Origin of the sequence: Paenibacillus violae (genome assembly GCF_032461945.1) — a bacterium.
GTDB lineage: Bacteria > Bacillota > Bacilli > Paenibacillales > NBRC-103111 > Paenibacillus_E > Paenibacillus_E violae.
The window spans coordinates 1-115,343 of record NZ_JAWCUD010000014.1; the positions used below are offsets into that span (position 1 = coordinate 1).

General features: G+C 46.9%; 95 protein-coding genes and 1 riboswitch (1 of these 96 running past the window's edge). Of the genes, 12 read left to right on the forward strand and 83 right to left on the reverse strand.

From position 1 onward, the window contains the following. Positions 1–415: 415 nt before the first annotated feature. The 19 genes from RQP52_RS30510 to RQP52_RS30600 all read right to left on the reverse strand — a co-directional run bounded on the left by RQP52_RS30510 (position 416) and on the right by RQP52_RS30600 (position 27,884). A complete protein-coding gene (locus RQP52_RS30510) occupies positions 416–1,927 on the reverse strand; it encodes a putative glycoside hydrolase (RefSeq protein ID WP_315955325.1) in 1,512 nt (503 codons plus the stop codon). 173 nt (positions 1,928–2,100) lie between these two features. Continuing rightward, a complete protein-coding gene (gene metE, locus RQP52_RS30515) occupies positions 2,101–4,389 on the reverse strand; it encodes a 5-methyltetrahydropteroyltriglutamate--homocysteine S-methyltransferase (protein WP_315955494.1) in 2,289 nt (762 codons plus the stop codon). A gap of 138 nt (positions 4,390–4,527) precedes the next feature. Then, the gene (locus tag RQP52_RS30520) at positions 4,528–5,433 is read right to left on the reverse strand and encodes a LysR family transcriptional regulator (protein WP_315955326.1); all 906 of its coding nucleotides are present in this window, start codon (positions 5,431–5,433) and stop codon (positions 4,528–4,530) included. Between the two features lie 10 nt (positions 5,434–5,443). Next, positions 5,444–7,921 carry an ECF transporter S component gene (locus RQP52_RS30525; protein WP_315955327.1) on the reverse strand — a complete coding sequence of 826 codons (2,478 nt, stop codon included), beginning with the start codon at positions 7,919–7,921 and terminating at the stop codon, positions 5,444–5,446. Continuing rightward, on the reverse strand, positions 7,894–8,784 hold the full coding sequence (locus RQP52_RS30530) for an energy-coupling factor transporter transmembrane component T (RefSeq protein WP_315955328.1): 891 nt from the start codon (positions 8,782–8,784) through the stop codon (positions 7,894–7,896). The genes RQP52_RS30525 and RQP52_RS30530 overlap by 28 nt, the downstream gene beginning before the upstream one ends. Next, complete coding sequence (locus RQP52_RS30535; RefSeq protein ID WP_315955329.1) at positions 8,781–9,683, reverse strand: DUF4430 domain-containing protein; 903 nt, start codon at positions 9,681–9,683, stop codon at positions 8,781–8,783. The genes RQP52_RS30530 and RQP52_RS30535 overlap by 4 nt, the downstream gene beginning before the upstream one ends. A 13-nt stretch (positions 9,684–9,696) precedes the next feature. Next, positions 9,697–11,334 carry an S-layer homology domain-containing protein gene (locus RQP52_RS30540; protein WP_315955330.1) on the reverse strand — a complete coding sequence of 546 codons (1,638 nt, stop codon included), beginning with the start codon at positions 11,332–11,334 and terminating at the stop codon, positions 9,697–9,699. A gap of 100 nt (positions 11,335–11,434) precedes the next feature. Further along, positions 11,435–16,390 (reverse strand): S-layer homology domain-containing protein, encoded by a 4,956-nt coding sequence (locus RQP52_RS30545; RefSeq protein WP_315955331.1) that lies wholly within the window; start codon positions 16,388–16,390, stop codon positions 11,435–11,437. 214 nt (positions 16,391–16,604) lie between these two features. Then, a riboswitch (cobalamin riboswitch) is annotated at positions 16,605–16,807 on the reverse strand. A 39-nt stretch (positions 16,808–16,846) separates the two neighbouring features. Continuing rightward, positions 16,847–17,398: an NUDIX domain-containing protein gene (locus RQP52_RS30550; protein WP_315955332.1), complete on the reverse strand. Its 552-nt coding sequence runs from the start codon at positions 17,396–17,398 to the stop codon at positions 16,847–16,849. Positions 17,399–17,479: 81 nt separating this feature from the next. After that, complete coding sequence (gene glyA / locus RQP52_RS30555) at positions 17,480–18,727, reverse strand: serine hydroxymethyltransferase (RefSeq protein ID WP_315955333.1); 1,248 nt, start codon at positions 18,725–18,727, stop codon at positions 17,480–17,482. Between the two features lie 147 nt (positions 18,728–18,874). Next, on the reverse strand, positions 18,875–19,477 hold the full coding sequence (locus RQP52_RS30560) for an ABC transporter ATP-binding protein (RefSeq protein ID WP_315955334.1): 603 nt from the start codon (positions 19,475–19,477) through the stop codon (positions 18,875–18,877). Beyond that, complete coding sequence (locus RQP52_RS30565; RefSeq protein ID WP_315955335.1) at positions 19,470–20,387, reverse strand: ABC transporter ATP-binding protein; 918 nt, start codon at positions 20,385–20,387, stop codon at positions 19,470–19,472. The genes RQP52_RS30560 and RQP52_RS30565 overlap by 8 nt, the downstream gene beginning before the upstream one ends. Positions 20,388–20,422: 35 nt before the next feature. Further along, complete coding sequence (locus RQP52_RS30570) at positions 20,423–21,250, reverse strand: ABC transporter permease (protein WP_315955336.1); 828 nt, start codon at positions 21,248–21,250, stop codon at positions 20,423–20,425. Then, the gene (locus RQP52_RS30575) at positions 21,247–22,275 is read right to left on the reverse strand and encodes an ABC transporter permease (protein WP_315955337.1); all 1,029 of its coding nucleotides are present in this window, start codon (positions 22,273–22,275) and stop codon (positions 21,247–21,249) included. Before RQP52_RS30575 ends, RQP52_RS30570 begins: the two co-directional genes overlap by 4 nt. Then, positions 22,263–23,816, reverse strand: coding sequence for an ABC transporter substrate-binding protein (locus tag RQP52_RS30580; protein ID WP_315955495.1), 1,554 nt, complete (start codon positions 23,814–23,816; stop codon positions 22,263–22,265). Before RQP52_RS30580 ends, RQP52_RS30575 begins: the two co-directional genes overlap by 13 nt. Positions 23,817–24,009: 193 nt before the next feature. Beyond that, positions 24,010–25,272, reverse strand: coding sequence for a GTP-binding protein (locus tag RQP52_RS30585; RefSeq protein WP_315955338.1), 1,263 nt, complete (start codon positions 25,270–25,272; stop codon positions 24,010–24,012). A gap of 15 nt (positions 25,273–25,287) precedes the next feature. Beyond that, on the reverse strand, positions 25,288–26,304 hold the full coding sequence (locus RQP52_RS30590) for a metal ABC transporter substrate-binding protein (protein WP_315955339.1): 1,017 nt from the start codon (positions 26,302–26,304) through the stop codon (positions 25,288–25,290). Positions 26,305–26,343: 39 nt separating this feature from the next. After that, positions 26,344–27,231 (reverse strand): metal ABC transporter permease, encoded by an 888-nt coding sequence (locus RQP52_RS30595; protein WP_315955340.1) that lies wholly within the window; start codon positions 27,229–27,231, stop codon positions 26,344–26,346. Continuing rightward, entirely contained in the window at positions 27,177–27,884 is a 708-nt protein-coding gene (locus RQP52_RS30600; protein ID WP_315955341.1) for a metal ABC transporter ATP-binding protein, read from the reverse strand. Before RQP52_RS30600 ends, RQP52_RS30595 begins: the two co-directional genes overlap by 55 nt. 294 nt (positions 27,885–28,178) lie before the next feature. Between RQP52_RS30600 and RQP52_RS30605 the strand changes: the two genes are divergently transcribed. The 4 genes from RQP52_RS30605 to RQP52_RS30620 all read left to right on the forward strand — a co-directional run bounded on the left by RQP52_RS30605 (position 28,179) and on the right by RQP52_RS30620 (position 32,781). Then, the gene (locus RQP52_RS30605) at positions 28,179–29,198 is read left to right on the forward strand and encodes a CobW family GTP-binding protein (RefSeq protein ID WP_315955342.1); all 1,020 of its coding nucleotides are present in this window, start codon (positions 28,179–28,181) and stop codon (positions 29,196–29,198) included. Positions 29,199–29,217: 19 nt separating this feature from the next. Continuing rightward, positions 29,218–30,231 (forward strand): permease, encoded by a 1,014-nt coding sequence (locus tag RQP52_RS30610; RefSeq protein WP_315955343.1) that lies wholly within the window; start codon positions 29,218–29,220, stop codon positions 30,229–30,231. Positions 30,232–30,256: 25 nt separating this feature from the next. Continuing rightward, positions 30,257–31,264 carry a TIGR03943 family putative permease subunit gene (locus tag RQP52_RS30615; protein WP_315955344.1) on the forward strand — a complete coding sequence of 336 codons (1,008 nt, stop codon included), beginning with the start codon at positions 30,257–30,259 and terminating at the stop codon, positions 31,262–31,264. A 494-nt stretch (positions 31,265–31,758) separates the two neighbouring features. After that, the gene (locus RQP52_RS30620) at positions 31,759–32,781 is read left to right on the forward strand and encodes an ABC transporter substrate-binding protein (protein WP_379174242.1); all 1,023 of its coding nucleotides are present in this window, start codon (positions 31,759–31,761) and stop codon (positions 32,779–32,781) included. Between the two features lie 235 nt (positions 32,782–33,016). Here RQP52_RS30620 and RQP52_RS30625 read toward each other — a convergent pair whose 3' ends face one another. The 19 genes from RQP52_RS30625 to RQP52_RS30715 all read right to left on the reverse strand — a co-directional run bounded on the left by RQP52_RS30625 (position 33,017) and on the right by RQP52_RS30715 (position 59,221). Next, the gene (locus tag RQP52_RS30625) at positions 33,017–34,402 is read right to left on the reverse strand and encodes a sulfatase-like hydrolase/transferase (protein ID WP_315955345.1); all 1,386 of its coding nucleotides are present in this window, start codon (positions 34,400–34,402) and stop codon (positions 33,017–33,019) included. A gap of 48 nt (positions 34,403–34,450) precedes the next feature. Next, positions 34,451–35,398 carry an ABC transporter permease gene (locus RQP52_RS30630; RefSeq protein ID WP_315955346.1) on the reverse strand — a complete coding sequence of 316 codons (948 nt, stop codon included), beginning with the start codon at positions 35,396–35,398 and terminating at the stop codon, positions 34,451–34,453. Continuing rightward, the gene (locus RQP52_RS30635; protein WP_315955347.1) at positions 35,395–37,647 is read right to left on the reverse strand and encodes a helix-turn-helix domain-containing protein; all 2,253 of its coding nucleotides are present in this window, start codon (positions 37,645–37,647) and stop codon (positions 35,395–35,397) included. The genes RQP52_RS30630 and RQP52_RS30635 overlap by 4 nt, the downstream gene beginning before the upstream one ends. A gap of 87 nt (positions 37,648–37,734) precedes the next feature. Then, positions 37,735–39,315: a type 2 periplasmic-binding domain-containing protein gene (locus tag RQP52_RS30640; RefSeq protein WP_315955348.1), complete on the reverse strand. Its 1,581-nt coding sequence runs from the start codon at positions 39,313–39,315 to the stop codon at positions 37,735–37,737. Positions 39,316–39,382: 67 nt separating this feature from the next. Further along, complete coding sequence (locus tag RQP52_RS30645; RefSeq protein WP_315955349.1) at positions 39,383–40,240, reverse strand: carbohydrate ABC transporter permease; 858 nt, start codon at positions 40,238–40,240, stop codon at positions 39,383–39,385. 305 nt (positions 40,241–40,545) lie between these two features. Further along, positions 40,546–42,744: a glycoside hydrolase family 88/105 protein gene (locus RQP52_RS30650; RefSeq protein ID WP_315955350.1), complete on the reverse strand. Its 2,199-nt coding sequence runs from the start codon at positions 42,742–42,744 to the stop codon at positions 40,546–40,548. 11 nt (positions 42,745–42,755) lie between these two features. Continuing rightward, positions 42,756–44,024 (reverse strand): FG-GAP-like repeat-containing protein, encoded by a 1,269-nt coding sequence (locus RQP52_RS30655; protein WP_315955351.1) that lies wholly within the window; start codon positions 44,022–44,024, stop codon positions 42,756–42,758. A gap of 180 nt (positions 44,025–44,204) precedes the next feature. Next, positions 44,205–46,547, reverse strand: a complete 2,343-nt coding sequence (locus RQP52_RS30660) for a helix-turn-helix domain-containing protein (RefSeq protein ID WP_315955352.1) — start codon at positions 46,545–46,547, stop codon at positions 44,205–44,207. 248 nt (positions 46,548–46,795) lie between these two features. After that, positions 46,796–46,927, reverse strand: a complete 132-nt coding sequence (locus RQP52_RS30665; protein ID WP_315955353.1) for a hypothetical protein — start codon at positions 46,925–46,927, stop codon at positions 46,796–46,798. A gap of 83 nt (positions 46,928–47,010) precedes the next feature. Continuing rightward, the gene (locus RQP52_RS30670; protein ID WP_315955354.1) at positions 47,011–48,594 is read right to left on the reverse strand and encodes an extracellular solute-binding protein; all 1,584 of its coding nucleotides are present in this window, start codon (positions 48,592–48,594) and stop codon (positions 47,011–47,013) included. Positions 48,595–48,691: 97 nt separating this feature from the next. Beyond that, the gene (locus tag RQP52_RS30675) at positions 48,692–49,576 is read right to left on the reverse strand and encodes a carbohydrate ABC transporter permease (RefSeq protein WP_315955355.1); all 885 of its coding nucleotides are present in this window, start codon (positions 49,574–49,576) and stop codon (positions 48,692–48,694) included. Between the two features lie 19 nt (positions 49,577–49,595). Continuing rightward, positions 49,596–50,570, reverse strand: coding sequence for an ABC transporter permease (locus tag RQP52_RS30680; protein WP_315955356.1), 975 nt, complete (start codon positions 50,568–50,570; stop codon positions 49,596–49,598). Positions 50,571–50,864: 294 nt separating this feature from the next. After that, a complete protein-coding gene (locus RQP52_RS30685) occupies positions 50,865–52,853 on the reverse strand; it encodes a YjhG/YagF family D-xylonate dehydratase (protein ID WP_315955357.1) in 1,989 nt (662 codons plus the stop codon). Between the two features lie 27 nt (positions 52,854–52,880). Continuing rightward, a complete protein-coding gene (gene gucD / locus RQP52_RS30690) occupies positions 52,881–54,350 on the reverse strand; it encodes an alpha-ketoglutaric semialdehyde dehydrogenase GucD (RefSeq protein WP_315955358.1) in 1,470 nt (489 codons plus the stop codon). A 41-nt stretch (positions 54,351–54,391) separates the two neighbouring features. Next, positions 54,392–55,273 carry a fumarylacetoacetate hydrolase family protein gene (locus RQP52_RS30695; RefSeq protein ID WP_315955359.1) on the reverse strand — a complete coding sequence of 294 codons (882 nt, stop codon included), beginning with the start codon at positions 55,271–55,273 and terminating at the stop codon, positions 54,392–54,394. Positions 55,274–55,361: 88 nt separating this feature from the next. Continuing rightward, entirely contained in the window at positions 55,362–56,123 is a 762-nt protein-coding gene (locus RQP52_RS30700; protein WP_315955360.1) for an IclR family transcriptional regulator, read from the reverse strand. 75 nt (positions 56,124–56,198) lie between these two features. After that, entirely contained in the window at positions 56,199–57,458 is a 1,260-nt protein-coding gene (locus RQP52_RS30705; RefSeq protein WP_315955361.1) for an FAD-binding protein, read from the reverse strand. Between the two features lie 78 nt (positions 57,459–57,536). After that, positions 57,537–58,166, reverse strand: coding sequence for a LysE family translocator (locus RQP52_RS30710; protein ID WP_315955362.1), 630 nt, complete (start codon positions 58,164–58,166; stop codon positions 57,537–57,539). Positions 58,167–58,648: 482 nt separating this feature from the next. Beyond that, positions 58,649–59,221 (reverse strand): TetR family transcriptional regulator, encoded by a 573-nt coding sequence (locus RQP52_RS30715; RefSeq protein ID WP_315955363.1) that lies wholly within the window; start codon positions 59,219–59,221, stop codon positions 58,649–58,651. A gap of 146 nt (positions 59,222–59,367) precedes the next feature. Between RQP52_RS30715 and RQP52_RS30720 the strand changes: the two genes are divergently transcribed. Further along, on the forward strand, positions 59,368–60,138 hold the full coding sequence (locus RQP52_RS30720) for an SDR family NAD(P)-dependent oxidoreductase (RefSeq protein ID WP_315955364.1): 771 nt from the start codon (positions 59,368–59,370) through the stop codon (positions 60,136–60,138). An 85-nt stretch (positions 60,139–60,223) separates the two neighbouring features. On the opposite strand, the gene RQP52_RS30725 is transcribed toward RQP52_RS30720, so the two are convergent. From RQP52_RS30725 to RQP52_RS30740, 4 genes are all read right to left on the reverse strand, one after another. Continuing rightward, positions 60,224–60,736 carry an SRPBCC domain-containing protein gene (locus RQP52_RS30725; RefSeq protein WP_315955365.1) on the reverse strand — a complete coding sequence of 171 codons (513 nt, stop codon included), beginning with the start codon at positions 60,734–60,736 and terminating at the stop codon, positions 60,224–60,226. A 51-nt stretch (positions 60,737–60,787) separates the two neighbouring features. Continuing rightward, on the reverse strand, positions 60,788–61,099 hold the full coding sequence (locus RQP52_RS30730) for an ArsR/SmtB family transcription factor (RefSeq protein ID WP_379174254.1): 312 nt from the start codon (positions 61,097–61,099) through the stop codon (positions 60,788–60,790). Positions 61,100–61,235: 136 nt separating this feature from the next. Further along, on the reverse strand, positions 61,236–62,039 hold the full coding sequence (locus RQP52_RS30735) for a uroporphyrinogen-III synthase (protein ID WP_315955366.1): 804 nt from the start codon (positions 62,037–62,039) through the stop codon (positions 61,236–61,238). A 305-nt stretch (positions 62,040–62,344) separates the two neighbouring features. Continuing rightward, positions 62,345–62,914 carry a DJ-1/PfpI family protein gene (locus RQP52_RS30740; RefSeq protein ID WP_315955367.1) on the reverse strand — a complete coding sequence of 190 codons (570 nt, stop codon included), beginning with the start codon at positions 62,912–62,914 and terminating at the stop codon, positions 62,345–62,347. Positions 62,915–63,016: 102 nt separating this feature from the next. Here RQP52_RS30740 and RQP52_RS30745 point away from each other — a divergent pair, with 102 nt between their 5' ends. Continuing rightward, positions 63,017–63,802 (forward strand): class I SAM-dependent methyltransferase, encoded by a 786-nt coding sequence (locus tag RQP52_RS30745; RefSeq protein WP_315955368.1) that lies wholly within the window; start codon positions 63,017–63,019, stop codon positions 63,800–63,802. A 184-nt stretch (positions 63,803–63,986) separates the two neighbouring features. Further along, on the forward strand, positions 63,987–64,607 hold the full coding sequence (locus tag RQP52_RS30750) for an isochorismatase family cysteine hydrolase (protein WP_315955369.1): 621 nt from the start codon (positions 63,987–63,989) through the stop codon (positions 64,605–64,607). A 164-nt stretch (positions 64,608–64,771) separates the two neighbouring features. Here RQP52_RS30750 and RQP52_RS30755 read toward each other — a convergent pair whose 3' ends face one another. Continuing rightward, entirely contained in the window at positions 64,772–64,945 is a 174-nt protein-coding gene (locus RQP52_RS30755; RefSeq protein ID WP_315955370.1) for a hypothetical protein, read from the reverse strand. A gap of 172 nt (positions 64,946–65,117) precedes the next feature. Between RQP52_RS30755 and RQP52_RS30760 the strand changes: the two genes are divergently transcribed. The 3 genes from RQP52_RS30760 to RQP52_RS30770 all read left to right on the forward strand — a co-directional run bounded on the left by RQP52_RS30760 (position 65,118) and on the right by RQP52_RS30770 (position 68,151). Beyond that, positions 65,118–66,182 (forward strand): LLM class flavin-dependent oxidoreductase, encoded by a 1,065-nt coding sequence (locus RQP52_RS30760; protein ID WP_315955371.1) that lies wholly within the window; start codon positions 65,118–65,120, stop codon positions 66,180–66,182. A 431-nt stretch (positions 66,183–66,613) separates the two neighbouring features. Further along, the gene (locus tag RQP52_RS30765) at positions 66,614–66,931 is read left to right on the forward strand and encodes an ArsR/SmtB family transcription factor (RefSeq protein WP_315955498.1); all 318 of its coding nucleotides are present in this window, start codon (positions 66,614–66,616) and stop codon (positions 66,929–66,931) included. Positions 66,932–67,035: 104 nt separating this feature from the next. Next, complete coding sequence (locus RQP52_RS30770) at positions 67,036–68,151, forward strand: NADH:flavin oxidoreductase (protein WP_315955372.1); 1,116 nt, start codon at positions 67,036–67,038, stop codon at positions 68,149–68,151. A 54-nt stretch (positions 68,152–68,205) separates the two neighbouring features. Here the strand turns inward: RQP52_RS30770 and RQP52_RS30775 are convergent, their stop codons facing one another. The 8 genes from RQP52_RS30775 to RQP52_RS30810 form a co-directional block, all read right to left on the reverse strand. Beyond that, on the reverse strand, positions 68,206–68,967 hold the full coding sequence (locus RQP52_RS30775; protein WP_379174940.1) for an arylamine N-acetyltransferase family protein: 762 nt from the start codon (positions 68,965–68,967) through the stop codon (positions 68,206–68,208). A gap of 93 nt (positions 68,968–69,060) precedes the next feature. After that, positions 69,061–69,879, reverse strand: coding sequence for an inositol monophosphatase family protein (locus RQP52_RS30780; protein ID WP_315955374.1), 819 nt, complete (start codon positions 69,877–69,879; stop codon positions 69,061–69,063). Positions 69,880–69,914: 35 nt separating this feature from the next. Continuing rightward, on the reverse strand, positions 69,915–70,358 hold the full coding sequence (locus tag RQP52_RS30785; RefSeq protein ID WP_315955375.1) for a DMT family transporter: 444 nt from the start codon (positions 70,356–70,358) through the stop codon (positions 69,915–69,917). 18 nt (positions 70,359–70,376) lie between these two features. Continuing rightward, positions 70,377–71,318: a ComEC/Rec2 family competence protein gene (locus tag RQP52_RS30790; RefSeq protein ID WP_315955376.1), complete on the reverse strand. Its 942-nt coding sequence runs from the start codon at positions 71,316–71,318 to the stop codon at positions 70,377–70,379. A gap of 19 nt (positions 71,319–71,337) precedes the next feature. Beyond that, entirely contained in the window at positions 71,338–72,435 is a 1,098-nt protein-coding gene (locus RQP52_RS30795; protein WP_315955377.1) for an ABC transporter ATP-binding protein, read from the reverse strand. 12 nt (positions 72,436–72,447) lie between these two features. After that, positions 72,448–74,106, reverse strand: coding sequence for an ABC transporter permease (locus tag RQP52_RS30800; RefSeq protein WP_315955378.1), 1,659 nt, complete (start codon positions 74,104–74,106; stop codon positions 72,448–72,450). A 76-nt stretch (positions 74,107–74,182) separates the two neighbouring features. Further along, entirely contained in the window at positions 74,183–75,295 is a 1,113-nt protein-coding gene (locus RQP52_RS30805; protein ID WP_315955379.1) for an ABC transporter substrate-binding protein, read from the reverse strand. 74 nt (positions 75,296–75,369) lie between these two features. Continuing rightward, on the reverse strand, positions 75,370–76,704 hold the full coding sequence (locus RQP52_RS30810; RefSeq protein WP_315955380.1) for a hypothetical protein: 1,335 nt from the start codon (positions 76,702–76,704) through the stop codon (positions 75,370–75,372). Between the two features lie 315 nt (positions 76,705–77,019). Between RQP52_RS30810 and RQP52_RS30815 the strand changes: the two genes are divergently transcribed. Beyond that, positions 77,020–77,733: a GntR family transcriptional regulator gene (locus tag RQP52_RS30815; RefSeq protein WP_315955381.1), complete on the forward strand. Its 714-nt coding sequence runs from the start codon at positions 77,020–77,022 to the stop codon at positions 77,731–77,733. A 58-nt stretch (positions 77,734–77,791) separates the two neighbouring features. Here RQP52_RS30815 and RQP52_RS30820 read toward each other — a convergent pair whose 3' ends face one another. From RQP52_RS30820 to RQP52_RS30950, 27 genes are all read right to left on the reverse strand, one after another. Further along, on the reverse strand, positions 77,792–78,091 hold the full coding sequence (locus RQP52_RS30820; protein WP_315955382.1) for an iron-sulfur cluster assembly accessory protein: 300 nt from the start codon (positions 78,089–78,091) through the stop codon (positions 77,792–77,794). Positions 78,092–78,277: 186 nt separating this feature from the next. Next, the gene (locus tag RQP52_RS30825) at positions 78,278–78,487 is read right to left on the reverse strand and encodes an alpha/beta-type small acid-soluble spore protein (protein ID WP_161411024.1); all 210 of its coding nucleotides are present in this window, start codon (positions 78,485–78,487) and stop codon (positions 78,278–78,280) included. Positions 78,488–78,542: 55 nt separating this feature from the next. Continuing rightward, complete coding sequence (locus tag RQP52_RS30830; protein WP_315955383.1) at positions 78,543–79,079, reverse strand: RsfA family transcriptional regulator; 537 nt, start codon at positions 79,077–79,079, stop codon at positions 78,543–78,545. A gap of 122 nt (positions 79,080–79,201) precedes the next feature. Further along, positions 79,202–79,360, reverse strand: a complete 159-nt coding sequence (locus tag RQP52_RS30835) for a DUF3934 domain-containing protein (protein WP_315955384.1) — start codon at positions 79,358–79,360, stop codon at positions 79,202–79,204. An 86-nt stretch (positions 79,361–79,446) separates the two neighbouring features. Further along, complete coding sequence (locus RQP52_RS30840; protein WP_315955385.1) at positions 79,447–80,154, reverse strand: ABC transporter ATP-binding protein; 708 nt, start codon at positions 80,152–80,154, stop codon at positions 79,447–79,449. Further along, entirely contained in the window at positions 80,151–80,936 is a 786-nt protein-coding gene (locus RQP52_RS30845) for an ABC transporter ATP-binding protein (RefSeq protein ID WP_315955386.1), read from the reverse strand. The genes RQP52_RS30840 and RQP52_RS30845 overlap by 4 nt, the downstream gene beginning before the upstream one ends. Then, on the reverse strand, positions 80,933–82,195 hold the full coding sequence (locus RQP52_RS30850; RefSeq protein WP_379174942.1) for a branched-chain amino acid ABC transporter permease: 1,263 nt from the start codon (positions 82,193–82,195) through the stop codon (positions 80,933–80,935). The genes RQP52_RS30845 and RQP52_RS30850 overlap by 4 nt, the downstream gene beginning before the upstream one ends. 57 nt (positions 82,196–82,252) lie before the next feature. Continuing rightward, on the reverse strand, positions 82,253–83,239 hold the full coding sequence (locus RQP52_RS30855) for a branched-chain amino acid ABC transporter permease (protein WP_315955387.1): 987 nt from the start codon (positions 83,237–83,239) through the stop codon (positions 82,253–82,255). Positions 83,240–83,312: 73 nt separating this feature from the next. Further along, positions 83,313–84,527, reverse strand: a complete 1,215-nt coding sequence (locus RQP52_RS30860) for a branched-chain amino acid ABC transporter substrate-binding protein (protein ID WP_315955388.1) — start codon at positions 84,525–84,527, stop codon at positions 83,313–83,315. A gap of 721 nt (positions 84,528–85,248) precedes the next feature. Then, positions 85,249–86,172, reverse strand: a complete 924-nt coding sequence (locus RQP52_RS30865) for a C40 family peptidase (protein WP_315955389.1) — start codon at positions 86,170–86,172, stop codon at positions 85,249–85,251. A gap of 2 nt (positions 86,173–86,174) precedes the next feature. Further along, complete coding sequence (locus RQP52_RS30870; RefSeq protein WP_315955390.1) at positions 86,175–87,278, reverse strand: dipeptide epimerase; 1,104 nt, start codon at positions 87,276–87,278, stop codon at positions 86,175–86,177. Positions 87,279–87,290: 12 nt separating this feature from the next. Continuing rightward, positions 87,291–88,223, reverse strand: a complete 933-nt coding sequence (locus RQP52_RS30875; protein WP_315955391.1) for a S66 peptidase family protein — start codon at positions 88,221–88,223, stop codon at positions 87,291–87,293. Positions 88,224–88,242: 19 nt separating this feature from the next. After that, complete coding sequence (locus tag RQP52_RS30880) at positions 88,243–89,886, reverse strand: peptide ABC transporter substrate-binding protein (RefSeq protein ID WP_315955392.1); 1,644 nt, start codon at positions 89,884–89,886, stop codon at positions 88,243–88,245. 30 nt (positions 89,887–89,916) lie between these two features. Continuing rightward, a complete protein-coding gene (locus RQP52_RS30885; RefSeq protein ID WP_315955393.1) occupies positions 89,917–90,963 on the reverse strand; it encodes an ABC transporter ATP-binding protein in 1,047 nt (348 codons plus the stop codon). Between the two features lie 5 nt (positions 90,964–90,968). After that, complete coding sequence (locus RQP52_RS30890) at positions 90,969–91,886, reverse strand: ABC transporter permease (protein ID WP_315955394.1); 918 nt, start codon at positions 91,884–91,886, stop codon at positions 90,969–90,971. 3 nt (positions 91,887–91,889) lie between these two features. Further along, entirely contained in the window at positions 91,890–92,822 is a 933-nt protein-coding gene (locus tag RQP52_RS30895) for an ABC transporter permease (protein ID WP_315955395.1), read from the reverse strand. A 21-nt stretch (positions 92,823–92,843) separates the two neighbouring features. Continuing rightward, positions 92,844–93,668 carry a M55 family metallopeptidase gene (locus RQP52_RS30900; RefSeq protein ID WP_315955396.1) on the reverse strand — a complete coding sequence of 275 codons (825 nt, stop codon included), beginning with the start codon at positions 93,666–93,668 and terminating at the stop codon, positions 92,844–92,846. A gap of 124 nt (positions 93,669–93,792) precedes the next feature. Then, the gene (locus RQP52_RS30905; protein ID WP_315955397.1) at positions 93,793–94,149 is read right to left on the reverse strand and encodes a DUF3870 domain-containing protein; all 357 of its coding nucleotides are present in this window, start codon (positions 94,147–94,149) and stop codon (positions 93,793–93,795) included. A 163-nt stretch (positions 94,150–94,312) separates the two neighbouring features. After that, positions 94,313–95,470, reverse strand: coding sequence for a serine hydrolase domain-containing protein (locus RQP52_RS30910; RefSeq protein WP_315955398.1), 1,158 nt, complete (start codon positions 95,468–95,470; stop codon positions 94,313–94,315). Between the two features lie 51 nt (positions 95,471–95,521). Beyond that, the gene (locus RQP52_RS30915; RefSeq protein WP_315955399.1) at positions 95,522–96,760 is read right to left on the reverse strand and encodes an MFS transporter; all 1,239 of its coding nucleotides are present in this window, start codon (positions 96,758–96,760) and stop codon (positions 95,522–95,524) included. 27 nt (positions 96,761–96,787) lie between these two features. Then, complete coding sequence (locus RQP52_RS30920; protein ID WP_315955400.1) at positions 96,788–98,362, reverse strand: response regulator transcription factor; 1,575 nt, start codon at positions 98,360–98,362, stop codon at positions 96,788–96,790. Further along, a complete protein-coding gene (locus RQP52_RS30925) occupies positions 98,359–100,152 on the reverse strand; it encodes a sensor histidine kinase (RefSeq protein ID WP_315955401.1) in 1,794 nt (597 codons plus the stop codon). The genes RQP52_RS30920 and RQP52_RS30925 overlap by 4 nt, the downstream gene beginning before the upstream one ends. A gap of 125 nt (positions 100,153–100,277) precedes the next feature. Next, positions 100,278–101,105, reverse strand: coding sequence for a carbohydrate ABC transporter permease (locus RQP52_RS30930; RefSeq protein ID WP_315955402.1), 828 nt, complete (start codon positions 101,103–101,105; stop codon positions 100,278–100,280). Between the two features lie 28 nt (positions 101,106–101,133). Continuing rightward, entirely contained in the window at positions 101,134–102,006 is an 873-nt protein-coding gene (locus RQP52_RS30935) for a carbohydrate ABC transporter permease (protein WP_315955403.1), read from the reverse strand. 105 nt (positions 102,007–102,111) lie between these two features. Continuing rightward, positions 102,112–103,245 carry a Gfo/Idh/MocA family protein gene (locus RQP52_RS30940; RefSeq protein ID WP_315955404.1) on the reverse strand — a complete coding sequence of 378 codons (1,134 nt, stop codon included), beginning with the start codon at positions 103,243–103,245 and terminating at the stop codon, positions 102,112–102,114. Between the two features lie 20 nt (positions 103,246–103,265). Next, complete coding sequence (locus RQP52_RS30945; RefSeq protein ID WP_315955500.1) at positions 103,266–104,063, reverse strand: sugar phosphate isomerase/epimerase family protein; 798 nt, start codon at positions 104,061–104,063, stop codon at positions 103,266–103,268. Between the two features lie 56 nt (positions 104,064–104,119). Further along, positions 104,120–105,451 (reverse strand): extracellular solute-binding protein, encoded by a 1,332-nt coding sequence (locus RQP52_RS30950; RefSeq protein ID WP_315955405.1) that lies wholly within the window; start codon positions 105,449–105,451, stop codon positions 104,120–104,122. A gap of 271 nt (positions 105,452–105,722) precedes the next feature. Here RQP52_RS30950 and RQP52_RS30955 point away from each other — a divergent pair, with 271 nt between their 5' ends. Continuing rightward, complete coding sequence (locus RQP52_RS30955) at positions 105,723–106,442, forward strand: 3-ketoacyl-ACP reductase (RefSeq protein ID WP_315955406.1); 720 nt, start codon at positions 105,723–105,725, stop codon at positions 106,440–106,442. 305 nt (positions 106,443–106,747) lie between these two features. Here the strand turns inward: RQP52_RS30955 and RQP52_RS30960 are convergent, their stop codons facing one another. From RQP52_RS30960 to RQP52_RS30980, 5 genes are all read right to left on the reverse strand, one after another. After that, positions 106,748–109,867 carry a glycosyl hydrolase family 95 catalytic domain-containing protein gene (locus tag RQP52_RS30960; RefSeq protein WP_315955407.1) on the reverse strand — a complete coding sequence of 1,040 codons (3,120 nt, stop codon included), beginning with the start codon at positions 109,865–109,867 and terminating at the stop codon, positions 106,748–106,750. Between the two features lie 46 nt (positions 109,868–109,913). Continuing rightward, positions 109,914–110,786, reverse strand: coding sequence for a carbohydrate ABC transporter permease (locus RQP52_RS30965; protein ID WP_315955408.1), 873 nt, complete (start codon positions 110,784–110,786; stop codon positions 109,914–109,916). Positions 110,787–110,798: 12 nt separating this feature from the next. Continuing rightward, complete coding sequence (locus RQP52_RS30970; protein WP_315955409.1) at positions 110,799–111,728, reverse strand: ABC transporter permease; 930 nt, start codon at positions 111,726–111,728, stop codon at positions 110,799–110,801. Positions 111,729–111,859: 131 nt separating this feature from the next. After that, positions 111,860–113,500, reverse strand: a complete 1,641-nt coding sequence (locus RQP52_RS30975; protein WP_315955410.1) for a type 2 periplasmic-binding domain-containing protein — start codon at positions 113,498–113,500, stop codon at positions 111,860–111,862. Positions 113,501–113,728: 228 nt separating this feature from the next. Continuing rightward, positions 113,729–115,343, reverse strand: the 3' portion of a protein-coding gene (locus tag RQP52_RS30980; protein ID WP_315955411.1) for a helix-turn-helix domain-containing protein. The gene runs 770 nt beyond the window's last position; 1,615 of the gene's 2,385 nt are visible here — the last part of the coding sequence; its start codon lies off the right edge, out of view; it ends in the stop codon at positions 113,729–113,731.

Genomic DNA, 115,343 nt, shown 5'->3' on the forward strand with positions numbered 1-115,343 from the left:
CACGCCGCCAGCGTTCGTCCTGAGCCAGGATCAAACTCTCCATAATAGTTGGACAATTGCTTATCCTTTATTGAAAGCTGAATAGCTCATTGACTTGCTAGCGAGATTATTCATCTCATTTATCGTCGATTGCTCGACTGTGCTTACTCACTCGTTGTTCAGTTTTCAAAGATCAATTTCTTTCGTTCACTACCGCGTTGCCGAAGCAGCGAGAAGTAATATACCATGTGAGAATTTCAATTGCAAGTGTTTTTTCAAATCATTTTTAGTAGCTATTCAACCGTCTGCATCTCACTTCTTGTAAGGCAGGTTTCATAATATACCATGGATATTTTGCCAACACAAGCCTTTTTTTTCGCAAAAAAGAACGGCTACCTAGGACAGCAAAGTAATGTCCAAGACAGCCGCAGCTTTTTTACGGAATATAGGTTACTCCCTCTGAATAGTTATTGTTTGCATTCCAGATGAGGTACTCCTGAACGCCTGCATCGTGTAAAGCTTTAATTTGTGCATCTACCTCAGCCTTACCGTATTTGATATAATTCCCTGCCCCTAACCAGCTTGCAGTAAAGTCTTGAATCCACGGCCGTGACTGGGGTGGAGACTGGAGCTGGGCAAACTTTGCTTTCTCAGCTTTCATATATTCGGCGACGAGGTTGTATGGTTCTTTATCAGGTTTTGAAATGCCAAAGTAACCGTTAGACCAATGACTTGGATAAATCATAGATGATATTACATCTACCGAGCTGGCAATGCGATTAAAGTTTTGGCCGATCCCCGGAGCCTCAGGCAATGTCGCTGAATACCCGAATATATCCACAGAAACATCTACGCCATACGGTTTAAGCTGATCTTTGGCATAGGCAACAAAGTCGCTGACTGCATCAACACGAAGCTGCGTCATACGTGCCTTATCGCTAAAGTCCGGCGCTCGAGGCGCTCCTTTTTTAAGATCAGACACGTTCTTTTGAGCATCATCCATGACTTTTTTATTTGCTTCGCTTTTCTCAGAATTGTAGGCATTGGAAGCATCTGCCAACTTCAACTCTAAGGAAGCCAGATCCTCTTGATACTTTTTAGAAGCTTCGGCGTAATCTTTTTCCTCCTGCACGAACTTCGTTGGTTTTTTATCCTTGTAATCACCCATGGCATATTTGAGAACATTGTCCCTGCTCTCAAAACCTTCCGGGAAGCGAACATAGTCAAATTGGATTTCTTTAAATCCAAGTTCTACCGCTAATTTTGCTACTTCAACATTATGATCCCACGTTTCTTTAAGGAATGGATTGATAAAACTGTCACCGTTCGAATTACGCCAAATACTGCTTCCATCTATAAAAGAAAGGTCAGACCGTTTTTTTGCCATAACTGTGTCTTTAAAAACGACGATTCTAGCGATCGGGTAGATTTTATGCTCCTCGAGTGTCTTCAGAAGCGCTTTGGGGTCCTTGATGTAAGGCTGACCAAATTCCGCAAGCTTTCCTTCAGGTTTAAAAGTGATATAGCCATCATCATCCTTTATATCGATGACCATTGCATTCAAATCCGTGTTATCAACGAGTGAAAGAAGTTTAGACATACGTTCCCCGCCAGCTGACCAGCCTGTCACATAAATCCCACGTACGGCATCTGGATATTCAAAATGAAATGGAGGAACAAAACCGGGTGTTTGCGTTGCTGCCGGAGTTGGCGATATCGCAAGTGGAGCATCAGAAGGCGCTGCAGGTGTCGATGTTGGCATTGCCGTTGACGTTGGCATTACTGTTGATTCGAGCGTGGGTGTTGGTGTCGTCGTGAGCCCTGATGACGGCGCTCCTGATGGCTGCCCCGATGGATTCGGTGTGGTCAAAGCGTCTTGAGACGACTGACAAGCCGACAACATGAGAGCTAAACCTAACATCAAGCAAATAAGAACTTGTTTCTTCACCTTGCTCTCCCCCTATTTCAAAGCATGTTCTGAAATTCGATGCTCATACTTGAAGTATTCGGGAAGCGGCAAAACTATGCTGCACTTGGCCCTCCATCGCAAAAAAAAGAGCAGCTGCCATCGCAGATCTGCTCTTTCAACTCAATCTCTATGTTTGAATCGATTGTTGTAGGTTACACAGTTGCAGCATGGTTCTCACGAGCAATCTTCGTTGCTTCAACCATGTTGCGCAAGGAGGCGACTGTCTCTTCCAGTCCACGTGTTTTCAGACCACAATCCGGATTAATCCAGAACAACCTTGCATCCAATACGCGCAGTGCTCGTTCAATCATGCCTGTCATTTCTTCTACACTAGGAACACGAGGACTGTGAATATCGTATACCCCTAACCCGATGCCTAGCTTGTAAGTATTTAGTTCAAAACTATGAATCAACTCACCATGGCTGCGGGATGTCTCAATGGAAATTACATCAGCATCCATCGCTTCAATGGAGTCAATCATGTCATGGAACTCGCAATAGCACATATGGGTATGGATTTGTGTCGTTTCGTGTACCGTGCATGTGGTGATGCGGAAAGCTTTGACTGCCCATTCAAGGTAGCCGGCTTGCTCTTCTTCTTTCAGCGGCAGACCTTCGCGAACAGCGGGCTCATCGACCTGAATCATGCCGATGCCTGCTTGCTCAAGAGCTTCCACTTCTTGTCTAAGCGCATAAGCTAATTGATAAGCAATTTGCTCACGCGGAATATCGTCACGAACGAATGACCAGTTCATGATGGTAATCGGTCCTGTCAGCATCCCTTTTACAGGACGTGAAGTTTTGGACTGGGCATACTTTGTTTCTTCAACCGTCATTTCACCCTTGAACGCCACATCTCCGAAAATAACCGGCGGTTTCACGCAGCGTGAGCCATAGGACTGCACCCAACCGTTCTGTGTGAAGGCAAAACCAGCCAGCTTCTCACCAAAGAACTCGACCATGTCCGTACGCTCAAACTCGCCGTGTACTAGAACATCCAGACCGATCTCTTCTTGCAGGTCGATCCAAGTATCGATTTGATCGCGGATATACTGCGCATACTGCTCGTTATTCCACTCGCCCTTGCGCCACGATTGACGCGCTTTACGCACTTCTGCCGATTGTGGAAAGCTGCCGATTGTCGTTGTCGGGAAAATAGGCAGCTGCCATTTTGCCTGTTGAGCTTGATGGCGCTCGGCAAAAGGATGGGAACGCTCCGGTTGTTGATTGCTTAGCGCTGCAACGGCTTGCTGAATGTTGACGCGGTTGCGTTCCTCCGATTGCTGCAATGCTTGAATGGCTGCATCACTTTTAACTAGTTCATCTATAATGCCTTCGGCGTCTGAAGCTAATGCTTTCGTTAAAAGAACAAGCTCGCCGAGCTTCTCATCGGCAAATGCTAGAGCGTTTCTCAACTCTGTCGTGAGTTTCGTCTCGCGTTCTGTCGTTACCGGAACATGAAGTAAGCTGCAGGAGGATTGTACAATCAGACGATCAGCGGAAACGAATTCCGTTAGCTCATTAAGCAGCTCCATCTTCTCCCTAAGCGACGCTTTCCAGATACCACGTCCGTCAATGACACCTGCACCCAGCACCTTATCCGCCGGGAACCCAAGCGCTTTAATGGCTATTAGATTGCCATTGTAACCATGCACGAAATCAAGCCCAATTCCTTTGACCGGTAATTTGACAATCTCGTTATAGTGCTCTACCGATTCAAAATAGGTTTGCAACATGATGTTAAGGCCTGGAACAGCTGAAGCAATCGTCTTATAAATACTCGACAAACGCTGTAGGTCTTCTTGGCTTAATTTGGTTACAAGAATTGGCTCATCGATCTGTACCCATTGCACGCCCTCTTCGGCAAGCTCTTGAAGGATTTGGACATAGAGTGGAACTAAGCGCTCCAACCATGCATCCGTCTCCGATACGCTGTATCCTTTAGATAGCTTGAGGAAAGTCAATGGCCCAACAATAACCGGTTTTCCTTCGATACCAAGCTTCTCTTTCGCTTCTCTATAAGCTGTAAGAGGTTTGTTTTCGGTAAGTACAGGGGAAGCATCCGCCAATTCAGGGACGATATAGTGATAGTTCGTGTTAAACCACTTCGTCATTTCGCTTGCTGCCGCACCCTTCGTTCCACGAGCTACGCCGTAATAAACCGATAACGGTACAGGGCCACCCTCATAAGAGAAGCGTTTCGGAATAATTCCGAACATAGCGGCTGTATCCAGGATATGATCGTAATAACTGAAATCATTAACCGGAATGAAATCGATGCCTTTCTCTTGTTGTTTACGCAAATGATTCAAACGTAATTCTTGCAGTCGAGCTTGAAATTCTGTTTCTTCCAATTTTCCTGCCCAGAACGCTTCCAAAGCTTTCTTCCATTCGCGATCTACACCGATACGCGGGTATCCCAATACACTGCTTTTCACCATCATTATAACCCCTCTTCAATTTGTTATATAAAAATTATCACAAATTCGCAGATATAAAGTAATTCGAATAACATATATCTAGCTATAGTTTTGGGCTATAATGATCACGTTCAGAAAGTGCTTGGAATTGCATGAAATTTACTTGGAAATTGCCTGCTTTAGCGCTTCAATATAAGCTGTGCCTAACTTTGTTAACATCGTATTTTTATGGGATATCCACCCCACATGGATGGTTTCCTCGCAATCCAAAGGAACAGGAATAATCTCATTACCGTTCAAATCTGCGTTCAAAACACCCGTTGAAATCGTATAACCATTTAATCCAATTAACAAATTAAAAAGCGTAGCGCGATCCGTTACTCGTATGCTTTTCTTATGAGAGATCGTACTCAGAATTTCCTCTGAAAAATGAAAAGAATTATACTCACCTTGATCAAATGAGAGGTAAGGATATTCCTGGAGCTGCTCGATGGTGACAATCGACTGATTGGCCAATGGATTTTTAATACTAACGAACACATGCGGTTTCGCTTTAAATAAACTGTTAAATTGCAAATTGGCGGATTTCAACATCTTGTTTATGACTTTTTCATTGAATTCATTCAAGTATAAAATACCGATTTCGCTTCGCAGCGTTTGGACGTCTTCGATAATTTCATGCGTTTTGGTTTCACGCAGCGCAAATTCATATTCATCTAATCCGAATTCCTGGATCAGACTGACAAAGGCATTTACCGCAAACGCATAGTGCTGCGTGGATACTGAGAAATGCTGCGGTGAAGGCTTCGCATTCAGGTACCGGCTCTCCAATAATTCAGCCTGTTCGACGACTTGCCGCGCGTAACTTAGGAATTCAACCCCTTCTTTGGAAAGGGTTATTCCTTTATTGGATCTTTCAAATATGGAGATTTGTATTTCTTCCTCCAGATCCTTGATCGCGTTCGATAGGCTGGGCTGCGTAATAAACAACCTTTTAGCCGCTTCATTAATCGATCTGCGGTTCGCTACCTCAATTACATATTTCAATTGCTGCAAAGTTGTCATCGCTATCCCCCTAGGAATCAATTAGACCATATTTCAACTTTATTCGATCAAGCTTGGAAAGCATAGGTTTCGCAATAAAATACAAAAAAATCACCGTGGAAACGGCATGTATGAGATCAAAGGGGATTCCTTGCAGATAGGCTAACAGAAACATTTCTTTGGTTGGCTGTACAGGGGACATCAGCACGGAGGCCGGGTTCAGAAGACCGCCATAGATGAAAAAAGTCGTTAGCCCTCCAAAGATGCATAAGGCTGCTTTATTTCTCCTTAGAATACCTTTCTTGAATAACACGCCGGCCAGAAAGCCGATGATGCCAAAAGCAAACATTTGCCATGGCGTCCACGGTCCTTGTCCGAAGAAAAAGTTGGAAACAAACCCGGTAACCACACCAACAAGAAAACCCGCTTCTGCGCCTAAACACACGCCGGCTATAATCACCATCGCAACAACCGGTTTAAACTGGGGAACCATAAAAAATGCGGCTCTTCCAGCTACCGCTATTGCACATAAGACCGCTATCACAATCAGCTCTCTTGCTTGGGGTTTCCTGGATTCAAACAGCATCACGAATGGCAGCATCGTTTCAAGGATAACTAGCAAGCTGATAAAATAGTACTTTCGATCATTCAAATAATAAATACCAAACCATATGGTTAAAGGTATGATCAGCAAAATTATAAAAGATGCGAGGATTGTTCGTTGGGATAACTTCCTTTTATCCATAGGTGTTTGATCTGTTGCATCACTTTTTGGGGTGTCTGTTTCTTTTTTTGTAAGCCGTGATTCAGGTAACTTTCGGATATTAGAATGCCTCTCCGGCACCGTTCCACCAAGAGCCTTAATCACATCTTCCGTTGTGACTGCACTCGGGAGCAGATGCCTGGACATGCGGCTTGCTGCCGTTGTATAGAAGCTGTTGCCTGTAAAAAACTCCTTCGGTGTGCCTTCTGACACAATCTTGCCGTCAAAAAACATCGCACAGGTATCCGCATAGGAAGCACAGAATTCAACATCGTGACTTACCATAATGATGCTCGTACCTGCAAGCCTGAGGCTATGAAGAATATCGCCAAACTTCAGTTTAAAATGGTTGTCCAGCCCCTTCGTAGGCTCATCCAACAACAGGATTTCAGGCTCAAGCAGCAAGATTTTCGCAAGCGCAGCTCTCTGTTGTTCACCTCCGGACAAGTCATACGGATGGCTTTGTAATAGGCCGCCAAGCTCACACAGTTCAGTTACTTGCTCTATTTTTTCTTGCACAACCTCTTTGTTGACATTTCTTCCGATAAACATTTCACGGAGATCCGCTTCCACGGTTTTACTTACAAAAAGGGTTTGCGGATTCTGGGGAAGCACACCGAGCAAACCGCCGTATTTCTCATGATCGGACAGATCCTGAATCTTTTTGCCACCTAGTTTAACCACTCCCCGATATGGCTTTTTTAAGCCTGCTATCAGCGATAAAGCGGTAGTCTTGCCAGCGCCGTTCCCTCCTAAAATGGCATATATTTCACCTGAGTGGACGGAAATTGACAAGCCTTTCACAATATCAGGGGCTGTTTTTTCATACCTAAACCACGTTTCTTTTAGCTCAACGGCAACTTTCCCCGTTTTATTCGTTTGCTTCTTTTCCGGCGTAGTTATAATGAAATGCGAAGTCTGAGCTAGGTCATCCAGCCATTTCCGGCCTTCCCGAACCGTAATGGGGCACTCCAAATCATTAGGGATGTGAGAATAAATTCTCATTGGCGCAGGCATGGCGAAAAACATCGCATCCTTCGTTTCTTTAAGCACTTTGCTCACATTTCGGGGCGTATCAACGGTAATGACTTTGCCGTTATCCAAAATAGCTACCTTGTCAGAAACCGGCAGAAGTTCTTCCAAGCGATGCTCGGAAATGATGATCGTTGTTCCTAATTCTCTATTGACCTTCACAAGTGTATTCAGAAAATCTGAAGCAGCGATAGGATCAAGTTGGCTCGTTGGTTCATCCAAAATTAAAACCGAAGGCTGCATGACCATTACAGAAGCCAAATTTAAAAGTTGCTTTTGCCCACCCGACAGCTCTGTGACGGACTTATGGAACCAGGTTTGCATCCCGAAAAAGTTAGCGATCTCAGCAACCTTTAGCCTGATGGCTGGTGTACGATATCCTAAGCTTTCTAGCCCGAAGGCCAGCTCATGCCAAACTTTATCGGTCACAATCTGATTGTCCGGCGACTGGAATACGAAGCCGATCCGGGAGGACTGTGTTCTTGTATCGACCGTACCAAGATCGGCACCTTCAAAGCGGACCATGCCGCTCCTTTGGCCATGAGGCGTTAGCACGGTTTTAAAATGGCGCAGTAGTGTCGACTTACCACACCCTGACTTTCCGCATAAGGTAATGAATTCGCCTTGTTGTATTTTTAAAGAGATGTTGTCGAGTGCTAGTTTATCGTTATCTGGATAAGAAAATGTTAAATTTTCGATTGCAAAAGCTTCCACTTCCTATCCTCCCATACATTCATAATTAAAGGAATTGCACACATGACAGCATAAGCACCTAATGCACTAATCGTAAAAGCCGAAAGCCCATGCCCTTTCATCGACGGATAATATCTGAAATACATCGCTCCGCATAACGAGCTGATCAAGACATAACCTCCTACTATCGTTAAAGCACCAAGCGCCCATTGATCACGTCGGTCAAACGTGTAGTTGGAATACGCCGTTCTTCCCTTCAGCCCGTATCCGCGGCTCCTCATGGAATCCGACGTTTCAATGGCATTCTCCAACACCCAGGTTATCATAATGGACATGATTCGAATGCCATGTCTGATCCGTGTCATCACGCCGCCATTCGAGATGTCTCTGCCCACACATTTTTGTGAATCCGATACCCTTTGGAATTGGGCCTTGAATGTTGGAACAAAGCGCAGCACCATCGAAAAAATGAGTGACATTGCCGGGATCAGTTTGCCAAACAAATAAATGAACTTATCGGAGGTCATGACCGCATTGTAACAAGAAAACCAACATATGACCGTTATCAGCATCGCAGCCGAAGCCACGCCAAACGTAATGGATTCTAAAGTGAGCGGATTCCCATTGTCCAAATACATTAGAATGGTTACTCCTTCGTGATTAAACGCAGGGTTGACAAGAGCGGTTATTATCAGCGTTGGCAGCATAACCAGAAAATTAAATCGAATCGCCCTTTTCCCGTTCAAGTAGATTGAGTAAGCGAATGAAAAAAACAAAGAAATGATCAGGCATGCCGGATGCAAGAAAAACATCGAACACGCAATGACCATAACAAAATAAAGAAAATTAACAAGAGGATGATAGCTTGAGAACGCATCTTTCATTGTTTTGTTGCTCCCATAGCATTATATGTGTCCCCAACGTCACGTCCTAAGTCACACGTATAGACCCATTCAATGACGTCGCCTTCTTTCAACTGATACCGACTGCTTCCGTAATTGGGAAACCAGCCGTTCACTTTAAACATCCAACCCGAGAGCTCTCCGACGTCAAATTCATAGAGATTGTTGATTCCTTCGATATAGGCGGAATTGTAGATGGGGGTATTCACAAACTCCATATGAATTTTATGCTTTTTCATTTCCCTTTGCAGAACGTTAAACACGGATTCTCCTTCGTAGAAAGTTACCTTTGTGGCTGGAAGGATGACACCATCCTTTGGCACCAGCTCCACCTTTTCCTTGTCCAACAGCTTCATGTTATCTAAAATAGTCAAACAAGTAACGGATAGGGTAGCCGTCATGGCCTTGTCAGAAATTTTGATGTTCTGAGGTTCAACAGGCAGCGGCTTCCCAGACGGGACTGGCTCCGTTAAGTATTTATCTTTACCTGTCTTGGGATCAATTTCTTGATTGGCAGCAGGTTGATTGACAGCAGGTTGATTGACAACAGGAGTAGGTGTTTCCTTTGAAGAGTCTTTATCAGATTCTTTAGCGGTTACTGCCTTCGTTGGTTCCGGCGTCTGCGTAGGTGCTGCTTCTGTCGGCTTAACTGTACTAATAGGCTGATCCGTTGATGACTGCGCTGCTGAGGGTGCAGCTTTAGAAGAGTCAGGCTGCTGGGCAGCTTGACTCTTCACTTCAACTTGCTGCCCAGCCGCTTCCGTCGTTGGTGCAGGCAATTTCGCTGGGGTATTCGGTTGCGGTCCCATAAACAGGTAACTGGTTACGAGCGCAACCACGATAACGATAGCCGAAACTAATTTCGTTTTCGTTATTTTCATAGGATCACCTGTTTCACAAAAGTTTAGATGCCATTAATAGATGATATAACATATCTGACACTTCACTGCGCGTTACTGCCGCTTCAGGTTGTATCTCTATCATTTCTTGTGACAAAATATGTTCACGATAAGAAAACGCTAGACTTGCTCTTGCCCATTCTGCCGTTTTCGTATAATCCGTAAACTGAGCAAGCATATCTCGGATTTCGATGTCCTGTACATTCGTATCCAGGCCGCAAAGTTTGGCCGCACGAGCAACCATCACAGCAGCTTCCTGCCGGGTAATTGTTTGTTCTGGTGTAAATGTATCCTCTGAAGTTCCTTGGATGAGGTTATAGGTGTAAGCCGTGCCTACATAGTGTGCATACCAGCTATCTGCAGGAACATCTTTAAAAACTGACGCTGCCTTAGGTGTCAAGCCCAGACTTCTCGTTACAATGGCAGCAAATTCAGCCCTTGTCATCGTTTGATCCGGTGCAAATTGGGTGTCCGTTATGCCGTTAAGCATATTTCTGGCAGCCATCGCTTCTATGGATTTCTGTTTGACATGCCCTTGAATATCCGTAAAAGTTTTACCTGCATTAGTGATGACGCTTGGCTTAACATCTTTATTTTTATTCGGCAATCCTCCGTTTTCCGGAGATTTGGTTTCGTTGCCAGCATCCGGCTGGGAGCCCTTTTTGACATCTGTCATGTCGTAAAGACTAGTTTTCCCTGCATCTACTCTTTGTACGTTGACCAACGTATAAAATGCCTGCTCCGTGGACATCAGATTTTCGCCGCTGCCGTCAGTTGTATGCAGAAATCCCCGTCCTTCTCGATAATAACTTAACAGGTTGTCGATAAGATTGTGACCATTTTTAGTAAATCTGCGATCATCTGGGCGGATGCCAAGCTCACATAAAGCCATGAGAACTTGCGCCGCGCTTTCCAAATTCTCCGTTTCCCAGGTAGCGTAACCCCCCGAGTTATTCTGCATGTTGGATAGGGCTTCAACGGCCTTATCCGTTGCTGCTTTTACCTTTTCCTTACTTTGATATTTGGCGAGAGCTTGCAATGCCATACCCGTCACATCAGGGTCAGCTGTGGTACCGGACAAAGCAAATCCCCCGTCCGCCAACTGTCTTGCCAAGATTTCGTCGATATACATGTCTCTAGTCGCTTGAGTCTTCGCGTTTTTGTTCACAGGTATCTCATATTTCCCTGAATCTAAGGCAATAAGAGCGAAAATCGGACCGTTAATGCCCTGCCAATTCGTTTTGTAGAAATCCCCTAAAGGCTCTAACAGGTTATAGCCTGCTACATTGGAGGGATCTTTGCCAATAGCGGTTAAAGCTAAAATCACTCTCGAATACTCTGTGTATTTCTTGTCATGCAAAACGCCGCCAAGCTCCTTGACATACTTTTCTACCACTTTGTAATAATCGTCATAATAATGCTGTGGGACTGAATATCCAGAGCGAGCCAGCCCTATAACTGCCCATTCTCCACCTATGGATCCTACATGCGGCTCTGAAACGGTCTTCGTCAGATAGGATGCTGTGTTAGTAACTACCTGAGAAATCTCTGCTTGATCCGCTGCAAAAGCTTGAATCGAACTACTTAAATAAAGACAAAGAATAAGAAGTAGAATCGAAAGCTTCTTCATCATTCTCAATGTTCTCCCCCCAATATTTCAAATCAAATATTGGAGAAGGAGCAGAAATTGTTCTGCTCCTTCTCCATGCCATGCTGCAAGCTATCGTTCTGTACTATCTTTTTTTATAAGCTCTCATAGCCACAACAATGGCCATTTCTCTTGTAACTTCATCACCAGGCTGGAAGCGATTATTCCAACCCGTCATTAGCTCATTAGCCATAATGGTCTGAACACTGGATTTAGCCCAATCGGATACTTGCTCCATGTCTTCAATACCAGAATTCTGATCTGCTTTTGGAAGAGCTAGCGCATTGGCGATAATAACTGCCATCTGTTCACGTGTAAGCTTCTCATTTGGATAAAAATGCTCGGTGTCGTACCCAGAGATTATGCCAGCTTGATAAGCCGTATTCACGTAAGGGTAGAACCAGTCATTCTGAGACACATCTTGGAATTGAATCGCATTCTCTTTCTTGATTTCTAGACCCAGCACATTGACCAGGATTTTGGTGAATTCTGATCTTGTAATGGCAGCTTGTGGAGAGAATTTACCTTCGTTGCCTTCGATAAACTTTTTCTGAGTGGCTTCTTTAATTGCGTCGATGGCCCAAGTTGAGATAGAACTTGAATCTGTATAAAGGTTCTTCAGATCAAATACCGGTGTCGTTTCAGTATTCTTGGCACCTACTGTGTAGGACAGGAAGCTTGTGAAATGATTCGTTCTAATAATCAAATCTTGATCTTTCACGTACGCGTAAGTAATCTTCTCTTTGCCTTTTGTTGCTTCCATGCCTTTTTCATCTGATTCGTAACGTTCAATAGGTGTAAAAGTATTTCCTTCGATAAACCCAGCAAGTTCGTCTTTCGCTCCTGTTATTTCAAAAGTGAGCGGTTTATCAAACTGTACGGATTCGTTTCCATTCCCCATCGCAAAGGCATGCGTGAGTTTCAGCACATTTTTGCCGATGTCCTTAATGCTACCTTTCACAAGATTCTGGAGATTGGCATCCTCGCGATTTAATGAAGTCAAAACTTCAATTTTCGGATTACCTGATTTCAAAGCTGTTCCTTTATTGATCGTAAGAGAGATATCGCCTTTTACCGCCTTAATCAATGGAATACTGTCTTTAACTGTCTCTAAGTTAAAAAATACTTTGTGATTCACATTAGGAATGTTAACGGTGATTAACTCTTTATTTTTCAGGTCATCTGAAATATTTAACGTGTAATCTTGTGCAAGATCCGAAGGAATGTTAATGATCGGCTTCTGCCCTGTCGGAATACCAACGATTGGACCTCCCGGTGACTTCTCGCCTACATCATTTCCAAGATCCGTTGTATAACGCCACTGCACATTATCTCCATTTTTAAGCACGTACGAGCTTGCCCCGTATCCTGGATAGGATCCGTTCACATTGTACATCCATCCACTACTGCTGCCGTGGTCGAATTCGCCATCCCCGTCAATCGATTGCAAATAGACACTACCATAGGTGTCGTACCATTTAAACTTGTAAACAATTCCTTTGCTGTCCAGCGTTCTCTTCAATACGCTCCAAGCCGTGTCTCCGCTTTGAAGCACAACGCTCATAGAAGGAACGACGTATCCCTTGTCAATCGTAAGTTTGTCAACGGACAATGTGACAGATGGTTTCGGATCTGTACCAGGTCCTCCTCCGCCAGGCGTTTGAACTGCACTGGAAGTATAGGCAATGAAATCAGTAAAATGTTTTGTTTTGACGATAAGAGCATTGCCGCTATCATAGGCATACTCCAATTTTCCGCTGGCAAGGCCTGCCGCATCACTGTCGAATTTCTGAATGACATACGGTGTGCCATTTTCAATATAAGCAACTTCTTTTCCATTCATGCCATTGAAGGTTAAAGTAACAAATTGATCAAATACGACCCTTGTACTGCCGCCTCCAAACGTTAATGCCTGATTCACAGAGTCCAGTGTACGGCCTGACGGAACGAGTGAACCTACTTTATCCTTTAGGGCTGAATCCAAATTATCCTTGGTTGTAATCAATTCCAACGCTGAGGCATCGCCGCTCGTAATCTGTGCACTTTTGGGGATGGTCATTGAGACATTCCCTTTAAGAGCCGTGATCTGAGGAAGGCTGCTGCCGGAAGGTAGACCGACATGGATACGCGATTGTACACCATTAGGTATTTCAACCGTAATTTCTTTATTTGCATCTGTGTTTGAAATAGGAACTATATAATCCTTGTTATCAAACGGAATGACAATTCTAGGTTGATTCCCGGCAGGTAATGGAATTTCTTTGGAAGCAAATCCTTCTGAAACCTGTAGTGCAGCTGTTGTATGAACAACGTTTGGCGCACTGTTAGCAACATAATCAGAGACCGAAATGACATAATTGCCTGCTGACAGATGACCGAAAGCTGCTTTTCCATTCTCGTCCGTCTTCTGGGAAACAACGAGTGTTCCTTTTGAATCATGGATGGAGATACTGACGTTACCTGCTGCAACTGGCGTAAGCTTATAGGTGGCATAATTCATCTGTGTTTTATTTACTTGAACAGTGAAATTAACATCCTCATTAATCTCCGTACCAGTTTGTGGTTCAACAGTAATTAAGTCGATTGGCATCGTATTGTAATTGTCATAGAAAATAACGACTTCATCGGATGGCTGAAGGATTGCTTGATCCACCGTACTATCCATGTACGTAATCCAATTGTCTCCTCTATGAATAGCAAAATCCCAGAACCCATAATCCTGATCACCATAGTATCCGGAATGAATGCCATTCATGCTCAGATTGAGCATTCCCCATCTGACATCTTTTTTTAATTCGATTCCATTGGCAATTGCATATGCTTCAAGTGCCTGTAAAGGTGTTTGCCCCTCTGCCAGAGAAGCTTCCCCGAACCTATTCTCGGGACCTTCGATGCGTAACTTCACTTGCGATGTTGGTACTGGTCTAAGCCCAGGCATCGGTTTGGTGAGATCATACAAGCGTTCCCCAGTACCCTCTAGAAATAATTTATAGGAGACTAATGCCCGTAAAACTTGGTCAGTAGCCATTCCATTGGAAACAAGATTTTCCGTATGAGAAAAACTGCCATCAGGCAAACGGAATTGAAAAAGTCTTTTGATCAGATTGACGCCATTTTTCGTATATTTTGTGCCAGTAGGATCAATCCCTCTGGAAGTTAAAGCAATAATCGCTTGAGATACACTCTCGCTGCTTTCAACACCGCCGCTCAGATATCCTCCGCTGTTTTGTTGATGCTGTGAGAGCCAGTCCACTGCTTTTACTAACGTTCCAGCGGAAATAATAGCTTGATGATCCTTATAAGGAGCGAGCGCAGTTACAACTGTCGCTGTAATATCAGGATCGCTCTCCCCACTATTTAGCACAAAACCGCCGTCTGCATTTTGTCTGGTAATAATCGCCTGAATGAGTTTATCTCTAGTCCATTTAGCATTAACCGGTATGGAATAGTTTTTGGAGTCAAGTGCAAGTAAGGCAAAAACAGGACCATTAATTCCTTGTGCCGTCATGCTATTATGGTTGTATAATTTCTCAATTAAGTTATAGCCGCCTACATTCGATGCATCGCCATTAGCAGCTCCAATTCCCAAAATCGTACGTTCCAAGTCAGTGACAAAATCAAAATCTCCTTGACTGAACGTGACTACATTTTGCAAATGCTGCATATAGGTTTCAGGTAACTTTTGGCCAGATCGAGCTAACGCGATAGCGCTCCAGTCTGATCCTACAGAACTTGCGCTAGAAATAAAATAGTTGGAAGCTGCTTCAATCGCTGTATTTACATCTATATCACCTGGGGCAACCGGCGCAGCAAGCTTAATTCTTTTCCAAACACTATCACCGGCAACTAGATCACCTAGAGCAATAATGGCTTGATAAGAAGCCATATTGTCTGTGTTACCTGTAGCTGTTCTATACATGAAGCCGCCATTTTTACCTTGATATTGAGCTAAGGTATCAATTGGCGTTTTACCGCCTACCGTCCACTTAGAGCTTGTGAGATCCTCACCTGCAGCAACTAAGCCAGAAATAACAGTTGCATCCGTATTACCGTTATCATTTCCCCAACCGGCTGCAAATTGTCCCGTTTGCAATTGATTGTTTTTTAAGTAGTTTACAGCTTTGGTAATAGCTTCATTAGCACCTTCAATTTCCTTGGAGCCTGAAAGCGCGATAAGCGCCATGCCTGTTAAATCCAAGCCACCTATTGAACCGCTCGCTGCTTGATACGCAATAAGCTTCTTGACTGCACCCTCTTTATTGTACGGCTTGGATGGATTCGTCCGGTTATAGATAACTTCTGCATTAGCTGCATTTAGGGCAATAATCGACCACATTTGCTGATTATTTAGGGTTGAAAACGACCCGCCTGCATCTTGGTATTTTTCCACGAACACTTTGATAAGATTTTTCCCTTTAGGCGTAAGGTAAGGGTTTTTGCCGGTACTGATCATTCCCACAATCAAACCTGCATAGTCCGAAGGCTGCGAACCTGTTAACTCCCCTGAATAATCATCATTAACCGTATAGCCGGCAACTGTTCCCCATCCGCCGAAAACCGCGCCATAATCCCACCATGAGCCAAGTTTCTTGCTTTTCACAACATCGTAGTAATATTTAGACTGGTGAAGCATGTACGCTGCTGTTACTTTATCAATAGTCGCAATGACGCGAACTTGGAACACTTTGGATAACGTTGCTTGACCTTTCGTAATCGTTGCTGTTAATGTAACCAGCTTGTTTTCCTGAGGAAAAATAGGGCGAGTAACGACACCGTTAGATAAAATTGCCGAATCGCTTGAAGCCCATGTAATGTTGGATCCGAACTGCCCCGTTGTAGGGAGTGTGAGATTATTCGTCGTATAGCTCGTATCACCAAGGGTTAATGATGCATAATCATTATTTACCGCTTCTTGGTCATTTTCACCATAAACATTATTGATAACTGAGGTTGAATTGCTTCCCTCATTCGAAGAAGCAAACGCCTGATGGCTTGGTGTAAATAGTACACCTAAAGATGAAAATAAAATTATAACAGACATGAATAGTGCAAAAACCGACTTCTTTACATGACGATGAGTCATATAGTAACATTCCCCTTCTCTCTTGCTGATTAATTAGCAACGCAAAAAAGCCACCCTCTTCAGGGTGGACTAACTTCCAATAATTGCGAATTGCGCGCGAAAATACACAATCTCAAATAAAAATTATGCTAACGCATAACTTTGGTTCCCTCTTCTCACCCCCAAAGAATTAGAAACGCCATAAACAAAGGCAGGTCTCCTGGCTTATGCGTCATTGCTTCTCTTCGCCTTCCCAATCTAGTATGCAAGACAGTGGCATTTTATGAAGAGTCGCTCAGCAATTACAGTGGTTGGGACCGCGTCGGCTTCGTACCGAGCTTCCCTTTTAAGCAAGCACCCGAAGTGAATACTTGCACCTTTATCTAGAACATTATTAAATTATGAACTAATGGTATCTTCTTTCTAATGTTTTGTCTACTTACTTTCATTTACTGATAGATATTCCTTAGAGTTTGAATAATGGTTTTTTAACTTGAAACTATCTCTAATAAACCGATGATCCTTTATCCACTCAGAAACAATCATATAGACATTATCCTTCATATAAGGACTAAATGTGTGATCATTCATAATCTCAACTTGCTTCGGAATAGCATCTGCCAGCATGATACCATCCGTCTCAAATCCGCTCGGGAGCGCTCCAAGAATACGGACCGTGGAAATATAAATATTTTTCACAAATACTAGATGATCATTTTCAAAAATTAGATATTGCCCAATTCTCTCGATCGCATTGAGCTCTCCTCCAGCCTCTTCCTGCATCTCCCTTCGAACCGTTTGAAGAACGGACTCACTCTTCTCTCTCATTCCCCCAGGCAACTCCCACCCCCGGCTGTGATGTCGAACAAGAACCAATTGACCTTGATAAAATGCACAAATCAGGACACAATTAGCTTCTTCAATGAGACATTCCTTTGATAAAATAATCTTTTGATTCTGTAAAGCACCTGGAAATTCATACTTCACTATGCCACCAACTTTTTTTCTAATAATAAAAAAAGTATTTGATCCAAAGATCAAATACTTGGCCCAGATGTAAACTTAAATTTAGTAGCTCAACCCTGGATATAATGGGAATTGCGCTGTCAGATCACTGACCATTCCCCGTACTTGGTTATGCACAGCTTCGTCCGTAGGATTTTTCAAAGTTAACGCCACAATTTTGGCAATTGTTTTCATAGCTTCTTGATCCATGCCACGGGCGGTAACTGCTGGAGTTCCGATGCGGACTCCGCTTGTAACCATCGGTTTCGCAGGGTCGAAAGGAATCGCATTTTTATTCACCGTTACTCCTACTTCATCCAGTAAATGTTCCGCCTCTTTACCGGTGATACCCAGACTACGCAGGTCGATCAGCATCAGGTGGTTATCTGTACCTCCCGAAACAAGATTGACACCTTCTGCTAAAAGCTGTTCTGATAACGTTTTAGCGTTGAGAACAACATTTTGAGCGTACGTTTTAAAATCTTGTTGAAGCGCTTCGCCAAAAGCAACGGCTTTAGCGGCAATGATATGCATCAACGGTCCGCCTTGCGTTCCGGGAAATACTGCTTTATCAATCGCTGCAGCCCAAGGCTTGCGGCAAAGAATCATACCGCCGCGGGGTCCGCGAAGGGTTTTATGCGTAGTTGTAGTTACAAAATGAGCGTGCGGCACAGGACTAGGGTGCAACCCTGCGGCAACTAACCCGGCAATATGGGCCATGTCCACAAAGAACAGAGCTCCTACATCATGAGCTATCTCACCTAATGCTTCAAAATCAATAATGCGTGCATATGCGCTGGCACCAGCCACAATCATACGAGGCTTATGCTTGAATGCCAATTTGCGAACCTCGTTGTAATCAATAAGCCCGTCGCTTTCTCTAACACCATAAGGAATAAAGTTATACAAAATACCCGAGGCATTAACAGGACTTCCATGTGTTAAATGACCGCCATGCGCCAAGTTCATACCAAGAACGGTATCTCCCGGTTTCAGAGCAGCTAAATATACCGCCAAATTGGCTTGCGCGCCGGAGTGCGGCTGCACATTGGCATGCTCTGCGCCAAATAATTCTTTTGCACGATCACGCGCGATATCCTCAACGATATCGACATGCTCGCATCCGCCGTAGTAGCGTTTTCCTGGATAGCCCTCTGCGTATTTATTCGTTAGAACCGTTCCCATTGCTTGAAGAACAGCTTCGCTGACGAAGTTTTCAGAAGCAATCAATTCAATTTTGTCACGTTGACGGCCTATCTCCAGATTCATTGCCTCAACAATTTTAGGGTCTTGTTTACGTAATTGCTCCACAGTCAATTGCTCCTTAGCATCGTTTTGTTATTAAGAAGATACCATAGAGCTGTGGCTATAGAGTAACTGGATTTAGCTATACCTAGATATAGTTAATGGCTATATCAGCAAGAGATAGAGGAAATATTTCCCGTTAATTTGTGCAGTTTAGCGAATTGAAGGAAAGCGAATCACCCGTCCACACAACCGCTCAATCAATTCCCGCTCATGACTGATCACCAAAACGCCAGCACGCTGCCGTTCAGCCCATCGCAGCACCGTACGCCAGATTTGCGCTTGTGTAATAGCATCTAGCATGGTGGTCATCTCATCCGCTATTAAATAGCGTGTTTCCGGCCCTAGCGCTCTCGCTACACAAATCCGCTGCAGCTCCCCGCCGGACAACTCGTTCGGATAGCGATCTAACCATGCGTTTTCTATCGATAGTTCTGAGCGCATAACTGGGTCCATCATGCCTGACTCCTGAAGAGTTCTCCGCAGCTTCCACCTCGGGTTAACCGCTTGCTCGGAATGCTGCAGCACTAATTGGACAGGGTTCCTTGACCCCTTCCTATGTGGAACACCGTCCACACTTACATGCCCTTCCTGCAGTCCCACATGACCTGCAAGTAACTGCCCTAGCGTGGACTTCCCGCAACCACTTGGCCCGATGAGTCCTACGATCTCTCCGGCTTCTAATTGAATATCGAGGTCACGAAACACCCACGCCTCTTTCCCATAACGATACCCCAAAGATTTTCCCTCAATCACTGTGTATGCACCTAACCCTTCCGCTTCTTACCATGCGCGATTCAGGAGCTTGCCGTTCACATTCCGAAGTGGCCATAGAACAGCGTGGAGCAAAAACGCACCCTGCCGGCAAAGCATCCGGCAGCGGTTGAGCCCCGGGTAAAGGAATAAATCCGTTACCTGGGAGCGCTCTCCATAACGCTTGTGTATACGGATGCCGCAGCCTCTGCCCATCTCCTGTGAAATCGGTGCGGGGTGCAATTTCAACTACGGTCCCGGCATACAACACAGCAATGCGATCGGCTACCGTTAAAGCAGCTTCAATGTCATGTGTGATTAACATGACCGCACAACCTTCCTGAGCCAGCTGCTTGAATCGGCTTAAGGTCTCACTCATAGAAGGCGCATCCAAGCCTGGAGTAGGCTCATCCGCAATCAACAACTGAGCTCCGCTTACAGTAGCGGTTGAGACGAGAACTTTTCGCGCCATACCTCCGGAAAGTTGGAAGGGAAACAGCTTGGCGACAAAGTCCGATAACTTATACTTACTAAAAGCTTTCCGCTGAAGCTCGGCGGGATTTCCTCGCCGAACCGCTTGTCTCACTTGATCGCCGACGCGCATTAAGGGATCCAAATACTGTACAGACTGAGGAATAAGCGCGATTTCTTTTCCACGCAAACCCTCCTGCCTTTCAGCAGTCAGTTTCTCGCCTTTAAAGCGAATTGTGCCCGTAACTTGAGCATTACCGGGAAGTATGCCCAAGATGGCGTGCGCCAGCAGACTTTTGCCGGAACCGCTAGAGCCTACGACAGCTAGAATTTCTCCGGCATCAATTGAAAGCTCCAATTTATGAATGGCTTCCATTTTTTTAGGGCGCAAGTGTCGGTCCAACGTATTAAAGCTGATCGAAAGTTCACTGACTTCCAACATAAAACCGAATCCCTCTTTTCCAAGCATATGTATGTTTAATGCTCATGTGCGCGTCTGGGGTCTACCCACGTCTTCAAATTCTCTCCCAACATGGCAAAAGCCCGAACCAACAGAAGCAAGCACAAACCAGGGAACAACGCCAGCCACCACATGCCGGAAGATAAATACCTCATAGATTCGGATAAAATAATGCCAATCGCCGGCTCATGCGGGGAAAGTCCCATCCCTATGAAGGTAACAGCAGCTTCATGCAAAATGGCATGCGGCACGATTAGAATAAGCCCGACCAAAAGCTGGGGCAGCAGATGCGGGATGGTATGCCTTGTTGCAATCCACCAACTGGATTTTCCGAAATTACGCGATATAGAAACATACGGTGCCGAACGGATCTGCATCACCTCAGCACGTATAACCCTTGTTAAAGCAGGCCAATGCGTTAGTGCGACACCTATGATAATGCCTTTAGCCCCTCCACCTACAACAAAAGCAATCAAGAGGAGCGTTACAAGATGAGGGACGCTGAGAAATAAGTCCGTCAGCCAGCTCACTAGTCGATTCACGGTTTTTCCCATAACGGCTGCCGCAAGCCCCATAATCCCCGCAATGATGACACTTGAAGCTCCAGCAACAACACCGACCCTAAGGCTGAGCGCCAATCCTTTGATCGTACGTGTTAACATATCTCTTCCTAACCAGTCCGTCCCAAAAGGATGCGCGACAGACGGCGCGAAATTACGCTGGTTCAAGCTAGTAGACAAGCCTGACGAATCCATCCCTACAGACATAGCGAAAATGATAAGTAAGACGAGCACAGCAGCAACCGAAGTTAACGCAAGCTTGTGACGATCATTCAGCCATCTCATGTTTTACCGCCTTCTTTCATTCTGGGATCAATCAGGCGATAACACATATCAGCCATAACATTTCCTGAATATACGAACACAGCACTGAACAAAACAATGCCTAACAAAAGTGGAACGTCGCCTCGGAGCCCTGCTTCCACTGCTGCTTGCCCGAGTCCAGGATACGAAAATACTTGCTCAGCAAGAACGGCTCCACCAAACAGCTCACTGAATGAAGCAAATTGCAGCGTGATTGCGGGCAAGGCCACATTCCGAAGCCCATGTCTCCAAAAGATTTGAAAGCCCCGCTCCCCCCTTGCTCTTGCAAATATCCAATACTCTTTGTTTGTAATATCAATTAGTTTTTCTCGCGTATGCAGAGCGATTGCTGCAACTCCGGTTACACTGAGTGTCAATGCCGGAAGCAGCATATGACGGATACGATCAAGCAGGTTGACTTCCTCAGAAGTAACCCCGGCAGGAACTGCCAGACCGACAGGCAGCCATCCCAACCATACCGCAAAAACGAGCATAAACAGCAGACCAATCCAAAAAGTAGGCGTCGAGGATAGCGTGTAACAATACCAGCGAATCATTCGATCGATCCAAGTATTCCGATTCATAGCAGCTAGAACACCGGAAACAAATCCGATAATGCCGGATAGAACCCAAGCAATCCCCATCAGCGCAAGAGAGGCGGCAAATCGTTCGCCAATCACTTCGAGCACAGGGATCCGATAGATCATTGACGTTCCTAAATCACCGCTTGCCACAGCGCACATCCAGTTCCAATACCGCGTTACCGGCGGTTCATTTAGTCCCCAGTACTGCACGATCAGTTCTCTCTGTTCAGCACTTACCTTCATCATATCGGCACCAACATAAGCCTGAACCGGATCAATGGGTGAGAAGTGAACTAACAGAAACGAAACAGCGCTCACGGCAAGTAAAAGCAAGATTAACCCTAGTCCTTTTCGTAAAAGGAAGGGATCCAGAATCCGGCTGACCTTTGCCAAGTTAGAGGATTCACGCTTTATAACTTCCATTGCCATTCCTCGATGTTATCCGTTACCGGCCAGCCATGTCCGTGCGGATGTATTTTTTGCTTGCCGATATCAAGTCCTGTTCTCACCAAATACAAATGATCCAGATTAATCAACCATGCCCAAGGTGCATCGCCTAACGTGCTTAACCCGGTTTCACCATCCCACTGCGCTTTTTTCCAAAAGCCCCATGCTTCTTTTTCGTTCGTTGCTTTTAAAGCTTGACTCATATATCCTTCAACCTTCGCGTTGCTGTAGTACCCCGGGTTATAATAGTCCACTCCACCATATTTACTGCTGTAAACGTTATACATCTCCAAGGGATCTTGACTTCCCCATCCAAAAAGAACAGGATTCGCGTGCATTTGCTTCTCGAGGTCATCCCAGCTTTTGCCTTCGGCTTTCACTTGAATGCCCAGAGGTTTTAGCATATCTGCCGATGCAATGGCGAGCGATTGTCGTGTGACATCACTAGAAGGATAAAGCAAATTAATCACTGCCTTCAGTGTTCCTTTTTCAACAATGCCGTCATGATCGGTATCCTTCCAACCGTTATCAGCGAGTATTTTCTTCGCTGCGTTCAAATCGGCGTCAGCAAAAACGGCTTCAGGATTAAACCAAGGAAGGCCATCATTTAAGGTATAGGCGGGAGTGCCGTGACCTTCTAGAACGCCTTGAACCAATGCTTTTCTATCGAGCGCTAGATTAATTGCCTTACGAATCGCTACATCCGCTGTGACATCGTTGCCAATTGGGTAACCGTCTTTCGTCTTCTCTCCGGATTTTACATAAGGAAACATGATGCCTCGATTGTCCACGGTTGCTGCTGTTTGTAACTCCATACCGTTCACGGTTTGCTTGCTAAATGCCGCAGGAATCGCAGCCATATCCACTGTTCCCGCTTTGGCTGCTGCAAAAGCGGCATCTTCCCCTAGGAAAAGGAAGGTGATTTTTTCGAAAAACGGCTTTTTCCCATAGTAGTCTTGGTTCAATTCGACAATCAGCTGCTGCCCTTTATCCCATTGGACCCATTTGTAAGGACCGGAGCCGATCGGTTTGTTGGCGTAATCCTTGCCGTGGGCATGCTTGGGGACAATGCCGGTTGAAACAAGCATTTGGGTAAACGTCGATTGCGGTTCTTTCAGTGTGAACTTGACCGTTGCGTCGTCAGGAGCTTCTGCACGTTTGACATTGCTCAGATCAATGGCAGATCCGCTCGACGCAGCGGTTTGATAGGTATATACGACATCAGCTGACGTTAACGGTTGACCATCGCTGAACTTGACATCCTTGCGAAGCTTCACGGTCCAGATCAAGCCGTCTGGGCTAACCTCATAACCCGTGGCCAGATCATTTGTAATATTCAAATTGCTGTCACGCTTAAGCAGGGTACTTTGGAAAAGTGGCGAACCGTATCGCCCCCACCCCGTTGTTGGATCAAAACCGGCTTCCGGCTCTCCGCCAATAGCTAGAACGAGCTGTTTTTTGCTTGCCTCTGCCGCCGGTTTTGGCTTCTCTACCATGCAGCCGCTAATCCAATTCATGGTGACCATCAGAATCAAAAAAATGACTAGTCGATGTTTCATTTTCATTCCCACCTTTCAATGTTCACGTGTGCAGTAGCACGATTAATTGAAATAGTAGCACAAAAATGACGACTAGTCATTATTCATTTCATCGAATTTTCTGGAAAGTGTACCTTTTCAGAGAAATAGCGGACCCTAGTTCCCTCCCCAACTAGGCTTCCTTAGCATCCTCAAGCTCCAAAACAGCATTTGGCAAATAATCTTCAAATAGCGACCAATCGCTACGCATCTCATCCTCAGTTAGTAAACAGGCATCGAGCGAAGCCGTAATATCTGCCCGATCCATCTCTATCCCAATGAACACAACCTTATTGATTCGGTCCCCGTAGGTGGCATCCCAATGCGGGATCTGGTCAGCTTCCTCCTCGAGAATAGCTTCTCTTTCCTCTTCCGAAAGCGCGGCTATCCAATACCCTGCAGGACCGAACCGAACCGAAGGGCCGGCTTGGCTCAAGTTTTGAGCGTGATCGTTTCGGGTAGCCAGCCACATGATTCCTTTGGCTCTCACGATCTCTGCAGGCCAATCTGCCATCCAGCTCATCAGCCGCGAAGGCTCGAAAGGCCGCTCTCTTTCGTACACAAAGGAAGAAATACCATACTCCTCGGTTTCAGGAATATGCGTTTCCTTCGCCAACTCCTTCATCCAGCCCGCAGACGTGCTAGCCGCTTCAAAATCAAAAAGATGCGTATTAAGAATGTCCGCTGGTGCGACTTGCCCATGAACAGAGCGAATAAACTTGGCTCTTGGCTGCAGCAAACGAAGAACGCCTTCCAGCTCATTCAGCTCCTCTTCCTCCAACATGTCGCATTTATTCATAATCAACACATCGCAGAATTCGATTTGATCGATCAGCAGATCCACCACTTCTCTGGTGTCGTCATCCCCAACGGCTTGACTCCGTTCTAGCAGCGTTTCGCCTGAAGAATAATCCGTCCAGAACCGATAGGCATCTACAACCGTCACCATGCTATCCAATCGACAAAACTGGGAAAGATCTATTCCCTGTTCCTCATCGATGTAGGTGAACGTTTGAGCTACTGGTAGGGGTTCGCCGACACCGGTTGACTCAATCAGGATATAGTCAAATGTATAATCTTTGGCAAGCCGTTCAACTTCCCTCAGCAAATCGTCCCGCAACGTGCAGCAAATGCAGCCATTGGACATTTCAACTAGACTCTCATTCGTCCGAGACAGCCCATTCCCCTCACGAATAAGCCCCGCATCTATATTCACTTCGCTTAAATCATTGACAATAACAGCAACTTTCAAGCCATCCCGATTATGTAAAACATGATTCAACAAAGTGGTCTTTCCGGCTCCCAAGTACCCGCTCAATACCGTAACGGGTATTTTATGATCTGTTTTATGATCCGTTTTATGATCCGTTTTATGATCTGTTATATGTTCTGTCATGTTCATTCTCCATTCTTATTCATTCAAAGCTTTCTTGAGTGCTTCCAGGTTTTTGGTCATGATCGCGATATAATCCAAATTCTGCTTCTTATCTTCGTCCGTCAAGCCTTCTAATGGATTCAGCACGTCTGTTTTGGCATTGATTTCTTTGGAAATCGTCTGGGCAACCTTCGGATCGACCAATGTTTCAAAGAAAATCGTCTTGACTTGATTTTTTTTAGCAAAATCGATGATCTCCGCCATTTTAGCCGGTGATGGCTCTTCTTCCGGTGAAAGTCCAGCGATTGGCACCTGTGTCAAGCCATATTCTTTGGCCAAATAACCGAATGCGGCATGCTGTGTCACGAAATCTTTCTGTTTCACATTGTTGAGCCCCGTACGGAAGGACTCATCTAAGGCCTTGAGTTTCGCGATAAACACATCGGCATTTTTCCGATAATCCGCTTTGTGCGCAGGATCCGCTTGGGTCAACCCAGCCACAATGGACTCCACCTCTTTTTGAGCGAGAGCAGGACTTAACCAAACATGCGGATCCAGGATTTTACCGTCAGCAGACTCCTTGTGTTCGTCCTTGTGTTCGTCCTTGTGTTCGTCCTTGTGTTCGTCCTTGTGTTCGTCCTTGTGTTCGTCCTTGTGTTCCTCTTTGTGCTCCTCTTCTTCTTCCGGCAACCCTTCCATCAATGCAATGCCTTGGCTGGCTTCCACAACAACCCGCTTCGAATTGCCTGCACTCGCAAGTGCTTGCTCGGCCCAACCTTCGACGATCCCATTGAACACGAACACATCGGCATCGCTCACTTTCTTCATATCTTTGGCGCTCGGCTCCCAATCATGAGGCTCTGCACCAGCGGGTATCAAAGCGATGACGTCCGCATGCTCCCCGGCTACTTGCTTGGTAAATTCATACATCGGATAAAAGGTAGTGACGACGTTAAGTTTGCCAGTGCCCGACGACTGGGCTGCGCAGCCTGATAAAATGAGTGTTGATACAGCTGTGAATACGAGTGATTTTGCTATCCATGATTTTTTCATTGTCGTTTATTCCTCCAAATAGGTATGAGATGATGAGCATCAAGCAGACTCCTGTGAAGATGGAAGCATAGCGTTGAATGCCGCTTGTTCGGCTTGAAGATTGTTTCGGCCGCTGACTTTGCTGAACTTTATGATCAACTTTTTGATGCTTAAGCCGGTGATTAACACGATTAATAAAAGAATCGCAATGGTTCCTCCAGGCGGTGTACTTAATTCATAGGAAGCTGTAAGGCCTGAAAAAACACCAACCAAACCAATCCCCATGGCGATAAAAAGGGATGAAACAAAGCTAGGCGCAATCCGGATTGCTAATGCCGCTGGAAGTATAATAAGCGCGGATACGAGGAGCACGCCGACAATCGGCATGGCAGCGGCCACGATCATACCCGTTAAAACACTAAAGCCAAGGGAAATCCACCTCACCGGCAATCCATTCGTTTTCGCTGTATCTTCATCGAACGTAATTTGATACAACGGTCGGCGAAATACGAAGAAGAAAAGACCGCCTATGATGGCAACAAGGAACATGAGCAGCAGCTCTATTTCATTGACGGCAACGACGGAACCGAATAAATAGGCGGAAAAGCCCTTATTTACACTTGGATTAAGGCTCATGATGATGACAGCGGAAGACAAGCCGCCAACCATGATGATGGCAACTGAAATTTCACTATAGGATTTATAGGACCTTCTCACATATTCAACAGCGATTGCCCCCAAAGTTGCCACAACAAATCCGGATAAAGTAGGGTTGATATGTAAGTAAGCCCCTCCCGCTACACCCGCCAAGGAGACATGCGAGAGCATATCTGCCATGAGCGCTTGTCTTCGAAGCATCAGATACACCCCGAGAATGGAACCCATGATCGCGATTAACCCACCGGCACAAAATGCCCGCTGCATGAAGTCGTAGTGCAGCATTTCCATCCGCCATCCTCCTTTCTTTCCAGTTCAATGATTCGATTGAGATAAGGGGCTGCTTCTTCAAGATTATGGGTCACCATAATGACTGTGCGTCCGTGGACTTTGACTTGGTGATGCATAAGCTGATAGAATCCGCACCGGCTATCTTGATCCATGCCTGTCGTAGGCTCATCTAGTACAAGCAGATCCGGCTCTTGCGTGAGGGCTCTCGCGATGCATATCCGCTGCTTCTGTCCGCCAGAAAGTTCCCCGATTTTGCGCTTCCGCAAATCCCACATGCCCACCTGCCGCAGCGCAATCTCCGTCAAGCGGTCGTCTTCTTTCAACAGCTTCCTGAACCAGGAGCCGCTCGCATATCTGCCTGAACGGACAAACTCCAGGATTGTGCTTGGGAATCCGCTATTAAACGCCGAGATTTGCTGCGATACATAGCCCACTCTCAGCCTCTTGCCCTCTTCATTTGCTGATGACAGGAACACTCTCCCCTTCCATGGCTCAAGCAAGCCCAACATGAGCTTAAGCAAGGTTGACTTCGCTGCGCCATTGGGACCCGTAACCGCAACAAACTCGCCGGATTGAATCTCGACATTCGCATCTTGTATGCAGGGAATATCGTTATATCCGAACTCCACCTCTTTTAAAGAAGCCACTAACATATGTGAATCCTCCTTACATGTAAAAATTACGAATAATCGTTAATAAAAAAAGATGAACCTGCTTATACATGTAATAGTGATGGCAACCGAATCATTAAATCGTAATTATTACTATTACTATTACTTCGACAAATATAGCTTGTTAAAATGACATTGTCAACACCGAAATGAACAGATGCTTATTTCTTGCCTTTTCATTTTCTTTCATTTTAAAAGCATATCTTGCGGCTATTCCTTATTTGTACTACAATCTAATTCGTAAACATTACATTTAAAAGAGAAGGGAATCTCCTTATGAATAAAGTACCCGTGATCATACTGAGTGGATTTCTAGGCAGCGGTAAGACGACTCTGCTTCTGCGCATGCTCCGAGAAGCTGCCGCCTATCACCTCATGCCAGCGGTTCTAATGAATGAATTAGGGAAACAGGATGTCGATGGGCATCTTCTGTTGGATGTTTCTCCACACCTTCCTCTGGCTAAACTGCTTGATGGCTGCATCTGCTGCACCAAAAAAAGCGATATCCAAGATTCGCTCAAACAACTAGTCGCACGTAAGCCGGATGTCATTCTCATTGAGTTGACCGGTGTCGCTAACCCCGAAGAAATCGTCGATGCATTAACAGAACCGGCACTGCTGCCTCATGTAAAACTTCACACGACCATCACGGTTCTTGACGCCGAGCATGTGCTTGATTACAACAGTATTTTTGCTTCAGATCGCGAGCTCGTCCATACGCTTAGAAGACAGATAGAAGTTGCCGACCTTCTTCTTCTGAACAAAATCGATCTCATCTCAGACAAGCAGCTAAAATCTATCGAGAAAACCGTTCGTAAATTCAACAGTCAAGCCTTGTTTCTGCCTACGACATTCAGTCAACTGGATTTAGACAAGCTTTTCGGCAGCCTCCCATCCAGACAACCGCAACCCCCAACCACACCTACTTTGAGTAAAAGTATAAACATGCGCGTAGTCAAAGCTGTACAAGAACCGCGCGTGGCTTCCAAGCACGCCACTTCTTTCTCACGTGTTCAAACACTTGCCATTTCAATTGAGCATGATGTTGTGATCACTCAACGTCTCGTGGAGCATTACTTGGAAAAATGGGGAAAATCGCTTCTTCGCGCCAAAGGCTATTTACGAATTGGCACCAAACGCGAAGCTTTCCTGCTGCAATTTGCAGGCAAACGTACGAATTGGCAACCGGCCGCGTATCAAGAAGCGCCTTACCTTGTTCTCATAGGGCTTGATTTGGATGTGCATTTGCTCGAGGAGGACTGGAAGAAGCGGCTGATTGACTCTCAAACGAATTAACAGGAAGGAGCCTTTTCTAATGCCGAACACCGTATTTCGCACGAGTATGCACCTCATGACCGCCCTAATCTTCCTCCTCCTGGTCCTTATCTTTTGGAACAAAAATGTATCACTGCCGGAAATCCTGCAAACGACGTCCATGCAAGCATTTAAAACTATTTTTATTAGTATCCTATTAGAGGCCATCCCTTTCATATTGGTAGGTGTATTGCTTTCATCGCTGCTTCAAACCTTTGTATCCGAACAAACGATTCGTCGCTTTATTCCAAAGAACCCTATCCTCGGCATCCTGTTTGCCTGCTTGCTAGGTATCCTTTTCCCCATGTGCGAATGCGGTATGATCCCTGTCGTACGAAGGCTTATTCTCAAAGGAATGCCTGTTTACATAGCCGTTGTTTTCATCCTGACCGGCCCCATTATTAACCCGATTGTTTTTGCAGCCACCTTCATGGCCTTTCGAAATCACCCTGCTATGGCCTATTCCCGCATAGGACTAGCTTTTGCCGCCGCTGTTATCATCGGACTCGTCCTCTATCGATTAGTCAAAAGCAATCCACTGCGCAACAGCCGCGCTAACTTCTCAAATCAAGCTGATTGGGAAGGGCATTCACATCAAGGGGGCGGCTTCGTAAGCAAAGTAAACACCTTTTTCGTACATGCCTCTGATGAATTTTTCGAAATGGGCAAATATTTGATCTTCGGTTCCCTGCTTACGTCTCTGATTCAAATCTTTATGCAGCGCGAAAGCCTCCTTGCCATTGGTCAAGGTCCGATCAGTTCCCATGTGTTTATGATGGGTTTTGCCTACATTCTTTCGCTATGCTCAACCTCGGACGCCTTCGTCGCTTCCTCTTTTCAGACTTCGTTTACGTCTGGATCTCTGCTAACCTTCATGGTATTTGGGCCCATGCTGGATTTCAAAAGCACGCTCATGCTGCTTTCCATTTTCAAATCTAAATTTGTCTTCCTGCTTTCGGTTTTGATTGTCATTACGGTTCTCAGCTGCTCGCTGCTCGCTCAACACTTCTTATAAAATTGGCTTCCGAGGAGGAATAAAATTGAGTCAAGCTCGCATCATCAGTTTTCATTATTTCTTACGCACAGCGATTTTACTGGGATTCTCAAGCTATATTGTGATCCTTTTCAAGTCAGGTGCCCTTACGTATTACATTGCGCCGCGCATGATGATCTATGTGAAAATAGCTTCTGTTATCCTGTATATCATTGCCTGTTTTCAAGGCTACATGGCCTTACGCGCCTACTGGGGAAAGCCTGTCACCTGTGAATGCGAACAGCCCGTTTCCCGCTCCGTATTACGGAATACGCTGGCGTACGGACTTTTGATTTTGCCGCTGTTCATCGGTTTTGCGCTGCCGGATACGGCCTTGAGCAGTACGATGGTCGCTGCCAAAGGGATGAATCTCTCCGCTTCCAAATCGAGTCTTACGGCGACAACGGCGGCACCGACGACAGGGACTACGACTACAGGGACAACAACATCGAAAGCAACGACAGAGACAGCGACAACAGCGACGGATCCAGCCCCTGCAGCGGCTCCCTCCATTTCGAGCACGGAAATGCCGGCTCCCGCAAACACGGATGCGGACTTACGGAAATTATTTCAAGCGGATAAGGAGTGGGACGAAGACTTTTCCAAAATCGGCATGATCCTTTATAAAAAGGATACCATCGTCGTGAAACCGGAAATTTATATGGAGATCCTCTCCTCGATCGACTTATTCAAAAACAATTTTATCGGTAAAAAAATTGAGCTCACCGGCTTCGTTTATCGGGAAGACAATATGGCCAGCAACCAGTTTGTCGTTGGCCGCTTTGCGGTTAGCTGTTGTTCCGCGGATGCGACTCCTTACGGCGTTATGATTGACTTCCCCACTGCGGAGACTTACCCCAAAGACATGTGGGTCAAGGTCACGGGAACTGTTCAAAATGGCAGCTACAATGGCAATGATATTTTCATCATCAAGGCCACGCAAATTGATAAAATCGAAGCACCTAGCTCACCGTATGTGTATCCTAATTTTGAACCTTTGAAGGAGCTCCAATGATTGATCCTGCTCTGCCCGCTCAAGGAACTTCAATGAGCGATCTTGCCCTGCCCGGTTTTTAGGGGAACTCCAGTCACTTATTAAGGCGAAATCACGATTCGGCGAATTGGTGGAGAACTACAGGGTCTTATTTCGCCCCAATCCCCCGAATTTCCGCCCGCAACGGCGAAATAGTGAACCACAGTTCCATTAGCAGAACCAAATGGACAGTTTTAAGCAAAATAGCGCCCTCAAGTTCCCTTCCCCTGCTGGTTATCAGGCACAACTCTGCTCTGGCAAGCGATGCATGACTATCGCCTTTTTCCCAACGCGCGCGAATCCTAGGCGTGCATGACTTCTTCGGCGTATGGCGGCGGTCACCCCCACGCGCAGGCTTGATCCGTCAGGCCGATTTCACCAATTGTACCTTGACAAACTGACCCTATATGAATAGAATTAAAAACGAAAATGATAATCATTCTCATTTTATTCATCATCAGGGGGTATAGAGATTAATGTTACGAAGAAATGTCCAGATGTTCCGCAGTTTCAGGAGTATGGCGCTAATTCTTATCTCAGCATGTGTGCTTATTGTGGCAGGTTGCGGTCAATCAACAACATCCCAAACCACTGATAAGGCAGCAGCAAGCAATTCGCCTACACCTTCACCATCAGCACAACCGAGCAGCTCTACAGCATACACCGTAAAACATGCCATGGGTGAAACGAAAATAACAGGAACACCTAAGAAGGTCGTGGTTCTGACGAACGAAGGAACAGAGGCCGTTCTAAGCCTGGGTATCAAACCTGTCGGCGCTGTGAAATCTTTTACTAGCACGGGTGACTGGTATGAGCATATTAAGGCTGACATGCAAGGTGTTACAGTCGTAGGAGACGAGAATCAGCCCAATTTGGAATTGATTGCTTCCCTGAAACCAGATCTCATCATCGGCAATAAATTGCGCCAAGAGAAGGTTTATCAGCAGCTGTCCGCTATCGCGCCAACTGTATTTTCCGAAAAGCTTATGGGCGATTGGCAAATTAACTATCGTGTGTACGCGGAAGCTTTGAATAAGAAGGCCGAAGGCGATAAAATCATCGGTGATTTCGAGAATCGCATTACGGCTTTCAAACAGAAAGCTGGAGACAAACTCAACACCAAAGTATCCATCGTTCGCTTCATGCCGGGTAAAGTTCGGATTTATATGAAAGATACATTCTCTGGCGTTGTATTGAAAAAACTTGGCTTCCAGCGTCCAGCACCGCAAGATCAAGAAAAGTTCGCAGATGATGTGCAAAAAGAACGAATTCCAGATATGAACGGCGACGTGCTTTTCTATTTCACCTATGAGAATGATAAAGGCGAAGGCAGCAAAATTGAGCAGGAGTGGCTCAATGACCCTCTATGGAAAAATTTAGATGTAGTTAAAAAAGGTAATGTTCAACATGTTAGCGACGCCATTTGGAATACAGCCGGTGGCATTAAAGCGGCTAACTTACTGCTTGATGACCTGGAAAAGTATTTTCTTAAAAAGTAATGAAATGAAAAAAGAAGCTGGATCATAGATCCGAGCTTCTTTTTTTGTTGCGTTTTATGTGAAAGGAGAATTTAACCATGCTGCAGGCAATACTTCATACAATTTTCTAATCCAACTTGGATATCATTTTTCTAGCGAACATTATCCGGTAAACAGGTTCTCTTTCTTTTCCGCTTCTCACGCAATAAATGATAGTATTCCCCGAAATCAATTAAATATACATGAAGGATTTTTTTTATAGCGGCACTCTCACTTCCGCAACCGAGATCCTTCTCTGCTCCAGTTTTCTAGCTTTTGCAGGGCGTATCACCGGCTCCTCTTCACCTGCTTCAACGATGCGGGCAATGAGTCGCTCTCTCAGTTCAGCCGTAATGGCTGCATAGCTTTCCACGCCGATGAGATTGCTCAACTCATGCGGGTCCGCATGAAGATCGTACAGAAACTGCTCTTCATACACATCCGATGCCGCATCATCCCAAGCATTTTTGTCCGGTGCATGGACGCTGTATTTCCACCGATTCGTCCGGATAGCCCGGCCTACTTCGGATTCACTGATTTGCAGAAACACTTCCTTCGGCCAATCCACACTTTTCTTTTGCGCCAAAGGCAAGATGGAACGCCCTTGCATGCTTTCCGGTACAGGAATGCCAGCTGCGTCTAGCAGAGTTGGCGGCAGATCCAGCAAACTAACCAACTCCTGAATTCTACCTCCTGCCTGAAAGCCTGGCCCTATCAAAGCCGTTGGAACCCGAATCGAGCTATCATGGCAGGAACGCTTGTATTCCGCATTACGCGTCTTGAAATGACAACCATGATCGGATGTAAACAACACGATCGTATTGTCTAGCAGTTGCAGGCTTCGCAATGCATCAATCAGACGGCCAAGCGCTTCATCCAACCGCTTGACCATTCCGTAGTAACCGCCTAAGTGCTGATGGGCGGTTCCACCGAGAGCAGCGAGATCCGGCGGTATCCAACGTCCGCTATATTGATCCTCATACCCGATTGGAGCCGGATAATTGTCCAGATGATTTTGGTGATGAGGCTCGATATAGGACACGAATAGAAAGAAAGGCTCTTCTGTTTCCTCCTGCCGGTTCCGTTTCTGCTCCTTATGTACAAATTGAATCGCAGCATCCGTTAAAGCATCCGCTCGGTAACCTGGCAGGTTAACAGGCTCATTGTCATTATTGTACATAATCGTATCGTATGCATCGGAGGAAAATTCCAACACATTAGAGGCTAGCCAATGCTCATAGCCACCTCTTTGTTCCTCAGGTACAGGTTCCGTGCTGGCCAAATGCCATTTGCCAATATACCCCGTATGGTATCCTGAGTCATGGAAATAATGGGCTAACGTCTTGCTTTCAGCAGGCAGCGGAATCCCGTTGCGGTAACAGCCGGTAGTCGTTGCATACTTGCCAGTCTGCAGGCAGGACCGAGCCGGGCCGCATACCGGTTGGCATGTGATCGAATGATATACATGTGTACCTTCGACCGCCATGCGGTCGAAATTGGGGGTAAGCCCCAGTGGATTGCCATGCACCCCTGTGGTATCCCATCTTTGTTGATCGGTAAAAAATACGATAACGTTCGGACGCCCTGCTCCCTTTTCTCCCATAACATCACGCCTCCTTCATCTGATCCCTATCTATAATTCTCTTCCAAGCTACCATAATCCTTGATCGCTGAATCGGCGCGCCAGCCAATTGGTAAACAGCAGCAGCAGCAAACCCGCCAAGGACTGAAATAATCCTGCGGCAGTCGCAATCGAAAACCGTCCCAAACTGAGCCCCACACGATAGACATACGTATCCAAAATATCTGCAACATGAAGCACAACATCGTTAGATAAAATAAAGACCTGATCGAAGCCTGCGGATAAAATTTGCCCTGTTCGAAGTATTAGCATTATCACGATCGTCCCCGATATCGCCGGAAGCGTCACGTGGCTGATTAACCGGAATCGATTGGCGCCATCCATGCGTGCAGCTTCGTACATTTCCGGATTAATGCCAGCAATCGCCGCCAAATAAATGACCGTCCCCCAGCCCACTTCCTTCCAGATATGCGAGACGACGAGTAAGGAACGGAAAGATTCCGGCTGCATAAGCGGGGAGCTGCTGAACCCTAACCACGACAGCAAGCCCGTTCCCGGCGACAGTACAGCAAACAAAATGCCTCCCAGCACAATCCAGGATAAAAAATGCGGGAAATACAAAATGCTCTGAATGATCCTTTTGAATCTGCGATGGATGACCTCATTCAACAAGATAGCAAGGGCAATCGGCGCAGGAAAACCGAAGATCAGCTTATAAAAACTTATGAGCAACGTATTGTAGAGCGCATTCCAGAAATCCCCTGTTGACCACAGAATTCGGAACCATTTTAGCCCCACCCAAGGGCTGCCTATGACCCCTTGCGTTAATTTATAGTCCTTAAAGGCAATGATAACGCCGCCCATCGGAATATATTTGAATACAATAAAATAAATTAGACCCGGCAGCAGCAACGCGTAATAATATCTATACTTCAGCAGCTTGCGAATAAAAGAGCTGGATGGCGCTGCTTTTGTACCTAAAACAGAAGGCTTCGGATGGCTCGCTTGACTGCTCATAAGGCACCTCCTTTTTCTAACTGAAGTTTGCGGTATTCACCCGGGGTAATTTTTTCCCATTTTTTGAAAAATCGGATGAAGCTCTGCACATCGTGGTAACCGATCTGACCACAAATTTCCTGCAAGGAATATTGGCAATTGCCTACGAAGAGCAGCTCCTTGCTTTTATCAATGCGCAGCCGGGTCAAGTAATCAAGCGGTGCTTTCCCTGTCTCCGCACGGAACATTCGGCTTAAATAGCTGGAGCTGACACCGACATGATCGGCAATATCCGCAATGGATTCGATCCGATCGTAGTAAGTCTGCATATAGTCAATTGCCTTGCTGATGTAGGCATTACTCATCTTATTATCCTGGAACTGTTCAAGCAGGTTCATGATATCGGAGATGTATCCATAGAACAGCTCCTTCACTTGACCAATATGTTCGCATTCACTGACGGATTGGAACCGCAAATGAACCTTATCCAGCGAATAACCATCCTCATACAGCTCTTGCACGATCGCGCCCATCATCAAGGTGATGGTGTCTTGTACTTCATCTCGGGTATAGGATTTGCCTACCATATAACGGTCGAACAATTCGTCGAGAGACAACTTGGCTGACTCTCTATCTACCGACTTAAGACGACGCAGCAGCTCCTTCTGTATAGCCAGCGGATAACTCCATTTTCTAGAATCCGCCGTATCTTCGAAAAAGACACAATCGGTTTGGTAAGTCCAAGCCGTATTGTGCAGCGCACGTTTGGCCTCGTGGTAGGACTTGTTCAAACTGTTCATCGACGAATAAATGCCCCCTAGGGCAATCTGCAGAGTAATGCCGAATTCCTCCTGCCCGATCCGGTTCGCCGCCTGACAGCAGGCATCCAATTCCAGTTTTAGCTGGGTCATGTAAGTAGAAACAGGTGCATTCAAAATAAACCCGAACTGATGGTTTTCAAGTATTGTGCCGACAACAAATAGGCGCCTCCTCAGTTCTTTCTCAATGGTGCTGAACAGCAGCAAGCGGATTTCGTTGTAGTCTTCCTGATCCTCCAATAGCTGCATGTCTGCTCTCACAATGATGGCAGCGTAATAAGAATGAGGGAATACAATGCCAAGATGCTGAAGTCGATTCGCCATCACCGAGGTTTCGAACACACGATTGGTTAAAATGTCATAGATCAACCGGAACCGGATAATCGGTTTACTCTGCTCCAAGGTTTGTTTGATGTAGCGGTTTTCTGAGACGAGCTCCCGGATCGCCTCGGCAACCAGCTGGCTTTCATCCTTTTTCACCATATTCCCCGAGTGCCCCACCTGCTGCTCTACATAGTCCCTCACCATGTTTTTCCATGGTCTGGTGAAGCGAATGCTATAGAGGCATGCAAGCGCTATACTGATTAAAATAATGACGACCGCAACCTGAGTTGCAGCATGCACCTTACTTTTCCAAGCTAGTTGGTAATCCGAGTAGGGAATGCGTTCTGCAACCATCCAAGGGGTCGTGTCCGACCTTGCATAGCTGAGGAAATAAGTCTCGTCTTCCCCCTGTACTTGCACCATCCCTGAGGAATCGGACAGTGAATGTCCCGCATTCAAAGATTGTAAAGACCTCGTAAGTGCTTTGCTTCTGGCACTATTTTCTGAAAGAATGTCATAACTTTCGCTATCCATGATCATCATTTTGCTGCTATCCACACTCGCATAACGAAACAAGGCATCGAAGAACGCTTGACGCTTCACATTCAGAATGAGTTCCCCAAGAGGTTCTTTGGCGGTCAGAGGTACTAGCCTATGAAAAGTAAGCAGTTCAACCGGCTCCGAGGGTGATGTATCCTTCAGACTGCGCATCTGATAGCCTTTGCTGCTGCCGGCTTCAAAGTTTGTCGTAATGATTTGCTTATCAAAAAATTGATCCAGCGCATAGATGCCCTCATTCGTCGTCAAAATCCGGTTGTTCAGACGAAAATACAAATAGATGGAATACAATAAATTGTTGGAATTTACTTCCTCTTTTAACTGATTCTTTAATGCTCCATATTGCAAAATGGAATAAGGATATGGATTCGTTAACGCCTCATTGACTCCTGGCTTAAGAGAAACTTGCAGGGACAGCTGCTCGATATTCGCAATCAATGATTCGGCATGCTTCATCATCCCCGAGATTTCGTTCTGAGACGAACGCGCAAGCTCGGATTTGATATCGTGGGATACAATCATCAGGTACGACGAACCGACCGCCAAAATGAGGATCACTATGATAGTCATATAGGATACGAATATTTTATTAAACATAGACTGTCCCCTCTCTTTTTCAAGCATGATTCGATTCGTCGACCTGAGTTTACTTGCCGATTATTTAACTTTCTTCCATTCCGCGTTAACCTGCTTCTCAATTTCTTGCCCGCCTTCTTGGTAATACCGTTTGACTAGTTCATCCCATTTATCGACGGACCATGCACCGGTGACAATTTTGGCGAAGTATTCATCCCATAGCTTTTTGATATCCGGATAGTCGTTCATGGCCTGCACGCTCTTCCAGAACTCGTTGTGCACCAGATTCTGAGGGTCATTGGAAACGGTCATCGCCGCTGTCGCTTCTTCCGTTAACCAACGGCGGTCTACGACTTGCAGGAAGCGAATCGGATTCGAATAACCTTTCTTATAAAGCTCGGAATAATTCGGTACAAGCAGCTTAATTTTGTTTTTGTCTTTATCGAATTGATAATCCTCGTTCTCGATCCCGTAAGTGACCAGATCAAAACCTGGGCCCGCCGACCAGTTGATCAACTCCATCAGCTTTTCCGGATTCTTGGCTTTGGCCGAAATCGCCCGAATATCGCTATAGGCTGGCGAATTCTCGGCAGCTCCTTTTTTCCCGCCCGCGCCGGCAGGAGGTGTAAGGAAGGAAAGTTTCGCTGTAGCAACGGTCTTCTTCAGAGCGCTATAGTTGGCTCCTGTAGGATCAGCATCAAACGCCGTACCTTCGAAAATGCCCGCTTTGGAGTTAATGATCTTTTCATTCATTTGCTTCGCTTCCATAATCGGGAACTCCGGATCGATAATGCCTTCTTTATACCAGCTTTGCAATAAAGCAAGCGCTTGCTTCGTTTCCGGCAATACCATTCCCTGCTTCAATTGCCCGTCACGCTGCTGCCAGAACGTCGGGACAACACCGAAAGCGCCAAACACCGTGCTGAAATAATTCCCATTTGCTCCTGCTCCGAGAAGCTTGTTAGTCGTTATGCCAAATGTATCCTTTTTCCCATTCCCGTCCGGATCATTAAAGGTGAACGCCTTTAGTACATCATGAAGCTCATCCAACGTGGTCGGCGTTTTCAGCTTGAGTGCATCGAGCCAATCCTGACGTATGAGCAGCCCATTCACGTTAGGTCCATTGAAGGTCTCCGGGCGGTAGCCAGGCGGCAATCCGTACAACTTGCCCTTGTATTTGAGAATATCCAAATCCTCAGGCTTCAGAAACTTCGTAACATTAGGCGCATTCTTTAACAAATCGTCCAAGGGCAGAATCAAGCCTTCATCCGTCAACCGGTTCAGTGTCAGGAGATCCGGCACACTAAAGTAATCCGGCAGGTCCCCGGAAGAAGCAAGCAAGTTCAGCTTGGTCTTGTACTCATCCCCGGAAGCCATTGAAATGTTGTAATCAATCCCTTTGATCCCCGCTTGATCCAGCGCTGCCAGCACCTTTTGCTTCGCTGGACCGCCATCTGCCGGGTATTCAGGTGCTTGAAAGTTGCGGAAAATCTTGAATGTGACCTTGGCGGAGTCGCCGCCGGATGCGCTGTTTGGCTGAGCTGATACGTTAGGTGCGCTTGTCGACCCGCTGTTCTCGGACGTTGGGTTACTGCTGCACGCGGCCGTAAGGCTAGCTGCTATAGTTAAGATAAGAACTGTCTTATATGTATGAAATGACATGGTTTTGTCCCCTCCTGTACAATCTATTCCATCTTGCGCAACAATAATATTAAATCCGAAGCTCAAGTTAAGCTTTAACCGAACCGATCAAGGTCCCCTGTACGAAATACTTTTGTAAAAACGGATAAACAATAAGGATCGGAAACACCGCCATAATCGTCGTTGCCGCAATGACCGATTCCGTCGAAGAACCCGTGCTTTCCCCCGTCATTTGGGCGATGGTCTGCCCGTTAATAATATCCCGGAGGAGAACGGGGAGTACGTACTTGCTTTTGTCATTCAGATAAAAAAGTGCCTGCAAATAATTGTTCCAATACCCAACCGCTTCCCACAAGGCAATTGTAGCGAGCACCGGTTTGGAGAGTGGAAGAATAACACTGCCAAATATACGAATGGCGTGAGCCCCATCCATGGTCGCCGATTCATCCAACTCCCGGGGGAGCGTCCGAAAAAAGCTCATCATAACGATTACGTTATACGCCGAGATCGCCGTCGGCAGAATCAACGACCATAAAGAGTTGATAAGTCCGACGCTTTTTACCAGTAAATAGGTTGGGATAATCCCACCGCTAAACAACATCGTGAATAAAATAAGTAGAACGAACCATTTTTTACCGGGCAAGTCTTGTTTAATGAGGGGAAATGCGGTTGCCGCCGTGAGAAATACGCCGATGAATGTGCCCACCACTGTAATAAATAAACTGTTGCCATACGCAAGCCATAAATACCGGGAATGCAAGATGTTGACGTAAGCATCCGTAGTAAAATCTCTTGGCCACAAAAATAGGCCGCCTTTCATTGCTTCCTCCATACCGCTGAAGGACACGGCCGCTTCCCGCCACATCGGATAGAGAGTGGCCAGGGTTAACGCGATTAAAAAAATAGTGTTGAGAATTGAAAATAGGTTACCTCCTTTTGAACTCATCTGCTAGCTCTCCTCCGTCAAACGCTATTGTCATTCGGCTAATTCCGACTAATTTAATTATGTATAAAATGCGTGTGTGAATATATAATTAGTTTTTGTACTAATGATTAAAATTTGAATTAATTGCCCAAAAAGCTTGTACTATCAAGGTTTTATTGAAAATCAAAAAATCAGTATTCCGTTTAGAATTGTAAAATAAATGAAGTGGGCAAGCGAGAAATTAAAATTAATCTTACTATTTAACTCGGAATAATTCAATAAAAAAACAATAAACCGGCACAACCCAAAGGGTCATGCCGGTTATTTTAGTGGCTGCAAGCCGATAGATGCTTTCGCAGCTTGATCGTTTCTATCCCCGCCAAAAGCACAATGCCGATGCCATGCGTATCGTTCAACTGCCACGACAGCTGGTCTTTATAGTACAGCTTATTAAACGAATACCCCGAACCTCGGCATACGCCGTAAACATTTCCGTTTTTGTCGATGGCATAACGCGTCAAGCCTTCCCAACCTCGCAGCACAGCCTCCACATAAGGAGCCGCCTCTTCCAACCAGCCGAAACGCACCCCTCTGGCGAATGCGTAGATGAACATCGAAGTGCAGGAAGCCTCCGCATACGATTCAGGATCCGTCAGTACTTGGTGCCATAAGCCAAGCTGACCCTGCAAGCGGCTGTAACCTTGGCACAGCTCACGGAAAAAGGCCACTAACTCCGGGCGTTCCGGGTGATCGCCAGGCATGACGGCCAGCAGCTCCGTTAACGAAAACAGCACCCAGCCGTTGCCCCGTCCCCATGGCACGCTATTTCCTTTGCCGAATTTAAAATCGAACACATGATGCATGATGCCTTGCTCAGGGATGAACATCAGCTTTTTATACCGTAAAAACTGTTTCGCCGCATCATCCAGATAAACTGTATCACCTGTAAGCTCGTAATACTTGCAGAGAAACGGCGTGCTCATATACAAATCATCACACCAAACCGTATCCTTCATGAAATCGGTCGTTCCCCGCGTTCGATACAACGTCCCGTCCTCCAGCCGGCTTTGTTCCCGCGTGATGTAAAACGCAATGCGTTCGGCTGCCGCCTCGGCGCCATCCAGCGCTCGCTGTTTGTTTGCCTCCAGCATCGCTGCGCCGAAGGAACCGCAATCATCCAAGCTGTCGATCAACGTCAGTTGGTGATTCACGCCCGGCGAACCGTATTGCGCCTGATCCCAACTGCTGTAAGCGAACATGGAGGTGCACTGTTCTATATGATCGACCGCATAGTTCGTGTAATGCGGGTCGCCTAACTCCTGACCTGTTCGCAAAATGCCATAAAGCGTCACTCCAAGCGGATAGTTCCATTTGCCGTAAATGGCATTTTCCAGATAAGGCCGTACCCAAGCTCCAGGCAAGTCGGCACGCCAGAATGTGCGCTCTCCTTCTGAACCAATCGGTGCATGCATGCGAGTCATTGCAGCCCACTCCGGAGCATTTCCAGCTGAAAAAGGTCCTGCGTACAGCCAACCATCCGTCAGCCCTTCCACCGGATACGGCGGGATTCGCTTCACAGGAGCGGACTCTTCCGCGCTCACGCTAACAAGTTCCAGGCTTACGCCCCAAATCGGACCCTCGCAAACAGAGCAAGCAACAAGATCATGGACACCAAACGGGATCGATAGTTTCATCTCGAACGGGCCAGCCTTGGGGCGCTCATTTCTCTCAAATACGGGAGTACCATTCAAATAAACCGTCAGAGGACCTTGATACTCACCTGCAAACCTGACTTGTTGCACGCCCGGGCTTCTGTTCTCCAACTTCGTCCATGCATAGGCGATCTGCCCTGGCTTTTCGCCGTAAATGCGGCTGAAGCATCCGCTGCTCCGTTCCTGTGGTGTCCATGCCATTCGCGGAAACCACTCATCTTGGCCTTGCTCCTCCTCGGCACCGGGCATGACATCCCATGCCGCTGATTGAGGACGGCTGTACACCCAACCTTCTTGACCATCCCTGTTCGCCAGTGGAGCAAGAATGTGCATAGGAAAACCCTTGATACTTCCTGTTCCGAATTTACCGCCACAACCGGTTGCGGTTGCCACGAATTCCAGCACGATATGATTCCAGCCCCGGCCAAGTTTGGCACGGAAAAAGCTGCTTCGATCTGGAAATACATCCTCATTCAAGTTCGAAGCAAATTGCAATATCCCGTTCACTATAATCCGTACAGGACAATTGCAGCTGATACTGAACGAATGGTCGATTTCCCCATCGCTCCACAGCTTCCCCCATGTATAGACGAATTGCCCATGCTCCAGCTCTGGCCATCGCTGTTCAAGATCCATCTCATAGCGGTAATCCGCTCCACGTCGGAAGCCTTCGGTCGAATATATCCGATAAACCGGCGGATGCTTAGGGTTAGCACCGATGAATCTTCCAGCGACAGTGGCCAGTATATGTTCGTCCGACTTCGCTTTACCAGCGATCGATTCGTTTGGTTGAAAATAGGGATTCATTTTCATATCTGCCTCCATTAGATCGGGATTTCGCCGCCAGGGTACAGTGTAGAGCTGGATAACCGTTTCGGTTGCGGCAGCGGAACACCTGAAGGCTTTTGCGTCACATCATAAGGCTCACTCGCATAAATAGCCATCGTCTCATTATTAAAGATAATAACCTGCTCGCTCCCACTGCCGAACAAATCGGCATGTACCGCATAACCTTCGAGCGGAAACGCAACGACCGCATTCATGTCCCCGTCATATAAGGTTGGAAAAACGCCTCCACCGCGTCGATAAGCCAAAATGTAATCCGCTGCGCCCTTCTCCCAACCGCGGAGAGGTTCAATAATGGTCAGCCAACCGTCTGTTTGGCGATCTTCCTTCCAAATCTCTCGCCCCTCACTATCCAAAAGAAATAGCGCATCTTTTCCTTTCAAGCCCTTGCCGTCATCCTCGCGCACGAGACGATCGAGGCCTGCGATCTGCAGTCCCGGCATATCGCTGCGGAACCGTCCGAGCGCAATATGCTGCGACTCAATCGAGCCTTCGTAACGCCACAGCTCTTGGCCATGGCGATCATACATGACCGTGACGCTGCCGCCGATTACAAGCTCCGGTTCTCCGTCTCCGTTCACATCGCCAACCCAAATACAGTCGGCGTGATCGTCCAAATCCCGGCAGCTCCACAATAGCTGGCCATCGTGGTCAAGCAGGTCATAACCGGCCATAACCTCATCAAGCCCGTCGTCGTCGAAATCGTAAACCCAAGGGAAATGCCCCGGGTTGCCTTCGTGTTTCCACAAGAGATTAAACTCGCGATCGAGCGCCCACAGGGTATGGTAGCGGTCTTTCAGGATGATATCTCCTGCAAAATCGCCACCTGTCAAATTGGCTACGATAATGCAATCATGAGCATGCTCGCCCGGCAATTCATGCGTTGCCTTTACCTGCCCATTGTGACCGTCCAAGATCACGAATCGATCGTCCATAACACACAAAACCTCTAAACGTCCGTCCCCATCGATATCGGCAATTTGTGCGGGATAATCCGAACCTTGGCTTCCCGCACCGGCATCCGGCTTGCCGGTTTGCCAAAGCAAGTTCCCCTCCAAATCGAACGCGGTCAGGCATTGCACCTGATGGGGAATGTACCTCACATCCTGACGGTTATCAGGATGCACCATAAGGACCTCCATCCTGCCGTCCCCGTTCAGATCGCCGAGCAGCATTTTACAGCGGGGACCCGCTGCTTGAATATCTATTTTTCCAATGAGATGCGGTTCTTTCAATGTTTGTTGCATTCGATATCCCTCCGTAAGCGTAAAAATCCCCATATTCCGTAATAAGAGGAGCCATTTGACCGCCCCCCTTATTCCTTCATTATAAAAATGAGAATTCTTGCCTACAATGAGACATTCTTGTCGGGGATGCCCAGACAGTTTGCACTTTTTTGTGCCATTGAAACATTCTTGTTCAAGAGGTTATGTACTCCTGCTGAGCTCCCGATAACGGGTCGGCGTCATGCCTTCCAGCTTTTTAAAAATACGGTTAAAATAACTGTGCTGATACCCGACCTGATCAGCCACATCGCAGATCTTAATTTCCGACTCGCGCAGCAGTTCTTTGGCTTTCTCCATACGCAGTTCTGTTAAATAATCGATAAAATTTTTCCCGGTCACCTGTTTAAACGTTTTGCTGAGGAAAAACGGATTGACGCCGGTATAATCCGCACAATTGTCGAGCGAGATGTCATTCATGTAATTTTGCTGCAAATAAATCATCACTTGCTCGATCATGCGCTTGACCTGGGCATCAGAGCGTTCCGTCAGCTCCTTCTGGAACGGGTCAAGAACCTTGTCCTGGAACCACGCCAGAATTCTCCGCGGCTCTCTGATTTGGGACAGCTGCTCATACAAATTCGCCCCTTTGAACAGCCGGTTCGGATTAATGCCGGAAACCATAATTGCGTGTTGTACGCTGCCGAGCAGATGCAGCATGCCTTGCTGCACGTCGATTTCCTTTGCTCCTTTGCCGGATAGCGCATCAAGGAACGAGGCCAGCATGTCATGCGCCTCCTCTTCCCGCCCGGTACGAAGCGCCTGAATGAGCTCCCGCTCCAGCGCAAACGGGTATTGAGGCTCCGATACCTCATCTCCATCGAGATGATTCCTCTCCAAGTCGATAATTTGATTCACATTTTCAAAATTACGATAGCTGACCGCTTGTTTCGTTCTGTCAAAAGCAAGCGGCACATCCGAAATATGTGACACCGGACGACTGATCGCGATGGTGACATGCATTTTCAGAATGCGATTAATATACTGTGTCAACTCTTCACTGAATGTCTCAAAGGCATTCGCGACGGACTGATGTTCCGGTGTAATAAGCAGCACTCCCGCCGTAAGGTCATGGAAATTGATCGTATCGCTTTGTTCAAAATGTTGCGCGGCCAGCTCCTTGATCATATTGACAGCCGCAAACGTCACAAGCCCCTCATCGCCATGGCGGAACGTCCCATCCAGATTCGTCATGCCGACTAACTGGACATACAGCACAGTAAAATGACGATGCCTCACATCCCACTTAAACCGCTCCATGCGGCGAAGCAAGTCTTCCTCGGAGTATTCATTCAGATAGCCCTGCAGCAGCTGGTGTAAAAAGCTGTCTTTCACATGCGGCAGCTGCTCCTTAAGCTTGGTATTCAGCTCAAGACTTTCCGTATGCAAGTCTCGCCACTGCTTTTCGATCACGGTGAATTCGTCTTCCCGACCGGCCCAATTCGCATGACTGCCCAGCAGTGTGACGAGACGTTTGACCGGCAAATAAATGCTCCGCGAAGCCAGCCATGAAAGCAGTGCCGCGAGCAGCAAAGCGATTAAACTTACGGTGATGATCAGCTTGGAAATAAACACTACCGGTGAAATAATGTTAGTTATCGGAGAGGCGGATACGTAAGTCCAATCGTCGGCAATCCGGGATAAGCTGCCATAGGAAACCGTATAGGTCTTCCCTTTGTAATCTAAAAAGAAAGAGCCTTTCGGTGCGCCTAAGGATGCGATTTTTTCCCGCAAAGTCGTGACAAACGGTGAATTGGAAGCGCTTCCGGTAGATGAGACATAAAGCTCACCTGAATTTTGCAAAACGAAGGTTTCACCTTCATCGTACGGCGTCATTGTTTTTAACAAGTTCGCGATTTTCTCGTTATCAAATCGAAACACTAACACGCCAAAAGGATGTAAGCTCCCCCCGGGAATATGGTGAATGAGCGTTAGATCCTTCGTATCCGGATGAGTCGTATCAAAGGACCACTGCGTCCAATAGGTCACATTTTTGCCGTGAATCAGCTTATCGTACATGCCGGATGTCGTCTTGTTATCAAGCACGGTATATTCAGGGTTGAAAAGCACGGAGCTCGAACCGCCGACATACAGTTCCGCCTTTTTAACCAGCGCATTGGAGCCCTGCATCGCGATGAGCGTTCTCGTAATATCCTGCGTTCTTTCGAAGTTTCTCACAAAATCAAAGCCGTTCAAGCTGTAATCGAATTTATTGTCAAATGCCCAATGGGAGAGGAGCAGCTCAAGATTGCTCAATTGATCGTCAATGTTCTGGGATCGCTGTTCGATTTGCCCGTAATGCAGCTGCAGCAGCTCGCTCTCTACTCGCCCGCCGGCTATCCCGTACACCAGCGCACCCATAATGAGTCCCGGGATGCCGGAGACGATAAAAATCATGATCAGGCTTTTTCTAAAAAAGCGGCCTTTGCCGCCGTCCGTCCGGCCCTGCATGTTGCCGAATCTTGCTTTAACGGTGCTTAAGAGCATGTTTTCACCAACCCATTCTTAAGTTTAGCTTCAAGCGAAGGACACTATAACCTTGAGCATATTACGAAAAGTTGGCGAGGAGAAGTTAATTTTCAGTGTATTTTCCCTACTTTTCCGACTTTTTACATTTTAAAGGGGCGCTTAGCACCTATATTCCAACCGCTACAAGTAAGGGAACTCTATTCCCCTATTTTGGTGAAAAGATTAACTTTCGAGGGCCGAGGGGAACTACAGGGGCTTATTTCTCCTCAATTGGCCAAATAACCGCCTCCAATGCCGAAATAGCGCCCCTGGTTCCCTCTACTACGGTAAATCGCTGCTTTGGGCAAAATAGCGCCCTGCTGTTCCCCTAACCTGCCGTAATGTGAGCCATCTAGCAAAAAGGCACCCAAGTTCCGCTAATTCAATAGCGGATCCTGAGTGCCTGAGCACTATTTTGCAATCGTCCTAAGCTGATTTACCTTTACTTCTTCACAGCCGAATAAAGGTCATTCATTTCCTTCACCAAATCGTCTCCACCTGATTTTTTCCAAGTCTCGAATGCATTTTTCAAACCGGCTTCGTCGGTTTGACCAACAATGAATTTAATGCGCGCATCATTGATAATATTGTCGAGCTGCTGACCTTTCTGCGAGTAGACTTGGGAGATAAACGGCTCAGCAGGGTTAGCTACGATGAATTGCTCCGCTTCTTTTTGAATTTTTGCCGTTTGCAGACGAAGCGGTGTTTGTTTCACTTTCAAGCCACGATCCTCTGGAATGAACGGCAGCATTTGGTTCAAGCCTTCCACTTCGGACTCCAGAAGCGCGGAATCCTTGCTAGGCACTACAGCGTCGCCCTCTTTGGTGTAGTGCTTGCCTTCCAAGCCATAGCCAGCCATCGTGGTAAGCTCCGGCGAGTTCATTTGATCCAGGAACTTCAACACGCGTTTCATATCGTCTTCCGTTTTCACAGACGACTTCGGAATGGCAAGCAATCCTGCGAAACCGGAGGTTGGCAGCGCCTTAAGGCCATCTTTGCCAGTAACGCCAATCATGTTATCAATGTAATGAATGTCCGGCTTATCTTTGCCATCTTTCGTAAGCGTTTGGTGAATTTTATCGTCCAAACGAGCCGCATTATCCGTAACGTCAATGATCACACCGGCTTGGTTATTGACGACAGGGTCATTCCATTTTGCCGAATCAAATACAGCAAAGTCCTGGTTGACCAGCTTTTCATCATACAGCTTTTTCATAAATTTCAATGCTTCCAAATACTCCGGAGTTTGATGCTCTGGCACCAACTTGCCATTAACGACCCCCCATTTGTTCGGAGCGCCAAACCATAGCTTCATAATGTCGAAGCTGCTGGCCCATTGGCCGGTCCATTTCACCATGACCATGCCGTAAGTGTCATTTTTACCGTTTTTGTCCGGATCTTTCTCCTTAAACGCTTTCAACATATTGTAGAAATCATCAATCGTTTTTGGCGGCTGCATACCGACCGCTTCCAACCAGTCTTTCCGGTAATTAATACCGTTTCGGCCAAGTGCACGTCCACGGTAAACACCGTAATTTTTACCATCAATCGAAGAGTTGTTCATGATGATTGAATTCGCCTGGCTCAGGGACGGGAAATCCTTCAAATACTTGCCTACTTCCCAGAAGGCGCCGGACTTCGCTGCATTCACAAAGCTCGGATTTTTCACGTCGGGTACGTAGATGATGCTAGGAAGCTTACCGGAAGCGAGTGTGATGTTGAATTTATCTGTATAGGATGCGTTAGGTACCCATTCCAAATGGATATTCGTATTTGTTTTTTTCTCGATTTCCGTCACAACCGGACCGTCGTCCTTCGGAAAGTTCGTTTTGAAGATCGGAAGCATGATGTTGAGATCCAGCGGAGTTTGCTGCTGGGCAGGCGTAGCTGCAGCCGGTGCAGAAGATCCTGAGGATGAAGGAGTGGTTGCGGCTTCCTTACCTCCGCTGCTGCAGCCAACTATTGTTGTCATAGCTACTGTACTGACGGCTGCGACGGAAATCCATTTTTTTGAACTCTTTTTCATATGATCGCTCCTCCTTTAAAATGGGCAGTCTCGTGACACCTGGCATGGCCTAGGCTGAATTGCCAAGAAACTGTAAAGATGAACTATCGTAATCCGTTTACCCTTTGACCGATCCAATCAGGACCCCCTTGGCAAAATGCTTTTGCAGGAACGGATAGACGAGCAAAATAGGGATGGTGCCGACGACGATAACCGCCATTTTGATGGACTGCTCCTGCTGTTTCACAAACTGCGGATCGACTGTGCTCATATCGCCTGCCGCCATTTGCGAGAGTAAGACAATCTGTCTCAGCATGACCTGAAGCGGCCATTTGGCAGGATCATTGAGATACAACAAGGCGGAGAAAAAGTTGTTCCAGTGGCCAACCGCATAAAACAAAGTGAATGTAGCCAGAACCGGCATGGATAAAGGAAGCACAATGCGCCAGAGAAGCCCCAGTTCGGTGCAGCCATCAATTTTGGCCGCTTCCTCCAGTTCTTGCGGGAGCTCTTGGAAAAAGTTTTTGACGATAATCAGGTTGAAGGCGCTAATAGCTCCAGGAATCATTAGAGCCCAATAAGTATCTAGCATATGAAGCTCGCGAATAACGATATAAGTCGGAATCAAACCGCCACCAAAGAGCATAGAGAAAACGATCATGTTTAATACGGTATTTCGTCCCATAAGCCCTTTTTTGGATAGGGCATACGCCATTGTTACGGTAAAAAACAGATTGACCAGCGTACCCAGAATGGTTACGTAAAGCGAAACCCAAATGCTTTTCAAAATCGTATCCGTTGAAAAAATAAATGCGTAAGCCGATAAGGTGAACGTTTTGGGAATCAGGAAAACCGCTCTTTGCGTCAGCTCCGTATCCGAAGCGAAGGAACCGGCCACCACATAGATGAAGGGCAGAACGGCCACGATTCCGATAATACTGAGCAGGATATAATTGCTTACGTCGAACAGCGTCCCTGATAAGCTTCTGTATTTTTTATTCAATGTGCCTCTCCTCCTTCACCTAGTAAATGCCAGATTGGCCGAAACGCTTCGCCAGCCAATTCGCGCCAAGAACAAGCGTGACGCCGACGATGGCTTTGAACAACCCAACCGCTGTACTGTAACTGAAAGCGCCTTGTGTAATCCCCATCATATATACGTAAGTATCGAAAACTTCCGCGGATTCCCTGTTCAAAGGGTTCAGCATCAAGAAAATTTGCTCGAAACCGTTGTCCAAGACATCCCCCATCCGCAGAATGAGGAGAATGATGATGGTACTTCGAATCGAAGGCAGTGTAATATGCCACACCTGTCTGAAGCGATTAGCCCCATCCATAATGGCAGCTTCATATTGCTCAACATCCACGCCGGCCAAAGCTGCAAGGAAGATGATGGTGCCAAATCCGCATTCCTTCCAAATGGTTTGAATGATAATCATCGGACGGAACCACTGCGGACTAGCCAGAAAATCGATTTTGGCGCCGGTGTACTGCTCCAGCATCTCATTCACAATCCCGCCTTGTGTTGTCAGAAACACATACGTCAAGCTGGCCACGATAACTAATGAAATAAAATGAGGTACATAAATCAGCGTTTGAATCGTTCTTTTGAAAAATGCCAGGCGAACTTCATTTAACAGAAGCGCCAGAACAATCGGTGCCGGAAAGAAAAACAGCAGATTATAAAATGAAAGCAAAAGCGTGTTGCGAAGCAGCATGAAAAATTCAGGATTTGTGAAAAACACGCGGAAATGATCTAAGCCAACCCAATCGCTTTTCCAAAAGCCTAGAAATGGCTGATAGTTCTTAAAAGCAAGCAGCACGCCCCACATCGGAACATATTTGAAAATGATAAAATATAGCAATCCCGGAGCTAATAGCACGTACAACCATTTGTCTTTCAGCAATCGTCCCGTTATGCTTGCACGGCGTTTCGCATGCTCACGGGTACCCGGTTTCGCAATTTCTATTGAATTAGGTGCAGTCACCCGTTTCATCCTCTTCACCTCCAAGAAAGTTGATCGCCTCGCGAGCGGTGTAGATTCAGTATGCAGCTTTAACCGTTTTCCGCCTATCGGACATTTTTGTAAGCCCTTCCAAGGTGCGATAATAATCAAAATCAAGAAAATGCAAATCCGGTAAAACAGTGGAAATCCCTTTTACTTCCTGGTGCAAACGGCTCAATAATGTCCGATTGAGTGCGCCAAAGGAGTTTTGACGGGGGTCAACCAAAACGAAAAAAACAGTCCTGTTGAAATCTTCAACAGAACTGTTTTAACACACAGAATTGCCTACACATTCCGCTCGGCCTCAGCCAAAGCTTTTTTGCCTGCTTCCAAAACAGTGATAATCCGCTCAACGTCATAAACGCTTCCTGCCCATGTCCCACCGCTTACAGCCTGCAAAGCTGCCCATAATCGCGTATCAGCAGGAAGTTTGGGATCGGCGGCGAGCTCGGGATGAGGCTCGCGGGCTGCAAGCACAAGCGCTCCTTCATCAGGGGTAAGCACTTCGTCACCGGCACCTAGAAAATGAATCGTGCCTTCCAAGCTGTTGCGATCCACTACGATATCGATGGTATCTCCATCCCGCAGCTTCCCAATCGGGCCGCCGGCCAGCGCCTCAGGTCCCACATGGCCGATGCAAGCACCCGTGGACACGCCCGAAAAACGCGCATCGGTAATTAGCGACACGTATTTGCCAAACGGCAGATGTTTTAGCGCCGAGGTTAATTGATAAGTCTCCTCCATCCCCGTACCCGATGGTCCTCGTCCGATTAACGCCATAATATCGCCGGCTTGAATTCCGCCATTTTTGATGGCCAGGATAGCTGCTTTCTCCGAGGTAAATACTTTCGCTTTGCCCCGATGCCGATAAACACCATCTTCCCCAACGGTTGTCGGGTCAATCGCTGTTGATTTAATGACTGATCCTTCCGGCGCCAAGTTGCCCATAGGGAACGTGACCGTTGAGGTTAATCCTCTTTCTTTGGCACGTTCCGGACTCATGATGACCTGATCGGGATCAATGCCGTCCATTTCCATGAGAAGGCTCCGCATTTTGCGGCGACGTTCGCTCGACTCCCACCAATCCAGGACAGTCCCCAGCGTTTCCCCCGTTACGGTCAATGCATCTTCTTTCAGTACCCCAAGTCGGCGAAGATGCAGCATCACTTCGGGCACCCCGCCAGCCAGAAACACTCTCACAGTCGGATGATATTCCGGACCGTTCGGCAAAACGCTGACTAGTCTTGGCACTTGCTTATTCACACGTATCCAATCCTGAACCGTCGGAACCGGCAGTCCTGCCGCATGGGCGACAGCTGGAATATGCAGCAGCAAGTTTGTCGATCCTCCGAAAGCCGCATGAACGACCATGGCATTGTGGATGGACGCTTCCGTCAAAATATCCTTCATCCGAATGCCTTTCTCCTCCAGCGTCATCATAGCGCGTGCCGACTGTCTAGCCATCTCTTCCCATACAGGCTGTCCGGATGGAGCAAGCGCAGCATGCGGCACCGTCATGCCCATTGCCTCTGCAATGACCTGCGAAGTAGCGGCCGTTCCAAGAAATTGGCAGCCCCCGCCCGGTGTGGCGCATGCCCGGCAGCCGAGGTCCGCAGCGTCTTCCAGGCTGATTTCCCCATTCGCGTACCTTGCGCCAATGGTTTGGATTTTCCCGGCATCCTCCCCCTCCGTTGGAGGTAACGTTACGCCCCCAGGCACGATTACGCATGGAAGCTCATGCATCCCGGCTAGCGCAATCATCATCGCCGGCAGTCCTTTATCGCAGGTTGCCACACCGAGGACGCCTTTGCGTGTCGGCAACGAGCGGATAAGACGCCGGAAAACGATTGCTGCATCATTCCGGTAAGGAAGAGAATCAAACATCCCTTCCGTTCCCTGGGACCTGCCGTCGCAAGGATCGCTCACATAACCGGCGAAAGGAACCCCACCGCTTTCTGTAATCACTTCGGCAGCCGCCTGCGTCAAAAGGCCAACTTCCCAGTGGCCGGTATGATAGCCAAGTGCAACCGGACTGCCGTCCTCCTTACGAATACCGCCTTGCGTGCTCAGCAAAAGGTACTGCTTTCCCTTCAGGCGAGACGGTTTCCACCCCATCCCCACATTTTGGGTCAGACCGAATAACTCTCCGCTAGGAGCATGCAATAACATCTCTTTCGTTAATGGCAATGAACCTTTTGGGCCTTGTGCATGCGTATGGATGGTATATAAATCGTTATTTTCTTTGGCCATAATCGAGTCTAACTGCTCAGTCATCAACCTTCACCCTTCCGAATCAGGCTTCTACGCTTTGAGAAATACGGTTTTTATCGAGGTGAAAAATTCAATAGCCGCCTGCCCTTGCTCACGTGAATGAGAGCTGGACTGCTTCATACCGCCGAACGGTGCCTGCAGCTCTACGCCGGCTGTTTCGGAGTTAATTCTTACCAAACCGGCATCCATATCTTGTATAAACGAAAGAATATTGCCGATGTTTTGCGTATAAATGGAAGCGCTCAAGCCAAAATCCGAATCATTGGCCACCTGAATGGCTTGTTCCATGGACTCGACCTGGATAAGCGCAAGAACCGGTCCGAAGATTTCTTCCCGGGCAATCGCCATTTCTGGCGTTACTTTATCGAAAACAGTTGGCTGTATATAGAAGCCTTCGGCGAGATCCGGATGATCCGGGGATGAACCGCCGAACAACAGCTCAGCGCCTTCTTCAATCCCTTTTTGAATGTAGGATTGCACCGTTTTCAGCTGATTTTCGTTTGCGCAAGGTCCTAGCCATGTTCCAGCATCCAGACCGTGACCTACGGTTAATCCTTTTAATTTGCTCAGCAGCTTCTCTTTAAAAGATTCATAGACCTCGCTCATCACAATGACACGGCTTGTCGCCGTACATTTCTGACCTGTCGAACGGATGCCTCCGCTGATCGTCGCGTCAACCGCTAAATCGAGATCAGCATCTGCAGCGATAAGGATCGGATTTTTCCCGCCCATCTCGAGCTGATATTTCGCTCCTCTGGCAAGTGCCGCTTGACCCACTCGTTTGCCAACTTGATTGGAACCCGTAAACGTAATTCCGTTCACATCCGGATGTTCCGCAAGGCCTTGCCCAATAATGGCTCCGCTGCCGGTTACCAGATTTAACACACCCGCTGGAAGTCCCGCTTCTGCGAAGCATTCCACGATTTTGGCAGCCGTCACGGCCGTCTCCTGAGCAGGCTTCAGCACAACGGCATTGCCGTAGATTAAGGCTGGCGCCATTTTCCAGATCGGGATAGCCACGGGAAAATTCCAAGGCGAAATAACGCCGACAACACCAAGCGGAGCACGAGTCGTAAACATCAGCGCCTCGCTATCTGACGAGGGAATTACGTCGCCGATTTTCCGCATGCCTTCACCGGCATAATAGCGCAGGATGGCTACGCCTCTTGCCGTTTCCCCCTTGGCTTCGGGCAGCGTTTTGCCCATTTCACGCGTCATGCTTTCCGCAATTTCATTGATGCGGCTCTCAAGCACATTGGCTGCTTTAAACAGATAGTCGCCTCTTGCTGCTCCTGACAGCTTTCTCCAGCCTTGCTGCGCCGATTTGGCGGACGCCACCGCTTGGTTTAAATCCTCCAATGACGACGATTGCACGTAGCCCACGACTTCGCTTTTTTTAGCCGGATTGATGCTCGGAACGGTTTGCCCAGTACCAGCTGCCTGCCATTCCCCGTTGATGTAATTCAAATACGTTTGTCCGCCGACGAATTTGGTTGTCATGATTAATCCTCCTACAAGATATGTTTTTTTATAAGGTAAAATTAACGGCCAGCACTTACGACATGATTAACAAGTGTCCCGATACCTGAGATCTCAATCTCGATTCTGTCACCATGAGCGAGCGTAAATTCGTTAGGAGGGACAATACACGTTCCCGTCAGCAATACGGTACCTTCAAACAGTTCATTATCCCGTATCAAATATTCCGTCAGTTCCTCAAGTTTGCGTTTGAGTTGACCGGTATTCGCCGTTCCCTCGACTGCTTTTTCCCCATCCCGATAAATTAGGCTTGTAATCTGCAAGTTGTACGGGTTTTCTACGGTTTCAGCTAAGCGAATCGCAGGTCCTAACGAGCAGGAACGCTTCCATACTTTGGCTTGCGGCAAATAAAGCGGATTCTCGCCTTCGATATCCCGGCAGCTCATATCGTTGCCAATGGTGTACCCGACGATGTTCCCCTTCGCGTTAAGAACAAGCCCTAACTCCGGTTCTGGCACCTGCCACACGGAATCGCTGCGAAGCTGCACTTCGCCGCCAGGACCTACAGTACGCGCTGCGGTTGACTTAAAAAAGATTTCCGGACGCACAGCATCATACACTTTATCGTAAAAAGTTGAAGCATCCAGTCTGCCTTCCGTTGCTTCATAATTGCGCGCATCACGGCTGCGCTCATAGGTAACCCCGGCAGCCCACACTTCCGGCGCTTCAATGGGAACGAGAAGCTCTAGCTGCTCAACTTGTTGATCTAACGCTTCATTGCTTTCAATCGTTTTAAGAACCAGTGCCAGAGGTGTTGTTCCCAAAGCGTCAGCTTCATGAATCAGTGCCAAAAAATCGCTTTGCGGAAGTTGATAGATTTGATTTTGATCATTGACGGCAGCTAGCTGTGTAGATCCTTCTTTTACATAACGAATAATTCTCATGTGTAGCTCACTCCTCTAATTTGTTTTATATTATAAAACTATGTTCTATAATACTGACGAAAAAAATGCCTGGACTCGACATGCTTGATCAAACGTGCCGAAATCCCAGGGTTAGCGAAATGGCTTCTGCCTCCTTTTTAAGAAGAGCAATATAAGCCTTAAACAATGAATCATCCACCGCTGAAACTAAAGTTGAAATGCTGATTGCTGCTACAATCGAGCCATTATGCTCGAAAATAGGTGCCGCTGCACACCGGACGCCAGGTTCGTTCTCCTGGTTGTCAATGGAATAGCCCTGATTTCTTACCTCATTCAGCTCGTTAACGAAAGCGTCTTTCCCTATAATCGTCTCGTCTGTAATCTTGGAGAATTGGTAATTTCGCAGGAGCGCATCGATCTCATCCTTCGTTCTAAAAGCTGTCAGGACCTTGCCTACCGCACTGCTGTGAAGTGAGATTCTGCGCCCAATTCGGGAATAACGAATCGCAGCTTTTTCCCCTTCAACTTTATCCAAATACACGCCTTCTTTCCCATCAAGAATAACAAGATGAGTTGTTTGCCCGGTCTGTTCCGACAAAGCAACCAAGTGCTTACGGGCTGCAGTACGGATGTCCAAGCTTTGCAGCATCAGTTGTCCTTTTTCCAAAAGCTTAAGTCCCAGCTTATACTTCCCGGTTTCCACATCCTGATTGATGTAACCGTGCATCTGAAGCGTTTTCAACAAGGAGTGAACCGTGCTCTTGTGAAGCTCCATTCTTGCGCTGATTTCTGTAATTTTTAACTCTGTCGTATACTCGTCGAATAAATCCAAAATCTTCAATGCTCTGTCCAGCGCTTGAATTATAGGCATGGTCTCACCTCTATCTACACATCCATAATAATCCTAATCGCCCATTCAAGCAAGATGAACTTCTTATCGAAGATTTTATTCGCCTAATACATACGTGTTTAAAAAGTCATTTCTAAACTTCCCTTGCGGATCATAACGTAGGAGCAGCTCTTGAAAATCCGGCAGTTTCTCATACAAGGATTTCAACACCGCAGGTTGCATCGTGAACAATTTCGCCCAATGCGGACGAGCCTGAAAAGGCGCAAGCTGCTTTTCAATAACCGGCAGGACTTGCTTCACGGCTTCCCAATTCGGCTTCCAAGTGAAATGAATACCAACCGAATCCTGTTTATAATTAGGACTCATCCAAAAAAGATCTTTTGCGACTGAACGAACTTCAGAAATATACAAAAGTGGCGCAATTTGCTCCCGTATTGCATTAATCGCGCACAAGGCCTCGTAAGCGGCTTCACGTGGCACGAAATATTCACTTTGCAGCTCTTCTCCGGCGCTCGGAGTGAAATCCATGCGGAAGTGAGGCAATCTTTCGTGCGATGGTCCCGGAATCCCCATTTGCTCACTGCAATTCTCCCCCGTATGTCCTGGTACCGGATGCCGTGGCGAATCTGCCAATGTTGCGCCATAGAATTCAGCCTCTACCTGAGTTGAAGCAGAATCGGTCACTTTCTTCTTTAGCCAAACTTGATTAATATTCGTACTCTTCCAATCGGTAAATAGACTTACACTATAGGCATGGGAAAAAATATCATCAAAGTGCGCTTCTAGTTGCTCGAATGGAAGATTGTCATAGACATGCTGGCTAATTTCAAAAGCTGGAATCACATCCAGCGTCATTTGCGTGACGACGCCCAGCCCTCCTAGTCCAACAACAGCACCTTCGATATTTTGTTGTTCGCGAGAGAATACGGCCAGTTCTCCGTTCGCCTGAACCACCTCAATCGAGTCAACAATACTAGCAAGATTGCCGTTCCTATCGCCAGAACCGTGCGATGCGGTTGCACAGGCACCCGCAACGGTGATGTGCGGCAGGGACGCTAAATTGTGAATCGCGTAACCATGTTTATGTAGGTACTCACCTAACTCACCATACCGGACGCCCGCTTCAATCGTTACCTTATTGTGGACAGTATCTAACGTCACTACGCGATTCAGGTTTTGAAGCGAAAGCAAGCTATCAGTGCAATCGGCAATGCTATTAAACGAATGCCGTGTGCCAAGCACCTTGATTTGTTTACTTCTGGCCACTAATTCTTGGACGTCTTCTACTTTTACAGGAGTATGTAGTTTTGTCGCGCTATATCGGTAGTTTCCAGCCCAATTCATATTGTTTTTCATAGGTTCACGCTCCTTCGAATTAAACGTTCGCATTAAACATTCGCTACAGGAATCATAAATCCTTGCTTGGGAGGGAGATTACCGGCGCTGGATCGCCAGCTTAACGGCAAGCCCCGCCAGCACTCCGGACATAATCCATCGCTGTGCTTTAAGCCATGTCGGGCGCTTACCGAACCAGCTGGCGATTTTGCTTGCTGTAAGCACAATTAACAAATTCACTGCAAAGCTGATTACGATTTGCGTCACTCCTAGCGTCGCGCTTTGTGCCAGCAAGGAGCCTTGATTCGGATCTTGAAATTGTGGTAGAAGCGAGATGTACAACACGGCGATTTTGGGGTTAAGCAAATTGGTGATGAAACCCATCAGGAACAATTTGCTTGGTTTCTCAATCGGGAGCGCTATGGGTTCAAGCAATGAGGCGGAGCCGGGTTTAATTGCTTTCCATGCCAGCCAAAGCAAGTAAGCCGCTCCCGCCCACTTCATGGCCGTGTAAATGATCGGCACCGTATTGAATATAGCGATCAATCCCACCATAGAGGCAATCAGATAAACGAGGAATCCGAGCACAACGCCCATTAATGAGATAATGCCGGCTTTGCGACCTTGCGATATCGAACGCGAGATCAAGTAAATCATATTGGGTCCGGGGGAGCATACCATCCCTAGCGATACAATTCCAAACGCAACTAATGTAGTAAGACTAATCAAGCGCATCCCTCCTATGGATAGATAAATTCAGAATATAGTATCACAATTATAGCTGTCTAGCCAACTTAGAGGAACGACAGTCCGCTATTTCGGCGGATAGCGGAGATCGGGCAGCCCGAGGGGAACTACAGGCCCTTATTCCTCTGAATTTGGCTGTACGACAGCCAATTTCGAAGAAATAGCGGCCCCTAGTTCCCCTACGACCTGGAAAAGGGCGCTATTCGAAGAAATAGCGCCCTGTAGTTCCCTCCCACCGTGGGATAGAATCGGTGGTGATGGGTTTAGCTTGTTCAAGAGCTCGGTATCAGCGAATTTTCATTGGGGTTCACGCGTAACGCCGTTGAAAATTCAGCGTTACTGAGGAGCTTGGTGGAGAGGTGCAACCTCAACAGATTTAAGTTGGCTGCCCTTCCAACTTAGAGGAACGGCAGTCCGCTATTTGGGGAAATAGCGGAGATCGGATAGAAGCGGTGGAGATGAATTTAGTCGCCATGAACGGCGGCTATCAACCGAACAGCTCTTGCGATAGCGGCCTTAAGCTCATCGGGATTGTTCGCAGCCTCTGGATGGAGCGATGGCCCAAAGGGATTCGTCGCCGTCCAAGCGGTGGCTAGCGTCATGATCGCGGTCAAAAGAAAACCCGGCGAGAAGCTCGCTCCTACTTTGCCATCGCTTTGGGCTTTCTGCAGCGCCTCGACCTTCTTGCCGTGCACCTCATTGCGCTCAGCTGGACTTTCCGCTCTTTGCTCCAGGCTTGACCATGTCATGAGCCGCATCAAATCGGGGTTCGCCATAGTAAAGTCGAATACACGCTCCGCATAACCGGGCAGGTCTTCAGGCGTGAAGACCAGTTCCTCATAGACCCGCATGAGGTGTTTTTGCAGCGTGGTTGTGAACAGCTTTTCTTTGCTCTCGAAATAGATGTAGATCAAGTTTTTGTTGCATCCGGCAGTTTTGGCGATACGATCAACACGCGCGCCTGCGATGCCATAGGCGGAGAACTCCGCCAATGCCGCCTCCAATATCCGTTCCCGCGTTGCTTCGGCGTTTCGCATGGCGGTTCCTCCTTGTACCCTCATTTTAGCTCCAATATATCATGGGCATGATTCTGTTGACAAACGATTCGATAGCTCTTAATATATAACTAAACAGTTAGTTATTTGTTTGCCAACTAAAAAATCCGCGAAAGAAGGAATAGAGAATGCATACATCAACAACCACTACAAAGATCGCCATCGTCACAGGAGGAAGCCGCGGTCTTGGCCGTAACACTGTACTGAACCTTGCCAAGCGAGGCGTCGACGTGATCTTCACTTACCATACGAATCAAGCTGAAGCTGAAATCGTTACAAGCCTCGTGCGTGAGGTGGGACGTAAGGCTATTGCGCTGCAGCTCGACACCAGCGATGTGAGCTCCTTTGAGCCGTTCGTGCAGAGCGTGCGTCAGGCGCTTAATGAACTTGGATCCGAGAGCTTTAACTTTCTTGTCAACAACGCGGGGACATCGCATCACAAAAGCTTCGAACAAACGACGGAAGAGGAGCTGGATAAACTCTATAACGTCCACTTTAAAGGGGTATTTTTCCTGACTCAAAAGCTCTTGCCACTCATCAGCGATGGCGGCCGGATCGTGAACATCTCCACAGGTCTTACTCGTATCATATCTCCAGGGAGTTCCGCTTATGCATCCATGAAAGGTGCGATTGAAACTCTAACCCGTTACCAGGCAAAAGAGCTGGGAGCACGTGGCATAGCGGTCAATACCGTTGCACCAGGAGCCATCGCAACTGATTTCTCCGGCGGCATGGTGCGAGACAATCCCGAATTGAACAAACGGATCGCGGAAATGACAGCTCTTGGCCGCGCCGGCGAACCTGACGACATTGGCCCGATGATCGCTTCGCTGCTTTCCGAGGAAAACCGTTGGGTTAACGCCCAGCGCATCGAGGTCTCGGGAGGCATGTCTATCTAATCCATAATACGTAAAAAGGGTATCCCTCGGTCATTACAATGACTGAAGGATACCCTCTTTTTTATCTGAACGAAGCTATTTTCAATTACGCTTGAATCGACGCCAAATGTTCGCTCAGTCTGTCCCAAGTTTCTGTAATACCTTGCATCATGCCCATGTCCATCACTTGCTGCAATCCTTCAGCTGACGCATACTCTCCGCGGTTAATAACCTTCGTCCCGTTCTCCGTCTCGATGAATTCAAGCGTTACAATCGTTGACGGCATATTTGGCGCTTCATTGCCTTCTGCATCGGAGAAGAAATCCACGTACACGATCTTCTCAGGCTCGACGATTTCACGGTACACAGCTTTACCCCAAGATTCCATGCCATAGAAGTCGCCCTGGTTCTTATCTTCGCACTTCATGCAATAATGCCATACACCGCCTACACGAAAGTCAACATGGCATACCGGAACCGTCCATCCTTTAGGTCCCCACCAATGTTTCAGATGTTCCGCTTGTGTGAAAACCTGAAATACCAGCTCGCGCGGGGCATTGAATTCGCGTTCCAAAATTAATACTTTATCCTCTACCTTGGATACCATTTGATTCGCCATTTTAACTTCCTCCTTGATATCTTTGATGGGTCACAATCGTTCTGTTGCCGTTCAATTCTTGGTGTCCTTACCCTGCAGCTTCTGCAAATAGTCATCCAGGCGGTCGAAGCGCTGCTCCCAGATGACGCGGTAGCTCTCCAGCCATTTGTCGAGTTCTCGAAAAGGATCCGGCCGCAGCCTGTAGATCCGGCGATTCGCATCCACCTCGGCTTCCACAATGCCGGCCTCACTGAGAACACGCAAATGCTTGGAAGCTTGTGGCTGCCGCAGCTGCAGCCGTTCGGCGATTTCCCCAACGGTCAGCGGGCATTCGCGCAAAAGTTCAACCATTTGCATGCGGGTTGGTTCTGCTAAGGCACTCATGACGTTAATATCCATTGTCATCATCCGTTCTCTTGCTGTAAGTGTACGGGGCCTTCGGTTCGTGTGAGTCATGGGTGTTTCACTTACTAAACCGAATATACCACATAAGGAATATTCCTGTAAAGGAATATTAAAATTATTTGCTGTAATCCTTCACTAATTCAATAATCATAGCTCCCATTCGTTCCGTTTCAGGCACAATGACCTGATTCAACCCTTCATCTCTCAAAGCCTCGGCCGTTACTTTGCCGACTGCAACTGCTTTTACACGGGTGGTAAAAGCTTGTCTCACGGCATCACTAATCCCTTGGCGTCTCGCATACACGAATAAGTATCTTACTTGCACGGCCGTGGTGAAACATACCGCATCAATCGAACTTGTTGTAAGTTCATGGCACAATGTTTCAAGCACGGCGGTTTCCGGTTCAATATGCCGATAAGGCAAAAGCTGAACCACAGCGGCTCCCCGTTCCTCCAAGAATTGAATCAACGCGGGTTGCGGTTCTCCGTGCAGTTGCACGAGGACGGTTTGATTCGCAAAATCGCAATCACCCAGACGGTTAATTAATCCTTGGATCGTCCCATCTTCATCAATGACGGTTGGTTTTATCTCTAACTTCTTAAGCAAATTGATTGTCTTGTATCCGCGCGCGGCAACATTCGTATCTTTCATTTTTTGCAGCAGCATGGAATCAACACCTAACTTTTCAGCCGCGTTCAACAGCGTTTCTGTGCCAACTCCCGTCGTGAATACAAACCAGTCCACTTGGTTATTTGCGCAATATAGTAATTCTTTCTCTACAGCCGACTCATCCAAATAAATGAAGCCTTGCAAAGGACGAACTACAGGGATTCCTCCCTGCTTCTGAATGAGCAGACTCATTTCCTCTGTTTTTCTAGAACCCGCAATAACGATCTTCTTGCCCAATAATTTATCCATCTCTTTCCGATTCCCCCTATCTTACTATGAAAAGTATATAGAAATTAGCCGCTAAATTCATCAACCAATTCGAGATTTGATGAACCATCCACATGCCGCGCTTCTGATTTCCCAGAGTGCCGCTTAGTTCGCCTCTCATCCATACATGAAAATTCTGTTAAATAAAACATAATAAATGCGGGGGTGTTGTCGATGTGGCACACGATAGTGGAAGCTCATCCGGGTTGTAAAACGCTCATTTGGGCATTATTAAACGATTATGGCTTGAGACGCATGAAAAAATAAGACAGACGGCGCAGGCCAAGTTATCTGTCCATGATGTCTCTAAACAGCTCTCTCTTTTCATTCTCGTCGGCATAGATGCCAAGATAATCAAATATTTCAAAAGAGAAGTCGACGAAAGCGCGACCTTTGGCTGTAAGGACATGCCCATCTTGAACCACTCGTTTATCTACATAATTGTCCCGCGGGAACGGATCTTCTACATGCAATTGAGTTATACGCTCTACGGAACATGACGTCGTGAACCTGCGATTTTGCAGCAGACCGGCTCTCCCTAAATATTGTGGCCCGTTACAAATAGCGGCAAGCATCTTGCTTTCTTCATCAAGTTTGATGATAAAATCGGTCAGCTCTTGCTTCTGGTTTCGAATCGGGCCACCGGGGATAAGAAGTCCTTCAATATCGTTCAGCGCCATCGCTTCATGGAAAACCAAATCAGGCTTATAGGTTAAACCGGATTCGCTAACGATAGCTTCCTCGCTATAGCCCACTGTCAGAACATCCTTCTTGCCCACGTTTCTAATTTTATGGAGTGCCAGGGTAATCTCAAAATCCGCAAATTCATCAGAGATAAAACAAATTATTTTCCCCATCGTGGATACCACCTTAGCCATAATTATGATAAAATAAATATGAGTTCCGTTATGTGATACCGAGTTTCATCTATTGAAACAACAATTTCGGAGGTGTTTCTTATGGAAAATGAAAGTACCATCAAACAGCATGTACAGCAGCAGTTCGGCAAACATGCCAGCAAGTACGTGACAAGCGAGAATCATGCAAAAGGTGATGATCTCGAACTCCTTCTTACTTGGTTGCCTTTAGAAAGCACTTGGAATGTGCTGGATATTGCAACAGGCGGCGGCCACGTAGCCAAACAGCTGTCCGCTCATGTACAGCAGGTCGTCGCTACAGACCTAACACGTCCCATGCTCTCTGCTGCCGCTGATCACTTGAAGCAGGCGCAGTGCCATAATGTCCTTTTTGTTGTAGCCGATGCCGAACAGCTGCCTTTTCTCGATTGTTCATTTGATGCCGTCACCTGCCGCATAGCTGCTCATCACTTTCCTAATCCGCACTTATTCCTTCATGAAGCGGCACGTGTACTCAAACCGGGCGGCAAACTGGTTCTCATCGATAACGTCGCTCCCTCTGACGAAGTTCTTGATCAATTTATGAATACATTTGAAGCTATGCGTGACACTAGCCATGTTCGGTGTTTAACTGTCCCCGAGTGGCAAGCCCTTGTGGAGAAAGCAGGTTTGCAAGTGGATCTTTCCCTTATGAATCGCAAACCACATAAGTTCCCTGCATGGGTCATGCGTACCGCCGAGAACGAAGAGCAAGCGAAGTCGGTTGAGCATTTTATTACCGGCGAAGATCAGGCGGTTCAAGATTATTTTTCCGTTCACATCGAAAACGGCAAGCTGCAATACCTCGAAATTGACGAGTGGCGGGCTGTGCTCAGCAAACCTTTGTAAATAACAATAGACAGGCAGCCAATCCACTTTGGCTGCTTATTCTTTTTTAACCATATGGCCCCTTCCTCGCTCCATATTTTACCACACTTTTCTAGCGGAATATGTCCAGGCTCCCCTTCATATATTCATGGGGATAATCGACGAGACGAATCCTCATAGTTCGATACGATTTGGAGGAAAAAACATGTTTAAACCTCATCCCGCTAATACAGCAATTGTCATTACGGACCCGCAAAACGACTTTCTTTCCCCTGGAGGCAAGGGCTACCATTTAACCAAAAGCTTGATTGAGCAATACAATACACTGGGAAACTTGGAAATTCTCATGCATACTGCGATGAGCAAAGGATACCAACTTTTTATCTCGCCCCATTATATCTATCCGCATGATTACAGTTGGCAATTCACGGGAGCAGAACAAGAAATGTTATTAAAACTCGGTGTATTTCAAAAACAACAGGATTACACTTCAGTCGGCGCCGACTGGGTTCCCTCTCTTAAACCCTACATATTGTCCAGTCGAACAGTCATAGCAACAGCCCATAAGATAGCCAGCCCGCAGAGCAATGATCTAGTCTACCAATTGCGTCAACACCGGAAAGAAAAGATCATCCTGGCAGGAGCCCTATCAAATATTTGCGTTGAGTCGCATATGCGTGATTTGATCGAAAACGGTTTCCAAACCGCTGTCGTTTATGATGCCACAACTACGATAAGTGAACAGGCTTTTCAAGCCGCGTTGACAAACTTTCAGGCATTCAGCAGTGCCACGTGGTCAACACAACAGACAATCTCTCAATTATAGAGGAGCCTAAAAAGTTAACCTTAAATTAGGCAAAAAAGAGACCCACAGCAACGGGCTGCGGGTCTAAAGGTTTATATTTTAAAGGGGGGTCGACTTTTATTATAGGCTTGTTTCATTAAAACCAGATGAATATAAGATTTCATTTCTGTTACATTTATTTAAATTTAGCTTTGGTTAATTTTTTGGGAAAACCAAGATACTACAATAGTGACAAGAAACCAAGATGCTCCTCCGACGAAGCTGACACTGATATGTTTATCTAAAAAGTAGTTTACGGCTGCCCAACTAATCCCGCCTGCCAAACCCAACAATACGGCTTTACGCATTCTCTTTTGCATAACATTCCACCTTTCGACAAGCTCTATTTTACTCTAAAACAGATGCTTAGGGTATTCATAAATATTCCCGGTCTATTTGAGCGCCACAGAGCGTTCTGATATTTACTTACTTTTGTTGAGTTACACTAAAATATAAAGTATAATATTCCTATACAGAAGGGAGAGAAAAACCATGTCTACTCATACAACTACTTCACTCGAAATAGGAATAAGCACTTTTCTCGAGGCTGCCCCGAGAGCAGGCGGGATCACGCATGCGCAGCGGCTCCGACAAGCCGTTGAGGAAATTAATCTTGCCGAGCAAGTCGGCCTGGACGTCTATGCGATCGGCGAACATCACCGCGCGGATTACGCGAGTTCGGCGCCGGCCGTTATTTTAGCAGCTGCGGCTTCTACAACCAAGCGAATTCGGCTCTCAAGTGCCGTGACGGTGTTGTCATCGGACGACCCTGTACGCGTGTACCAAGCTTTTTCCACGTTGGACGGCCTATCCAATGGACGGGCGGAAATTATGGCGGGCCGCGGCTCGTTTATCGAATCTTTCCCATTGTTCGGATATGACTTGAACCACTACGACGAACTATTCGAGGAAAAGCTGGAGCTTTTACTCGCGATTCGTGAAACAGAGAAAGTGAACTGGCGCGGCGGCCATCGCCCCGCCATCAACAACCTTGGCGTCTACCCGCGTTCCGTTCAGGAGCCGTTGCCCGTATGGATCGGAACCGGCGGCAATCCGGAGTCCGCGATTCGCGCCGGCCTGCTTGGGTTGCCGGTCGTCTTTGCGATCATCGGCGGTATGCCGGAGAGATTCGCTCCTCTCGTCAAGTTATACAAAGAAGCCGCTGCGAAAGCCGGGCACGACGTAAGCAAGCTGCAGATCGCAACGCATTCACACGGGTTCATCTCCGATACAACAGAGAAAGCCGCCGACTTGTTTTACCCGCCAACGGCTGCTCAAATGAACACCATTGGGCGCGAGCGCGGCTGGGGTCCGTATACCCGCGAATCGTTCGACGACGCCCGCAGTCTTCGCGGAGCACTCTACGTAGGCGATCCCGAATATGTAGCTGAGAAAATCGTGCTGCTGCGCAAAAACCTGGGTCTAACGCGCTTCCTCTTGCACGTTGACGTCAGTTCGGTGCCGCATAGCGAAGTACTGCGCACCATCGAACTGCTCGGCACGAAAGTCGCGCCAATCGTTCGCAAAGAGCTTGCCCGCGAGACCGCTCAAGGGTGATTTCGGTAATACCATCCGTCATAAGCAAAGGGTCCGAACCAAGGTGTACTATCCTTGGCTCGGATTTTTTAATATATAAGCGTTCCTATAGAGCACTCCCCCCTTGAATCTTGCTGCTATCGCTTGAGCGGTTCCTCTTCGGGAGGGGAACTACAGGGCACTATTTTGTCGCAGTAGGCCTCTTTTGGCTTAGGAGGGGAACTGTGGTCCGCTATTTCTCCGTTTTCTTAAAAGAAACAGGGTTAGACGGTCAAATAACGCCCTGTAGTTCCGCTTGAACGCAGAAACGGGCTAAATTTGCTGGAATAACGGCCTGTAGTTCCTCAAAAGCTGCCCACTTTAGAGATCCCTCTATTTCTCAAGCGCCGTACTTTTGGTATACTGGGAACAAATCAACCAGAAATGGGTGTCGAGTAGTGAAACATGAAGAAATGCTTGCGGTGCTGAAGGCTCTCTCCAATGAGACCCGTCTCAACATTCTTTGCTGGCTCCGGGAGCCGGATAAGTTGAACGAAAATCTGCCGAGCGTCATCAAAGAAGAATTCCCGGGAGGGGTTTGCGTGGGAAGTATCCAGGAGAAATCCGGGCTTGCGCAGTCTGTCATCTCCTCTTACCTGTCTTCCATGCAGAAAGCGGGACTGCTGGAATCTCGCCGATTTGGCCAATGGACCTATTACAGACGAAATGAAGAAGCTATCGCCGACTTTTTGGCGAACTTTGCCTCGGGGCTGCAAGCCATGAAGAAGTAGTATCAAAAGTTTTCTCCGTAGAACTTGCATCTTTATCGATTAATCTATATATTTGTATTTATAGATTAATTATAACTTTTTTCATGCAGGAGGAGAGAAATAAGATGACTACATCCAAAACAACAACAGCTTTGTTCCAACCTTTTGAAGTTGGTAACCTAAAGCTTGATAATCGTATTGTCATGGCACCGATGACCCGTACTTTTTCGCCAGGAGGCATCCCGGGCCCTAACGTAGCAGGCTATTACCGCCGCAGAGCGGAGAACGCCGTTGGCTTAATCATTACCGAAGGAACCGTCATTAACCATCCGGCTGCGTCGGCAGATCACGGTGTGCCGCATTTCTACGGCGAGGAAGCTCTGGAAGGATGGGCGCGTGTCGTCCGTGAAGTACATGAAGCTGGAGGTAAAATCGCTCCGCAGATCTGGCACACCGGAACTGCCCGTGATAAGAATAAATTCCCCGATTCGAATATCGATTCCGTCGGCCCATCCGGCCTCAACTTGAAAGGCGAGCAAGTATCCGAGCCCCTTTCGGTTGAAGAGATTCAAGGTCTCGTTCAGGCTTATGCCCAAGCCGCAGCCGACGCGAAACGTCTAGGCTTCGATGCCGTAGAAATTCACGGCGCGCATGGTTATCTCATTGATCAGTTCTTCTGGGACGTTACCAATAAACGCACAGATGCGTATGGCGGCAGCGACCTTGTTGACCGCACCCGATTTGCGGTGGAGGTTATTGAAGCGGTACGTGCCGCGGTTGGCCCCGACTTCCCGATTATCTTCCGCTTCTCCCAATGGAAGCCGGTGAATTACGATGCCAAGCTCGCAGCAAATCCAGAGGAGCTGGAACGTTTCCTTGCACCATTGTCCGCAGCTGGCGTTGATATCTTCCACGCATCCACACGCCGCTTCTGGGAGCCTGAGTTCGAAGGTTCTGATCTCAACCTGGCGGGCTGGACGCGCAAAATCACCGGGAAGCCGGCTATTACCGTCGGTTCCGTTGGACTGGACTCCGTTTTCACCAGCCTATTTGAAGAAGGCAAAGGCGGCGAGGCTGCCGGCATCGAAAGCCTGATCGAGCGTCTCGAACGCGGAGAGTTTGACCTCGTTGCCGTCGGTCGCGCGCTGCTGACTGACCCTGCTTGGGCAGCCAAAATCCGCGATAACCGCACGGATGAATTACAGCCGTTCACGCGGGAGTCTCTTGCTACGCTGAGCTGATTTCATAAAAAAAGGTGCCCACCAACCATGTCCATGGCTGGAGGGCACCTTTTTTTATATAACAATACCAAAATAAGCTAACAACGCTTCTTTATACGCTTCATCTGTCTCGGGAGTGAAGGTTCGTACACCCTCAGAATTGAAAACACGGAACTCACGATCAAAGACGGTATGCCGTCCCTCCAGCGTCCGGATCGCAACAATCGGGCACTTGGTGAAAATCGAATCGGGCGCATTTTCACACCAGTAACTCGCAAACAGATAGTCTTTCGGCAGCTGAGGCTCCTCCGTGAACGAGTAAATGCGGGGCCAACCGCCGTGTTTCTGTTCACAAAGCACCCAGCCATGATCAGGATCTCTCTCGAGGCGATAGTACTCCTCGCCTTGCTGCTGGACAAGCCCCTCTATGAGGGCAATCGGCCTGATCGGTACGACCCCACCCACTCCGACATCGCACAAATACTCGGCGCCCTCGGCCTCTACCTTCAGGACGTGGTGCCGCCTTTTGGGCGGGAGCTCCGTCTCATCGCGCCAAAACCTGGCAACAAGGTCTGTCACCTTGTACCCTAGTTCCCGCAGCAGCCAGCCGAATAAGGCATTTAGCTCAAAACAGTAGCCGCCCCGCTGGCGCACAACAATCTTTTGAAACAACTCCTGCGGATCCAAAGATAACGCTTTGCGTTCCAGAATATCCAAATTCTCATAGGGAACGGAGTACAAATGTCGCTCTTGCAGAGCAGCCAGCGTCTTGGCACTGCCATCAAGCGAGCCTTTAAAGCCGATGCGATCTAAATAGCTTTGAATTTGGTTATTCAATCCTAAGACACCGTCCTTACAAGAATTACTTGCTGGTAAGAAAACAGTCATATGATTGAATCATACCATGGGGCACAAGAGGATGACAAAATATCATTTTAATAGAGACATTAATTCCTCATGGACGGCCGCATTGGTGGCAACCAAGCTATCGTCGCTTAAGACAAATGTTTTTCCTGCCGCATCGGTTAGCAAGCCACCCGCTTCCTGCAGAATAACCATTCCGGCGGCGACATCCCAAGGGTACAGGCCATCATGCCAAAATCCCGTCAATCGCCCTGACGCTACTAGGCATAAATCAAGACTGGCCGCCCCCATGATTCGCACACTCCGAGCTTTACCTGTCATTCTTCCGATTTGTTCCACGACCACAGAATTCGGCTTCCAGTCCAAAGCGCGGAAACCCGTTGCCAACAAAGCTTGGCTGATGTCCTGTTCTTGCCCAACCTGAAGCCTGCGGCCATTCAGAAAAGCCCCTCCCTGCTTTTGACCCGAGTAGAGTTCATTGGTTACCGGATTATAAACGACTCCGCCGATCGGAATGCCATCTTTCACAATCCCCACTGAGATCGCAAAATGCGCGATGTTGTGAATAAAGTTAATCGTGCCGTCAACAGGGTCGATAATCCATCCGTAGCCTGCTGGCGACTGCTTTAATGTATGATGGGAATCCTCTCTGCCGCCATCTGTTTCCTCCGATAAGATCCAATGATCCGGATAATCATGGTTAATTCTACTGCGCAGCAATTGCTCACTTTGCACATCAACTTCCGTCACAAGATCCGCTTGATTCTTCTTTTCCTGAATGTGCAGCGGCATTTTCATAAGTTCCATAATCAAAGTGCCCGCTTCTTTCACATAACTGATTGCATCTTGCATAATTGCATTCTCATACGCTTGTTGCTCGTTCATATGCGCTCCTTCTCCAAAAGCTTTCTATGTTTGATTTATCTGGATGATTTAATGAAGCATAGGATACCTGTCATAATGAGTAAAATACTTCCGAATTTGGCTAAATTAACCGGATTTTTAGGCAAACCCATAAGCCCGAAATGATCAATAATCGATGAGGCAACCATTTGCCCGGCAATGATCAGAATAAAGACGGGGAGGGTGCCGATTTTCCCTGTGGCATAGGAAGTACTAAACATGATACCCACACCCAAAACCCCGGCAATCACGATCCACGGAAGAACATGAAGCTGCAGCGGAGAAGGGGATTTCATACGCCATAATAAAAAGGAAGCAACCACGATTTGGATGGCGGAAACACCGATAATCATCCCGTATTGTCCCTGCACTTTCCCGATGTGAGCATTCATCATTCCTTGGGTAACGCCTAATAATCCAGCAGAAAAAGCAAGTATGAAGCTGATCTTGTTGACTAACATTCGCTTATCTCCTTTAAATTAAAAGCCAATTTCAATTGGCATGGATCCATTGTCAATCCGGCAAGTCTTTCCTCTGCCATAACTCCCTGTTAAATAAAAGGTGGCATCCGTTTCAGAACGGAGCTCTTCCCATTCTCCCTTCAGCGCATGTGAGCGTCCGATGCTGACGGGAATGATGCAGTGTTTAGGCTGAATCCATCCGAGAATACGGGAATTAAAGCCATCATCCATCCCATGATGGGAAACTTTCCATATGCTGCACGTAAGATCTGTCCGCTGTGCGAGACGTTCCCATCCAGGTTCTAATTGATCCCCTCCGAATAAAACGCTCGACTGCGGCTCTCCCTCACTGCTGAGTCGATATACGGAGCTATCATGATTAGATAAATCAAAGAAACGCGGTAAATTCTCTCTAAAGCCATTATCCTCAGCTTCTTCTGAGAGAGCTTGCATGAGCATCTCGTAGGCCGGAAGCGGATCTCCTTCCCAAGGATATAGTTGGGTTAAGGTGACACCTTCCTCGGACCAAATCGCGGATCGCTCGCGTGATCCATACGCGCTGCGCCATTTAATCTCTGTTCCCTGGTCAATTAGGACCTGAACCAATTCCAGATACGTGGCCAGCATGCGGTATACTCTATATGTGAAATCGTCCTTTAGCTCTTCGACCAGCTCTTCTGGAGGCAGCTCAAAGGGCTCGTACGGCAAAACGGCTTGGACGACCGACTTCGCTCTTGCTACATCCAGAAGCCCGTTGACATGATCTTCATGAATATGAGTGAGCAGCATCCACTCCAGCTGATCAACGTCATTGCGGTTCATCCAAGACAAGGGATGATCTTGCTCTTCGGAGAACGTACCGTCCCCTCCGTCAATTAAGCACACACCGCCGGAAGGCAGCCTGATCAGATGAGCATCCCCCCACCCGACATTCAGGAATTGAACTTTCGTATTCAACATAAGAATTCCCCCTCTATCATTAGTTTGTCATTGTACCCTTCTCGAATGGCAGCAAATGAATGTTATGCTTGTCCAAAGCCAGATGAACCGTGCCCTGCAGGTATCCTCGCATACTAGGACTTGAGTCATCGACAATCCACTGCTGCGGAGCATCATTGATCCAGTAACGGATCATACGCCCCAGGAAGCTGCTTCTCTGAATGACGCCGCTCCAAACATTGTGACCTTCCGTCGTCTTATCGACGAAGGAGATGCATTCCGGTCTGATGACAACCGTCACCCGGTCACCTGTCCGGAAGGGGGAATCGCTTCGATAAACACGAAATACGGCGGTTCCGCATTTTACAATCAAATCTTCCCCCTCTTCAGCCACTACTCCGCCCTCTATAAAATTAGCCGTACCGACAAAATCGGCAACAAACTTGCTTTCCGGTTTAAAGTAGATATCCCAAGGTGTCCCCACCTGCCCGATACGCCCCTTGTTAAACACTGCGATTCGATCCGAAATCGATAACGCTTCATCTTGATCATGCGTAACAAAAATAGCGGTAATGCCCAATCGTTGCTGCAGCTCTCTGAGTTCATCTCTTACTTCCACTCTCATTTTGGCATCCAAATTGCTGAGAGGTTCGTCCATTAATAGCACCTTCTGCCCCATAACCAGTGCCCTCGCAAAAGCAACACGCTGCTGTTGTCCTCCGCTTAGCGCTCTAGGGAGCCTGTCTTGAAGTCCTTGAAGCCCGAACATGTTCAACATCGCATCGACTTTGTCCTTCACTTCTTGCCGAGTTGGCTTCTGCAGCTTTAAACCGTAAGCAATATTCTCGAATACGGTCATATGAGGGAATAAGGCATACTCTTGAAATACAAGCGGTGTATTCCGTTTATATACAGGCAGCTCATTCATATTTTTACCTTCTATAAAAATGTCTCCGGCATCCGGTTCATAGAATCCGGCAATCAGCCGCATTAATGTCGTTTTGCCGCAACCGCTTGGCCCTAGGAGTGTTGTGAAACTGCCTGCGGGAATATCGAGAGACACTTGACTGATGGCGTCGAAGTCTCCGAATCTTTTTGAAACATTGGCTATTTGGATCATCGGTTTCTCCGTGTTCATGGTTTCCTCCACTTATAGTTCTATCGATCTGCCCTGCTTCTTCAAGAAAAACTGTGCTGCCAACAGCACCACGAAGGCGATGGAAATCAGCACAACAGTAAAGGCCGATGCACTTCCCCAAGCCCCGTTCTGCACCAATCCAAGAATGGACACCGTCCCTACGGAAGTTTTCGCCGAATAAATGAATATAATTACGCTCAAACAAGTAACGGATCGCAGAAAAGACACGACAATCCCCGAGATAAACGGTCCTTTCAACAAGGGAAGCACAATTTTCCTGAAGGTAGCGAAGTTGCTTGCGCCTAGATTGAGTGAAGCTTCTTCCAGCGCTCCGCTGATCTGCTGAAGACCAGCCAGACTAGCGCTAAAGCAGGTCGGTAAATTCCAGAACATGAGGGCAAGAACCATAATGAGAGAAGTTCCTGAAATCATCAGCGGTTTCTCATTAAAGGCCATTGCAAAACCAAGTCCTAAGAATACGCCCGGTACAGCTCCCGGCAATATTGCCAAGAAATCAAGCAGTCGGTTGATGCCTATGCGCTTCCTTTGCACGATATAAGCTAATGGCAAGGCAAAGAATCCGGCCGCTAACGATGCAAACAAAGCGAATTTCAAGCTGTTGAAAATTTCTCTTCCTTTGGCCTCCACATAAAGGAGATTTTGCAGCGTGAAGGACCAGTCAAATCCCCATGTCTTGGTGAAAGCTCCGTAAAACAGAACCCCATAGACCGAAAGAACGATGAGCGTGACGAGCATGCAGAAAGCGAATAGCCCCCATTTCACTGCAAAGGGTAGTGGAAAATGTTCCAGCGAACTTTCTTTTCCGGTAACGGTGATGTAAGAACGCTTTCCTACCCATGCCCTGTTCCAAATAAAGAGACCAACTGCGGGAACCAGCAGCGCGGTTGAGAGCACAGCAGCCGAATTTAGATCGAACATCCCCGACATTTGCATATACGCCTCTGTTGGAAGAACCGTAAAATTCCCGGCTATGATCATGGGATTCCCAAAGTCAGCCAGAACGTTCATGGCTGTAATTAAGGCTCCGCCTGCGATACCCGGTCTGCACAGGGGAAGAAAAACTTGTTTGAACACTTGCCAATGAGAGGCTCCAAGATTATAAGCCGCATACTCCAGATTGGTGGAAGTAGATTTCAGCACACCGTGAATAACCGCATAAGCATAAGGGAAAAAAGTCATCGTTTGAACTAGCCAAAGCCCATGCCAGCCGTAGATATCTATATTAACGTGCAGCACATATTTTGAAATGATTCCCTGCCTGCCGAAGAGCAGGATGTAGGATAGCGCAACAATAAAAGGAGGCGAAACAATCGGCAAAATCGTTATAAATTTAAAGAGTCCTTTGAATGGAACTTTCAGCCTTGTAATCGTGTAGGCAAAAATAAACGCAATGACCGTACATGAAACGGTTGAGATAGCTGTCATGAATAAACTGTTTAGAGCAGCGTGATACCATCTCGAAAAGGTAAAAAGTTTAAAATAGTCCTCCGGGCGAGTGAAGCTTAGCACCTTCAGGATTGGCCAAATGACAAAAAAACATGTGATCAGAATGATCGCTGCCACCCCCAACGCTAAGGCAGGTTCATTCCGCAACCTCTTTATTTCCGACCAGGTATCTTTGACAGTAGATGAAATCAAATCTTTCCACACCTTTCGGTTATAAGCATGCACCTCCTCCCGCCGATTGGCCGCAGGGGGAGGTGTACAAGCTGTACCTTTACATCAATTATTTGCTTGTCATTTCTGTAAATTTCTTCACAACATCTGCTTTCATCTGAGCAGCTTTATCTCTGTCATAGTTGACCAGTTTAACATCCTCAATCTTGATCATGCCTTCCGGAGGCGCAACATCTTTCCTTACGGAGTAACGGTTAGACAGCTTCGTATTCATTTCTCCAACCGGTTTCGTTAACAACCAGTCCACGAATTTCTTCGCATTCTCTGTATTCGCTCCGCCTTTCACAACACCAACACCGCCAATTTCAAAAGCCGTTTGCTCAGGAACGATTACCTTAATCGGGTAACCCTTTTGAGCAGATTTAACAATATCATGCGCCCAGGACATGGCCGCTACGAATTCGCCTGTCGCCGTAAGCGTAATCCCGTCTCCTGCAGCCGGTGTAAAGTGATGTACGTTTGCGCTAAGCTTTTTCAAATAGTCCCAACCTTTTTCTTCTCCCAAACGGAACAATTGGTCAGCCACGAAGATATAACCGCCGCCCGCTGTTGCCGGATTGGATGTGAGGAATAGACCTTTATAGTTAGGATCAAGAAGATCGTCCCATGTCGCCGGCTCTTTGACACCTTTTGGAGCAAGCTCCTTTTGGAATCTGTCTTTGTTCAGAACGATACCGAGAACGCCCATGTACCAACCTTGCCAGTAGCCCTTCGGATCATTAAAACGAGCTTCGATATCCTTGGCATTAGGAGACGTGTACTTTTCAAGCAACCCCTGCTGAGCAAGCGGCTCGTAGAATTCGACCGAACCTCCTACAAAGATATCCGCTTTAGGCGCAGCCTTTTCAGCTTGAATGCGCGTACTCGCTTCGCCAGCACCGCTTAAACGCAAGTATTCAATCTCGATGCCCGTATCTTCTTTGAACTTCTTTTGAATTTGTACGATATCATCTTCATTTAATGCTGCGTAAACAACCAATTTCTTCGACTCCGGTGCTTTCGTCGCTTTCGCTGGCTCACTGCTCGCCGTGCTGGCTGGTGTTGATGTCGGTGAATTGGCTGTCTTGATGCCACCGGCTCCACACCCTGATAAAACAGTGGTTAACATGAAGGAAGCTGCTAATAACAAACTTACAGTACGTGCTTTCGGTTTCAGAAACATTTCCATCCTCCTAGATGTGTTCTCTTTAGCAAATTTGGTTTGAATCGACTTCGACTTACTCTCCTGCAATAATCCTATTGCGCAGTTACCGTAGCTGAAACCTTGGCTTGTCCATTACTTGTCAGTGCATCTGTCCAAGATTTGGTCGTTCCAGGCGCTACAACCGCTGATACATATCCCATATCGTCATCACCGGAAGTTCCGTCTGAATCGTAGACATGGATTTCAACATTGCTATTTGATGGTTTCGCGACATAGACGGTGTTGTAGTTTTCTGAGAAGTTAGGTCCGAATTCAGCGTCATTGGCACCAAAAGCTATATTGTAAACTTGATTTTTAGGCGCATCATTTTTCTTCCAGAACCTGGCATCCGTCTGTCCTTGGCCGTTGACATAAGCTTTAATGAACATATCGCTTTTACCGCCGAACGGATCGCGATCTTCAAGACTTTGCGCGTTCTGGAGAACTATTTTATGAGAGTAGTAAGGATTAAACACATAGGTATGTGAGAAATTACCGAGACCATTCAGGTGCACATCGACTTGATGAGCTGGATCAGACCAGTTCATTCCCTGTAAAGATGGGCCATCATCGCTATCGTCCCATCCCCATGGTGCATTCGCTGAATTAGCCGTATTGTTGTCTCCTGCAATGGTCCCCCAAGAAGAGAAAATGTTAGGGTCATTCCGGCGGTTCCAAAGATCTCCCCACTCGATTAATGCATAGCCGTAATGGTTCGTATAGCTGCCAGAGGTATTCGTCGGAAACTGCGCTACACCCGTGTAATCGTAGACAATACCATCTCCGCCTGGCGCGCTTGATCCGTCGTAGGCTTTGACACCATGCCCTCCGCTAGGACTCTGTCCGTTAGCCTGGCAAAACACCATGGGATGGCTTCCGTTGAAGAGAACGCCACCGTCAACGTTGTCAGAACCAGAGGTAATGTTGGGATCATTCGTGTAATCGTACCATTGATTATGCGCCATGGTTTCCATCAACTGGAACGACCCATAGTTGGATCCATCCTTCTTGATGACAAGGAATAGGCCTTCAAGGTCATTTTCATGGGCATCAAGCGGTCTAGTGTAAGCATCATCTCTTGCATGGAACAAGTCATACTCGATAAAGTAATGCGTTGTCGTTTCGGACACTTTATAGTAGACATACCCATTCTCATTGTAATTGGAGAGATTATCCCAGTTATTCCGAGCCAAATAATCGCCGTCATAGTTGAAATTGGTAATAAAATCCGCCCTTACATCAAGATCAGCATTGACATCCTGGTAAATCTGAGGCGCCCAGTAGGCAGCCAGCTCTGAATAACTTGCAGCATGAGTGGTGCTCGCACTAGTGAAGAAAGGAACCGCCAAAGTTAAAATCGACATGAGTCCTAACATTTTTTTCCTCATTTAAAAAGCCCCTCCGTGAATTCAAGTTATTTTCTTTCAATATCCTGTCACCCTTTTTTCAGCAAGTCCTCCTTCCTTCCTCGATGCGTATCATGCTGTCTGACATCTAAAATTATAGGTAAGATATCTCGCTTGTGTCAATCAATCAAATGTTAAATAATTGTGTAGATAAACTGCATGTTTTTGCTAATAATATGGCTTAACTAGTCTTTTAAATTTCAAAAAATGTGGTACACTATTGTTGTCAGACAGCTTTAAATTTTATGTAAACGTTGAACATACCATCATCAACCTATAGAGAGGAATCGCTGAAATTTGGAAAAAAAGCTGCTTTATCTCAGAGTCAAAGAAGAGATTGAACGAAGCATCAACGAAGGAGAACTTAAGCCGGGGGACAAGCTTCCGTCTGAGCCGGAGCTCGCCAAGAAATACGAGGTAAGCCGCCCTACACTCCGGGAAGCGCTTAAGATGCTTCAGCGGGAGAAAGTGCTCATAAGCAGAAACGGTGTCGGGACCTATGTCAACAATCGTCCGGATTTCATTATCAATCCGCTGAGCAAGCTGCAAAGTGTGGGTCAAATGATTAAAAATGAGGGGTATATCGAAAGCGAATTAGACATCAAGATCTACACACGAGAGCCCGAGGAGGATTGGAAAAAACAATTACAAATCGATGATGAGGAAAAGGTTGTCATTTTGGAGCGTTCGCGAACAGCAAACGGCAAGAAAGTGGCATTTTATTATAATATTTTCCCGCAGAGTTTGGTGGCAGGTCATTTTGAGGGGGAATTTTCAGGAGCTATCTTTGATTTCTTAAAGAGCAGGATGGGCATCAACATCGCCTATGCCATCACCGAAATTTGCGCATTAAGCAGCTCCGAAGAGATGGATCAGAATGCGGTGAACGTGCTCGGCAATGAAATTTTATTATTAAAACAACTTCATTTCGATGAAGATGATCGACCTGTCTTCTATTCGCTGGACTATTTGAAAAATAGTGTTTTTAAATTTTTTATTAAACGTGAATAGAAATGAAAACGACGTATGTTCCTGTCCATCTTTCGCGACAAGAATATACGTCATTCCATTACTTCTCAAGAAATCCTGTAGAAGGATTCGTAATAAAAAAACCTTCTTCTGGAACATGAAAATATTGAATCCAAACGCCGTCTAACAGGCTCTCTCTTTTGTCTAGCAGCACATTTATCCCTTTATCGGTTTCTACAATTTCATCATTTTCAGTTGCATGATCCAGGATAACGTCATAATGGCCATGGTCCCCATGATTCTGTGTAAGAATGACTCGGACCATCTTACCCTCCGCACCTTCTTGACTCAACATATCCTTTAAAACTTTAGCTGCGTTCCGGTTTATTTTGCATTTCATCGTGGTTTTCTCCTTGAATCAAGATTAGTTTAGCCTTCCTAACTTCACCCAATCGCCTATAAAATATTCCAAACATACTTAAAAAAGAGGTGGAGTTGCTCTCAACTTCCCAACATAAAAAAGACTGCATTCACCCAAGGAGGAAGAGTGATTGTAGTCTTTTTACCTCTTGCTATTCGTAATTAATTAGCGTCTAAAACCTTGCAATTGCTGCTCAGCTATTTGTACCAACCGTTTGGTGATGGTACCACCGATTGAGCCGGCATCGCGTGTCGCCAGATTGCCATTGTAGCCATTGGGTTGCAACGCAATCCCTAACTCTTGAGCAACTTCAAATTTCAATTGATTCAAAGCCGCTTTTGCTTCTGGAACAACTAATGTGTTACTGTTTGCCATAAATAAATCACTCCTTCTCGTGGTGTAATCTTATCATGTGGAGTGAAAGGAAGACTTATACATTCAAATTCAAAGAAGTTAAATTTCTTGCTCTGTTCATAATTTTGAGGAAGGTTTGAAGATCTTCTGTGGCCACATCTTCATTGCTTCTTACGATGTTTACGTTTTCCTTCTGGCTTCTCAATTCATCTATTTCAAGTTTGAGCTTTGAATTCTCGTGAAGCAACTGCTCAAATTTTTGCGCTTGATCCTTCGCGATCTTAATGATTTGCCTAAATGCATCCTCATATTTCGGCATGATGGGTTCATCATCCAATGTTGGCATGACAGGAATCGCTGCATGGATGTCTCTTTTTTGTTGTTTGCGTTTCATCCTGAAAAATTTAGCGTCATTGATTTCAGTTTCGTATTGATGCCTCAGTTCTTTATTCCACCGAAACCCACAGGCGGCCGCCGTGCGATTCAGTTTGCTCGCTGAGTCTTCGAATGCGGCAAGCTGCGTACTCCCATTTTTAATGTGACTAATTACCGTTTGAGCTAACGTTACATCATGATTATCTGTCCAAGCATCTTCTCGTCTTTTATCTTTCATTCTAGTTCACCTTCTTTACTATGTTATTAGAAATTGTTACCTGTAATATTAATTTTATTCAATGGACATGCATAAAAGACCCACATATCGTATATGTAGGTCTCTTTTAACTAGTTTGCAATCTATTCTTTACTGCTGGCGCTTACTTGATTGTCACTTTCTTTTTTAACCCCTTTGCTTTTGTACGGTTTCGGTGCGCTTTTTGCTCGATTTGCACTAGCTTGCCACCTATTCCAGCCTTTTTTGTCCGTTCCTCTGCCGGTTCCTTTGCCTTTACTCATGTAATCACTCCGTTCCATTCATCTGATAGAAAGCTATTGTATCATGAAAATGGAATTAATCTTAATTTATTCGTGCAGAAATGAATTCATCCCGCTAGATAAGCTTCTTTAACTTGATCGTTGACTAGCAATATCTTGGCGTCATCCTCCAAAATAATTTCTCCGGTCTGTATGACATAACCGCGATTCGCAATTTGCAGAGCTTGATAAGCATTCTGCTCCACAAGTAGAATCGTCATCCCGGTTCGGTTCAATTCCCGGATAATGTCAAAGATTTGATCCACGATAACCGGAGCCAACCCCATCGACGGTTCGTCAAGCAGCAGCAACTTGGGCTTCATCATAAGTGCGCGGGCGATTGCTAACATTTGTTGTTCGCCGCCACTCATGGTGCCTCCCGTTTGGTTTAAGCGTTCTCGCAAACGTGGAAAGTAATCAAAAGATTGCTCCATACGCTCTTTCATCACTTTTTTATCTTTCACGGAAAATGCGCCCATCTCCAAATTCTCTTTGACGGTTAGCTTGGGGAATATGCGCCTGCCTTCCGGAACATGTGCGATTCCTTCCATTGCCGTTTGGTGAGGCTGCCAACTCGAAATGTCTAGATTTTGAAACAGGATGGAGCCTTTCGTTTTCACTTGACCGCAAATAGATTTCAATGTCGTGGACTTCCCCGCTCCGTTACAACCGATCAAGGTAACAATTTCTCCCTCATGGACATGAAGTGAGATCCCTTTCAATGCTTGAATACCTCCATAATAAGCATGGACCCCTTGAAGCTGTAATAAGCTCATCCTTTCACCCCTTCCACTAAGGCACTTTTACCTAAATAGGCTTCAATGACACGCGGGTTCGAACGAACCTCATGCGGAGAACCTTCCGCAATCTTCTCACCGTGATCCAATACTAGGATGTGATCGGACAATTCCATGACGAGTTTCATATCATGCTCAATCAATATAATTGAAATGCCCATTTCCCGTTGAATCCTTCGAATAAGCGCTGTCAAATCTTTGGTTTCACTCGGATTCATTCCCGCTGCGGGTTCATCGAGCAGCAGTACTTTAGGTTTTGCCGCGAGCGCTCTCGCGATCTCAAGCCGTCTTTGCGCTCCGTAAGAAAGGCTGTTTGCATTTTCATTGAGAGAGGAAGCAAGACCTACATACTGCAATAACCGATAGGCTTGGTCAATCGCCTGTTGTTCCTCAAGCCGAGTTTTCGTGAATCCTAGTAAAGTGCTGACGATTCCACCTTTCAAATGGATATGCATACCGACCATCACATTTTCAATCACCGTCATATTGCCAAACAAGCGTATATTCTGAAAAGTACGGGCAATGCCTCTTTCCGTAATGCGATCAGGCTTGACGTTCACAATCGACTTGCCTTCCAATTCGATTTCACCTTCATCAGGCGTATAAATTCCGGTAATCATATTAAAAAATGTCGTCTTCCCGGCGCCATTCGGACCGATAACTGCGGAGATTTTCCCTTTTTGAAAATCAAATTGAACACCATTAACGGCAACTAGACCGCCAAAACGTTTGACCACATCTTTAACTCTCAAAACGGTCATTGGACGATCCCTCCGCTTGGTGGGGATATTGGCTTCACCGACGTTGTTGATGTTGATTTAGATGAAACCCGCTCCTGAATCAGCCTTTCGTTCACTTTGCGATTTTTCACGGAAATCAAGCCATTGGGCCTAAAGACAGCAAAGAGAATCAGAATAGCCCCAAATATGAAACGCTGCATCTTGGCCGGGGATAAAGCAAAAGGAATGTGGACGACGCCTTGCAGCGTTAATTGATTCAGCCAATTCGCAAATTCCGTAAGCACCTGCAAGTTAAGAATCGTAATAAGCGCAGCTCCAAGTATAACGCCGGGAACACTTCCCATTCCGCCTAATACCACCATGACTAATATCGTAATGGATTCAAGCAGGGTGAAGCTGGACGGATCAATAAACGTCTGTTTGGCCGCAAAAACGACCCCCATCATACCGGAGAACGATGCTCCAACAGCAAATGCTGTCAACTTCGTGCGAATTAGCGGAACGCCCATAGATTGGGCGGCAATTTCATTCTCTCGAACGGCCTTCCAGGAACGTCCTATGCGGGAATGCTCGAATCGTTTTACCCCGAAAATCACGAACGCCAATATCGCAATCACAATGAAATAAAATTCATGAGGATGCGTGAATTCAAGTCCGAACAGATCGGGCGGCTTAATCGACGAGATGCCCTTTGCGCCGTTCGTAATATTAATCGGCTTCTCTAAGTTATTGAAGATGATCCGAACAATCTCACCGAAGCCCAAAGTCACGATTGCCAGATAATCGCCTTTCACCCTGAGAACAGGCAAACCTAGGAGCATGCCGAACAGTGCAGCCATAAATCCGCCAATAAAAATGAACAGCCAAAACGTTGAGCCTGAAAGTGGAAAGAAATCTCCCGTTAGGAACTTGTTCGCTTGTGCGGTAGAGAAGATGCCGTATGTGTAAGCTCCAATTGCGAAAAAAGCGACAAAACCCAAGTCTAACAGACCTGCAAATCCTACGACAATATTTAGTCCGAGCGCCATTGCGATATAAATTCCGCTTTGCGTTGCAACTTCCATATAAGACTCGTATGCAGGGCCTCCCGATGTAGCAAACGGAATAATGAGAATGACCAGGATACCGCCAATGATCCATTTGACCTTATCCGTGAAGGAGGTGTAGTGCAGCAGCAACAAGGATGCCAGCAATAATAAAAAGGCGATGACCGATTTAGCCATCATATATACACTTAGCGCTGAAACCAAGACAAGAAGAACAAGGATCAGAGCTTGCATTTTCGAATTCTGCGCTAATGCTTGTTTGATTTTATCCATATGAGTCACCTGAGTCACCTACACTTTCTCCTTGACGGCTTTACCAAACAGACCTTCCGGCTTAAAAATCAATACAATGATAAGTATCATAAAAGCAAACACATCTTTATATTCTGAACCAAAGCTGCCGCCCGTCAGTAAACCTAGATTTGAAGAAGCAAACATCTCGAGAATGCCAATGACCAGTCCGCCGAACATGGCTCCCCGAATGTTTCCTATACCTCCAAGCACAGCTGCCGTGAACGCTTTCAACCCTAATATATAGCCGATAAACGGATCGATCGTTCCATATTGCTGCGCAAATAAAACCCCAGTTGCTCCACCCAAAGCGGATCCGATGAAAAAAGTCAGGATAATGATTTTATTCACGTTTATCGACATTAACGAAGCTGTTTCCCGATCTTGCGCAACCGCTCGCATGGCGACTCCCCATTTGGTACGGTTAATAAAAAAATCAAGGCCGATCATTAAAAAAACAGCCACTGCGATGATAATGACCGTATTGGTTTTCAAAGACGCGTCACCGAGCCAAGAGCTGAGCGATGACGTGCCGATGGTCATGCTTTTATCGAATAACGTAATACTGCTAATGATGTAGTTTCCTGTTCGCAATTCAGAGATAAATCGAACGATATCTTGAACCACGAAGGATACACCAATCGCGGAGATCAGCGAAATGAGCTTTGGTGCTTTTCGCAGAGGCTTGTAAGCAATTCGTTCAATCCCAACCCCGAGCAATCCCGTAACCAGCATGGCGATAGCGAGAATCAGAACGTAGGCGACCCATCCCGGCATCCCGCCAAGCCATCCTGTCGATTGGAAAAGGAATAAGACTCCCGTTCCAACGAATGCCCCTGTCATAAAAATTTCACCATGCGCAAAATTGATCAGTTCAAGAATGCCGTAAACCATGGTATAACCTAAGGCAACGACCGCATAGATAGCTCCTAAAGCAAGCCCGTCGATCAATACTTGGGGGAGTGCGTGCAGGATGTTAAGGATCATTGAGCTTCTCCTTTCGCTGATAAATAAAACGTAAAGAGGTATATCTACTGAGCACATACCTCTTTACTTAACGTTACTTCCCTACTTCAGAAATCATCGTGCCTGGATATTTCGGGCCATCAAATTTGTAAATAAACACTTTTGCATATGTATTGTCACCTTTGCCGTCAAAGGAAACCTTCGTAGCCACGCCTTGGAAATCTTTGGTGGCGCGCACCGCATCGCGAACTTTATCACGGGCAGGCACTTTCCCGCCGTCTGCACTGCTCGCGGCTTTAATGCTGTTAAGAATAATCGTCATACAGTCATAAGCGTATGCCGAGTATCCGTCTGGCGCTTTGCCGAACTTGGCTTTGTATTGATCCGCCCATTTCATACCTTCTGATGATTTCGTAATATCCGTTGAGATGGAGGCGTACAAGGCATCTTTGACTTTATCGCCGGCTACATCAACCAGACCTTGTGTATCCCAACCGTCAGCCCCCATGAAAGGCGCTGTAATTCCTTTGTCCCGAGCTTGCTTGATCAACAAACCGCCCTCGGCATATAAGCCTCCGAAAAATACGAAATCCGGCTTCTTGCTGAGCGCAATGTTCAGCACCCCGTTGAAATCCTTCTCGCCTACGGTAATTCCCTCATAGCCGACTATGTTCGCCCCTTGCTTCGTCGCCGCGTCTTTGAACGCTTCCGCTAAGCCTTGGCCATAGGCTGTTTTGTCTTGAATGACGAAAATATTTTTAGCTTTCACTGTTTTAAAAGCATAATCAGCCGCTGCAGGGCCTTGAAAATCATCTCTGGCAACAATTCGGTTTACGACCTTCAGATTTCGATCCGTTACTTCCGTCGCTGTGTTCGACGGTGACACCATGACGATATTGTTCTTCTCGTAAACAACGGAGGAGGGGATTGCTACGCCCGAGTTCATGTGCCCTACAATTCCGAGGATGGCTGGATCAGCACTAATGATCTCGGCATTGGCAACGCCTTTTTTGGGATCTGCCTGGTCGTCATAAGGGACCAATTGGAGGTCAAAGCCTAACTTGGCAAACTCTTCTTTGTGGTCATCCAAGGACATTTGGGCGCCTAGCTTAATCGCTTCACCTTGAACGGCGCTGCCTCCTGATAAGGGGGACTGAGTAGCAATTTTGATGACGCTCTTCGTGACTGTGCTGCTGGGTGTAGTTGTTCCTGTAGCAGTACTAGAAGTTGTTTCATTTCCGCATCCTGCCAACACACTAATGGCAAGCGCCGATACTGAGATCAGTAGAGCCGTCTTTTTCAAAATCATGAAACATCCTCCTCAGATAGTTTGGTACGCAAAAATGCCGATACAGCAGCATTCAGAACTTCGATTTAAGCTACGAAATTCATACAAAAACTACTTCATCGGCACTTTCAATACATGAACCTTCCTATTTATCATATTCAAATTCATAGTTTATGTCAATTAAAGTAACATATAAATAAGAAAAATTATAGATTAGGTTAATTTGTGTTATATTAATTAACATTTAAAGTTAATCATTTTCTATTTATTGTAACTTATGGCGTTATCACCCTAGCATAAGTGCTATAAACTTCATTGATAGCAGTTCTTCCATCTGTCGTCACTCCACCAATGCAGCCCACCCTACCGCCAATAGCAACTTAACCACCAACCCTCCGCATGAGACCAACAATGACTCAACCGTCTGCTCTCCGCATCCCACTAGCAGCCAACCATTCGCCTCCGCACCAAGTAGCCAATACTCTGTAACGGACTCAGAAGCCGTTATTCTGCCATTTTCGCCTGATCGAGCCTGCTAACGGACTTAGATAACGTTATTTATAGATTTTGCTGCCGTTTCCGGCATTTTCAGCACCAATAACGGCACCTGAGTCCGTTAAATGCTGAACCTGCCCCAAAAGCAGCAAATAGAGTCATCTCAGTCCGTTAGCCGCCCACACACCCCCACAACACAAAAAAAGCACGTAAGATCAGCATCTTACGCGCTTTTTTATAAATTACATTACTTCCAATACCGCCTAGACATACAATGCTCCTTGGCGAGCTTACATGTCTTCAAATCCACCAGCTCAATAGAGCTGATAGTTTCAGGAGAGTGAATCATTTGGCCATCCCCCGCGTAGATCCCTACATGGTGAATTGCTCCCTTACCTTCATCATGAGCGAAAAAGAGTAAATCCCCCGCTTCCAGTTGTTCCTTCTCAACGGGAGTTCCCCGCTTCGCTTGGTCCGAGGCATCTCTAGGAATCAAAATCCCGAAATATCTATGCATGGAATGTGCAAAGCCGGAGCAGTCAAAGCCATAGGAGGACAAGCCTCCCCATAAATAAGGCAGATCCAGGAACCTTTTCGCCTGTTCCACGATCCCTTGCCCAATGTCAGCTACTCCTGCCTGAGAAGCTAGAGGTCCATCAATCAAGCGGATATCATCCACTTTCAGATACCCAGCCCCCTCCGGCGTCTGCACTTTCACCAACTTTTCCATTTCCTCCAGCACAGGCAGAGAAGTCAGATAACTCAACTCAATCAACTGTTGGGACGGATTTTTATACAACCACGCTTTATCGGAAATCACTTCCGCTCTTTTCGAGCCGAGAGGGACATCCGATTCTTCAACCAACTGGCAGCTTGGCACCCATCCAGGATAACCCAAGTCATCCTTGCGCGTTCCTTGTTGAGGGATAAGCACCTTACTCCAGCCTCCCAGTTCTTCTGTAACAAGAACAGATGCACCATAAAGAATCTGCGTCTGAACACGGTTCGCCAGACACAAATCCAGCCTATCTCCAAGTGTCATATCCCCCAGCCACTCTCTCATATCGGCTGGGCACCTTAATGCCGGCTCATCTACAGGACGCGGCGAATCCGGCTTCGACCATACAGTTGCAACAGACACAGCGACCATCTTCCGCACCGGTACTCTCATATTCACGACCCCACTGGACTTTGGCTGTGGACGACATCTAAAATACCAAGTCCTGATGTTTTCGGAAAGGTCATAACCCTTCCATCATACTTCACTCCGCCAACCACAATATCCTGAAGCATCATTAAAGGCGCATCGAAATCACAACGGGTGATATTCTTCTTGCTGGCCGCAAGATGAGCGGCAGCCGTCACAGCCACACGGGATTCGATCATGCTGCCAACCATGCACTCGACCCCGAATTCTTCCGCAATATGATTAATAATTTGCGCCTTGTATATACCACCGGATTTCATCAGCTTAATATTAATCAAATCCGCCGCACGGCTTTTCAACACCTCGAAGGCTTGAATGGGTGAAAACACACTTTCGTCTGCCATAATGGGAGTTTCTACGTGATCCGTCACCATCTTCAGCCCTTTGATGTCCCCCGCTTTCACCGGCTGTTCAACCAGTTCAATGTCCAGACCCAGATCCTCCATACGCCGTATCGTACGAATGGCATCCTTCACTTGCCACCCCTGATTCGCATCGATGCGGATTTTCACGCCGCTGCCAATACACCTGCGAATTTCTTTGATTCTTTCGATATCTTCCAGAATGTCATCCTTACCCACTTTAATCTTCAATACGTTGAAGCCTTCTTGCACATAACGAACCGCATCTTCTCCCATTTCCTTAGGGGAATTGACGCTAACCGTAAAATCCGTTTCAATCTGATCCTTGTAACCGCCCAGGAACTGATACAACGGCAAACCACAATTCTGCGCAACCAAGTCGTAAATCGCCATATCTACAGCCGCTTTAGCGCTGCTGCTTCCGATCATCGATTGATGAATCTCCTGGAGAATGCGCTCATAAGCCAGCAAGCTTTTGCCAACTAACAACGGTGTGAATGTATGTACAATAGCCGAATGGATACTGTCCAGGCTGTCGCCTGTTATGACAATGGTCGCCGGAGCCTCCCCCCAACCAACTCTGCCGTCATTGCTCTGAATTCGAACAATGATAGATTCCGTACTGTACACGGTACGCAAAGCCGTTTTAAACGGTTTCTTAAGCGGTGTCGACTGCCGCATAACTTCAACACTTTGAATAATGCTCATGAATTTGCCTCCTTATGCCTCTACACCGGGTTCCGTACATGCCAGCAACTTCTCGTAAGTACTCATTCTCGCCCCAATACCAAAGGGAACCGCAATATTCGGAGAGCAGTGGCCAATTTTAAATCCGGATAATGTCGGCTTCCCAGCAGGTACGATATGATGATGAAAAACTTCCTCTAACGTAAACGATACTTTCCGTTTATCCGGCTCACAGTTATGAAAATCACCAATCAATATGCCAGCTGCATCCGCAAATTTCCCTGCATGCTTGAGCTGATTTAACATACGATCCACTCTATAAGGTTCTTCGTCGATATCTTCAATGAAAAGAAGTTTCCCCTTGGTATCCAACTCATAGGGCGTCCCCAGCGTACTCACAATTAAAGAAAGGTTTCCTCCAACGATAGGTCCGACAGCCTCTCCTTCCACTAATGTTTGGAGCGGAGAAATCTCTTCTGTATAACGAAGAACGGAAGGACGAAGGAGCGTTTCATAATTCTGAACCGTAAGCGGGTGCAGTTCATCTTTTCCCAGATCAATCAACATAGGGCCGTGAAAAGTAACCAAACCTGCAAATCGGCGAATAGCAGCATGCAAAAAAGTAATATCACTATATCCCCAGAAAATCTTCGGATTAGCTCGAATCAGGTCATAGTCCAGCAAATCCGCGATTCTTCCGGTACCATAGCCGCCACGCGCACAAATGATAGCTTTGATAGCAGGATCAGCAAACATAGCGTTCAGTTCCCCGGCTCGCTCCTCATCCGTTCCCGCCAGATAGCCATGCTTCTTATTCAAAGTATCTCCCAGCCGTACTTGCAGCCCCATTTTCTCCAAAACGGTTGAAGCTGCTTTCACCTGCTCCGTGTCTACCCAGCATGCCGGCGCCATAATACCTACGGTATCACCAGGGCTTAGCCGCTTAGGCTTTATGAGTTCAGCCATGAGCACCAATCTCCTTTATTTATTTCAAATCCGCCCACTTAAAGTCCAGGAAGCCGAAAGCATGTCTAACGACACCTTCCAATTTATCGCTTTGCAAGTAAGTCGAGTTGTAGAAGTAGAGCGGCAGAATCGGAGCTTCATCCATCAAAATTTTCTCCGCATCATGCATCATTTTGTATCGTTTCGCTTCGTCTGTTTCTACATAGGCATCTTTGATCAATTTATCATACGTAGGATTCACCCATCCGGTACGACTGAACGGATTTGTCGATTGGAAACCGTCCAGGAAGTTGATCGGATCCGCAAAGTCAGGAAGGAAGGATGAACGGGATAATTGCAGTTGTAGATCCTTTTGCTCCGTAGTCAGCACTTTCCCTTCTTTGTTTGCCAGTTTCACATCAATACCAAGATTATCCTTGAGCATCGCTTGCAGCGTTTGAGCAATTCGTTGACTAACGTCATTCGTGTTATACGTCAAAGTAACTTCAGGCAGTTTCGAGTATCCGGCCTCCTGCATCCCTTTTTCCAGCAGCTTTTTCGCTTCTCCCGCATCAAACTTGATCAGGCTGCCGCCCACTTTACGGAAATCTCCCCCTGCAGGATCGTTAAGTCCCGGTGACACATAACCGTCAGCCGGCTTCTGTTTTTGCTTCAACACCAAATCTACAAGCTTCTGTCTGTCTACAGCCGCAACGAAAGCTTTCCGAATGTTAACGTTGTTGAATGGAGCCATTTTTACATTAAAACGATAGAACGCCGTACCTGCGGCATCTTCCACCTTTACTTTGTTGTCCGCGAACAGTTTGTCGCTCATATCAGCCGGAATGGAACCCGTCGTATGAAGCTCGCCAGTCGTAAAGAGCTGGTAAGCCGTGTTCGTATCATTGATCATTTTAAAAGTAACACCAGCCAGTTTTACGTTTGCGGCATCCCAATACTGATCGTTCTTTACCATTTTAAGCTCGCTATCGTGCTTCCATTCCGTAATTTTGAACGGTCCGTTACTTACAATTGTAGCCGCCTCACCTGCCCATTTGGCATTGCCCTCCACAGTCGCCTTATGTACCGGGAAAAAGGCAGGACTGGAAACCATGCCTACCAACCAAGAAGCAGGCTGTGCCAAAGTAACCTCCAGCGTCTTGTCATCCAGCGCCTTGATTTTCACATTGTCCGCCGATCCCTTGCCGGAATTATAAGCTTCTGCGCCTTCAATCGGATAGGCAAGGAATGCCGCATCCGAAGCTGTTTTAGGATCTAGCAGACGCTTCCAAGCATACTCAAAGTCGGCAGCTTTTACCGGATCTCCGTTGGACCATTTAATGCCGTCGCGCAGCGTAAAGGTATACTTCTTCCCATCCGGCGAGATTTTCCACTCTTTAGCCATCGCTGGCTCAGGCGTCTGGTTTTTACCAAGACGCGTTAACCCTTCGAAGGCATTATTGACAACGTCGTAAGAAACTTGGTCAAATCCTTTCGGTGGATCGAGGGATGTCGGTTCTTTTAAATTGTTGTAGAGGAGGATCTTGGACTTCGTTTCTTTGGCTGCTTCCGTCTGGCTGGCTCCAGACGCTTGCGTTCCGGAACCAGGATCTTTGCTGCACCCAGCTAGTAGCGTACCAATTACCAATACGGAGCTGATTAGCAATGCTGACACTTTTTTCATGAGCACTTCTCCCCTTCGTCATCGTCTTATTTATCCTAGAGCCGTCATGCTATTTCTTTGGTTCGACGGCTGGAATACAACTTGAGAGCGTGGATCCTGCAGCCAACAGGCTACGGAATGGCCGCTCGATACAGCAGTCTGCTCAGGCTGATAGACACCGCATACTTCCATCGCATAACTGCAGCGCGCTGCAAATGCGCAGCCTTGCGGCGGAGCAAACAGATCCGGCGGCGTCCCTGCAATCGGCGTAAGCGGAAGCGACTTGTTCGTGTCCAGTCGCGGCATAGAAGCCAACAGCCCTTTGGTATAGGGATGCTGCGGGTTATAGAACAACTCATCCACGGTGCCCGATTCAACAACCTTGCCGGCATACATCACATTGACCCGATCGGCCATATTCGCAACAACACCAAGGTCATGCGTGATGATGATGATAGACACACCGGTTTTCTTCTGAAGCATTTTGAAAAGCTCGATGATTTGCGCTTGAATGGTGACATCGAGTGCGGTAGTCGGCTCGTCGGCTATAAGCACCGAAGGATTGCAAACCGCCGCGATGGCAATCATAATCCGTTGTCTCATGCCGCCGCTAAATTCATGCAAATACTGCTTCAGGCGCATCTCAGGATTAGAAATGCCAACCAACCCCAGCATTTCCGTGGCTTGCTTACGTGCTTCTGCACGCGATATTTTCTGATGGCGAATTATTCCTTCCATAATCTGCTCACCGATGGAGATGGTGGGATTCAGTGCCGTCATGGCATCTTGGAAAATCATGGATATTTCCGATCCTCTTAGCTCTCGCAACTGCTTTTCGCTAAGCGCGGTCAACTCCCTCCCTTTATACCGAACGCTGCCTTGGCTGATCTTCGAGCTTTGCTCGGGAAGAAGACGCGTCACGCTGCGTGCCGTTACACTTTTGCCGCAGCCGGATTCGCCTACAATAGCCAACGTTTCTCCTTTTCCTAACGAAAAACTGACTCCGCGAACCGCCTTCACTTCTCCACCATGTGTGGTGAACGAGACGTGCAGATTATCCACTTCCAATATAACGTCGGGCGAGTTCGTTGTTTTCACCTTGGCTACCTCCTCCTTTTCGGATTAAAAGCGTCCTGCAAGCCATCACCGACCAAGTTAAAAGCAAGCATCGTGATCGATATGAAAAAGGCTGGATAAAATAACCGCCACCATTGCCCCGACAAAATGGTCGACAGACCATCATTGGCCATAACGCCCCAGCTTGCCAAGGGAGGCTGAATACCCAGACCCAGAAAACTTAGGAATGCTTCGGCGAATATAGCGGAGGGCACCGAGAACGTCACTTGTACGATAATGACGCCGATGGCATTAGGCAGCAAATGCTTGCGGATGATGTAACCCGCTCCTCCACCTAACGTTCTTGCCGCCAGCACATACTCCGATGATTTCAGGCTGAGCACCTGCCCGCGCACAATTCTCGCCATTCCGATCCAGCCCGTCGCGCTTAAGGCTACAATGATCGTCAGCAGACCCGGCCCCATGACAACCATCAGCAGGATGACTACAAGCAGATAAGGAATCCCGTACAAAAGATCAACGAACCGCATCATGATGTTATCGATTCGTCCCCCTAAATACCCGGCGATGCCGCCATAAATGATGCCGATAACCAGATCAATGAAAGCAGCCATTAAGCCGATAAATAGGGAAATCCGCGCCCCGTAAAGGATTCGGGCATAGACGTCACGTCCAAGTTCATCCGTACCGAACCAGTGAGCGGCCGATGGCTTCTGGTTGGCATCCAGCAGCACTTGCTTCGAATAACTTTGGTCTGTAAGATGAGGTCCGACTATCGCTAGCAAAGCCATCAAAACTATAATGATTAGCCCCGCCATCGCTAATTTATTGGCACGCAGCCTAATCCAAGCTTCCTGCCAAAACGACAGCCGCACTCGAACAATCGCTTCCGCCATTCCTTTGTTATTGACCATAGGGACGAATAAGGAATCTGGCACATTCATCACTTACCCCTCCTTCCTGTGCAGCTTGATGCGGGGGTCAACCAGCCCGTAGGCGACATCCACCAGAAACATCATCACTACGAGCAGCGCACTATAAAATACGGTCGTCCCCATAATGAGCGAGTAATCCCGATTATTAATGCCATCAACGAAATATTTCCCCATTCCCGGGATCGCGAAAATCTTTTCAATGACAAAACTCCCTGTAAGAACATTGGCCACCAGAGCCCCCAGCAGAGTAATGACCGGAAGCACCGCATTTCGGAGCGCATGCTTGATAACAATCGTCGCAGGCGACAAACCTTTCGCCCTCGCCGTTTCGATGTAGTCGGCTGTCAGCACCTCCAACATGCTCGCTCTTGTCAATCTGGCAATGATCGCGAGCGGTCCGGTTGAAAGGGCAAGCGCTGGAAGAACGACATGCTTCCACGTCCCCCAAGTGGCTACCGGAAGGAGCTTCCATTCGACCGCCACGTATTTAATTAACAAAGTAGCGACGATGAAGTTCGGTACCGCTATGCCGATAACCGCAAAGATCATGGCGAGATAGTCGATTATGCGGTTTTGCCGAAGAGCAGCGACCGTCCCAAGAGCAATTCCGGTAACGATTGAAATCAGAATCGATATGATCCCCAGCTTAAAGGAAACCGGAAATCCCCTGCTGATCATGGAATTGACGGTATCGGGAAAGTGCCCGATGGAAGGCCCAAGATCCAAGGAAAGCAGTGATTTTAAATAAAGCAAGTACTGTGTCGTAACAGGTTGGTCTAAATGGTAAAATTCCATTAAATTCTGAACCGCCGTGGGATTCGAACTTTTGCCCTCTTTCTCGAATGGCGACCCCGGAACAGCGTGCATCAGTGCAAAAGTAACTGTAATAATTAGCCACAGTGTGACAATCATGGAGATAAATCGACGAAGAATATATTGTGTCACGCTATCACCCACTCTCGCTTTTTAACAAAATGCCGTTCTCATCGCCAACTCCGTCATCACCAACATCGCTCGGTACGCCTCAAGAATGTCTTTCGCCTGAAAGGTGACAGTCGGACTGTTATCATCTATCGTCGTACCCGGCATCAGGTGAGCCCACTCCGCTTGGCCATAGTTGGCAAATTCAATCTTCAGCACCGGATGATCCGGCGGCACAAGCGGCTTCACTCGGCCCGCGTTAGCTAGCGCTTCCTTTGTTTTTTCCTGAAGCAGCAGTCCGCTTTTCTCGGGGGTTAAACACATGGCCGAAGTTCGCGATATCCGCTTTTTCACAATGGCTGTCGTAACTCCTGGAATCAGCTCCTCAGCTTCCATTGCGGTTTCATCATCCCCAGCGACCAATAGAACAGGCACACCATAATGGCCGGCAACATAAGCATTAAACCCAAGCTCGCCAATGACCCTATCATTGATATACATATTACGAACACCGAAAATCATCGTATGGCTGAGGACGCCTTTGGTCGCCGCTCTCGTGTGATACCCCAGAAAAGCCGCCCCAGAGAACGAAGCATCTAAACCCTGCACCATGGAAAAGGGCTTCACATCGCCCGATATCAACTGTGTTTCGGGATGCAGCTTCTCGATTAGCAGATTATTCATTTTGGAGTGGCTATCATTCACAATGACTTCCTTGCAGCCTTCATCAAAAGCGGATCGGATGACATGATTCGCTTCATCTGTCATGATGTGCTGCCCGCGAGTGTAATTGTACTGTCTGGAATCAACAAACGTGTGATCAACAAGTCCGGTTATCCCTTCCATATCAATGGAAATATAAAGTTTCATAGGGTCGCCTCCCGCATTGTAAAGTAACAAAAACCCAGCAAACAGCCCCAGGAACCTGTGTCCCAAGAAACTATTTGCTGGGTTTTATTTACGTGTATGTTGCCATACGGATAAATAAAGCAGCTTACACTGTACCGGAAGATTGGAAACCCAGCTCTTCCCGGCCGTTAAGTGCTAATTTGTATTTTTTTTGCGCGTCTTTGTACGCTACGATAAGGGCCTTCTGGGATGATCCGTGATATCTGCGGCGGATTTCCTCCGCCACCACATCAAGCAGAAGCATATTGTGCCCGATGAAGATCGAGCGCACAAAATCCGATGTGAGCGGTATCGTGGATGAACATCCTGCATCAACAATCTTGTGACTTGCCGTATCGACAACAAGACCAATAAAAAAAGCGTTATACTGCTGGGTAATCGGATTGTTCACAGAAGCTTGCGCGTCGCCGATGATGTAAATCGTATCCTTGTCGTATACCAAACGACCACTCTCCTTATTAGCATTCCGTTCGTTTTCCGGGCGGGATGTGGGGAGAGATGTAGTCTCCTACGACCGCCAGAAGCTAGAATACTAACGATGTAATATATACTAACATCGAAATAACATGTTGTAAATATGTAAATATCGAATCTCTTTCTCTCCCTCACAATCTAAGGAAAGCAGTCTTCAATACTTGCGCAAGCTCTTCTTCCGCCTCAAAATAAACGCCTTGTCCTTTACTCTGGATGACACCGTTCATGAGCAGAATGAAGCCCCATTTTTCTTGCTTATGAAAATACATGTCGCTTAGCAGTCCATACGCATCACCGGAATGCCCAATTAGTCGGTGTCCTGGGAGCAAATCATCCGTGATCTGGAACTGGAGCCCGCAGTTGCGGAAAAACCCCTCTTGTCGGTGCCCCGACCAATGCGGCGCGTGCATCAGATCCACAGATTCCGGCTTCAGGATTTGAACATCGTTCAATTTACCGCCATTAGAATGCGCTTCCATAAAACGTGTCAAGTTATCCACGCTTGTGCGAAGTCCGCCTTGCGGGCTGAATAATGCTCCGTTAGTGCCCGGCACATAGCCGCTGTAATCGATGGCCTCCGGTTTCTTCCCGCGAAAATCGTCCGTACCCACAATAAATTCATCATTGGCCTCTGAATATTCATACAACACAGCAACGGAGTCCATGTCTTTCAAATCCCCGATGTTGAAGCTAGTATCATTCATCTGAAGCGGTTCGAACAGATGCTTCTTGCAATATTCGTCAAATCGTTCATTCGAAAGCCGCTCCACCACCGTTGCTAGCATGACGGCACCCAGATTCGAATATTCGAAGCCATCCGGATCTCCCGGCCGTCCATCTCCCCAGAGACTGTCGGTGTAATAAGTCCCGCCTGGAAGAAGGAGATCCGCAAGACGAATCTTTGGTGGATTCTCACTGCGCGAATCAACGACAAAACGAACATATTCATCTTGCAGTCCCGAAGTATGCGTCATTATCATCCTGAGCGTTATCGGCGTTTCCGGATATTTGGAACTGCGCACCGGAATTCCGAGTATTTCACTTACATCCTGATCAATTCCACATAAGCCTTGCTCGACAAGCTGCATAACCGCTGTCGCGACCACCGTCTTCGAGATGGAAGCGATGCGAAATATGGTTTGAGATGTAACAGGAATACGTCTATCTACATTTGCCCATCCATATCCCGCGCTCCAAATCTGTTTCCCTTCACGCATTACGGAGGCCGCTAATCCAACGATTCGATGCTTGTCCATCACCTGCTGAATCTGTTCATCCAAAGAATTCAAGCAAATCCTCCTTCGACCTGATTTGTCAAAGATTTGATTCTTATAGATCCATTATAATAAAGTCTTTTCGTACTGTGTAGCATTTTTTTGCCGCACTTCCAATCTAGCAGCAATCACGAACATAGAAGTGAACCCCGCTACACCAATAAGCGCCATAATCGCACTGATCGTATACATGGCATGCGCGCCTAATTCCTGGAATATCAAGCCCCCAGCGATTCCAGCAACCATACCGGACAGGCCTCCCCAACTCAAAGCATAAACCGCTTGCCCTGACGCTCTATAGGCCGGCGGAATCAAATATGCCGTCAACTGCGTCCCTACATAGTAATAGCCTGCGAACGTGATGGAATTTAACGCTTGGATGAAAAGGATGTGATACGGCGACGTCGCCGCTGCCATCAGAAACCAGCGCAGTGCGTACAACAAGCTAACAGCCGCCAGACAGAAGAACATACTTCTGCGGTCTTCTCGTAAAAAACGGTCGAACAGCAAGTAAACAGGAATTTCAAATATAGAGGCAAAAAATGCGGACCATCCGATCAAGGAGCTATTCCCGCCTAGTTCGGACATGTAAATAGAGACAAATGTGTTGTTCATCGCATTAGGAATCGAAATAAGAATCCCCATCAGAATGAAGACCAGAAACCATTTATCACTCATGATTCGCAGATAATTGCCTTTTTTTCCGCTTTTAATTGAGCTTTCTGATTCCCTGTTTCCACTATTCTGAGCCTGAGGCAGCATCCATGCAAATACAATGGATAACCCCATCATGACGCCGCATACTTTCCATAAATCCCGGATGCCCAACCATTCCATCACAGGACCTGTCGCCAAGGCCATCAACGCCCAACCGAGCGCCCCCCATAGCCGAAAAGAACCGAACTTGTGACTCGTATGCTCTATCGCCTCCAAAATAAGACTATTGGATTGAGCAAACAAAGGGCTCTGAAAGCAGAAAAAAATAAGTAAAAAAGTGACCAGGAACGGGAAAGAATTCGTAAAAAATACCGTTTGCAGACTAAGAAAGCTGCCGATCAGGAGAATGATCAGAATGCGCCTTACATTAGACAAACGGTCGCTCCAATAACCCCAGAACGGATTGGCGATCAACGAAAGAATAGGCCCGCCGGCCAGCAGCAAGCCTATCGCTACGCTAGAAATGCCTAATTCTTTCAAGTACAACGGGAAAAATGCACTATAAATCGCGAAGGCGCCATATAAAATAAAGCTGAATGCTTTGATGACGCCGAACGGGTGATCTTTCAGTCTTGCGATTACTGACATAGGTGCCACGCTATCCTTTCTGAGCTCTTAAGTCGAATGGACAAGTTTCCGATATTGCGTTGGCGTTACTCCGGTGTATGTTTTGAATATGGAACAGAAGTATTTATATTCTTTGTAGCCGACGCTTTCGGCGATTTCGAAGACGCGATCGTCGGTCCCGGACAACTTTGCTTTCGCCTGTTCGATGCGCACTTCGTTCAGATACTCGGCGAACCCTTTGCCAAACTTTTGCTTGAAGAGGATACTGAAGTAATTCGGCGTTATTTTTAGCCATGCAGCAACCTCAGATGCCTTAATATCCTTGTTGTACCTGGCTTCAATGTAGGATTTCACCCTGTCTGCAAGCCAATGATTTTTCCCCGTAAGGGAATTGTTGATCAATGAGAACATGGACTCCAGCTCCGCACGCAGCAGGGACTCCATCGCTCTGTAGGAGTTGTGCACCAAAAGATCGATTTCCTGAGAATGAAAGACATTGAGATACCCTGTCAAATCGATGCCAGCCGCTCGCAGCCGCCTTTGAAGAATAATGACGAGTTCCTGGAACGCCTGCCATATTTCCTTAATCAAGCTGCCACTCTCGCGAAACTCCTGCATAATTTCATCAATTTGCTGGTGTAGTTCAACATCATTTTCTTGAAACAAAGCATGAATCAGATTTTTCTCCCATACGATCAGCTCAGGAAGACGATGACTTCTTTTGAAAATCAGTTCTTCATCATGGAAAATAATTGGAGCAAGGGATGATAGCACGGCATAGTGCAATAAGGAAATAGCCTCCATGCAGCTAGCGTGAATCTGTTCTGAACTATGGAAGGGCCGGGATATACTGGCATGTAGATCAAGATCCTCCGACAACTTCAGCACGCCGCTTAAAATGCCATGAAGATCCTTCGCGCTCATCGAATGCGGTCCGACTACTAGCGACAGCAGCAAATTCTGATGTTGGAAAAATGAAACGGTCTCCAGCCCGGATGATCGCAAGGCTGTATCCACGTTTATTTCCCAGAGGCTCCGCTTCTCTCTGCGTTTTTCTTCGGACGACCGCCGGGTCCACTCCGCATAATCGGAGAGCTGTGTGGCGATCATCCAATAGCTGCTCGACCCGGTTGTCATCATCAAAGGTACATAATCCTCATTTTGATCGATGACCCTCTGCTGCAGCTGCCCCATCAGCCATTTGCGCGTCCGTTCTACTTCTTGCTCACCCTCAAGCTTCCGTTCTTGCGTAATCTCTTCGCCAATCCGCTGCACCATGCCCATCAACTCATCGATATTCACCGGTTTCAGCAAATAATCTTCAATACCAAGCCGCAAAGCCTGCCTAGCATACTCAAAATGGTCATATCCGCTAACAATGATCACACGCGACTGAGGGAAGCGCTGCTTCAATTCCTTTGCAAGCTCAAGTCCGTCCATGCCTTCCATGTTCACATCCGTTAACACGACATCCACAGGACAATGCTCCAAGAAGGCAAGCGCTTCGATTCCGTCATAAGCTTCTCCGACAACTTCAACACCAATCGTCTCCCAGGAAATGGTACGACGCAATCCTTGGCAAATAATAGGCTCATCATCTACAATTAGCATTTTGATGGTCATCGTTTTTCCTCCTGAGCACTCATTTGAAATGGAAGTCTTATTCTTACGCAAGCCCCGGCATAGTGCGGTTCTGAAGGAAGCTCGATGCCATACCCCTCACCGTATTCAAGCGTTATGCGTTCATGAATGTTGCAGATCGCGTGGTTCATAATGCCCTCGTCACCGATTCGATCTTGAAGAACCTGACGGATAACCTCCAGTTTGGTCTTGGCAAACCCGACGCCGGAATCCACCACTTCAATCAGCACATCCTGCTCTGCCATATAGCAGCGCACCTCAATGCGGCCACCCCCACGTTTAAAACCATGTTTGATGCTGTTTTCCACCAAAGGCTGAATGATCTTCTTCAAGAGAACGGCATGGTTCAACTCCTCCTCCATGTGCAAGGTGAATTGAAGTTTGCTTCCCATTCGTTTCTGCTGTAAGTCCAGATAGGCCTGAACAAACTCCAATTCCTCAGGCAGCGTCGTATATCGCTTGCCGCTATTTTGCCCCATTCGAAAGAAAAGCGACAGGGTTTCGATCAATTGACTCGTCTCCGCTGCTTTCTCCAACCTTGCCGTCCAACGGATCATATCCAGCGTATTATATAAAAAATGAGGATCCATTTGGCTTTGCAATATTCGAAGCTCCGATTCTTTCTGCCGAATCTCTAATTTATACTTTTTGTCGATCAGCTCCTTGATGGTCATAACCATGTTGTTGAACTGTCGGCCAAGCTCCCCGACCTCGTCTCGCGATCTGACTTTGACCTGCGCCGAGAAATCACCTTTTTTGAGCTTAGAGGTTTGTTTACTCAGTTCGAGCATGGGACGAATCATAGCAAATTCGAACCCGATTAAGGCGATTAACCCAAATATAAGAATAATCAGAATTAAAAATTTGAGCGACGCTTTGATCGCTTCCGTTTTTTGAACAATGGTTTGGTCCTTAACCATCGCTACAATGTACCAGCCCGTCGACTTCATGGGCTGACTGAAAACAACATAAGAAGCTCCATCTTCCTTCAAAGAGGAGACTTTTTTGGACAGCCCCCCGTGAAATTGGCTAAGCAGCGCATCGCTTGGGTAGGGATGTCCAATCAGGTTTTGATTTTGATGCAGAACAACACTGCCCTCAGGCCGAACAATAAAGATGGAACCCTGATCCTGAGGAACAGCAGACATTAATAAGTCCGTAATTTCCGACTCATCCAAACGAACGATCACCTTGCCCACCGTACGCGATGGGTTATCGAAGGAATTGATGACACGAACCATGGAAACAACGCGCTTATTTCCCGTCCAACCGCTCTCCAATTGATAGGAGTCCGTCCAAATGACCCCGCCTCTTCTCTGCTGAGCAAGATCTGTCCATGATTGTTCCAACCCTTTGACAGGCTCGCCCATTTGGAGTTGATTGCCTCCAACACCTTCAAGTGAAATCGATTTAATGTACACCTTGGACATAATTTGAAAGGCAATAAACCCCTCGATTGTCGTCTGATCCTTGTTCATTTGCACCATGTTGCCCGGCGTGGTCGGCGTCTCCATAAACCGTCTAAAGTTTTCTTGATAAATCATATAGTTCGATAAATCTTCAATAGCTTTTGTTTTCTCGGATAAATTCAGTTCAATGGTATTCAAGTTCTTTTCCATGGCATCAATATATTGCTGCCGCAGAACAGCATCATAACGGCTCAGAATGACATTCCCGATCAAAAGGGAGGGGAGTGTCACCAGAAGGATGAAGATAGCGATCGACTTTGTTCTCAAACTGAAGTGCAAGAAAGGATATCTGTTTAGTATCATCAAGTTCCATCCCCTTCGTCGGTATTTCCTCATTTTACTATAAAACGGGGTCAACCTACTTGAAAAGGATGTAGAATGACGCGAGAAAAGTTTCGAGCGGTTAAAGTACAGCCATCATCACATCATCACCCTTTAACAGCGCCGGCCGTCATCCCTTGCACCAACTGCTTCTCCATAGCCAAGTAAAAGCCAACAAGCGGAATAAGCGCCATAGATAAGGCAGCCATCTGAAGCGTCTGAAATCTTGTTTCTGTGCCGGCGAAGTTAGCCAAGCCTAACGGCAGCGTTTTTAGAGCTGCTTTATTGATCAAAACAAGTGCGAATAAAAACTCATTCCAGTTATAAATAAAGTTGATAATAATCACCGTCGCCAGCGCAGGACGAGTCATCGGAAGAATAATGGACCAGAAAATTTTATACAGTCCAGCTCCATCCATAACCGCAGATTCCTCAATATCTTTAGGGAAGGCCTGCATGAAGCCTACCAGAATGAAGATGGTAATCGAGAGATGGAAAGCCGTGTAAGGAAGCACCAGGGCAAGGTGGGAATTCAATAAGCCTATTTTTTTCATGATAATAAAAATCGGCACTAACGTAGCGTGAATCGGAATCGTCATGCCTATTATAAACAAGCCGTAAAGCCATCCACGTATACGAAAGTTAAACCTGGAAAGAAAGTAGGAGGTCAATGCACTAAGCAGTACCGTTAATACGATTGCACCTACGGTCACAATGACACTGTTCCAGAAGTACGTACCTAAGTGTGCAACTTTCCACGCGCTCGTATAATTGCTGACTTGCCAAAACTTTGGCAACCCCAGTGGATTCGTTGCATAATCTTCCTCTGACTTAAATGAACTGACAACCATCCATACAATCGGAATGACATTAATAACACTTAGAATGGCTAAGATCAAATGAATGATCGTTTTTTTCCCTAAAGATGTTTGCATATGCTCCTCCTTTCTCTACATACATCAATTAGCCGTTTCGACGGGTGACTAATTTGGCTGCATAGATGGCTAATAGGCTAAAAATAAGAATAAGAATAGAAACTGCGCTCCCAAGTCCAAAGTAACTGTTGTTGAAAGCCTGGGTATACATATAGATCGTCATCACTTCGGTATTATGAGCCGGCCCTCCGGCTGTCATGACATAGATGAGATCGAAAACCCGGAAGCTGTTGCTGATGGAGAAGATCAGGGTTACCCAGATCGTTTCTTTCAGCATCGGGAGGGTGATGAACCAGAATCGCCTCCAACCTGTAGCGCCGTCCATGACCGCTGCTTCCCTTACTTCTTCGGAAATATTTTGCAGGCCGGCCAAGAAAATGACCATATAGAAACCATAATTTTGCCATAAATACGTGATGCTTACCGACAGCATGCCCCAACGCGGGGAGCCCAGCCAGTTTTGTTTCAAGCTGTCCAAGCCGAAGAGTCCTAGCATGTTATTCATCAGACCCGATTCTGTACCGTAGACCATGTTCCAGATGAGTGAGACGATAACCGCCGAGATGATGACCGGCAGGAAAAGGACAGAACGGTAAACTTTGAGCCCGCGCATCGACCGGTTCAATAGTAAGGCAAAGAACAAACCTACCGGCAGCTGTCCTACAATACCGCTAACCATCATAAACAGGTTGTTCTGTACACCTTTCCAGAAGATCCCGTCTTTCAAGACCGAGATATAATTGTCCAACCCTACAAAAGACATGTGGGACAGACCGTTCCAATCAAAAAATGAGTAATAAAATGACATCACGATTGGAATCATTGCGATGCCAATATAAATGATCAAGGCTGGCAGCATGCCGATAAAAATTGCCCAACCCATCCGCCTCGTTACATGCATACATAGCCCTCCTTATACGCTAAATGATAAATTGAGAGATGCCAAGAAGACGGAGACCCATCAGGCTCCGCCTATTTGGCAGCCGAAGAACGGCTGTCGCCTCTCTTACAATGGGATTGACAGTGATCGAGAAGCAGCCACAATTTCCGCAGCCGTCGCTTCCCGCCCGAGCGAGTCGGATAAATATAAACCTTCGCTAATCAACATCGTCGCAAGCGCTATTTCCGCAGTTGGCATAAGTTCTACGCGTCCCTGTAGAGCAGCGATCCAGTGCTTCTGCGATGAATCATAAGCCTCTTCGTTATCTCTCATTCTGTGCCAACGAATATCCATACGGTTAAGATCAATCTTGCTGTCCAGGTCGATGTCAGCTACCGTCGTGTGAAAGGTGATATCGGAAGTCATCTCTCCGGAATGGTACGATGGGAGCCGGATACCGCCTTTGGACCCCATGATGCTGCTTCCCTCAACGCCTCCAAGATTAACGGCCCACGCTTCAAAGATGTCTAACGTGAGTCCATTGCGAAGAGTAACGAACCCAAGCGCCAACTCTTCCACATCGAACCCGCTTTCGGCACGCCGGCCCTCATCCATGTCCATTTCTTGAATGAGCTTCCCCGTGACTCGCTCTACTTCGGTTTCACCAAGCAAGTAGAGCATTTGGGCGATATGATAGACGCCCATATCCAGTAAAGCTCCGCCGCCTGCGCTTGCTTTTTTCGTGAAATAAGCGGTGCCGAAGCCATCGACAAAAGGTCTACCGCGACGCCTAAAGCCATTCGACCGAGCGTGGAACAATTTGCCCAATTGACCGTCGTCAATCAGCGCTTTGGCCGCCTTTGTTTCTTTTTTATACAGCGTGCTAAGTTGAATGTGAAGTTTCTTGCCATACTCCTTCGCTGCGTCAACCATTGCTTTGCCGTCATAATAGGAGCCTGCGATCGGTTTCTCGCAGTATACGTGTTTACCCGCCTGCAGAGCAGCAATCGTTAATGGTGCATGAAAGTTGTTATGCAGACATACATCCACCGCATCGATATCGTCTCGCGCCAACAGGTCTTTATAATCGGTGTAGACATGAGCAACTCCGTATATATCAGCAACTCGGCGCACTTCCTGTTCATTAATATCACACAGAGCCACGACCTCGGCGCCTTCTATAGCTGCATATTGATCCAAGTGGGCTTTCCCTATAATTCCTGTTCCAATAACACCAATTCGAATCTTGGCATATTCCATCACGCACGCCTCCAGATCAACTATCCATTGTTCGGGCAAGCAGATGCAAGCAATCGTTTCGTAGCTGCTAATGCCCACTCAATCTCGATATAAGGATTGGACAAAGCATTATATTCCACTGCCCAATACCCTTGATAACCAAACTCATTCAAGAACTTGATTGTTGATTCCGTATTTTCCGAACAAATCGTTCGCTTGTCCAAGTGGACGTGATTTACCCAGGGAGCCACCATTTCATTGCCTTGATTCCCGTCGATCCAACGATCGATATGCAGTAAAATACCATATCCCGGATGATCCACGGCTTCAGCAACACGCTTCATCCAATGAGGATCCAGCGAAATCCCTGTATGATTCTCAGGCCCCACTGTAAATCCGTAGTCCGAAGCTTGTTGAGCCAATTCCTGGTAAGTACGAACCGTGTATTCGAACTGCTCCTCCGTTACTTCACCAGGGCCTCGATTGGCATCAATGCGAACCGTCTTGGCACCAAGCAAGCTCGCCGCTTTCATATGAGCTATCGCATTCTGATATAGTTGCTGCCTGGTATCCGGATCAGCATCCCATAAATGAGCGCGATCCACCGCTATATTAGCAACTGTTAATTGTCTATCATCCAGGTTGCGTTTGATCTTCATCAACTCATCGTTACCCGGAAGTTCCCAGATGGGAACCTCACGGTTGGCGAAAAAGCCGTTCCAAAGATCTACGGCATCCAAACGATACCGGTATTTCACTGTCTCCAGATAACCGTATATATTCATTTCGTTTTGACTTAAAAGCTGAAAGAAGGAAAATGCTCCGATGGAGGCTTTCATCTCCGTCACCCTTTCAAATCGTTAGCTTCGAGCATTCTTTTGCTGTAGCTAGCCGATTATTTTTTCACTTTATCCATAACCTCTTGCATTTCTTTGGCGATTTGCTCAGGTGTTTTCTGTTTCATCGTAATGGCTTGCAGCCCGTTCTCAATCGAATCTTTGACAGCCGCCGGCATCACGCTGTCAAAGACAAGCGCATCCCCGGATTTCGTCAACTCCAGCATTTCTTTCAAATATTTGCTAGTGTCCGCAGGCATTTCAACTTTCGCCGGTACGACGATCCCTTTACTCATCAAGTTTTGGTACAGTTCAGGGGAATAGAAATATTTCAGGAATTTATAAGCCGCCTCTTTCTTAGCACCCGTTAGCTCCTTGCTTAATCCGATACCGTATTGGACAACGCCTGCACTTTTGCCAGCCGTTCCTTTTCCACCGTCAATGGATGGGAACAATGCGATACCAATATTAGCGCCGCCCTCTGTGTTACTGACACGGAACTTCGTATCAATCGTCGAACTGGTCATGGTCATAGCTGATTTCTTCTGCAGGAAATAATCCTGCACTTGCACTTCATCCATGGTGTTCAAATCCGCATTAAAGGCATCGAGCTTCGTCAACTCATCGAAAATGCCAAGTGCTTTCACATAATCAGCATCCGTAAATTTAGCTTGTCCTTGTTTTACCTTCGTTAAGAAATCCGTACCGGCAATACGATCCTCGACTGCGGACATGACCGTGGATTGAAGCGGCCAACGATTCTTATTGCCAATTCCCATCGGTGTAACGCCTGAAGCTTTGAGCTTTTTCACCAGATCGAGGAAATCGGCATACGTTTTCGGAAACTCATTGTAGCCAACTTTTGCTAACATATCCTTGTGGTAGTAGATAATATCGACAAAAGTCATTTTGGTTGGAACGGCATACTGCTTACCGTTTACTTTATACCCACCTAACGACTGTGGCGGTAAAATATCTTTCCAGGTATCCATAATTTCATCTAGCGGCATCAGTACTCCGGCATCGATGAACGGATCCATATCGACACCTGGATACAGAATAAACATATCCGGCATACTGTTGCCCGCTGCCTCGGTACGGAGTTTGGTCCGATATTGGGCCGACGGGATATCCTGCATTTCAATTTTAATATCCGGGTTCAACTGTTGAAATTTCTGAATTCTCTCTTTGTATAGCTGGTTATCTACGTTCGGGGTGGACCAGTTTTCCTCAAAAGTGAGCGTAACTTGTTGTTTCGAGGCGGGCTGTGTTGAGGCTTGCGTTTTCCCTACTTCTTTTGCCGGCTCAGCTCCGTTACTGCAAGCTGTAATTGTCAGTAAAGCAGCTGAAGCAGCAGCTAATACCGATTTTCTAATTACTCCATGAATCATCCATGAACCCCTCACTTTATGTTATTTTTTTTGACATCACCTTACGCTTTTATTATATGATAACGTTTACCATGTTTGTATCCCACCAATTTATCATAATGTCTGAATTTTTAATGTAATATAAACTAACATACATAGAGGTCGACCCATTTGGCAATAGAAAAATATCCCAGTAGCTAAAATTGACTCCGTCCATTAAATCGCATAAAATGGGGCCATACTTTTCATAAAGACGAATACCTAATTCAACGAATAACAAAGGAGATTTCTCATGAGCTTACACAATCAAACGGCCATCATTACAGGAGCTGGAAAAGGAATCGGCAAAGCGGCCGCCATCGCCTTGGCGAAAGAAGGTGTTCATCTCGGATTACTGGCGCGCAGCCACGCTGACCTCGAATCCCTTCAACAAGAATTGACAGGTACATACGGTGTCAAAGTGAGCATTGCCACAGCGGACATATCCAAGAGAGCAGAAGCGGTACGTGCAGTGGAGTTACTAATCGGGGAACTGGGTTCCCTGGATATCCTGCTCAATAATGCCGGAACGGCACAGTTCGGTAATTTGGTCGATATGGATCCAGATCAATGGGAGCAAATCATTCAAACCAATCTGATGGGCACGTATCATGTGACTCGCGCTGCGCTGCCCACCATGTTGAGCCAAAATGGCGGAAGCATCATCAACATTGCTTCAACCGCAGGGGAACGAGGATTCGCCACCGGTTCAGCCTATTGCGCCTCGAAGTTCGCTGTGATCGGAATGACGGAAGCGCTCATGCAAGAGGTTCGCAAATCGAACATCCGTGTTACAGCGCTCACGCCATCCACCGTGAATACAGAGTTGTCCGTCAAAGCGGGTCTGCCGATAGGCGACGAGGACCGCATGATGCAGCCGGAGGATGTGGCCGAGCTCATCATGGCTGCTTTGAAATTGCCGCAGCGCGTGTTCCTGAAAACCGCAGGGATCTGGACAACGAACCCGCAATAGCTGGCAAGCAGCCGTGGGGAAATAGCAATAAGACCGATGAAGCCCCGTTAGGGGCTTTATCGGTCTTATTTTCGCTTTCTAGGGCGGGCGGAAGCTAGGAAGCTAGGAAGCTCCACTTCGTTGCAAATTCTATCTATATCGGTGACTGCTGCACGAAATCTGCTCCATCCGGTGAAATCAGCGGTAGAAATTCCAGTTAGCTCGGCAAAAGTCGATCAGACGCCGAAATTAGTGGGAGGAATCGGAGGTAATGGCAAGACAGAAAATCCACCGTTACTCAGTGGCTGCGTCAACCCTCCCCGCTTCTACAAATACGTGTAATTCTTATTAATAATCAGCGCATTCATTCTCCACTCCGAGCCTTCGCAAGTGCGAAATCGCAGCTTCACGTAACCATCACCTCTTTGCGTGATTGGCAAAATATCCGTTGCAAATTCGCCCGCCTTCAGCGTTTTCTCCGGCTTCCACATGCTTCCCCCAACGATTTCTATCTCCGTGTAGGAAGGCGCCTCTTTATCGCCGGATACGAAGAGCAAATCATATCTGCCCTTTGGAAGCTCAACCACAAACGTCGCTTCCCTCTTTCCACCTATAAAATCCCTCCGCAGTTCGTCCGGCCCCCCGCGATCCATCGCTCCGAGATCCTCCGCACACTCCCAGCCGATGCCGGTATAAGGCTTAAACATGGAATCCAACGTTACATTACGAAACGTCTGACCGAGAACCCCTTCCACATGAACTTGTCTGGGCAGTATACTGGTGTAATCTTTCTCCAACCGATGCGATGCCACGCCAAAATCCAACCGATAAGCGGCCAGCCTTGATTCCCTGGTATTACCGGAGTAATAATCAAAGGTGAAGTGGTCGAGCAGTCTGGCATGCTGCGTATTTTGGTTTTTGCCAAGGAACACTCGCCGATCCGTATGAGCTTCATGAACAAGCGGATAGTCTCGCTTGACGCCCCGCCTACTAGAGTCAACTGCAAATAACTCAGGAGTGGAGAATTCTCCACGAGGATAAATCGCATACTCCCCATTCTTCTCCGTTTTAAATGAAATCCGTCCCTCTTCTTCCACATGATCCATCCTGTTCCAGGATGGACCCTCTTTTCTCGCAACTATTACCTCATCACTAACGTGAAACGGATTGCGAATCACAACCTGCTCGCCCGCTTTACTTTGGATAGTAACCCAAGCGGTTCGGCCATTTTTCAGCTCTGCGCTAACTTCAAAGGCGCCTACTGCCAGCAGGCCTCGAAAGGAACAGTCGCTCCATTTCTCATATCGCTTAACCTTCCAATCTACCTCATGTTCGTAGAGGCCAATCGAAAGCTCCGGCTCAGCCTCACCAGTCGGCAGCGCCGGGAACACGTCAATCACGCCATCATAGCTCTGAAGCAGCATTTCATTCACGGCAGCAACCATTTCACCAGAAGCTTCCATCATGTGGGGATGGTACAACGGTTCATTGGTGATGTTGCAGTAGTTCATCCACCGTTCCGTTTCTTCCGCAAACAAGCCATTGCACCTGAGCGACAAATCAATGCCTTGTTCATAGAGCAGCCTAAGCGCTGTGCTGCCCTTCCCCAATCTCGAAGCGGCACAGGACAGCCAGCCGAACTGAAACATGCCATATTCCGTCTGATTCGCTGCATACCGGAGCATGTTTTCTCCTTTTTTTCTCAGATGGGTTTCACTATTTTTATCAATTTCTCCAATGGGATAAATGGGCATAAGCAGCGAAGGATGCCGCAAATGCATGTCGGCAGGCGCCCATTCCGAGTCCAGGAAAACATCTCCATACGATTTGGAAACAGCCGTTGGATACTCAGCCAAGTTGTCCGCAAGTACGCTCCACTTGAGCCGATCCTCTTCCGCTTCACCAAGCAGCTCACTCGCATCCGAAGCGATCTTCAATAAGTATTTAACTGCTGCAAGGGAACAAGTTGAGTTACGAGTCAAAGGCCCCTGCTCCGGAGAAATGTCAGGAAATATCTCATAGCGGCCTGAGTGCTCATTCAGTTGTAAATAACCTTCGAAAAATCTCGCAACCTGCTTAAACAACGGGTACGCTTTTTCTTTTAAAAACTCAACGTCCATACTATAGCGATAATAATCCCATAGAAATTGCGCGCACCAAGGCCAAATACTTACATACGAGGCATGCGGGTAATCGCCCGCAACGCCTTCAAGCCCGTAAAACTGCTGGGACATTTGCTCAGCGAGCTGCACATAAGAGAGCAGACCCTCGTTGAACGCTTCGGCCACTTCAAGGCGATTAGCCGTATAGAGCGGCCAAAAAGCAGCTTGAATGTTAACGTCCCAGTACCACATACTGCCCCACTTGGTTGGCTGCTTAATATCCCACAAGCCGTTCAATCCGCACGCTTGCTCGCGCATCCTGCCAACTTTTCCGCTGCTGCAGGCGATGGCATATAGATTGATATACCAGAGATCTTCCAACATTTTATCCGGCAAGGTGATCGAGCTGCGGGACCAAAAGCTTCTCCAATGCGCTTGATGATGCTCCACCATGTCTGCCACATCCACATGCGAAGCTGGCTTCCTCACCCTCATCAGCGCGGTCGAAAGCAGTTCCTTGGTCTCCTCCTCGGTGACCACCGTTGTTAGCAGTGTCAGGTTTGCCTCCGCATCTCGGAGGGCAATTTGCAGGCTGTCGTCGGGACCTGCAACAACGCTTCCTTTGGCACCGATGATCCTCATCATCACAATGAACGAGAATGGATCGTAGCGATCCTTCTCTTCACCGTCCGAGTAGAAAGCGCCTACATAGTAAAACGTTGTATCATCCAATTGATGATACGTCACTTTCATATCCACATATCTTCTACGGGGAACCGTTAGCGCGACCGAAGGTAACAACGCTCCATTCGTCTGGCTGATTGTGGTGATCACGTAATCGCCATCCTGAGCCATGATTGTGCTCACGCCAAGCTTATCCTCATTTTTGACCACATTTAACTGAATAGCTGCCTTCTCAATATCAAGGGATAACGAATAATGATCAGGGTCCGAAAGCTCCCGGGATGGAAAAAGCTGAAGTTCCCCCGTCGGATAATGGGAGGCCCCACCCGAGGGTTTACCATATTTCCTGTACATGCTGTTCGGGTTTAATGCGTCGCCATATAGAAAAAACGGGCCTTGTTCGGGATCGCGATACCTCTCTTCAGCCAGCTTTTTCAATTCTTCAAATGTACGTCCATACTGAAGTGTAAAATCCGGCCCTTTACCATTTCGGTACTTCTTACTGTATCGATGCAGCTTCTGATAATAAACTTCATAATGATTAAGCGCCAGCGTCAGCTTGTTATCTTCGAAATACACCATACCGCCGAAGTGTCCATTGCCGATCGGTAACGCTTCATTCCAGCTGCTTGGAGCATTTTCAAATGTAACGCCTCTCACCTAACCCCCTCCTTCTGCTTCCATCTCATGGTCAAATCGTCCCCGTTTACTCCTTAATGGCACCTATCAGCACACCTTGGACAAAATACTTCTGAAGGAACGGATATAAGCAAATGATCGGCAGCGTAGAGACCATAATGGCCGCATATTTAATCGTTTCTCCAATGGCATATTTGTCGTCGCCTCCACCTGCCATCATCGAATCCGTATTATTGGAAATCAAAATCTCACGGAGCACAAGCTGAAGAGGATACGCTTCACGATTCCGCAAATACACTAGCGCGTTAAAATAGGAATTCCAATGCCCTACCGCATACCACAAAATCATAACAGCAATAACCGGCATCGAAAGCGGGATGACAATCCGGAATAAAATCACCCAATCATTGGCGCCATCCATCCTGGCCGACTCCTCCAAACTGACCGGGATGCCTTGAAAAGAAGTTCGCATAATAATCATATTAAACGTATTAATCGCACCTGGAATGAGAATGGCCCACATCGTATTCATCATGCCGAGAGAGTTCACGAGCAGGTAACTCGGAATGAGTCCCCCATGGAAAACCATCGTCACGACGATAAAGAACATGATGATATGTTTAAAATAAAGATTCGGCCTGGACAACACATAGGCGCCAATCGATGTCATGAGCAAGTTAATTGTCGTACCTAGCACTACATAAATTAACGTATTCTGATACCCTTTCATGATCATCGGATTTTCAAAAACAGCCTTGTAGGCACCGAGATCAAAGCCTGCCGGTTTGAGCATTAAACCGCGATGCTGCAGCAATGATGTCGCATCACTAAGCGAAGCGAATGCCACGTACAAGAAAGGATACAGCGTGACCGCGCAAAGCACGAGCATCAACAGCATATTGAAGTAGCCAAATGTTCGCTCTCCACTGGTTAGTTTCATGTGCAAATCTCCTTACCACAGTTTGTTCTCGCTGATCCGTTTGACAAAGCTATTGGCCGCAACGATCAGAATAAAACTGATCACTGAGTTAAATAACCCAACTGCTGCCGTGAAGCTGTAACTTGCCTCTAATACCCCTTTGCGATAGACATAGGTCGAAATAACGTCTGCAGTTCCATAGGTAAGGGGATTGTAAAGCAACAGCACCTTTTCGCTGCCAACCGTCAGCATATTGCCCATTTGTAAAATGAACAAGATGACAATTGTCGGCATGATGCCTGGAATCGTAATGTGCAGCGTCTGCTTCCAGCGGTTAGCGCCGTCCATCCTGGCCGCTTCGTACAGCGTCGTGTCAATCGTCGCCATAGCCGCCAAATAAACGATCGAGCCCCAACCAATGCCTTGCCAAATGCCAGACGAAACGAACAAAAAGCGGAACCAGTTCTCATCCTGCAAGAAATCAATCGGCTCTATGCCAAAGATTCCGGTCAATTGATTAATTAGACCGTTGCGGCTTAAGAAATCGATCATCATCCCGGCCACAACCACGATCGAAATAAAATGCGGCAAATACGAGATGGATTGAACAACCCGCTTAAATACGCTGTGGCGGATTTCATTAAGCAGCAGAGCCAGAAGGATCGCTGCCGGGAATCCGAACAATAGATCATAAAGGTTGATCAAGATTGTATTTTTTATTAAGCGCCAGAAGTAAATTCCGTTAAAAAAACTTACAAAATGTTTAAATCCAACCCATGGACTTCCGAGAATCCCTTTGGCCGGCGAAAAGTCTTTAAAAGCGATTTGTAATCCGTACATCGGCCCATAATGAAATATAAGATAGTACGCAATGACGGGAAGCGCCATAACGTAAATGGACCAGTGCCGTTTCACATCAGCGCGTATGGTTTGCAGGACAGTCGGATTGCGACTCGTTTTCATTGTCGTTACGGCATATTCAGCCTTTCCATTTGCAGGACTTTGCCTCATCGTCTCCCTATCCTTTCTTTCAAGTTTCTAAAAGAAAACGAGGGGATAAACAAACCCGGTTCATCCCCCCATTCAATTACTTCTTAACGTTTATTGAAACGTTCAAGAGCCCCTTGCTGGATTTTAATCGCTTCATCAATCCCCATGCTCTGAATCTTTTTCACATATTGATCAAAGTTACTGATCGGTTCGACCCCCATGATGAATTTCAACAGCATCTCATCTTGATACGTTTGGATGTCCGTTACAATGGATGCGAATTTGCTGCTTTCATCCTGCGTTGGAGAAACAAGCGGGATCTTCCGCTCAGCAGTTGGCTGCGACCAGACTTCCAGTGCTTTCTTCTGCTGAGGCAGAGCCAAATATTGCATTTGGAAATTATCGCTGAGGACAAAAGGACCACTCCATGTTGCCCGATTATACTTGGCAATGGCTTGCTGGATACTGGTTCCTGCCGGTGGATTCAAAATCTCAGGAAGGAAGGTTGCTTTGCCATTCTCCATCTTATAGCTAGTGCCCTCCACCCCGTAGTTGAAGAGAAGATCGCCTTTGTCACCGTAAGCATAATCCAGCCATTTGACGGTTTCGATCGGATTTTTATTGGCTGTCGAAATCGCCGCTCCAACGCCGTTATAGGCAAAATCCTTTTGTCCCCAAATCGCTTTATCCCCTGCTTTCAACACCGGATAAGGCGCCGCTTCCAGATCGAACTTGGGATCCTTGTCCTTCATGAGTCCTGCATATTTACCAATGCCTCCCCCATTAAATGAAGCGGTTGCTCCTATGAGATTGGTCGTCATTTTGTTATCGAACAGCTTATCGTTAGGCGCTGCGAAATCCTTATCAAGCAAACCTTCCTTATACCATTTGTTCATCGTGGCCAGGAATTCTTTGTATTCAGGCTGGATCGGACCGTATTTCACCTTTCCTCCGTCCTGGTAGAAGCTGTAGTTAATGCCCCAAGCTCCAAGGAAAGGCGCATCGGTGGCGAACAGATTTTTGTCCAAATAAATGGGAATCTCATCCGCTTTGCCGTTGCCGTTCGGGTCTTTTTCTTTAAAAGCTTTTAGGACGGTGTACCATTCGTCGATTGTCGTCGGCATCTTGAGGCCCAGCTTATCCAACCAATCTTGGCGGACTGATGGCCCGAAGAACACTCTGACTTTGTCATCTCCACGTAAGAATGGGAAGGCATAGATGCTTCCTTCATCTGTTGAAATTTGCTTTTTCCAATCTGGATGTTCATTCAGCAGCTTTTTTAGATTTGGTGCATATTTATCGATCAAGTCGTTCAATTTAATGATTTTTTTATCTAAAATAGCTTTTTCCGGCCCACCGGGATATCGGACGACCGCACCGCTAGTGGCTCCCCAACTCGCTTCAATAACATCCGGCAGCTCGTTGGTTGCAACCATTAAGTTGAACTGCTCTTGGGCCTGTGGAACTTCAAGGGGCGGATGTTGAAACTCAACCTTGACTCCAGTTACTTTCTCAAGCTCCTTGTACATCCCCATTTCAGCATACGTTTTCATCTGACCTGAAGCTGCCGGGTGATTCGGTACCCAGTACGATAATTTAGTCAATTTTGCCGGCTCAGCACTACTGCCCGTCTGTGGCGCAGCCGATGAACTTTCGGTTCCTGAATTACTGCTGCAGGCGGCTGCCGAAGCCACCAGAGTCGAAAGCAATACGATAGATCCAACTTGTTTCAAACGTTTCTTCATTCTTCATGCCTCCCTTTATATGAGTAACCCTAAGCTTGGTTGGCACCGCGATCGTCTTCCAGCACCTGTTTCCCAGTATGCTTCCCTAGCCCCGACCTGACTACTGCCTAGTTCTCATCCCCGTTGTATTTTAGTAAGAAATACGGGCGATATGAGAATTCATCAGTCCATCTTAGAAATCGGCAGTAGCCGGCGCTACAGAAATAAGCAGCCTCAAGAGGCTGCCTTTTATGCGTCTGAGCTAATGATTTCCGGCAACATCGTCTCCCGGTATTTACCCGGCGTTACGCCCTCGAGCTTTTTGAACGCCCGGATGAAAACGACATCATTGTTGTAGCCGATCTTTTGTGCGATCTGTACAATGGTCAGTTCTTTGTTCTCCATTAACTGCTTTGCTTGTTGAATCCGTTTATGCGTAATGTAATCCAGCAGATTCTGTCCCTGATGTTTTTTGAAGAAGGTAGAAAGATACTGCGGCGTCATTTGAATACGTTCCGCAATTTGTGCCACGCCAAGATTCGAGTCATCGAGGCGTTCGTGTACTATGCCAATAATTTCCTCCAGCCGCTGCGTACTATGACCGGATCGCTCCACATTAAACGAACGGGTAAGCGTTTCGTATAGCTCCTTCGTTTTCGAGTACATTCCCTGCGCAGTTGGATAACTGAACACTTCTTTGATCGGATCAAAGTCAGCGCCAAGCACATCTTCCTGATTCGTATTCGAAGAATTAACAATTTTCAAAAACGTACTCGTCACGTTGAAAAACAAACATTTGCCTAACTCGGGCGTCATATGACCGGAGGCAAAATTCATCGCATAAATTTTATTAAGTAGTTTTTCCACATTTTCGGTATCCCCGCTTCGCACGAAATTAATCAGCTGGATCTCACTTTCTAGCGGATAGTAGTAATGCTGCTTAACTTCGAGGATATCCTGAAAATGGATCGTGGCATGTTTCCCCAGAATCAGCCTATATTCAAGCGCTGCCAGTGCTTCAGGATACGAGTCTCGAATGGCTTTGGGCCCTGAATGAATCCCGCCAACAGCAATCGTAATTCCAATCTGGAATCTTTGCGACGTGATGCTGAAGAGCGAATCCGCGATATCCCGTATATCGGATTCGACGAACTCCTTTCGATCGGATGCTAGATTCATGAGAAGCGCAATGCGATCTCGGTCTAGTTCGACCGAAAATCCCCGATGATTCGCCGCAATCAGATCCGTGCCAATATTTGAAATAATGAACCTTGCATGCGCCCATTGCTTCTCATCTTCTTCCTCCGCTAAAAACGGAATATCTTCAATCTTGACGAGCAGCACGGCAAAACAGTCACTTGTAAATTTCAAATCCATAAATTGCAGTGAATCCCCGTTTGCTGCCGACACATCAACATCCATGTGACCATTCAGAAGACGGGATAAATAGTTGGCCCGAATGAACGGAATTTGCTGCGTTAGCGTCATGCGTAGGTTCTTCTCTTCATGGATAGAGCCCTCGACGGTTTGCCGAATAAACTCGTATTCATTCGAGGCCGGGCGCCTGATCATCTCTTTTCCGCGCATAATCGCGTTTACGGTCTTTTGGAGAGGTTTGTATGTACGGTAGGCGCCTATGCTGACAGCCACTAAACCGCAAATTAAGCAAAGGATGAACAGGCCGATGGACCAGCTCTGGATTTGATTCACTTGCTGCATAAACACATCATTGGGCATGATCGAGACGTATTTCCAACCCGCTTTTTGCGAGGAGGTCACCGAAACCACTTGGTCAACCCCCGCGAGCCGGTAATTAAATGGGCCCGAACTCTCTTGAACGCGCTCTAACAAGTCGGATGGGAAA

Coding starts and splice junctions, on each gene's coding strand:
- metE (WP_315955494.1), bottom strand. CDS start 4,389: ATGGTGAAAAGCAGTGTATTGGGATACCCGCGTATCGGTGTAGATCGC.
- RQP52_RS30520 (WP_315955326.1), bottom strand. CDS start 5,433: ATGACAACTTTGCAGCAATTGAAATATGTAATTGAGGTAGCGAACCGC.
- RQP52_RS30530 (WP_315955328.1), bottom strand. CDS start 8,784: ATGAAAGATGCGTTCTCAAGCTATCATCCTCTTGTTAATTTTCTTTAT.
- RQP52_RS30535 (WP_315955329.1), bottom strand. CDS start 9,683: ATGAAAATAACGAAAACGAAATTAGTTTCGGCTATCGTTATCGTGGTT.
- RQP52_RS30540 (WP_315955330.1), bottom strand. CDS start 11,334: ATGATGAAGAAGCTTTCGATTCTACTTCTTATTCTTTGTCTTTATTTA.
- RQP52_RS30545 (WP_315955331.1), bottom strand. CDS start 16,390: ATGTCTGTTATAATTTTATTTTCATCTTTAGGTGTACTATTTACACCA.
- RQP52_RS30565 (WP_315955335.1), bottom strand. CDS start 20,387: ATGTTGGAAGTCAGTGAACTTTCGATCAGCTTTAATACGTTGGACCGA.
- RQP52_RS30570 (WP_315955336.1), bottom strand. CDS start 21,250: ATGAGATGGCTGAATGATCGTCACAAGCTTGCGTTAACTTCGGTTGCT.
- RQP52_RS30575 (WP_315955337.1), bottom strand. CDS start 22,275: ATGGAAGTTATAAAGCGTGAATCCTCTAACTTGGCAAAGGTCAGCCGG.
- RQP52_RS30580 (WP_315955495.1), bottom strand. CDS start 23,816: ATGAATTGGATTAGCGGCTGCATGGTAGAGAAGCCAAAACCGGCGGCA.
- RQP52_RS30585 (WP_315955338.1), bottom strand. CDS start 25,272: ATGACAGAACATATAACAGATCATAAAACGGATCATAAAACGGATCAT.
- RQP52_RS30590 (WP_315955339.1), bottom strand. CDS start 26,304: ATGAAAAAATCATGGATAGCAAAATCACTCGTATTCACAGCTGTATCA.
- RQP52_RS30595 (WP_315955340.1), bottom strand. CDS start 27,231: ATGGAAATGCTGCACTACGACTTCATGCAGCGGGCATTTTGTGCCGGT.
- RQP52_RS30600 (WP_315955341.1), bottom strand. CDS start 27,884: ATGTTAGTGGCTTCTTTAAAAGAGGTGGAGTTCGGATATAACGATATT.
- RQP52_RS30605 (WP_315955342.1), top strand. CDS start 28,179: ATGAATAAAGTACCCGTGATCATACTGAGTGGATTTCTAGGCAGCGGT.
- RQP52_RS30610 (WP_315955343.1), top strand. CDS start 29,218: ATGCCGAACACCGTATTTCGCACGAGTATGCACCTCATGACCGCCCTA.
- RQP52_RS30620 (WP_379174242.1), top strand. CDS start 31,759: ATGTTACGAAGAAATGTCCAGATGTTCCGCAGTTTCAGGAGTATGGCG.
- RQP52_RS30625 (WP_315955345.1), bottom strand. CDS start 34,402: ATGGGAGAAAAGGGAGCAGGGCGTCCGAACGTTATCGTATTTTTTACC.
- RQP52_RS30630 (WP_315955346.1), bottom strand. CDS start 35,398: ATGAGCAGTCAAGCGAGCCATCCGAAGCCTTCTGTTTTAGGTACAAAA.
- RQP52_RS30635 (WP_315955347.1), bottom strand. CDS start 37,647: ATGACTATCATAGTGATCCTCATTTTGGCGGTCGGTTCGTCGTACCTG.
- RQP52_RS30640 (WP_315955348.1), bottom strand. CDS start 39,315: ATGTCATTTCATACATATAAGACAGTTCTTATCTTAACTATAGCAGCT.
- RQP52_RS30645 (WP_315955349.1), bottom strand. CDS start 40,240: ATGAGTTCAAAAGGAGGTAACCTATTTTCAATTCTCAACACTATTTTT.
- RQP52_RS30650 (WP_315955350.1), bottom strand. CDS start 42,744: ATGAAAATGAATCCCTATTTTCAACCAAACGAATCGATCGCTGGTAAA.
- RQP52_RS30655 (WP_315955351.1), bottom strand. CDS start 44,024: ATGCAACAAACATTGAAAGAACCGCATCTCATTGGAAAAATAGATATT.
- RQP52_RS30660 (WP_315955352.1), bottom strand. CDS start 46,547: ATGCTCTTAAGCACCGTTAAAGCAAGATTCGGCAACATGCAGGGCCGG.
- RQP52_RS30670 (WP_315955354.1), bottom strand. CDS start 48,594: ATGAAAAAGAGTTCAAAAAAATGGATTTCCGTCGCAGCCGTCAGTACA.
- RQP52_RS30680 (WP_315955356.1), bottom strand. CDS start 50,570: ATGAAACGGGTGACTGCACCTAATTCAATAGAAATTGCGAAACCGGGT.
- RQP52_RS30685 (WP_315955357.1), bottom strand. CDS start 52,853: ATGACTGAGCAGTTAGACTCGATTATGGCCAAAGAAAATAACGATTTA.
- gucD (WP_315955358.1), bottom strand. CDS start 54,350: ATGACAACCAAATTCGTCGGCGGACAAACGTATTTGAATTACATCAAC.
- RQP52_RS30695 (WP_315955359.1), bottom strand. CDS start 55,273: ATGAGAATTATTCGTTATGTAAAAGAAGGATCTACACAGCTAGCTGCC.
- RQP52_RS30700 (WP_315955360.1), bottom strand. CDS start 56,123: ATGCCTATAATTCAAGCGCTGGACAGAGCATTGAAGATTTTGGATTTA.
- RQP52_RS30705 (WP_315955361.1), bottom strand. CDS start 57,458: ATGAAAAACAATATGAATTGGGCTGGAAACTACCGATATAGCGCGACA.
- RQP52_RS30715 (WP_315955363.1), bottom strand. CDS start 59,221: ATGCGAAACGCCGAAGCAACGCGGGAACGGATATTGGAGGCGGCATTG.
- RQP52_RS30720 (WP_315955364.1), top strand. CDS start 59,368: ATGCATACATCAACAACCACTACAAAGATCGCCATCGTCACAGGAGGA.
- RQP52_RS30725 (WP_315955365.1), bottom strand. CDS start 60,736: ATGGCGAATCAAATGGTATCCAAGGTAGAGGATAAAGTATTAATTTTG.
- RQP52_RS30730 (WP_379174254.1), bottom strand. CDS start 61,099: ATGAGTGCCTTAGCAGAACCAACCCGCATGCAAATGGTTGAACTTTTG.
- RQP52_RS30735 (WP_315955366.1), bottom strand. CDS start 62,039: ATGGATAAATTATTGGGCAAGAAGATCGTTATTGCGGGTTCTAGAAAA.
- RQP52_RS30740 (WP_315955367.1), bottom strand. CDS start 62,914: ATGGGGAAAATAATTTGTTTTATCTCTGATGAATTTGCGGATTTTGAG.
- RQP52_RS30745 (WP_315955368.1), top strand. CDS start 63,017: ATGGAAAATGAAAGTACCATCAAACAGCATGTACAGCAGCAGTTCGGC.
- RQP52_RS30750 (WP_315955369.1), top strand. CDS start 63,987: ATGTTTAAACCTCATCCCGCTAATACAGCAATTGTCATTACGGACCCG.
- RQP52_RS30755 (WP_315955370.1), bottom strand. CDS start 64,945: ATGCAAAAGAGAATGCGTAAAGCCGTATTGTTGGGTTTGGCAGGCGGG.
- RQP52_RS30760 (WP_315955371.1), top strand. CDS start 65,118: ATGTCTACTCATACAACTACTTCACTCGAAATAGGAATAAGCACTTTT.
- RQP52_RS30765 (WP_315955498.1), top strand. CDS start 66,614: ATGCTTGCGGTGCTGAAGGCTCTCTCCAATGAGACCCGTCTCAACATT.
- RQP52_RS30770 (WP_315955372.1), top strand. CDS start 67,036: ATGACTACATCCAAAACAACAACAGCTTTGTTCCAACCTTTTGAAGTT.
- RQP52_RS30780 (WP_315955374.1), bottom strand. CDS start 69,879: ATGAACGAGCAACAAGCGTATGAGAATGCAATTATGCAAGATGCAATC.
- RQP52_RS30785 (WP_315955375.1), bottom strand. CDS start 70,358: ATGTTAGTCAACAAGATCAGCTTCATACTTGCTTTTTCTGCTGGATTA.
- RQP52_RS30790 (WP_315955376.1), bottom strand. CDS start 71,318: ATGTTGAATACGAAAGTTCAATTCCTGAATGTCGGGTGGGGGGATGCT.
- RQP52_RS30795 (WP_315955377.1), bottom strand. CDS start 72,435: ATGAACACGGAGAAACCGATGATCCAAATAGCCAATGTTTCAAAAAGA.
- RQP52_RS30805 (WP_315955379.1), bottom strand. CDS start 75,295: ATGTTTCTGAAACCGAAAGCACGTACTGTAAGTTTGTTATTAGCAGCT.
- RQP52_RS30810 (WP_315955380.1), bottom strand. CDS start 76,704: ATGAGGAAAAAAATGTTAGGACTCATGTCGATTTTAACTTTGGCGGTT.
- RQP52_RS30820 (WP_315955382.1), bottom strand. CDS start 78,091: ATGAAATGCAAAATAAACCGGAACGCAGCTAAAGTTTTAAAGGATATG.
- RQP52_RS30825 (WP_161411024.1), bottom strand. CDS start 78,487: ATGGCAAACAGTAACACATTAGTTGTTCCAGAAGCAAAAGCGGCTTTG.
- RQP52_RS30830 (WP_315955383.1), bottom strand. CDS start 79,079: ATGAAAGATAAAAGACGAGAAGATGCTTGGACAGATAATCATGATGTA.
- RQP52_RS30835 (WP_315955384.1), bottom strand. CDS start 79,360: ATGAGTAAAGGCAAAGGAACCGGCAGAGGAACGGACAAAAAAGGCTGG.
- RQP52_RS30840 (WP_315955385.1), bottom strand. CDS start 80,154: ATGAGCTTATTACAGCTTCAAGGGGTCCATGCTTATTATGGAGGTATT.
- RQP52_RS30845 (WP_315955386.1), bottom strand. CDS start 80,936: ATGACCGTTTTGAGAGTTAAAGATGTGGTCAAACGTTTTGGCGGTCTA.
- RQP52_RS30850 (WP_379174942.1), bottom strand. CDS start 82,195: ATGCAAGCTCTGATCCTTGTTCTTCTTGTCTTGGTTTCAGCGCTAAGT.
- RQP52_RS30855 (WP_315955387.1), bottom strand. CDS start 83,239: ATGATCCTTAACATCCTGCACGCACTCCCCCAAGTATTGATCGACGGG.
- RQP52_RS30860 (WP_315955388.1), bottom strand. CDS start 84,527: ATGATTTTGAAAAAGACGGCTCTACTGATCTCAGTATCGGCGCTTGCC.
- RQP52_RS30865 (WP_315955389.1), bottom strand. CDS start 86,172: ATGAGAGTACCGGTGCGGAAGATGGTCGCTGTGTCTGTTGCAACTGTA.
- RQP52_RS30870 (WP_315955390.1), bottom strand. CDS start 87,278: ATGAGCATTATTCAAAGTGTTGAAGTTATGCGGCAGTCGACACCGCTT.
- RQP52_RS30875 (WP_315955391.1), bottom strand. CDS start 88,223: ATGGCTGAACTCATAAAGCCTAAGCGGCTAAGCCCTGGTGATACCGTA.
- RQP52_RS30880 (WP_315955392.1), bottom strand. CDS start 89,886: ATGAAAAAAGTGTCAGCATTGCTAATCAGCTCCGTATTGGTAATTGGT.
- RQP52_RS30890 (WP_315955394.1), bottom strand. CDS start 91,886: ATGAATGTGCCAGATTCCTTATTCGTCCCTATGGTCAATAACAAAGGA.
- RQP52_RS30900 (WP_315955396.1), bottom strand. CDS start 93,668: ATGAAACTTTATATTTCCATTGATATGGAAGGGATAACCGGACTTGTT.
- RQP52_RS30915 (WP_315955399.1), bottom strand. CDS start 96,760: ATGTCAGTAATCGCAAGACTGAAAGATCACCCGTTCGGCGTCATCAAA.
- RQP52_RS30920 (WP_315955400.1), bottom strand. CDS start 98,362: ATGACCATCAAAATGCTAATTGTAGATGATGAGCCTATTATTTGCCAA.
- RQP52_RS30925 (WP_315955401.1), bottom strand. CDS start 100,152: ATGATACTAAACAGATATCCTTTCTTGCACTTCAGTTTGAGAACAAAG.
- RQP52_RS30930 (WP_315955402.1), bottom strand. CDS start 101,105: ATGCAAACATCTTTAGGGAAAAAAACGATCATTCATTTGATCTTAGCC.
- RQP52_RS30935 (WP_315955403.1), bottom strand. CDS start 102,006: ATGCATGTAACGAGGCGGATGGGTTGGGCAATTTTTATCGGCATGCTG.
- RQP52_RS30940 (WP_315955404.1), bottom strand. CDS start 103,245: ATGGAATATGCCAAGATTCGAATTGGTGTTATTGGAACAGGAATTATA.
- RQP52_RS30945 (WP_315955500.1), bottom strand. CDS start 104,063: ATGAAAGCCTCCATCGGAGCATTTTCCTTCTTTCAGCTTTTAAGTCAA.
- RQP52_RS30950 (WP_315955405.1), bottom strand. CDS start 105,451: ATGATTCATGGAGTAATTAGAAAATCGGTATTAGCTGCTGCTTCAGCT.
- RQP52_RS30955 (WP_315955406.1), top strand. CDS start 105,723: ATGAGCTTACACAATCAAACGGCCATCATTACAGGAGCTGGAAAAGGA.
- RQP52_RS30965 (WP_315955408.1), bottom strand. CDS start 110,786: ATGAAACTAACCAGTGGAGAGCGAACATTTGGCTACTTCAATATGCTG.
- RQP52_RS30970 (WP_315955409.1), bottom strand. CDS start 111,728: ATGAAAACGAGTCGCAATCCGACTGTCCTGCAAACCATACGCGCTGAT.
- RQP52_RS30975 (WP_315955410.1), bottom strand. CDS start 113,500: ATGAAGAAACGTTTGAAACAAGTTGGATCTATCGTATTGCTTTCGACT.